This is a genomic window from Cypionkella psychrotolerans, assembly GCF_001294535.1.
In the GTDB taxonomy this organism is placed as follows: domain Bacteria; phylum Pseudomonadota; class Alphaproteobacteria; order Rhodobacterales; family Rhodobacteraceae; genus Cypionkella; species Cypionkella psychrotolerans.
In genome coordinates this window covers 1-112483 of record NZ_LGIC01000087.1, presented here as the reverse complement: position 1 = coordinate 112483, position 112483 = coordinate 1, and the positions used below count along the sequence as shown (strand labels likewise).

The 112483-nt window shown below is 60.5% G+C and carries 112 protein-coding genes, 1 tRNA gene and 1 pseudogene (1 of these 114 cut by a window edge); 48 read left to right on the top strand and 66 right to left on the bottom strand.

The features are described from left to right. A protein-coding gene (locus tag AKV04_RS22455; protein WP_054008640.1) for an NAD(P)/FAD-dependent oxidoreductase crosses the window boundary here: on the bottom strand, positions 1–800 show its 5' portion. Its footprint begins 271 nt before the window's first position; the window shows 800 of its 1071 coding nt (coding positions 1–800); it begins with the start codon at positions 798–800; its stop codon lies off the left edge, out of view. On the opposite strand from AKV04_RS22455, the gene AKV04_RS22450 reads away from it, so the two are divergent. Together AKV04_RS22450 and rarD are read left to right on the top strand one after the other, a co-directional pair. Next, a complete protein-coding gene (locus AKV04_RS22450; RefSeq protein ID WP_235815738.1) occupies positions 799–1776 on the top strand; it encodes a fatty acid desaturase in 978 nt (325 codons plus the stop codon). The genes AKV04_RS22455 and AKV04_RS22450 overlap by 2 nt on opposite strands. 51 nt (positions 1777–1827) lie before the next feature. Next, a complete protein-coding gene (gene rarD / locus AKV04_RS22445) occupies positions 1828–2733 on the top strand; it encodes an EamA family transporter RarD (RefSeq protein ID WP_054008639.1) in 906 nt (301 codons plus the stop codon). Positions 2734–2821: 88 nt separating this feature from the next. On the opposite strand, the gene AKV04_RS22440 is transcribed toward rarD, so the two are convergent. Then, complete coding sequence (locus AKV04_RS22440) at positions 2822–3916, bottom strand: anhydro-N-acetylmuramic acid kinase (RefSeq protein WP_054008638.1); 1095 nt, start codon at positions 3914–3916, stop codon at positions 2822–2824. A 57-nt stretch (positions 3917–3973) separates the two neighbouring features. Here AKV04_RS22440 and tyrS point away from each other — a divergent pair, with 57 nt between their 5' ends. Beyond that, positions 3974–5224 (top strand): tyrosine--tRNA ligase, encoded by a 1251-nt coding sequence (gene tyrS, locus AKV04_RS22435; protein WP_054008637.1) that lies wholly within the window; start codon positions 3974–3976, stop codon positions 5222–5224. Between the two features lie 88 nt (positions 5225–5312). Here tyrS and AKV04_RS22430 read toward each other — a convergent pair whose 3' ends face one another. Next, positions 5313–5864, bottom strand: coding sequence for a peptidylprolyl isomerase (locus tag AKV04_RS22430; protein ID WP_054008636.1), 552 nt, complete (start codon positions 5862–5864; stop codon positions 5313–5315). Continuing rightward, the gene (locus tag AKV04_RS22425) at positions 5854–6363 is read right to left on the bottom strand and encodes a peptidylprolyl isomerase (protein WP_054008635.1); all 510 of its coding nucleotides are present in this window, start codon (positions 6361–6363) and stop codon (positions 5854–5856) included. Before AKV04_RS22425 ends, AKV04_RS22430 begins: the two co-directional genes overlap by 11 nt. A gap of 123 nt (positions 6364–6486) precedes the next feature. Here AKV04_RS22425 and AKV04_RS22420 point away from each other — a divergent pair, with 123 nt between their 5' ends. The 7 genes from AKV04_RS22420 (at position 6487) to AKV04_RS22390 (ending at position 14210) form a co-directional block, all read left to right on the top strand. Then, on the top strand, positions 6487–7674 hold the full coding sequence (locus AKV04_RS22420; protein WP_054008634.1) for a phosphoglycerate kinase: 1188 nt from the start codon (positions 6487–6489) through the stop codon (positions 7672–7674). A 314-nt stretch (positions 7675–7988) separates the two neighbouring features. Continuing rightward, positions 7989–8771, top strand: a complete 783-nt coding sequence (locus tag AKV04_RS22415; RefSeq protein ID WP_054008633.1) for an SDR family NAD(P)-dependent oxidoreductase — start codon at positions 7989–7991, stop codon at positions 8769–8771. 81 nt (positions 8772–8852) lie between these two features. Continuing rightward, positions 8853–9782 carry a class I fructose-bisphosphate aldolase gene (locus AKV04_RS22410; protein WP_054008665.1) on the top strand — a complete coding sequence of 310 codons (930 nt, stop codon included), beginning with the start codon at positions 8853–8855 and terminating at the stop codon, positions 9780–9782. 157 nt (positions 9783–9939) lie between these two features. Then, positions 9940–10242 carry an FtsB family cell division protein gene (locus tag AKV04_RS22405; RefSeq protein ID WP_054008664.1) on the top strand — a complete coding sequence of 101 codons (303 nt, stop codon included), beginning with the start codon at positions 9940–9942 and terminating at the stop codon, positions 10240–10242. Positions 10243–10517: 275 nt separating this feature from the next. Continuing rightward, entirely contained in the window at positions 10518–11507 is a 990-nt protein-coding gene (gene pdhA, locus AKV04_RS22400) for a pyruvate dehydrogenase (acetyl-transferring) E1 component subunit alpha (protein ID WP_054008632.1), read from the top strand. An 11-nt stretch (positions 11508–11518) separates the two neighbouring features. After that, positions 11519–12886 (top strand): pyruvate dehydrogenase complex E1 component subunit beta, encoded by a 1368-nt coding sequence (locus AKV04_RS22395; RefSeq protein WP_054008631.1) that lies wholly within the window; start codon positions 11519–11521, stop codon positions 12884–12886. Between the two features lie 10 nt (positions 12887–12896). Beyond that, a complete protein-coding gene (locus AKV04_RS22390) occupies positions 12897–14210 on the top strand; it encodes a pyruvate dehydrogenase complex dihydrolipoamide acetyltransferase (RefSeq protein WP_054008663.1) in 1314 nt (437 codons plus the stop codon). A gap of 64 nt (positions 14211–14274) precedes the next feature. On the opposite strand, the gene cysE is transcribed toward AKV04_RS22390, so the two are convergent. From cysE to AKV04_RS27745, 21 genes are all read right to left on the bottom strand, one after another. Beyond that, positions 14275–15084 carry a serine O-acetyltransferase gene (cysE, locus tag AKV04_RS22385; RefSeq protein WP_054008630.1) on the bottom strand — a complete coding sequence of 270 codons (810 nt, stop codon included), beginning with the start codon at positions 15082–15084 and terminating at the stop codon, positions 14275–14277. Between the two features lie 70 nt (positions 15085–15154). Beyond that, entirely contained in the window at positions 15155–15463 is a 309-nt protein-coding gene (locus AKV04_RS22380; RefSeq protein ID WP_054008629.1) for a DUF7742 family protein, read from the bottom strand. Positions 15464–15465: 2 nt separating this feature from the next. Next, entirely contained in the window at positions 15466–19362 is a 3897-nt protein-coding gene (locus AKV04_RS22375; protein ID WP_054008628.1) for a baseplate multidomain protein megatron, read from the bottom strand. 2 nt (positions 19363–19364) lie between these two features. After that, positions 19365–19802, bottom strand: a complete 438-nt coding sequence (locus AKV04_RS22370) for an NlpC/P60 family protein (protein ID WP_054008627.1) — start codon at positions 19800–19802, stop codon at positions 19365–19367. Continuing rightward, positions 19799–20686 carry a DUF2163 domain-containing protein gene (locus tag AKV04_RS22365; RefSeq protein ID WP_054008626.1) on the bottom strand — a complete coding sequence of 296 codons (888 nt, stop codon included), beginning with the start codon at positions 20684–20686 and terminating at the stop codon, positions 19799–19801. The genes AKV04_RS22370 and AKV04_RS22365 overlap by 4 nt, the downstream gene beginning before the upstream one ends. Further along, entirely contained in the window at positions 20683–21315 is a 633-nt protein-coding gene (locus AKV04_RS22360) for a DUF2460 domain-containing protein (protein ID WP_054008625.1), read from the bottom strand. The genes AKV04_RS22365 and AKV04_RS22360 overlap by 4 nt, the downstream gene beginning before the upstream one ends. A gap of 8 nt (positions 21316–21323) precedes the next feature. Further along, the gene (locus AKV04_RS22355) at positions 21324–21974 is read right to left on the bottom strand and encodes a phage tail tape measure protein (RefSeq protein WP_054008624.1); all 651 of its coding nucleotides are present in this window, start codon (positions 21972–21974) and stop codon (positions 21324–21326) included. Further along, positions 21931–22167: a rcc01693 family protein gene (locus AKV04_RS22350; protein ID WP_054008623.1), complete on the bottom strand. Its 237-nt coding sequence runs from the start codon at positions 22165–22167 to the stop codon at positions 21931–21933. The genes AKV04_RS22355 and AKV04_RS22350 overlap by 44 nt, the downstream gene beginning before the upstream one ends. Continuing rightward, on the bottom strand, positions 22164–22484 hold the full coding sequence (locus tag AKV04_RS22345) for a gene transfer agent family protein (protein ID WP_054008622.1): 321 nt from the start codon (positions 22482–22484) through the stop codon (positions 22164–22166). Before AKV04_RS22345 ends, AKV04_RS22350 begins: the two co-directional genes overlap by 4 nt. Then, the gene (locus AKV04_RS22340) at positions 22484–22897 is read right to left on the bottom strand and encodes a phage major tail protein, TP901-1 family (protein ID WP_054008621.1); all 414 of its coding nucleotides are present in this window, start codon (positions 22895–22897) and stop codon (positions 22484–22486) included. The genes AKV04_RS22345 and AKV04_RS22340 overlap by 1 nt, the downstream gene beginning before the upstream one ends. Before the next feature lie 36 nt (positions 22898–22933). Further along, entirely contained in the window at positions 22934–23332 is a 399-nt protein-coding gene (locus tag AKV04_RS22335; RefSeq protein WP_054008620.1) for a DUF3168 domain-containing protein, read from the bottom strand. Further along, complete coding sequence (locus AKV04_RS22330) at positions 23329–23667, bottom strand: head-tail adaptor protein (RefSeq protein ID WP_054008619.1); 339 nt, start codon at positions 23665–23667, stop codon at positions 23329–23331. The genes AKV04_RS22335 and AKV04_RS22330 overlap by 4 nt, the downstream gene beginning before the upstream one ends. Continuing rightward, positions 23664–24263, bottom strand: coding sequence for a head-tail connector protein (locus tag AKV04_RS22325; RefSeq protein ID WP_054008618.1), 600 nt, complete (start codon positions 24261–24263; stop codon positions 23664–23666). Before AKV04_RS22325 ends, AKV04_RS22330 begins: the two co-directional genes overlap by 4 nt. A gap of 152 nt (positions 24264–24415) precedes the next feature. Further along, positions 24416–25624, bottom strand: coding sequence for a phage major capsid protein (locus AKV04_RS22320; RefSeq protein WP_054008617.1), 1209 nt, complete (start codon positions 25622–25624; stop codon positions 24416–24418). A 48-nt stretch (positions 25625–25672) separates the two neighbouring features. Then, positions 25673–26236, bottom strand: coding sequence for an HK97 family phage prohead protease (locus AKV04_RS22315; RefSeq protein WP_156317759.1), 564 nt, complete (start codon positions 26234–26236; stop codon positions 25673–25675). A gap of 27 nt (positions 26237–26263) precedes the next feature. Continuing rightward, entirely contained in the window at positions 26264–26512 is a 249-nt protein-coding gene (locus AKV04_RS22310; RefSeq protein ID WP_054008616.1) for a GTA head formation protein, RCAP_rcc01685 family, read from the bottom strand. After that, the gene (locus AKV04_RS22305; RefSeq protein WP_054008615.1) at positions 26509–27681 is read right to left on the bottom strand and encodes a phage portal protein; all 1173 of its coding nucleotides are present in this window, start codon (positions 27679–27681) and stop codon (positions 26509–26511) included. Before AKV04_RS22305 ends, AKV04_RS22310 begins: the two co-directional genes overlap by 4 nt. 127 nt (positions 27682–27808) lie before the next feature. Then, complete coding sequence (locus AKV04_RS22300; RefSeq protein WP_054008614.1) at positions 27809–29152, bottom strand: DNA-packaging protein; 1344 nt, start codon at positions 29150–29152, stop codon at positions 27809–27811. After that, positions 29103–29426 (bottom strand): hypothetical protein, encoded by a 324-nt coding sequence (locus AKV04_RS22295; RefSeq protein WP_054008613.1) that lies wholly within the window; start codon positions 29424–29426, stop codon positions 29103–29105. The genes AKV04_RS22300 and AKV04_RS22295 overlap by 50 nt, the downstream gene beginning before the upstream one ends. Before the next feature lie 334 nt (positions 29427–29760). Next, a complete protein-coding gene (locus tag AKV04_RS22290) occupies positions 29761–30315 on the bottom strand; it encodes a hypothetical protein (protein WP_156317757.1) in 555 nt (184 codons plus the stop codon). 63 nt (positions 30316–30378) lie between these two features. Beyond that, positions 30379–31251: a M91 family zinc metallopeptidase gene (locus AKV04_RS27745; protein WP_162232932.1), complete on the bottom strand. Its 873-nt coding sequence runs from the start codon at positions 31249–31251 to the stop codon at positions 30379–30381. A gap of 304 nt (positions 31252–31555) precedes the next feature. Between AKV04_RS27745 and AKV04_RS22280 the strand changes: the two genes are divergently transcribed. Continuing rightward, positions 31556–32599 carry an acyltransferase family protein gene (locus tag AKV04_RS22280; RefSeq protein ID WP_156317755.1) on the top strand — a complete coding sequence of 348 codons (1044 nt, stop codon included), beginning with the start codon at positions 31556–31558 and terminating at the stop codon, positions 32597–32599. A gap of 35 nt (positions 32600–32634) precedes the next feature. On the opposite strand, the gene mltG is transcribed toward AKV04_RS22280, so the two are convergent. Continuing rightward, positions 32635–33810, bottom strand: coding sequence for an endolytic transglycosylase MltG (gene mltG / locus AKV04_RS22275; protein WP_054008610.1), 1176 nt, complete (start codon positions 33808–33810; stop codon positions 32635–32637). Continuing rightward, positions 33810–35072, bottom strand: coding sequence for a beta-ketoacyl-ACP synthase II (fabF, locus tag AKV04_RS22270; protein ID WP_054008609.1), 1263 nt, complete (start codon positions 35070–35072; stop codon positions 33810–33812). Before fabF ends, mltG begins: the two co-directional genes overlap by 1 nt. Before the next feature lie 150 nt (positions 35073–35222). Here fabF and AKV04_RS22265 point away from each other — a divergent pair, with 150 nt between their 5' ends. The 3 genes from AKV04_RS22265 to AKV04_RS22255 all read left to right on the top strand — a co-directional run bounded on the left by AKV04_RS22265 (position 35223) and on the right by AKV04_RS22255 (position 40398). Beyond that, positions 35223–35870 carry a TetR/AcrR family transcriptional regulator gene (locus tag AKV04_RS22265; RefSeq protein ID WP_082351802.1) on the top strand — a complete coding sequence of 216 codons (648 nt, stop codon included), beginning with the start codon at positions 35223–35225 and terminating at the stop codon, positions 35868–35870. A gap of 63 nt (positions 35871–35933) precedes the next feature. Then, positions 35934–37073 (top strand): efflux RND transporter periplasmic adaptor subunit, encoded by a 1140-nt coding sequence (locus AKV04_RS22260; protein WP_054008660.1) that lies wholly within the window; start codon positions 35934–35936, stop codon positions 37071–37073. 10 nt (positions 37074–37083) lie between these two features. After that, entirely contained in the window at positions 37084–40398 is a 3315-nt protein-coding gene (locus AKV04_RS22255; protein WP_054008608.1) for an efflux RND transporter permease subunit, read from the top strand. A gap of 376 nt (positions 40399–40774) precedes the next feature. Here AKV04_RS22255 and AKV04_RS22250 read toward each other — a convergent pair whose 3' ends face one another. The 3 genes from AKV04_RS22250 to fabD form a co-directional block, all read right to left on the bottom strand. Further along, entirely contained in the window at positions 40775–41008 is a 234-nt protein-coding gene (locus AKV04_RS22250; protein WP_054008607.1) for an acyl carrier protein, read from the bottom strand. A gap of 169 nt (positions 41009–41177) precedes the next feature. Continuing rightward, positions 41178–41915, bottom strand: coding sequence for a 3-oxoacyl-[acyl-carrier-protein] reductase (gene fabG, locus AKV04_RS22245; protein ID WP_054008606.1), 738 nt, complete (start codon positions 41913–41915; stop codon positions 41178–41180). Between the two features lie 101 nt (positions 41916–42016). Further along, positions 42017–42946, bottom strand: coding sequence for an ACP S-malonyltransferase (gene fabD / locus AKV04_RS22240; RefSeq protein WP_054008605.1), 930 nt, complete (start codon positions 42944–42946; stop codon positions 42017–42019). A 102-nt stretch (positions 42947–43048) separates the two neighbouring features. On the opposite strand from fabD, the gene AKV04_RS22235 reads away from it, so the two are divergent. The 6 genes from AKV04_RS22235 to AKV04_RS22210 all read left to right on the top strand — a co-directional run bounded on the left by AKV04_RS22235 (position 43049) and on the right by AKV04_RS22210 (position 47658). After that, complete coding sequence (locus tag AKV04_RS22235) at positions 43049–43468, top strand: PACE efflux transporter (RefSeq protein ID WP_054008659.1); 420 nt, start codon at positions 43049–43051, stop codon at positions 43466–43468. 162 nt (positions 43469–43630) lie between these two features. Further along, the gene (gene rpsF / locus AKV04_RS22230; protein WP_054008604.1) at positions 43631–44086 is read left to right on the top strand and encodes a 30S ribosomal protein S6; all 456 of its coding nucleotides are present in this window, start codon (positions 43631–43633) and stop codon (positions 44084–44086) included. Positions 44087–44115: 29 nt separating this feature from the next. Next, on the top strand, positions 44116–44343 hold the full coding sequence (gene rpsR, locus AKV04_RS22225; RefSeq protein ID WP_054008603.1) for a 30S ribosomal protein S18: 228 nt from the start codon (positions 44116–44118) through the stop codon (positions 44341–44343). Positions 44344–44353: 10 nt separating this feature from the next. Beyond that, positions 44354–44938, top strand: a complete 585-nt coding sequence (rplI, locus tag AKV04_RS22220) for a 50S ribosomal protein L9 (RefSeq protein ID WP_054008602.1) — start codon at positions 44354–44356, stop codon at positions 44936–44938. 204 nt (positions 44939–45142) lie between these two features. Beyond that, on the top strand, positions 45143–46471 hold the full coding sequence (locus AKV04_RS22215) for a calcium-binding protein (RefSeq protein WP_054008601.1): 1329 nt from the start codon (positions 45143–45145) through the stop codon (positions 46469–46471). Between the two features lie 245 nt (positions 46472–46716). Continuing rightward, complete coding sequence (locus tag AKV04_RS22210) at positions 46717–47658, top strand: DMT family transporter (protein WP_054008600.1); 942 nt, start codon at positions 46717–46719, stop codon at positions 47656–47658. Here the strand turns inward: AKV04_RS22210 and AKV04_RS22205 are convergent. The 3 genes from AKV04_RS22205 to AKV04_RS22195 form a co-directional block, all read right to left on the bottom strand. Further along, entirely contained in the window at positions 47629–48375 is a 747-nt protein-coding gene (locus tag AKV04_RS22205; RefSeq protein WP_054008599.1) for a hypothetical protein, read from the bottom strand. The genes AKV04_RS22210 and AKV04_RS22205 overlap by 30 nt on opposite strands. Before the next feature lie 72 nt (positions 48376–48447). Further along, a complete protein-coding gene (gene tig / locus AKV04_RS22200) occupies positions 48448–49782 on the bottom strand; it encodes a trigger factor (protein WP_054008598.1) in 1335 nt (444 codons plus the stop codon). Positions 49783–49806: 24 nt separating this feature from the next. After that, a tRNA-Leu gene (locus tag AKV04_RS22195) sits at positions 49807–49891 on the bottom strand. Between the two features lie 208 nt (positions 49892–50099). Between AKV04_RS22195 and AKV04_RS22190 the strand changes: the two genes are divergently transcribed. Next, positions 50100–50573: a Hint domain-containing protein gene (locus AKV04_RS22190; protein ID WP_054008597.1), complete on the top strand. Its 474-nt coding sequence runs from the start codon at positions 50100–50102 to the stop codon at positions 50571–50573. Between the two features lie 64 nt (positions 50574–50637). On the opposite strand, the gene AKV04_RS22185 is transcribed toward AKV04_RS22190, so the two are convergent. Next, positions 50638–52215: a bifunctional ADP-dependent NAD(P)H-hydrate dehydratase/NAD(P)H-hydrate epimerase gene (locus AKV04_RS22185; protein WP_054008658.1), complete on the bottom strand. Its 1578-nt coding sequence runs from the start codon at positions 52213–52215 to the stop codon at positions 50638–50640. Between the two features lie 184 nt (positions 52216–52399). Here AKV04_RS22185 and AKV04_RS22180 point away from each other — a divergent pair, with 184 nt between their 5' ends. The 3 genes from AKV04_RS22180 to AKV04_RS22170 all read left to right on the top strand — a co-directional run bounded on the left by AKV04_RS22180 (position 52400) and on the right by AKV04_RS22170 (position 55275). After that, positions 52400–52738, top strand: a complete 339-nt coding sequence (locus tag AKV04_RS22180; protein WP_054008596.1) for a P-II family nitrogen regulator — start codon at positions 52400–52402, stop codon at positions 52736–52738. 82 nt (positions 52739–52820) lie between these two features. Beyond that, complete coding sequence (glnA, locus tag AKV04_RS22175) at positions 52821–54230, top strand: type I glutamate--ammonia ligase (protein ID WP_054008595.1); 1410 nt, start codon at positions 52821–52823, stop codon at positions 54228–54230. 214 nt (positions 54231–54444) lie between these two features. Beyond that, complete coding sequence (locus AKV04_RS22170; RefSeq protein WP_054008594.1) at positions 54445–55275, top strand: hypothetical protein; 831 nt, start codon at positions 54445–54447, stop codon at positions 55273–55275. A 94-nt stretch (positions 55276–55369) separates the two neighbouring features. On the opposite strand, the gene AKV04_RS22165 is transcribed toward AKV04_RS22170, so the two are convergent. Further along, positions 55370–56161 (bottom strand): heme-dependent oxidative N-demethylase family protein, encoded by a 792-nt coding sequence (locus tag AKV04_RS22165; protein ID WP_054008593.1) that lies wholly within the window; start codon positions 56159–56161, stop codon positions 55370–55372. A 133-nt stretch (positions 56162–56294) separates the two neighbouring features. Between AKV04_RS22165 and dddP the strand changes: the two genes are divergently transcribed. Next, complete coding sequence (dddP, locus tag AKV04_RS22160; RefSeq protein WP_054008592.1) at positions 56295–57635, top strand: dimethylsulfonioproprionate lyase DddP; 1341 nt, start codon at positions 56295–56297, stop codon at positions 57633–57635. 149 nt (positions 57636–57784) lie between these two features. On the opposite strand, the gene AKV04_RS22155 is transcribed toward dddP, so the two are convergent. After that, entirely contained in the window at positions 57785–58423 is a 639-nt protein-coding gene (locus AKV04_RS22155; protein WP_054008657.1) for a CDGSH iron-sulfur domain-containing protein, read from the bottom strand. 235 nt (positions 58424–58658) lie between these two features. Between AKV04_RS22155 and purB the strand changes: the two genes are divergently transcribed. The 4 genes from purB to AKV04_RS22135 all read left to right on the top strand — a co-directional run bounded on the left by purB (position 58659) and on the right by AKV04_RS22135 (position 62930). Further along, the gene (gene purB / locus AKV04_RS22150; protein WP_054008591.1) at positions 58659–59963 is read left to right on the top strand and encodes an adenylosuccinate lyase; all 1305 of its coding nucleotides are present in this window, start codon (positions 58659–58661) and stop codon (positions 59961–59963) included. A gap of 78 nt (positions 59964–60041) precedes the next feature. Beyond that, positions 60042–61115, top strand: coding sequence for a flagellar motor switch protein FliG (locus AKV04_RS22145; RefSeq protein WP_054008590.1), 1074 nt, complete (start codon positions 60042–60044; stop codon positions 61113–61115). 66 nt (positions 61116–61181) lie between these two features. Beyond that, positions 61182–62063 (top strand): DMT family transporter, encoded by an 882-nt coding sequence (locus tag AKV04_RS22140; protein ID WP_054008589.1) that lies wholly within the window; start codon positions 61182–61184, stop codon positions 62061–62063. A gap of 3 nt (positions 62064–62066) precedes the next feature. Continuing rightward, positions 62067–62930, top strand: a complete 864-nt coding sequence (locus AKV04_RS22135) for a lysophospholipid acyltransferase family protein (protein WP_054008588.1) — start codon at positions 62067–62069, stop codon at positions 62928–62930. On the opposite strand, the gene AKV04_RS22130 is transcribed toward AKV04_RS22135, so the two are convergent. Then, complete coding sequence (locus tag AKV04_RS22130; RefSeq protein ID WP_235815737.1) at positions 62931–63653, bottom strand: DUF1223 domain-containing protein; 723 nt, start codon at positions 63651–63653, stop codon at positions 62931–62933. Between the two features lie 262 nt (positions 63654–63915). Here AKV04_RS22130 and acnA point away from each other — a divergent pair, with 262 nt between their 5' ends. The 3 genes from acnA (at position 63916) to AKV04_RS27640 (ending at position 68674) form a co-directional block, all read left to right on the top strand. After that, positions 63916–66678 carry an aconitate hydratase AcnA gene (acnA, locus tag AKV04_RS22125; protein WP_054008587.1) on the top strand — a complete coding sequence of 921 codons (2763 nt, stop codon included), beginning with the start codon at positions 63916–63918 and terminating at the stop codon, positions 66676–66678. Between the two features lie 445 nt (positions 66679–67123). Next, entirely contained in the window at positions 67124–68293 is a 1170-nt protein-coding gene (locus AKV04_RS27340; RefSeq protein WP_054008586.1) for a Hint domain-containing protein, read from the top strand. 249 nt (positions 68294–68542) lie between these two features. Further along, positions 68543–68674, top strand: coding sequence for a hypothetical protein (locus tag AKV04_RS27640; protein ID WP_268871815.1), 132 nt, complete (start codon positions 68543–68545; stop codon positions 68672–68674). Here AKV04_RS27640 and AKV04_RS22115 read toward each other — a convergent pair whose 3' ends face one another. Genes AKV04_RS22115 through ccmA form a run of 6 tightly spaced genes read right to left on the bottom strand, consistent with a single transcriptional unit; the run spans position 68675 to position 71810 of the window. Continuing rightward, positions 68675–69073 (bottom strand): hypothetical protein, encoded by a 399-nt coding sequence (locus AKV04_RS22115; protein ID WP_054008585.1) that lies wholly within the window; start codon positions 69071–69073, stop codon positions 68675–68677. Continuing rightward, positions 69070–69603, bottom strand: coding sequence for a DsbE family thiol:disulfide interchange protein (locus AKV04_RS22110; RefSeq protein WP_054008584.1), 534 nt, complete (start codon positions 69601–69603; stop codon positions 69070–69072). Before AKV04_RS22110 ends, AKV04_RS22115 begins: the two co-directional genes overlap by 4 nt. After that, positions 69596–69769, bottom strand: coding sequence for a heme exporter protein CcmD (gene ccmD, locus AKV04_RS25795; protein WP_082351800.1), 174 nt, complete (start codon positions 69767–69769; stop codon positions 69596–69598). Before ccmD ends, AKV04_RS22110 begins: the two co-directional genes overlap by 8 nt. After that, a complete protein-coding gene (locus AKV04_RS22105; protein WP_054008583.1) occupies positions 69766–70494 on the bottom strand; it encodes a heme ABC transporter permease in 729 nt (242 codons plus the stop codon). Before AKV04_RS22105 ends, ccmD begins: the two co-directional genes overlap by 4 nt. Before the next feature lie 36 nt (positions 70495–70530). Then, complete coding sequence (ccmB, locus tag AKV04_RS22100; RefSeq protein WP_054008582.1) at positions 70531–71187, bottom strand: heme exporter protein CcmB; 657 nt, start codon at positions 71185–71187, stop codon at positions 70531–70533. Further along, positions 71184–71810, bottom strand: a complete 627-nt coding sequence (ccmA, locus tag AKV04_RS22095) for a heme ABC exporter ATP-binding protein CcmA (protein ID WP_054008581.1) — start codon at positions 71808–71810, stop codon at positions 71184–71186. Before ccmA ends, ccmB begins: the two co-directional genes overlap by 4 nt. 100 nt (positions 71811–71910) lie before the next feature. Here ccmA and AKV04_RS22090 point away from each other — a divergent pair, with 100 nt between their 5' ends. Next, positions 71911–72903, top strand: a complete 993-nt coding sequence (locus AKV04_RS22090) for an aldo/keto reductase (protein ID WP_054008655.1) — start codon at positions 71911–71913, stop codon at positions 72901–72903. An 80-nt stretch (positions 72904–72983) separates the two neighbouring features. Here the strand turns inward: AKV04_RS22090 and AKV04_RS22085 are convergent, their stop codons facing one another. The 4 genes from AKV04_RS22085 to yajC form a co-directional block, all read right to left on the bottom strand. Further along, positions 72984–73337, bottom strand: a complete 354-nt coding sequence (locus tag AKV04_RS22085) for an Mth938-like domain-containing protein (RefSeq protein ID WP_054008580.1) — start codon at positions 73335–73337, stop codon at positions 72984–72986. A 3-nt stretch (positions 73338–73340) separates the two neighbouring features. Continuing rightward, positions 73341–74318, bottom strand: a complete 978-nt coding sequence (gene secF / locus AKV04_RS22080; RefSeq protein WP_054008579.1) for a protein translocase subunit SecF — start codon at positions 74316–74318, stop codon at positions 73341–73343. Between the two features lie 11 nt (positions 74319–74329). Further along, on the bottom strand, positions 74330–75997 hold the full coding sequence (gene secD / locus AKV04_RS22075; protein WP_054008578.1) for a protein translocase subunit SecD: 1668 nt from the start codon (positions 75995–75997) through the stop codon (positions 74330–74332). 63 nt (positions 75998–76060) lie between these two features. Beyond that, positions 76061–76393: a preprotein translocase subunit YajC gene (gene yajC, locus AKV04_RS22070; protein WP_054008577.1), complete on the bottom strand. Its 333-nt coding sequence runs from the start codon at positions 76391–76393 to the stop codon at positions 76061–76063. Between the two features lie 195 nt (positions 76394–76588). Between yajC and AKV04_RS22065 the strand changes: the two genes are divergently transcribed. Further along, positions 76589–76825, top strand: coding sequence for a tautomerase family protein (locus tag AKV04_RS22065; RefSeq protein WP_054008654.1), 237 nt, complete (start codon positions 76589–76591; stop codon positions 76823–76825). On the opposite strand, the gene AKV04_RS22060 is transcribed toward AKV04_RS22065, so the two are convergent. Further along, positions 76809–77714, bottom strand: coding sequence for an acyltransferase family protein (locus AKV04_RS22060; protein ID WP_162232931.1), 906 nt, complete (start codon positions 77712–77714; stop codon positions 76809–76811). The genes AKV04_RS22065 and AKV04_RS22060 overlap by 17 nt on opposite strands. Before the next feature lie 300 nt (positions 77715–78014). Here AKV04_RS22060 and serS point away from each other — a divergent pair, with 300 nt between their 5' ends. After that, the gene (gene serS / locus AKV04_RS22055; RefSeq protein ID WP_054008575.1) at positions 78015–79304 is read left to right on the top strand and encodes a serine--tRNA ligase; all 1290 of its coding nucleotides are present in this window, start codon (positions 78015–78017) and stop codon (positions 79302–79304) included. A 42-nt stretch (positions 79305–79346) separates the two neighbouring features. Beyond that, complete coding sequence (locus tag AKV04_RS22050) at positions 79347–80039, top strand: hypothetical protein (RefSeq protein ID WP_156317753.1); 693 nt, start codon at positions 79347–79349, stop codon at positions 80037–80039. Positions 80040–80096: 57 nt separating this feature from the next. On the opposite strand, the gene der is transcribed toward AKV04_RS22050, so the two are convergent. From der to AKV04_RS22035, 3 genes are read right to left on the bottom strand one after another with little or no spacing between them, the layout of a single operon-like run. Then, positions 80097–81566 carry a ribosome biogenesis GTPase Der gene (der, locus tag AKV04_RS22045; protein ID WP_054008573.1) on the bottom strand — a complete coding sequence of 490 codons (1470 nt, stop codon included), beginning with the start codon at positions 81564–81566 and terminating at the stop codon, positions 80097–80099. Positions 81567–81614: 48 nt separating this feature from the next. Then, entirely contained in the window at positions 81615–82985 is a 1371-nt protein-coding gene (locus AKV04_RS22040) for a PQQ-binding-like beta-propeller repeat protein (RefSeq protein WP_054008572.1), read from the bottom strand. A gap of 22 nt (positions 82986–83007) precedes the next feature. Further along, complete coding sequence (locus AKV04_RS22035) at positions 83008–83694, bottom strand: hypothetical protein (RefSeq protein ID WP_054008653.1); 687 nt, start codon at positions 83692–83694, stop codon at positions 83008–83010. Positions 83695–83960: 266 nt separating this feature from the next. Between AKV04_RS22035 and AKV04_RS22030 the strand changes: the two genes are divergently transcribed. Then, a complete protein-coding gene (locus AKV04_RS22030) occupies positions 83961–85643 on the top strand; it encodes a calcium-binding protein (protein WP_054008571.1) in 1683 nt (560 codons plus the stop codon). A 1-nt stretch (position 85644) separates the two neighbouring features. Here AKV04_RS22030 and AKV04_RS22025 read toward each other — a convergent pair whose 3' ends face one another. Together AKV04_RS22025 and AKV04_RS22020 are read right to left on the bottom strand one after the other, a co-directional pair. Beyond that, a complete protein-coding gene (locus AKV04_RS22025) occupies positions 85645–88260 on the bottom strand; it encodes a caspase family protein (RefSeq protein WP_054008570.1) in 2616 nt (871 codons plus the stop codon). Between the two features lie 59 nt (positions 88261–88319). Continuing rightward, positions 88320–90089, bottom strand: coding sequence for an ABCB family ABC transporter ATP-binding protein/permease (locus AKV04_RS22020; protein ID WP_054008652.1), 1770 nt, complete (start codon positions 90087–90089; stop codon positions 88320–88322). 202 nt (positions 90090–90291) lie between these two features. Here AKV04_RS22020 and AKV04_RS22015 point away from each other — a divergent pair, with 202 nt between their 5' ends. Beyond that, positions 90292–90675, top strand: a complete 384-nt coding sequence (locus AKV04_RS22015; RefSeq protein ID WP_082351798.1) for an ArsR/SmtB family transcription factor — start codon at positions 90292–90294, stop codon at positions 90673–90675. Here the strand turns inward: AKV04_RS22015 and AKV04_RS22010 are convergent. Then, positions 90653–92203, bottom strand: a complete 1551-nt coding sequence (locus tag AKV04_RS22010; RefSeq protein ID WP_082351797.1) for a LysM peptidoglycan-binding domain-containing protein — start codon at positions 92201–92203, stop codon at positions 90653–90655. The two genes, AKV04_RS22015 and AKV04_RS22010, sit on opposite strands and share 23 nt — an antisense overlap. Before the next feature lie 93 nt (positions 92204–92296). Here AKV04_RS22010 and AKV04_RS22005 point away from each other — a divergent pair, with 93 nt between their 5' ends. Further along, positions 92297–92860, top strand: coding sequence for an LOG family protein (locus AKV04_RS22005; protein WP_054008568.1), 564 nt, complete (start codon positions 92297–92299; stop codon positions 92858–92860). A gap of 27 nt (positions 92861–92887) precedes the next feature. Here AKV04_RS22005 and AKV04_RS22000 read toward each other — a convergent pair whose 3' ends face one another. The 9 genes from AKV04_RS22000 to AKV04_RS21960 all read right to left on the bottom strand — a co-directional run bounded on the left by AKV04_RS22000 (position 92888) and on the right by AKV04_RS21960 (position 101168). Beyond that, positions 92888–93778 (bottom strand): metallophosphoesterase, encoded by an 891-nt coding sequence (locus AKV04_RS22000; RefSeq protein WP_054008567.1) that lies wholly within the window; start codon positions 93776–93778, stop codon positions 92888–92890. Between the two features lie 26 nt (positions 93779–93804). Continuing rightward, the gene (locus AKV04_RS21995) at positions 93805–94404 is read right to left on the bottom strand and encodes a superoxide dismutase (RefSeq protein WP_054008566.1); all 600 of its coding nucleotides are present in this window, start codon (positions 94402–94404) and stop codon (positions 93805–93807) included. An 82-nt stretch (positions 94405–94486) separates the two neighbouring features. Further along, positions 94487–94948: a hypothetical protein gene (locus tag AKV04_RS21990; protein WP_054008565.1), complete on the bottom strand. Its 462-nt coding sequence runs from the start codon at positions 94946–94948 to the stop codon at positions 94487–94489. Positions 94949–94992: 44 nt separating this feature from the next. Continuing rightward, positions 94993–95406, bottom strand: coding sequence for a hypothetical protein (locus AKV04_RS21985; RefSeq protein WP_156317751.1), 414 nt, complete (start codon positions 95404–95406; stop codon positions 94993–94995). Between the two features lie 79 nt (positions 95407–95485). Then, the gene (locus tag AKV04_RS21980) at positions 95486–96037 is read right to left on the bottom strand and encodes a sarcosine oxidase subunit gamma (protein ID WP_054008563.1); all 552 of its coding nucleotides are present in this window, start codon (positions 96035–96037) and stop codon (positions 95486–95488) included. After that, positions 96030–99038, bottom strand: coding sequence for a sarcosine oxidase subunit alpha family protein (locus AKV04_RS21975; protein ID WP_054008562.1), 3009 nt, complete (start codon positions 99036–99038; stop codon positions 96030–96032). Before AKV04_RS21975 ends, AKV04_RS21980 begins: the two co-directional genes overlap by 8 nt. Next, positions 99035–99358 (bottom strand): sarcosine oxidase subunit delta, encoded by a 324-nt coding sequence (locus tag AKV04_RS21970; protein ID WP_054008561.1) that lies wholly within the window; start codon positions 99356–99358, stop codon positions 99035–99037. Before AKV04_RS21970 ends, AKV04_RS21975 begins: the two co-directional genes overlap by 4 nt. A gap of 126 nt (positions 99359–99484) precedes the next feature. Next, positions 99485–99838, bottom strand: coding sequence for a hypothetical protein (locus tag AKV04_RS26355; protein ID WP_054008560.1), 354 nt, complete (start codon positions 99836–99838; stop codon positions 99485–99487). Between the two features lie 82 nt (positions 99839–99920). Then, on the bottom strand, positions 99921–101168 hold the full coding sequence (locus AKV04_RS21960; RefSeq protein WP_054008559.1) for a sarcosine oxidase subunit beta family protein: 1248 nt from the start codon (positions 101166–101168) through the stop codon (positions 99921–99923). A 190-nt stretch (positions 101169–101358) separates the two neighbouring features. On the opposite strand from AKV04_RS21960, the gene ccmI reads away from it, so the two are divergent. The 6 genes from ccmI to AKV04_RS21930 all read left to right on the top strand — a co-directional run bounded on the left by ccmI (position 101359) and on the right by AKV04_RS21930 (position 106003). Beyond that, positions 101359–102567: a c-type cytochrome biogenesis protein CcmI gene (gene ccmI / locus AKV04_RS21955; protein ID WP_082351807.1), complete on the top strand. Its 1209-nt coding sequence runs from the start codon at positions 101359–101361 to the stop codon at positions 102565–102567. Next, positions 102564–103061, top strand: a complete 498-nt coding sequence (ruvX, locus tag AKV04_RS21950; protein ID WP_054008557.1) for a Holliday junction resolvase RuvX — start codon at positions 102564–102566, stop codon at positions 103059–103061. Before ccmI ends, ruvX begins: the two co-directional genes overlap by 4 nt. Beyond that, a complete protein-coding gene (locus tag AKV04_RS21945) occupies positions 103062–103304 on the top strand; it encodes a DUF1289 domain-containing protein (protein ID WP_054008556.1) in 243 nt (80 codons plus the stop codon). A gap of 93 nt (positions 103305–103397) precedes the next feature. Continuing rightward, the gene (locus AKV04_RS21940) at positions 103398–103916 is read left to right on the top strand and encodes a transferrin-binding protein-like solute binding protein (RefSeq protein ID WP_156317749.1); all 519 of its coding nucleotides are present in this window, start codon (positions 103398–103400) and stop codon (positions 103914–103916) included. Between the two features lie 53 nt (positions 103917–103969). Next, positions 103970–105031, top strand: a complete 1062-nt coding sequence (locus AKV04_RS21935; RefSeq protein WP_156317747.1) for a hypothetical protein — start codon at positions 103970–103972, stop codon at positions 105029–105031. A gap of 78 nt (positions 105032–105109) precedes the next feature. Continuing rightward, positions 105110–106003: a T6SS effector amidase Tae4 family protein gene (locus AKV04_RS21930; protein WP_054008553.1), complete on the top strand. Its 894-nt coding sequence runs from the start codon at positions 105110–105112 to the stop codon at positions 106001–106003. A 7-nt stretch (positions 106004–106010) separates the two neighbouring features. Here the strand turns inward: AKV04_RS21930 and AKV04_RS21925 are convergent, their stop codons facing one another. Together AKV04_RS21925 and AKV04_RS21920 are read right to left on the bottom strand one after the other, a co-directional pair. Next, positions 106011–108008, bottom strand: a complete 1998-nt coding sequence (locus tag AKV04_RS21925; RefSeq protein WP_156317745.1) for a hypothetical protein — start codon at positions 108006–108008, stop codon at positions 106011–106013. A 289-nt stretch (positions 108009–108297) separates the two neighbouring features. Continuing rightward, positions 108298–109116, bottom strand: a complete 819-nt coding sequence (locus tag AKV04_RS21920) for a sulfite exporter TauE/SafE family protein (RefSeq protein WP_054008551.1) — start codon at positions 109114–109116, stop codon at positions 108298–108300. A 134-nt stretch (positions 109117–109250) separates the two neighbouring features. Here AKV04_RS21920 and AKV04_RS21915 point away from each other — a divergent pair, with 134 nt between their 5' ends. Next, positions 109251–110450, top strand: coding sequence for a multidrug effflux MFS transporter (locus tag AKV04_RS21915; protein WP_054008550.1), 1200 nt, complete (start codon positions 109251–109253; stop codon positions 110448–110450). Here the strand turns inward: AKV04_RS21915 and dusA are convergent. Next, positions 110426–111436 (bottom strand): tRNA dihydrouridine(20/20a) synthase DusA, encoded by a 1011-nt coding sequence (gene dusA / locus AKV04_RS21910; protein WP_054008549.1) that lies wholly within the window; start codon positions 111434–111436, stop codon positions 110426–110428. The genes AKV04_RS21915 and dusA overlap by 25 nt on opposite strands. A gap of 97 nt (positions 111437–111533) precedes the next feature. Here dusA and AKV04_RS21905 point away from each other — a divergent pair, with 97 nt between their 5' ends. Then, positions 111534–111998, top strand: a complete 465-nt coding sequence (locus tag AKV04_RS21905; protein WP_162232930.1) for a hypothetical protein — start codon at positions 111534–111536, stop codon at positions 111996–111998. 53 nt (positions 111999–112051) lie between these two features. After that, a pseudogene (locus AKV04_RS27335) lies at positions 112052–112483 on the top strand (transposase); the annotation flags it as partial.

The window sequence follows — 112483 nt, the reverse complement described above, 5'->3', positions numbered from 1 at the left end:
GCGGCGGGATCAGCAATGGAGTCTGACGCATCCGCTTGGTGGTTGACGATGCCGGGGGCAAGGATGGCGCCGCTGGTATCTTGGCGCATTTCCTGATCGGGGGTGACGAGGATATGATTAACGCGCCAGCCGACAGGTTTGGTGTAGACCATGATGCCGGGGCGGATGAGCATTGGCAGATCAAGCCCGAGTGGGGTGAGCAGTGTGGGCGTGGCAATGCCAGCGGCCAGCACTGTATGATCGGCGGTGAACGGACCAATCGCCGTGCGCGCGCCTTTGATCTGACCGCCGTTTTCAATCAGCGATTTGGCGGCGATACCGCTTAGCACTTTAGCCCCCGAGGCTGCGAGCAAGGCGCGGGTCAGGGCTGCGGTATCGACGGCACCTTCGGTTGCGATATGCAGGGCTTGGGCTGGGGGATTGGCCAAGTGGGGCTCTAGCTTAGCGATTTCGGCGCGGGCGATGGGCTTGGTGGGATAGCCAAGGGCGGCGAGGTCTGTGGCTTTTTGCTCAAAGCCGGCGCCCTCAGCCTCGAACCAAAGCGTGCCTTGCCAGTTTGGCGCAGTATCGGGCAGCAGCGCGGCGAGACGGTGGTGGGCGGTCATAGCCTCAACCCGCAGGTGGTGATGGGCGGGGGACTCGTAGAAGCTGGCGTTGATCCAGCCGAAGCTGCGGCCAGAGGCGGCGCTGGCGGGGGATGTGGCCTCTAACACCGTCACCGTGGCGCCTTGGCGCGACAGGCGAAAAGCAAGGCTGGCACCGATGATACCTGCGCCGATGATCAGGACGGATTGCGGCATGGGAACTCCCTTTTTCGTGCAAGGTGGCATGGGGGTTCAGGGTTGGAAAGGGGGGCTTGTGTGGGGTCATCGGCTGCGGCAGATTGCGGTGATGGATCACAAAAGCTTTGTTGCAAACCTTGCGCCAGACCTGCGGGCGCGGCTGATTGCGCGGTCGGATCGGGTGGGGCTTTGGCATCTGGCGGGGCATCTGGGGGCTATCCTTGCCGTGGGTGCGCTGATTGGTTTCGGCGTTCCGGGATGGTGGATTTTGTTGCCAGTGCAGGGTGTGCTGCTCGTCTTCCTGTTCACGCTGGAGCATGAGGCAACGCATAAGACCCCGTTTGCCTCCGAGCGGCTGAATGAGTCGGTGGGGCACCTGTGCGGCTTTGCGCTGTTGCTGCCGTTTCAATGGTTTCGCTACTTTCATCTGGCGCATCACCGCTGGACCAATCTGGGGGGCAAAGACCCGGAGTTGGCTTCGGAAAAACCAAACGGGATCAGGGCCTGGGTCTGGCATGTCTCGGGCTTGCCCTATTGGATTTCTGAGGTGCGGCTGATCATTGATCTGGCGCGGGGTCGGGCAGAGGGGGAGTATCTGCCCGCCAGCGCCCTGCCCCGGATTGTGGCCGAGGCGCGCTGGATGCTGGCGGGCTACGCGCTGGTTTTGGCCAGCTTGCTGATCAGCCCGCTGCTGTTCTGGGTCTGGCTGCTGCCGGTGCTGCTGGGCCAACCCGCCCTTCGGCTGTATCTGCTGGCCGAGCATGGCGACTGCCCGCAAGTGGTGAACATGTTTGAGAACACCCGCACCACCTTTACGACTGCGCTGATGCGGTTTCTGGCGTGGAACATGCCGTATCATGTCGAACACCACGTCTATCCGGCTGTGCCGTTTCATCAATTGCCCGCGTTGCATCGGTTGATGAAGGATGAGTTGCGCGAGACGGCGGAGGGCTATGCGGCGTTCACCAAGGGGTATCTGGCGCGGCGAATGTAATGATTACAAGTTAGGCGTGGCGTGGGGGCCTTCGCGCGGATAGCTAGAGGCATGGAAAAATTGCCCCCAAAGAATGAAGACTCGTTGCGCGGCTTTGGTTTCGCGCTGACCGCCTATCTATTGTGGGGTTTTTTGCCGATCTTCATGAAGGCGGTAGCGCATATTTCGCCTGCGGAAGTGATCGCGCATCGGGTGATCTGGTCGATCCCGATTGCAGGGGCGGTATTGTGGGCGACGGGGCGGACGGCGGATCTGTGGGTGGCCATGCGCACGCCGAGGATGCTGCTGATGGGCTTCGCGACGGCGGCGCTGATCTCGGTCAACTGGGGGATTTATGTCTGGTCGATTGGAGCGGGGCACGCGCTGGATGCGGCTTTGGGCTATTACATCAATCCGCTGTTTTCGGTGTTTCTGGGAGCGATGCTGCTGGGAGAGCGGTTGAGCGTGGCGCAGAAGTGGGCGATTGCGCTGGCGGCTTTGGCGGTGTTGGTGCTGACGGTTGAGGCGGGCAAGTTGCCGCTGGTGGCTTTGGGGTTGACGGTGACTTGGGGGATATATGCGTATCTGAAGAAGTCGCTGCCGATTGGGCCGAACCAAGGGTTTTTCCTTGAGGTGCTGATCCTGCTGCCGTTTGCGCTGGCCTATGTGATTTGGGCACAGGTCACGGGGCGCAGTCATTTCATGGCTGGAGTGACTGCGGATACCGTGCTGCTGCTGTCTTGCGGTTTGGTTACGGCGGTGCCGCTGATGGTCTATGCCAATGGCGCGAAACTGCTGCGGCTCTCCACCATTGGCATCATGCAGTATATCGCGCCGACGATGATTTTCCTCACGGCAGTGTTTGTCTTTGGTGAACCGTTTGGTCGCGGCAAGATGATTGCGTTTCCGATGATTTGGGTGGCGTTGGTGATTTATACGGTGTCGATGGTGCGGCAGGCGCGGGCTGTGGGGAAGTAGCCGTCAGCGCTGCGAGGTCGCAAGCTGCGGATGCCTCCGGCGGGAGTATTTTAAAAAGAGCAACGAAATTTTAGCTAAGTTTTATGGATTAGGGGCGGCTGATTTGGCCACCGCCGACGGCTGCGGGCACGCCTGTGGTGCCGGGGGCGGATGTGGGCAGGCCGTAGGCGACGCGGGCGGCGAGATAGGCGAAGGCTTGCGCTTCCAACATATCGCCATTTAGGCCTGCGGTTTCAATGGGTTCGACGGTGCAGTTCATACGTTGGGTAAGCTGGGCCACCATGGTGGCGTTGTGGCGGCCTCCTCCGGCGACGAGTAGGCGGGTGATGGGTTGGGGGAAATGTTCGGCGGCTTTGGCGACCGAGGCGGCAGCGATGGCGGCCAGGGTGGCGGCGGCATCGGCGTTGGAGAGTTTATGGGTCTTCTTGAAGAACTTTTGGAAGTCATTGCGGTCTAACGACTTCGGCGGAATTTTGTGAAAATAGGCTTGGCCGAGGAAGGCTTGTACCAGTTTTTCATCGACGCGACCCGTTCCGGCCAATGCGCCACCTGCATCTTGGGTCAGGCCCAAGCGAATCTGCATCAGATCATTCAAGGGCGCGTTGGCGGGGCCGGTATCAAACGCCAAGAGGGCACCGGGGGAATCGGGACTGGGCTGGCTTGGGTCGATCCATGTGATGTTGCCGACGCCACCGAGGTTGAGGATGGCGAGGGGGTCGGTTGCCTTGATCCATTTGGCACAGGCAAAGTGAAAGAACGGGGCCAAGGGCGCGCCCTGGCCGCCCATTTGCACGTCGCTGGAGCGGAAATCCCAGACCACGGGCAGGTTTAGAGTCTGGGCCAATAGCTGACCGTTGCCTGCCTGATGGGTGCGGGCATGGGCCGGGTCATGCGCAAGGGTTTGGCCGTGAAAGCCGATCATCTCGGCGCCGGAAAAGCGGGCGAGGATTTCGGCATGGGCAGTTTCGACGACTTCGGCAGCCGCGGCCACATCTGCATCGCCGGGCCATTGGCCGAAGGCTTTGCGGATGGTGGCTTGCTCAGCGGCGGTATAGGGGCGGTAGGCATCGGGGCCGAACTCGAAGATCGCATGGCCATCGGTGCGCAGCATGGCGGCATCAACGCCATCCAGCGAAGTGCCCGACATTGTGCCTAAAACCCAAATCGCACCTTGTTTCGCCATCTTCCCCTTGGCCCCCTCGCCCGCTATACCACCCGGACCTTAAAGCATGAGTGTGCCATGACCTACCATCCAAAATCTGATTTCATGCGTGTGATGATGACCCGCGGCTTTCTTGCCGATTGCACGGACTATCAGGCGCTTGACGAGGCTTTGGCCAAGGGCGCGGTGCCGGGCTATATCGGTTTTGATGCCACGGCAAAGTCGCTGCATGTCGGATCGCTGATCCAGATCATGATGCTCCGCTGGTTGCAGAAGTGCGGTGGCAAGCCGATTGTGCTGATGGGCGGCGGGACGACCAAGGTGGGCGATCCTAGTTTCCGCGCCGATGAGCGGCCTTTGCTGACGAACGCGCAGATTGATGACAATATCGCCGGGATCAAGCGGGCGTTTTCGCCCTATGTGACGTTTGGCGATGGCGCGACCGATGCGGTGATGGTCAACAATGCCGAATGGCTGGATGATCTGAACTACCTTGGCTTTCTGCGCGATATTGGCAAGCATTTCAGCGTCAACCGTATGCTGTCGTTTGAGAGCGTGAAATCGCGGTTGGATCGGGAGCAGAGTTTGAGCTTCCTTGAGTTCAACTATATGATTTTACAGGCTTATGACTTTCTGGAGCTGAACCGCCGCTATGGCTGTCTGGTGCAGATGGGTGGCAGCGATCAGTGGGGCAATATCGTCAACGGCGTCGATCTGACCCGCCGGGTGATTGACCATGAAGTCTATGGTTTGACCTCACCGCTGCTGACCACCAGCGACGGCAAAAAGATGGGCAAATCGCAATCGGGGGCGGTTTGGCTGAATGCCGACATGTATTCGCCCTACGAGTTCTGGCAGTTCTGGCGCAACACCACCGATGCCGATGTCGGAAAGTTCCTGAAGCTGTATACCGAATTGTCGCTGGAGGAATGTGAACGCTTGGGCGCATTGCAAGGCTCAGCGATCAATGATGCCAAGATCGTGCTGGCCAATGCGGTGACTACCCTCCTGCACGGGGCTGAGGCAGCTCTGGCTGCGGAGGCGACAGCCCGCGAGGTGTTTGAGAAGGGTGGCGTGGGGGATGATTTGCCAACTCTTCGGGTGTTGGCGTCGGAAATGGCCGAGGGTCTGGGCATCGTGCAACTGTTCGTGCGCGCAGGGTTGGCGGCCACGGGTAAGGATGCCAAGCGGCTGATTCAAGAAGGCGGCGCGCGGATGAATGACGAAGTGGTGACCGATGCGGGCCTGCGCGTGGGGGCTGGGATGCTGGTGGAACCGTTAAAGCTGACGGCGGGCAAGAAGCGTCATGCTTTGGTGATTTTGGACTAAGGCTTTCATGTAGAATATGAAAAAGGGGGCCGTTCCGGCCCCCTTTTTTGTTTGTGAATAAATGTTCCATCAATATGAATGGACGTTCTTATTCCTGAACGGTGACTTTCGTCATTACGTCAGGGCTGGCTGGTGGCTCGCCGCGTTGGATGGCGTCGACCACGTCCATGCCTTTGATTACCTTGCCAACCACGGTGTATTGGCCGTTGAGGAAATCACCCGGCGCGAACATGATGAAGAATTGGCTGTTGGCGCTGTCAGGATCGGCCGAGCGGGCCATCCCAACAGTGCCACGCTCAAACGGCACAGCCGAGAATTCCGCCGGAATGTTCGGCATATCAGAGCCGCCCATGCCTGCTTGGCCAGTCTCGCCGCCAGCTTTGCCGTATTGCACATCACCCGTTTGCGCCATGAAGCCGTCAATGACGCGGTGGAACACCACGCCGTCGTAAGCGCCTTTTTGCGCCAAAGCGACGATTTGGGCGACATGTTTCGGTGCGTCTTTGGTGTCGAGATCAATCACGATCTCGCCCTTGGCCGCACCGGAAACCTCGATCACCAAGTTCGGGCCGGGGCCGTCGCCTTCGGCAAAAGCGGGCGCTGCGGTCAGCAGCAAAGCTGCAAGGATGTTACGCAACATCGGCAGCCACCCGCACGGTGATCATGCGATCGGGATTTGCTGGCGGCTCGCCCTTGGTGATTTTATCGACATGCTCCATGCCTTTGATCACGCGGCCATAGACCGTGTATTGGCGGTTCAGGAAGTGGTTGTCGGAAAAGTTGATGAAAAACTGGCTGTTGGCCGAGTTTGGGCTGGACGAACGCGCCGCACCAATGGTGCCACGGTCATGTGGGATGCCGGAAAACTCTGCTGGCAGATCGGGATGCTCGGACCCGCCCGTGCCTGCGCGGCGCAGGTTGAAGTCGCTTTCCATGTTGCCATTGGCGACATCGCCGGTCTGCGCCATGAAACCGTCGATCACGCGGTGAAAGCACACATTGTCGTATGCCTTTGCCCGTGCAAGGGTTTTCATCCGCTCGACATGTTTCGGTGCGATCTCTGGCAACATCTCCAGCACAACCTCGCCGTCCTTGAGGGTGATGATGATGGTGTTCTCTGGGTCTTTGATCTCGGCCATGGGGCAAATCCTTATTTTGATCTGGGGCGGAAAGTAACCATCCAAGGCCAGAAGGGAAAGGGCTATAGGTTGACGAATGCGCCAGATCGGCGGAAACAGTTGCAAACAGTTATGGAGGCATCAATGGCCTGGAAGACGATCGACGATATGGGCCTTGCCGGCAAGACCGTGCTGACCCGTGTGGATATCAACGTGCCGATGGAAAATGGCGTGGTAACCGATGCGACGCGGATCGAGAAAATCGTGCCCACGGTTGAGGATCTGATCGCGCGCGGAGCCAAGGTGGTGCTGCTGGCGCATTTTGATCGGCCCAAGGGCAAGATTGTACCGGAGATGAGCCTTATCCGTGTGAAGCCCGCGTTGGAGGCTGCTTTGGGGCGCAAGGTTGTGTTCGGTGCGGATTGTGTCGGCGATGTCGCCAAAGCTGCGATTTCTGAGGCCGCGCAGGGCGATGTGGTGCTGTTGGAGAACACCCGGTTTCATGGCGGCGAGGAGAAGAACGATCCGAAATTGGCGGCAGAGATGGCGGCTTTGGGCGATGTGTTTGTGAATGATGCGTTTTCGGCGGCACATCGCGCCCATGCCTCGACGGCTGGGATTGCGGCGCTGTTGCCTTCGGCTGCGGGGCGGTTGATGGAGGCGGAGTTGAAGGCGCTGGAGGCGGCTTTGGGCGATCCGGTACGGCCTGTGGTGGCGGTTGTGGGCGGGGCGAAAGTATCGACCAAGCTGGAGTTGCTGGGCAATCTGGTCGGCAAGGTTGATCATCTGGTGATCGGCGGCGGCATGGCGAACACTTTTTTGGTCGCCCAAGGGGTCGAGGTCGGCAAATCCTTGGCCGAGCGGGATATGGCCGCGACGGCGTTGGAGATTGTGGAGAAGGCCAAGGCTTCGGGCTGTGTGATCCATCTGCCGGTGGATGTGGTGGTGGCTTGGGAGTTTAAGGCGGGGGCTGCGAATGAGACGGTCGGCGTCAAGGATTGCCCCAGTGATGCGATGATTTTGGATGCGGGGCCGAAGACTGTGGCGGCGCTGACCAAGGTTTTTGAGGGCTGCAAGACGCTGATCTGGAACGGGCCGCTGGGCGCGTTTGAGATTGAGCCGTTCAATGCGGCCACCAATGCGGCGGCGCGGGCTGCGGCAAGGTTGACGAAGGCGGGCAAGCTGGTTTCGGTCGCGGGCGGGGGCGATACGGTGGCGGCTTTGAATCAGGCTGGGGCTGCGCAGGATTTCACCTTTATTTCCACCGCTGGCGGGGCATTTTTGGAATGGATGGAGGGGAAGACTTTGCCGGGCGTTGCTGCCTTGGGGTGAGATGTCCACGCGTGGACAGAGCCTTGGTTTATGACAAATCAAGGGCTTACAAGATCGCGGTAAGGATCTGTTAACCTTATGACGCGCTGGGATGGCGGCTTCGCCCCCGGCGCGTTTGCATATTCGGCGCAAGCTGAGAGCTAGGCGTTTGGGCCGCCTGCCGTTTTCACACTGCAGAGGCTGCACCCGTGGGGGGCGGTTATAGCTGGGCGGCCTTATCCGTCTTGGACGCGAAAGCCCCGGTGCAGTGTGTATTTTGCTGGCGTCGGGCGCTGTGGCTTTGCATGATCGTGGCGTAGAGTGGGGAGTGTGGCATGGCGATCTGGGCTTTGGTGACCGGGGCTTCCGAGGGGCTGGGGCGGGAGTTTGCCACTTTGGCCGCCAAGGACGGCTTTGATGTCATCTTGACGGCGCGCTCTGTGGATAAGCTTCAGGCCCATGCGACCAGTCTGCGGCGGGCTTATAATGTGGCGGTCGAGGTTATCCCTGCCGATTTGACCGATCCGGTGGCTGTCGAACGCCTCTGGGATGATGCATGTGACGGACGGCAGATTGGTGTGTTGGTCAATAATGCGGGCCTCGGGCACAATGGGGATTTGACGGATGCCGAGGGGTGGGCTCGGGAAGCCGACAGCATTGCGGTGAATATCATTGCAGCGACGATCCTGTTGAAGCGGGCGGCGGCGCATATGAAAGCGCAAGGGTCTGGACGCATTATCAATGTTGCCTCGACCGCAGGGTTCATGCCGGGACCGCATATGGCGGTGTATCATGCCACCAAAGCTTATCTACTGAGCCTGTCCGAAGCCACGTCCGAGGAATTGCGCGGTTCTGGCGTGACGGTGACGGCAGTTTGTCCGGGGCCAACGGCGACACAGTTCTTTGCCTCGGCTGAGATCGAGAAGAAGCTGGTGATCTCACGCATGCCGCTGCCTTCGGCTGAAAGTGTCGCGCAGGCGGGCTGGGCTGCCATGAATAAAGGTCGGCGGGTGAAGGTGGTAGGCGGTATGAACAAGGTGTTTGCGTTCGCCCCCCGCATTGCGCCGCGCCGGATGGTCGCTTTTGTGGCGGGGATCTTCCTGAAAAAGCGCTGGTAAAGCATTGTTAGCGCAACCAATATTGCGCGACGCCCAGAAGCTTTCTACCACCAAACTGACCTTTCCCGGATGGAGCATAAGATGCGCGCGACCAAAGCAGTTCAGAAAATCCTTGCCAATTATGAAGGCGAAACCCCCGGCGTGAAGGCCAATCTGTGCCGGATGCTGATGGAGGGTAAACTCGGCGGCACCGGCAAGATGATCATTCTGCCGGTGGATCAGGGCTTTGAGCATGGGCCTGCGCGGAATTTCGCGGTCAACCCGGCGGGCTATGACCCGCATTACCACTATCAACTGGCGATTGATGCCGGGCTGAATGCCTTTGCTTCGCCGCTGGGGATGCTGGAAGCGGGTGCCGATACCTTTGCCGGACAGATTCCGACGATTCTGAAAGTGAACTCGGCGAACTCGCTGATGTCGGACACGGCGGGTAAGAATCAGGCCGTGACGGCTTCGGTGGCGGATGCTTTGCGTCTGGGCTGTGCGGCGATTGGCTTCACGATTTACCCCGGTTCCGACATGCAGTTGGAGATGTATGAAGAAATCGTCGAAATGCGCCGCGAGGCTGCGGCCAAGGGCGTGGCGACGGTGATCTGGTCTTATCCGCGCGGTGAGGCGATTTCCAAGGACGGTGAGACCGCGATTGACGTGGCGGCTTATGCGGCGCAGATCGCGGCATTGCTCGGCGCGCATATCATCAAGATCAAGCTGTCGACCGATCATCTGATGCTGGCTGAGGCGAAGAAGGTCTATGAGAAAGAGCAGATCGACATTGCCACCCAAGCGGCAAGGGTGAAGCATTGCATGGATGCAAGCTTTGCGGGGCGGCGGATTGTGGTGTTCTCGGGCGGCGCTGCCAAAGGCGCGGATGCGGTTTATGACGACGCACGCGCCATTCGCGATGGCGGCGGCAATGGCTCGATCATTGGGCGCAACAGCTTCCAGCGCAAACGCGAGGATGCTTTGGCGATGCTGGGCAAGCTGGTGGATATCTATAAGGGCAAAGCCTGAGCCATTTGGCTAGGGTTGATGGGCGCGCTGGACAGGGTCTGGCGCGCCTTTCGCTTTTTGTGGGAGACAGCATTTTCTTGTTTCCCAAGGGTTTGGCTTTGTGGCATCATGCAAGCAACCTCCCCCGGTTATGAGGGGCGGATTTGAGGCGATACAGATGATCCAGACCCAATCCCGGCCCGCCTTTGGCGGTATGTTGTTCTTCATGGCCACCTTCACTTTGGGCAGTTATTTCGCCTTTGCCGCGATTCAAGGCGATTACGGCGTGTTCCGCCGGGTGCAGATCAACGCTGAAGCGGCGGATCTGCGGGTGGAGCGCGATCAGCTGAAGGCGGAACTGGCGCGGATGCAGAATCTGACCAAGCGGCTGTCGGATGATTATCTCGACATTGATTTGCTGGACGAGCAGTTGCGCGATGTGCTGGGCTATCTGCGCGCCGATGAGGTTGTGATCCGCTAGGGCGGCGGGTGCGCTGAAGCATACCCTACATTTCGGGATACCTTTTGGTTTTGCCTGATAGGCTGGGCATGTTGGAGGCGTTGCAGCCTCCGGCGGAGATGTTTGAGCACTGAGGATGACCGTAAACGCGGCCCGCTTTTTAGATGGAGCGCAATTTTGTAGGACGGCCCTGCCCCGCGATCCCTGCTGCATTTTCTGTTTTGCGTTATTTCTCCGATGCGGTATAGATGGTTTAACACTAAACTATCTTAACAGCGTGACGGGAGGATGCCGAGTTGGCTGCAAAAAAAGCCCCAGAGAAATCAAACGTCTCGAAGGAGGAACTGCTGAAGTTCTACCGCGAGATGCTGCTGATCCGCCGATTCGAGGAAAAGGCCGGTCAGCTTTATGGCATGGGTCTGATTGGGGGATTCTGTCACCTCTATATCGGGCAAGAAGCGGTGGTTGTCGGGCTTGAGGCCTGCACCAAGGAAGGCGACAAGCGGATCACCTCTTATCGCGACCACGGCCATATGCTGGCTTGCGGTATGGAAGCCAATGGCGTGATGGCCGAGTTGACCGGGCGCGAAGGTGGCTATTCGCGCGGCAAGGGCGGCTCGATGCATATGTTCAGCCGCGAGAAGCATTTCTACGGCGGGCATGGCATTGTCGGCGCTCAGGTGCCTCTGGGCGCAGGACTGGCGTTTGCGGATAAGTATAAGGGCAATGACAATGTGACCTTCACCTATTTCGGCGATGGTGCGGCGAACCAAGGTCAGGTCTATGAGACTTATAACATGGCCGAGTTGTGGGCGCTTCCGGTGATTTTTGTCATTGAAAACAACCACTACGCGATGGGCACTTCGCAGGCGCGTTCGACCAAATCCGAGACCCTGTTCGGGCGCGGTTTGGCTTATGGTATTCCGGGCGAGCAGGTGGACGGCATGGATGTGCTGGCGGTGCAGGCTGCCGGTGCCAAGGCTGTGGCGCATTGCCGGGCTGGCAAGGGTCCGTATATCCTTGAGATGATGACCTATCGCTATCGCGGCCATTCGATGTCGGACCCGGCGAAATATCGCACGCGGGAAGAGGTTGAGAAGATGAAATCCGAGAAGGATGCCATTGAGCATGTGCGCGATCTGCTGGTCAACGCCGGGCTGTCCTCGGATGAGGAGCTGAAGGCGATTGATAAGTCGATCAAGGACGTTGTGAACGCGAGCGCTGAGTTCGCCAAGGCCAGCCCGGAGCCCGCATTAGCTGAGCTTTGGACCGACATTTACGCCTGAGGGGGAACACCATGGCAGTTGAAGTATTGATGCCGGCGCTTTCTCCGACGATGGAAGAAGGCACTTTGGCGAAGTGGATGGTCAAGGAAGGTGATGCGGTCAAATCCGGCCAGATCATCGCCGAGATTGAGACCGATAAGGCGACGATGGAGTTTGAGTCGGCAGATGAAGGCATTGTGGGCCGGATTCTGGTGGCTGAGGGCACCTCGGGCGTAAAGGTAAACACCGCGATCATGGTGCTGGTTGAGGCTGGGGAATCGGCGGATGCAGCGCCTGCCCCGGTCGCGGCGGTTGCGGCACCTGCGCCCGTGGCGACTCCGGCTGTTGCTGCGGCGCCTGCGGCTACCCCAGTGGTGGTGGTCTCGAAAGCCTCGGCGGATTGGCCGGAAGGCACGCCGATGAAAACCATGACCGTGCGCGAGGCTTTGCGTGAGGCGATGGCCGAAGAAATGCGCGCCAATCCGAACGTGATGCTGATGGGCGAGGAAGTCGGCGAATATCAGGGCGCTTACAAGATTTCCCAAGGCTTGCTGGCTGAGTTTGGGGCGAAACGTGTGGTTGACACGCCGATCACCGAGATGGGCTTTACGGGTATCGCGGTGGGCGCAGCTTGGGGCGGCTTGAACCCGATTGTCGAGTTCATGACGTTTAACTTCGCGCTGCAAGCCATTGACCACATTCTAAATTCGGCTGCGAAGACCAACTATATGTCGGGCGGCCAGTTGGGTTGCCCGATTGTGTTCCGGGGTGCGAATGGTGCTGCTGCGCGGGTTGGTGCGCAGCATTCTCAGGATTTCACCGCATGGTACGCGGCGATTCCGGGGCTGAAAGTGGTGATGCCCTATTCGGCGGCGGATGCTAAGGGCTTGCTGAAGCAGGCTATTCGCGATCCGAACCCGGTGATCTTCCTTGAAAATGAGATCATGTATGGGCAATCGTTTGAAGTACCAGATCTGCCGGATTTCACCATTCCATTCGGCAAGGCGCGGATTTGGCGTGAAGGCACGGATGTGACCATCGTGTCGTTCAGCATTGGCATGAAGTATGCACTGGAAGCCGCTGATTTACTTGCGAAAGACGGCATTTCGGCTGAGGTGATTGATCTGCGCACTTTGCGCCCGATTGATTACGATACGGTCCTCGCAAGTGTACAGAAAACCAACCGTTGCGTGACGGTGGAAGAAGGCTTCCCGGTGGGCTCGATTGGCGACCATCTGGCCAGCACGATAATGCAGCGGGCATTTGATTATCTGGATGCGCCGGTGGTGACTTGCACGGGTAAAGACGTGCCGATGCCCTACGCCGCCAACCTTGAAAAGCTGGCGCTGGTGACGACCGCCGATGTGGTCGCTGCCGTCAAATCTGTTTGCTACCGTTAAGGAGGCGATGATGGCGATTGAAATTCTGATGCCCGCGCTTTCTCCGACGATGGAGGAAGGCACCCTTGCCAAATGGTTGGTGAAGGAAGGCGATGTCGTCAAATCCGGCCAGATTCTGGCTGAGATTGAGACGGACAAGGCGACGATGGAGTTCGAGGCGGTGGATGAAGGCGTGATTGGCCGGATTCTGGTGGCTGAGGGGACTTCGGGCGTCAAGGTGAACACGGCGATTGCGGTGTTGCTGGAGGATGGCGAGGCTGCGGATGCGGCTCCTGCTGCCAAGGCTGTCGTAGCCGCAGCGGCTCCGGTGGCGGCTGTTACTGCGGCTCCGGCTGCTGCGCCAGTTGCGGCAGCCACGGCCGTCGCTGCGGCTCCGAAAGCGGTGGGGGCTCGGGTGTTTGCCTCGCCTTTGGCGCGGCGGATTGCGGCGGAAAAGGGCTTGGACTTGGCCTCGGTTCAGGGCTCGGGACCGCATGGGCGGATTGTGCGGGCGGATGTTGAGGCGGCCAAGGCGGGTGCTGCGGCTCCGGTCGTGGCGGTTGCGGCGGCACCTGTGGCGGAGGCGAAGGTTGCTGCGGCTCCGGCAATGGCTGCTGGGCCTTCGACCGAAACCGTGCTGAAAACCTATGCGGATCGGCCGTTTACCGAAGTTAAGCTCGATGGGATGCGCAAGACGATTGCGGCGCGCCTGACCGAGGCCAAGCAAACCGTGCCACATTTCTATCTGCGGCGCGATATTGAGCTGGATGCGCTGATGGCGTTCCGGGCTGAATTGAACGCCAAGCTGGAAGGCCGTGGTGTCAAGCTGTCGGTGAATGACTTCGTGATCAAGGCTTGCGCTTTGGCCTTGCAACAGGTGCCTGCGGCGAATGCGGTTTGGGCGGGCGACCGGGTATTGCAGTTCAAGAAGTCGGATGTTGCCGTGGCTGTGGCGATTGAGGGCGGGCTGTTTACGCCAGTTTTGCGCGACGCCGAGGCGAAGTCTTTGTCGGCCCTGTCGGCAGAAATGAAAGATCTGGCGAAGCGGGCGCGGGATCGCAAGCTGGCGCCACATGAGTATCAGGGCGGCAGCTTTGCGATCTCTAACCTCGGGATGTTCGGCATTGATAACTTCGATGCGATCATCAACCCTCCTCATGCGGCTATTTTGGCGGTGGGCGCGGGCGTGGCCAAGGCGATTGTCAAGAATGGCGTCGTGGTGGTTGGCACGGTGATGTCGGTGACGTTGTCGGTGGATCACCGGGTGATCGACGGAGCTTTGGGGGCGTTGTTGGTCAATGCGATCAAGGACAATCTCGAGAACCCGCTGGCGATGCTGGCGTAGGGTTTGAAATAGAAAAGGCCCCCGAGAGCGATCTCGGGGGCCTTTTTCGTTTGAGTTTAGGGAATTAAAGTTCGCCGTTGATCAACTGATCCATGGTGACCGAGGGTTGCGCGCAGCCTGCTTCGCCGATCACACGGGCGGGGACGCCTGCCACTGTGGTGTTGTGCGGCACGTCATGCAGCACGACTGAGCCTGCGGCGATGCGCGAGCAATGGCCAACGTGGATATTGCCCAGCACCTTGGCCCCTGCCCCGATCATCACGCCATCGCCGATTTTCGGATGGCGGTCGCCGTCTTCTTTGCCGGTGCCGCCGAGGGTGACGGAATGTAGCATCGAGACATTGTCGCCAACCACCGCAGTTTCACCAATGACGATGGAATGGGCGTGGTCGATCATAATGCCTTTGCCGATGCGGGCATTGGGGTGAATGTCGACGCCGAACACTTCGGACACGCGCATCTGCACGAAATAGGCCATATCCTTGCGACCATTCTGCCAGAGCCAATGGCCGATGCGGTAGGCTTGGATCGCCTGATAGCCTTTGAAAAACAAGATCGGTTGGATGAAACGCAGGCAGGCGGGGTCACGGTCAAACACCGCCGTCACATCGGCGCGGGCGGATTGGCCGAGTTCGGGGTCGGAGGAATAGGCCTCATCGGCGATTTCGCGCAGGATTTGTTCGGACATTTCCCCCGAAGCCAGTTTCAGCGAGAAGCGATAGGCAAGGGCGCGCTCAAGGCTCGGATGGTGCAACAGGCTGGAATGGATCAAGCCACCGAGCAGCGGTTCGGCCCGGACCATATCAAACGCCTCATCGCGCACGCGGCGCCAAACTGGATCCAGAGGGCTGATTTTAGCGCTGGTTTCGGCCATGATATATCTCCTGCTGGCAGAGAGATTAGCATATGGCGTTGGTTTGCAACAGTGCCAAGGGGGGATTTTGCTATTTCGCCTGAGTGCCGTGCTTCAGGGGCGCGCTGCGCTTGCGGCTGGCAAGCTGGCCCGCGACAAGCGCGAGGGCTGACAGGAAGCGCGCGGAATGGAGGGGGGTGTGACGCGGGCCTGTCTCGGCAAGCGCCCGGGCCATCAGGCTGCCATTGCCCCAAGTGGGGTGCGCGCGCCCGAAGCGTTTGGCGTAGCGGTGCGCGGCATCGGCTTGATCAAGCAGTCGGGTGATCAGAGCGCAGGGGTCGGTGGAGGCTGCGAGCAGGCCTGCGGCCTCAAACAGATCGCCGGGAAGGCAGCGGCGCATGGTCAGAGCGCTGCCGTGATGGTCTGGAACGGGCCGCTGCCGTAACGTTGCGAGACTTGGGCTATGGCAATGGTGATGGTTCCACTGGCAGCGTCAGCGGTTTGCATCGCGACAGAGTAGGTCCAGTTGGAAGTTGAAGTGGTGGTTTCACGCAAGGTGGCGGGGCCTTGGGTGATTTTGGTGCTGTAAAGCTCGGTGTCTTCGCCCAACGGGACTTCCAGCGATTGCCAAGTGTCCCCATCGATGCGGGTGCGGCGTTGCCAAGTGATGTCGAGATCGCCGCTGGGTTGTTTGGTGGCGGAGAGGTGTGACACCGCATAGGGCCGCAGGCCTGCGCCGTCAAAGCTTTCGGTCAGTAAGACTGTGGCGTTGCTGTCGTAACCCTTGTCGGCGGGGCCGAAGCGATAATAGCGGGGCAAACCTCGGGCCGAGAGTGGTAGGTTGATTTGTTGGACGGCGTCGTTGAGCAGAACGAAGGTGCTGCCGATGGGCCAAGTTGCGGGCATCAAGCCGTCGGTGCCCGCTTGGCCGCGCAGGCGCAAAGAGATATCGTAGGTTTTGGGCGCGACAAGGATGGCGCTGGCGAACTGGAACAGCTCCCAGTTTTCCGGGCTGCCGTCACCGATGGCGGCAGCATTGGCACCGGAGAGCACCGAAAGCTCGCTGACGGAAGATAGAGCGCCGGATTCGACGCGCACGCGCAGGGTCGCACCACGATCCCAGAGGCCGGGTTCGGCAGCGATCAGGGCGGTTTCCGTGGTGCCGATGATCGCGGGTTGAGTGAGCGTGGTGTTGAGGCTGTAGCTGTCGTCTGTCACCGCACTCCACACCGCGACATCGCCGGGCCAAGGCGAGGCAGCGACACAGACGTGGGGGGCGTATTCGACCTCGCTGCCTTTCAACAGCGGCAGGTCAAGGAACAGCGGATAGACCGGGACGGCGGCTTGGAACGGCACCCAACCGCGTGCAGGCACAGAGATTTCGGCGGGCTCGTAGACATTCGGGTCAACGCGGACGGCCTCGATGGTTTGCAACTCGGACAACTCAGCGCGGTCGATGCGGTACAACTCGCCCGCGATGCTGACGGTATCGCCGACGCCGATGGCAAGCTGGGATTTCGGCAAAGCGAAGCGGGCAGAATCGCGTGAGACGCGGGTTTCGGCCATCCAACGTTCGGCAATCGTATTTGCCTCGGATGCGGTCAGGGTTAGGGGAAGTTCGGATTGCGAGACGACATCGCCTGTACGGTCGGCGAAAGAGGCCGAGACGGTGGAGACGGCGAAATCGGTTTCGGCCTCGTTGAAGGTCAGGCGAATGTGTTCGGGAGTTTCAATATCGGCGCTGCGGGTACGCTCAATACTGCCGTCGATCTCGGTCGATATGGCGAGGGTTTCGCGTTCAAGGGTTTGAGCGTTCAGGGCTGTGCGGGATTGAAAGCGCAGAGTGCCTTCGCGCTCGATCACGTCGGTTGGGAAGGCGAGGATCAGCGGTTGCAGGGCGGCACGGGCCGAGGCCACGTCAGAAATCGCGTAACCGCGCACGATGCCACGGGCTTGGCTGAGGTCAACCGCCTGCATCCCGGTCAGATCGCAGATATCGCCGATCACCGCCGCAAGGGGCTCGTTGGAGGCACGCCCGTTCAGCCAATGGCCCTTGTCATAGTTCGGCGCATCCGACCACAGGCTGTTGTTGCCAGGGAAGGTCGGGAACGGCCGTGCATCCCAAGCCCAAACCATAGAATTGGCGAAATCGACCATCTGCCCGGTGTAAAGGAAGGCTTCGGGGTTATTTTGCGGATCGGTCCAGTAGCTGTGCATGGCTTGGAAATAGGACAGTTGCAGCAGATCATCGCGCAACCCGTTGGAGTATTTCGGCAGCGCGGATTCCGAGGATTTCGGGTCTAGGAAGACGTTGGGCTGGTTGGTGGCCTTGTCCACAGCCGCGCAGCCGTATTCGGTAAAACGGATGGGTTTTGAGCCCGCAATCCAAGCGGTTGGCGTGGCAGAACGCAGGCCTGCGATGCGCTCATGGTGCGAACTTGACCACCAGCCGCGCAGATCTTTGTGGCGGTAGACCCAAGGCTCGCCATAAGCGCCATCGGTGATCGGGGTGCGAATTTGGGCGGCCTGATCGGTGGGGGTTGCGTAATACCAATCAAAGCCCTCGCCGCCCGCGATGTTGGCGCGCAGGTAATCGGTGTTGTGGATGTCGCCCCAATGGGCATCGAGGTGGCTGTCACCGTCGCGCCAATCCGAAAGCGGCATGTAATTGTCGATGCCGATGAAGTCGATGGCAGGGTCGGCCCAAAGTGGATCAAGGTGGAAATACAGGCTATCCTCGGTGTGATAGCCGAAGTACTCGGACCAATCGGCAGCATAGGTGATCTTGGTGCTGGGGCCGAGGATGGCTTTCACCTCGGCGGCCAGTTGGCGCAGCGCGATGACGGTGGGGAAGCTGTCGGCCGTGCCGCGAATTTGGGTCAGGCTGCGCAACTCGGTGCCGATGCAGAACGCGGAGACTCCGCCTGCGGCTTTGCACAAGTTGGCGTAGTGCAGGACGAAGCGGCGATATGACCATTCACTAGGACCGGAATAGGTGACGCTCTCGCCTGCGATGGTGAAATCTGCGGGGGCGACGGTGCCGAAGAAGGCTGCCACCTCGGCGGCCGCTGCGGCAGTGCGGTCTGTAGTGCCGGATTGCCCCGGCGCGTGATTCAGGGTGATGCGCCCCCGCCACGGCAGAACCGGCTGCGAGGTCGCGGTGCTCCACGGATCGGGCAGAGTGTTGCCTGGCAGTTGATCCATCAGGACGAAAGGATAAAATGTGATCGCCTTGCCCGCTGCGTTCAGGGCTTTGACCGCCTCGACCACCGATTGATCCGCAGGTGTGCCACCGTAAACAGTGGCGCCTTCCAGCTTTGGCAACTCAGGCGCCACAGCACGGGTCAAGCCCGAGACTTTCCAGGGCATCGGTTGGCCATCGTACTGCTTTTGTTCGACCTTCGGCTGGACAAGGCAAGCGCTGCAGCGCAGGTCGTTGCCAAACCACGACACCACCAAGGACACGCCGTTTGCGTTGGGAAGTTCCTCGGACAACTGCTCCAGCGATGCGGCAAAATCGGTCTTGCCCGTTGCCGAATTGACGTTGGCCGAGCGGTTGCTGCCCGGACCGTAGGAATAATGCACAGGCGTGGTTGCGAGCGCATACTCGCCAGTTCCGGGGATCAGGCAAACACCGGGGATGATTTTGGACAAGCCCGGATGGGAATCGGCAGCAGGGCTTTGCGCAGCCCGCACCACTTCGAACGAGAATTGCGGCACACGGTTGCCGAATTTCCCCAGATCGAGGTTTTCGATCACCAAATAGGCGGTGCCGCGATAGCTGGGGGCGAGGCCACTACCTTCAACCGACTCAATCTTCGGATCGGGCAGTTGCGCCTCATCGCCGTTGTAGATGCGCAGGTTCAGGCTTTCTGGCGCGATTTCATTGCCATCTGCCCACATCCGCCCGACTCGGGTGATCTCGCCTTCGCATAAGGCCACCGCCAGACTGACTGAATAGCTGAAACTGTTGCTGGAGGGCTTCGGCGTGCCCTTACCGCCACCAGAATGCACGACATTCTCTTGAAACCGGCTGGCCCAGATCACTTGACCCGACACCCGCACCCTGCCCCAGATGCGCGGGATCGCGGCACCTTCACTTGCCCCCATCACCCGAAAGCGATCCACCCTGCCGACATCGACGGCCTCGGAGCCTGCGCCCAGCAGTTTCTGGTCGATCACCCGCCCCACCGTGGCCCCAATGGCGCGCCCAATGACCGCACCCGACAGGCCCAGCACCGTGCCACCAAAACCTGCACCAAGCGAGGCACCAACAGCAGAGAGAAGGATCGTGGCCATGTTCAGGCTCCTAAAGGAAATTCAAATCGTGCGGCGATCTTGCGTCGCCACGGATCGCTTAAGGGCGTTTCGACAACGCCATGGCCAGTGTAGGCATGGATGAAGCTGGCGGTTGGGCCCATATGCGCCGCGATACCAAGATGCTTGGCGACCGCCCCCGTGCGCATCCGAAACAACAACACATCCCCCGGCGCTTCATCTGCGCAAGATTTCTGGATCAACCAGCGCTGGGCCGCAGCCAGCAGATCTTCGCGGCCCGATGGTTCTGACCAGTCTTGCGAATAGGCGGGGATGCTTTCAGGCTCGGCGCGGATCACCTCGCGCCACACCCCCCGGATCAAACCCAGACAATCAGCGCCCGCCGCCTTGACGCTGGCCTGATGCAGATAGGGCGTGCCAATCCACCCCCGCGCGGTAGCCACAATCAGCTTAGGCGTCATCGCCCAAGGCTCCCGCCGTCATTGGCGCGACTGCTGACCGGATAAGACGCCAGCCAATCCTCACCCGGAATATGCGGAAAGCCGCGAAAATTGGCGAAATTGGCGAATTTCGTACGGCAGGTGGTGGACATGCGATCACAGCCCACCTCAAGCCGCACCTGATCGCCAATCGCGATCTGCGCACCCAGATCGTGCCACAGATCGACGATGCGCTGGCCGGAGGACAGGCGATCAAATTTGATCACCCCGATCAATCCGGCAGCAGCCCCCGAAGTGACGACAAAACGCCCACGCTCAAACCAGCGGTCTGCAAAGGTAGAGAGTCCGTCAAACAGGCAACGATTTAACGCATCAAAGCCCGCCACGCTCGTCTCGACAAAACTCCCCGGTGCGGACAGATCAACCTTACAGCGCGCGTCTCCCAACACAGCCGAGCAGCTGCGTTGAAAAATCCGGCCCTGCGGTTGATTCAAACGATCCGTCAACCCGCGCAATTCGGCCTTGAACGCCCCGCCTGTGCGAGAAATCTCGCCCAGATTGCCGCGAAACTGCTCGATGCGCTGGGCTGCATCAGCCCAATTCACCAGCCATGCCCGCACCTCTGCCCCATCAAAACGACCCGCGATCAGATCGACCTCCTCAACTGCCGCATCCGACAGCGCGCCGATCGTTTCCGAGTTATCGACCGCCAAACCCGTGGTCTGCTGCAATGTGCGCGCGGTCATCCCCGAACTGGCTTTGAACACATGCCCCTCAAAGCCCAAATTAAGGTCATGATCGGTGAAACCAAACTGCACACTGTCGCGCCGCGTCACCAGCCAAGCCCGACACACCGTCGTCACACCCTGCCCCAGATGATCCAGCAACTCTTGCCGCGCGGTCATACCCGCACCTCGACAATCGGCACGTTCGGCACATCACCGGCGCGGAACGAGGCCACCGAGGTCTTGATCACATCGGCATCAAATCGCACCGGCACGTCGAACTCATAGCCCGCCGTGATCAGCGCGCCGATGTCGGGCGGGGTGGTAAAGCTGACGATCCCGGTCGCCGTATCGACGCTAAACTCCAGCCCCTCCACTTTCGGATCATTGGCAATCGCCACAATCACCGTGCCCGCCACGGGTTTAGCGATAGGCCGGATATAGCTGGCCGTCCCCGAAAGGTAGGTCTTTTTCAGCGCAAACGTCAGCGTCATTCCATCGCCGACCCCAATCAGCTGATCGGTTTCAGCAATCACCAAATTGGACCCACAGGATTTATAATCCGACCAATCCTTCCAGCGAAACGCATGCAGCCGCGCCCGACGCGCCTCAAAGAACGCCAAAAGTGCGTCCACATCCTCCAGACTGCGCAAACCAAACCCCGCGTCATAACGCCGCCGAGAATGCTCCCACGGCGTGTTGCGCTCCTCAAAGCCATTCGCCAGCGTGACAATCTCGGTCAGCCGCTCTGGCCCTCCTTGCGAGCCAAAGCTGACGCTCGCCGGAAATCTGATGTCGTGAAAAGCCATGTCTTCCCTCACCGATTGCGTTGGCCGCGCGACAGCATCCGCTGCGCCTGCGCTGCGATTTGGCTTTGGCTGCGCTGAAAGCCCTGCACATCCGGCGTCGTGATGTTCATCACCACCGTCACCGCCCGCCCACCTGAAGTCTGCACGCCCAATCGGCCATCCGCCCCACGCGCCAGCGGCATGATCGCCTCTGGCCCCGCCTCGCCCATCAAGCCCTGCCCGCCGCGCATTGCAAAAGGCGTTGCCTGCGACACCACCCCACCCTTGGCGAACGGCATCACGCGGCCTTGGGCGAAACTGCCACCCTTTTCAAATGGCATGATCCCACCTAGTAAACCGCTTAACCCCGAAGCAATCGCCCCACCCAAAGCGTTCTGTACCGGCTTCATCGCAATTCCGTAGACCGTATCGGCCAAGGATTTCGCCACCGACTTCAAAGCGTCCGACAATTTGGCCCCGTCAAACACCAGCCCATCAAACGCCCGGCGCAATCCGCCGCCGATGCCACTGGACAGCGCGTTCACCTCGCGCCCGGTGAACACCATGGTTTCCCGCATCCGCGAAAGTTCGCCCTCAAACGCGCCGACCATCCCCGTGGTGCCCGATAGCGTGGCTTCAAGCGCCGCTATCTGGTCCTGCAACTCGTCTACCGTCGCCATCACCCGCCCCCTTTGTGAAATCTGGATAAGCGGCGGCCATTTCTTCCAGCCGCGCCCGCGTCAGGGGCGGCAATGCAGCCTCCGCCCCCAGCATGATCCTTAGCTCAATCGGCGACAGCGCCCAGAACTGGGCCGGAGTCAGCCGCAACTCGCCCATCCCGGCCCGCATCAGCCCCGGCCAGTCGATCTTCATCCTTCGCCCGGCAAAGCAAACGCCCGCGCCAGCAATTCCGCCGCCGCCCTCGCCGCCTCAACTGGCCCACCGCCGATCTCGACCGTGCGCAGATGCTCCGCCGTGCCCTGCCAACCGCCGCCCCGCAGCCCCGCCACAATCAGCGCCAGCACATCGCGGGTGGAGACTTTGCCAGACTCAAACCGCTCGACCATCTCGACCAGCGATCCGGCCTGCAATGCGCCTTCCAACTCGGCCAAAGCCCCCAGAGTCAGCTTGGCGACATGCGCCACGCCATCGAGCACAATCGCCACTTCGCCTGCAAAAGCGTTCGCCATCAAAGCGCCGTGAAGGCCAAAGCCCCGGCAGAGGCGAGGGTCATCTCATAGGTCGCCTCGCCATTATGGCTGCCCGCATATTCAATTGCGGTGATCTGGAACGCGCCTTCAACCACGCCAAAGCTGGGGATCACCACCTGAAACAGTGGCATCTCGGCATCAAAGAAAATCTGCCGCGCGCGGGCATCGGTGGTGGCATCGCGGAACACGCCGGATCCCGAAATCGAGGCGGTCTTCACCCCCGCCCCCGCCAGCAATTCCCGCCAGCCACCGGCACTTTCCAACGAGGTCACATCGACGGTTTCCGCGTTGAAACTGATCCGCGTTGCCCGCAAACCCGCCACCGTCACAAAGGTGCCGTCGCCCACCATATCAACCTTGATAAGCAGGTCTTTGCCATTCTGCACTGCCATAACCATCTCCCGTTTCTGCCCCGAGGGGCCAATATGTCAAAGCTCGATCCGCGCCCGGAACGTCATATCAATCCGGCGCGTATCACCAGCCTCCAACCGCCGCGCCGTCGCCCGCAGAAACTGGATCGACACTAACCGCCCCGTGGTAAGCGTCAGCGCGCCCCCCACCAACGCCTCTGACACCCGCCCCGCCACCTGCTTTGCGATCAAAAACCCGCTCGCGTCGCTGATCACCGCAATCTCAAAACGATGCTCCGCCCCGCCACCAGATTTGTCGGATTGATCAACGACCTGCTCGGGCCCGATCAGCACAAATGTCCCCGGGGCCGTCCCCGGCGGCATTGCATCGACGATGCTTACCCCACTCATCCCCGCAAACCCCGATAGTCGTGCATAGATTGCCGACTGCAACGCCGCCGCTGCCTGATAGCTCATGTCGGCACCTCCTCGCGGGCAAAGCAGGTCAGATATTGCGCGTCCTGATCATGCTCGGCGACGGCCAGAATGGTGAACACGCGCGTACCATCGCGCAGCCGCTGCTCCGGCTTTGGTCGGCGCAGATTGCCAACCGGAGCCCCCCGCACCGTAATCTTGTAGGGCACCTGCGCCAAAACCACCTCGACCCCCGCCATCTCGCGCCCCGGTCCGGGCGAAACCTCACCCCAGATCGTGCCTAACACCGCCCAAGCCTGCGCAAACCCGCCCGCGCCATCAGCGATATTCTGCGGTGCTTCCAGCACCAGCTTGCGCGTTAACCGCACCGGGTTCATGCTGCACCCCCGCCCAGCACCCGCACCGTGCGCCAGCGTTCAATCAGCGCCTGCACCGCAAGCGGCAGCCCCGCCACACGCTGCCCCAGATCATGCCGGTTCTCGTAAAACTCCGACGCCAGTAGCAACACCGCCTGCGCCAGATCGACCGGAACCTGCGCCCAGGCTGCGCCAAAGCCTGCGTCAAACACCACTTCGAACCGCCCATCGGTCGGCACGTTCGGCAACAGCACCCCTGCAGCAATCAGCTTCGGGCGATGGGTGTCCTGCACCAAGCGGTAGCGATCCGCCCCAACCACAGTGCTGACCGCATCCACATCAACCAGCATCACCGACACCAGCGCCGTCACCGGAGCCACGGGCAGCGCCTGCTCACCGCGCTGGCGCCAATCCTCCAACACCAGCTTGAACCGCCGTGCCAACAAGACCTTGCCGATCCGCCCTTCGATCACCGCCATCGCGGCGCGCAGATAGCCCTCGATCAGCCCATCCTGCATCCCGTCATCGGCAAACCCAGATCCCAACCGCAGATGATCCTTCAGCGCTTGCACCGGCAGACTGCCTGCGGCCACGCTGGTGATTTCCGTCAACATCATCGCCAAATCCCTTCCTTGCCCCAAATCCCGCCGCAAAAGGCTATGGACGCGCACCTCGCACCGCTCGAACGGAGGGGAGCAGCCAGACGGCGCGGCCCTCCGGCGCGCGTCCATTGCCCGGCCCCCAAGAGAACCGGGCAGTCGTTACAGGATCAGGAAACCGCGATTTTCAGCAGTTTGATCGCCGCAAAGTCGGTGACATCGCCGCCCACGCGCTTGGACGCATAGAACAGCACGTTCGGCTTGGCCGAGAACGGATCGCGCAAAATCCGCAGATCAGGGCGTTCGGCAATCGTGTAGGCAGCTTTGAAATCGCCATATGCAATCGCATAAGCGTTGGCAGCGATATCGGGCATATCCTCGCAGATCAGCACCGGATAGCCCATCAGGCGGGCAGGTTCCGCCGCCGCCAACCCGTCCGACCACATGAAGCGGCCATCGGCATCCTTCATCTTGCGCACGGCTCCGGCGGTTTTCGAGTTCATGATGAAACTCGCATTCGCGCGGTAATCAGCCCCCAGGGCGTAAACCAGACTGATGATGCAATCGACCGCATTGGTCGTGGCAAAATCCGCCGCAGCCCCGGTCGGAATGTAGCCGAGATTGCCCCAGGTCCAGGACGCATTCGCCACCTTGGTCGGCAGCAAAATTCCCTTCGGCTGATCCACCCCAGTGCCGTTAATAAAGGCCGAAGCCTCGGCACGGATGAACCGCGTGGCGATCTTGCCAGCCAGCCAGCCCTCAACGTCAAAGGCGCTGTCATCCAGCAAGCGCTGCGAGGCCTTCGGCATCGCAGACAACTCATGCAGCTTGATCGAAATCCGCTCAATCGTCGGCGTCGCGGTTTCCGTGGTCGCCGCCGCTTCCGTCGCCCAACCCGAGCCCACTTCCGAGCGGTCAATCAGCACATCAAACGAGGTCGCATCAATCTGCACCACATTGGCAATCGCCCGCAGGCTGGACGTCGCCACCAGCATCGAGCGGATGCTGTCCGCGGTCTGCGGGTCCACCAGGTAGCCACCATCGGCAGCAACGGCGGTGCTCATCGCCTTGCCTTCCAGTACAAGGCCGCGCAAGCCGTCATCATCGCCCGAGCGCAAATATGCGCCAAACGCCTTCTTATGCGGCACGTCCAACTCGGCATGGGCTGACAAAGCGGGGCGGGCGTAGGTCATCTGTTTGCGATCCAGCATGGTCAATCTTTCGTCCTGTTGTTGAAGTGATTGTTTCACGTCGTCCTGAAAGCCTTTGAAGGCGTTCATAAATCCTACCATCGCGGATTTCACTTCCGCGCTCGGATATGCGGCAATATTCTGGGCGGCAGGCAAAGCCTCACCGGCCCGAGCCTTTGTCTCGGTCATCTTGATTTCCCCGTTTGGTCGTGGAAGTTGTTTGGTCGTGAAAAGCTGCTAAGCGCGTTCGCTCAGGGATTGGCGCGCGTCGTCAAACACCTGCGCCATGCTGCGCCAGAAATCGGCCTCGGGCGTATCACCCTTGGCCGAAACCCGCGCCTCGGGAAGCATCGGAAAGGTCACCAGCGACACCTCCCAAAGCTCCAGCTCGGACAAAAGGCGCTGCCCCTTGCCATCGCGTTCCGCTCTGACGGTGCGGTAACCGATCGACAAACCGTCAATCGCCCCCGCCGCCAGCAGGGCCACCGCCTCGCGGCCCTTATCGACTTCCGGCAGAATGCGGCCCTTGACCCACAACCCTACCGCATCCTCGCGCACCTCGTCCCAGACCCCAATCGGCTGGGTCGGATCGTGCTGCCACAGCATTTTCACCGCGCGGCCTTGGGTGATCAGCCGCGACAGGCTGGCGGCATAAGCCCCCTTCTGCACCACATCGCCGCCCTGATCGCGTTTGCCAAACAGACTGGCATAGCCTTCCACCTGGGTGCCATCCGTCACCACCAGCCGCGCCTCGGGCTGCTGAAACTTGCACTCCGGCGCGCCCTGCATTTTCCAATTCATCGCGAAACCTTTCATCTGCCCGCCGCCCTACTTGCCCGCCGCCCGCATCACGGCCTCGGCCATCTGGGCCAAAAGGAACGCCGCGACGCCGTAGACGCCCACCCAAATCCGCTTCTCCAGCCGCTCCAGCACCGCATCAATCTGGGCCAAACGGTAATCGAGCGCCGCCCAACGCTCTTCGGCCACACGCTCATTCGCCTCAATCCGCGCGGCTGCGGCATCGAAGCTGTCGTACAGATAACGCGAGCCGTCAGACGGTTTGCGAGGCGGCGTCATTCGCCCTCCTGCAAGCGCGGCAGGCCCAGCAGGATGCGCTTTTCCACTTCGGTCAAGAAAGCCGCAGCCCCCACCCGCGCCCAAAGCTGATCCCGCTCCACCGCCAGCGCCGGAATCTGATCCAGATCGGGCCGCAATTCGACCAATTCGCCGGTAAAGGTCGACAGCCAATGCGAAATCCCGGCAGTCACCCGCGCCACCAGCGGCAGCACGGTCAGCCGATAAAACGCCCGGTTGGCTTCCTGATAGTTGGAATAGGTCGCATCCCCCGGTATCCCCATCAGCATCGGCGGCACCCCAAACGCCGTAGCAATCTCGCGCCCCGCCGCCTCTTTCGTTTGCTGGAACTCCATATCCGACGGCGAGAACCCCATCGGCTTCCAATCCAAGCCGCCCTCCAACAACATCGGCCGCCCCGCATTGCGAGCGCCCTGATGGTGCATCTCCATCTCGCTCACCAAGCGATCATACTGATCGGTCGAAAGCTGCGCCTGCCCGTCCGCGCCCTTGTAAACAATTGCCCCCGAGGGTCTGGCCGCATTGTCCAACAACGCCTTTGACCAGGCACTCGCCGAAGTATGCACATCAATCGCCACCGCCGCCGCCTGCAACGGGCTGAAACCGTAGTGATCATCCGAGGGATGAAACGTCTTGATGTGGCAGATTGGCTGCACCTCTGGTGTCATCGCAAAGCGATGCGTCCGCCCACCGACCGAATAATCATAAGCCACCGGCCAGCCATCCGCGCCCGGCACCAGAGACATTCGATCCGAGCGCAGCACATGCAGCTCGCCCGGCACCGAACCCGCCCCCGGCACCGCCTCGATATAGGCGTTGCCCGACAGCAACAGATGCCCGTACACCGCCTCCAGAAACTCGGCCCGCCCCTGCGCGCCATTCGGACGGCGGATCAGATCCAGCACCGGATGGCTGTCATAGCGCCGCGTCTCATCCTGCAACACCAAAGGCATCGCCGAAGCCGCTTCCGAGATAAGCTTGACCGCGCGAAACCCCATCGGATTGCCCTGAAACCCGGTTTTCGCCAGCGACACAAGGTCACGCGGGCTCCACGCCACCCGCCCCGAGCCGCCCCAAGCCACCACCCGCCCGGTGGCCGAGGCCTTCTTTTCCACCACCTGCGGCGCGCGCTTCAGAAAATCGAACACCATGCGTCAAAGCTCCTATCTTCTCGACCGCCCTACTTTTCAGGACCGCGCTTGTCTGAAGGCAGTTCTAAAGCGGAAAGGTTTAATTAACCCCAACCCACCGCGCGCTGGCCCGAACCGCACGCAACGCCTAAATCCCGCGCACCTGCGGCCGCCGATAGGTCTCGGCTGGCTCCACAATCAAATCCGTCAATGCCCAAACCAACGCATCCACTCGGTCCGGTGAGCCTTTGCCGACGTAACCATGCCGCGTCATTTGCAACATCTGCGCTTCCAGAGCCGCCAGCCCGCGCACATGCGACACCCGGCCCTGCTCGTACAAAGCCGACACAGGCTCCGCCCGTGCCATCTTGCCCTTGCTGGCCCGCACCGCCCGATACGGCACCAGCGGATCAATCTGCCGGATCACCCCCTCCACCAGATCGCCACCCTGATTGACCTCGGCCACCAACCGATCCGCGCCAAACCGATCCATCGCCGCAATCGCCGCCCGCGCCCATTGATCCGGCGAGGCGCCTTTCACCGAACAATCCGCCAAAACCACCGCCTGCCAATTCTGCGTCGGCCCCTCGGTGATCGCCCCCACCACCACGATCCCGCATTCATCAGACCGACCATGCCCCGTCACTGGCGGGTCCACCGCCACCACGATCCGCTGCAAACGCGGCACTTCGGTGATCCGCCCCGCCTCCAGCATCGCCGTCGTCCACAACGCCCCCTCGGCGTCCTCGATCAACAGCCCATCCAACTCCTGCGCGCCTTTCGTGGTCCCCGCATAACGCGTCCGCACCTCCTGCAAGAACGAGGCCGCCAGATAGGCCCGGTTCGCCTCAGTCGGCGCATGCGTCATCACGGTTGAGGGGTTTTTCAGGATGTCCTTCAACACGCCTACATTTTGCGGCGTCGTCGTCACCACCTGTCGCGGGTTCTCGCCCAGCCGCAAACCAAACTGCAACTGATCCCAGGCCTGCTCGGCTTTCGGCCATTTCGCCAATTCATCGACCCAAGCCGCATCAAACTGTGGCCCGCGCAGACTGTCCGGCTCATGCGCCGAAAACACCTGCGCGATCGCGCCATTTGGCCAAAGCAACTGCTTCTTGGTCGCCTGCCATTCCGGCCTGCGATCAGGGGGCGAGCAGGCCAAAATCCCGCTCTCTCCCTCAATCATCACCGCAATCACCTGATCCACCGTCTCGCCCACCAGTGCCACGCGCCGCGAACGCCCCGCATCCATTGACCCTGCGCCCTCAACTTCGGCCCTGACCCATTCCGACCCGGCCCGGGTCTTCCCCGCCCCGCGACCACCCATGATCACCCAAGTTTTCCACGCCCCCGCAGGTGGCAGTTGATGCGGCAGCGCCCAGAACTCAAACATCCACGGCAGCGCCAGCAACGCATTCTCGCTCAGCCCATCGAGAAACTCATCAACCTGCGCTTGCGTCGCGGAGGCAAGCCAATCGGCGCCCGATCTCATCGCGTGCGGCGTGTAAATCGAGCGTGCCGGTTCCGACAGCCCCGGCAACTTGTTTGCGAAGTTTTTCAACGCGTCCCCTTTCACTATGGACCAAATCCAGTGCCAGCCGCAAATCGCGTACCGTCTGCGGCACCGCCTTTGAGGCTTCAAACTCGCCCGCCTTCAGCGCATTGATCGTGCGCAGCAGGTCCGAGACCGTGGATTCATAATATTGCTCTGCATCCGCCAGCAGATCGCTTGACGGCTGTTCTCCGAGGGAGAAATTTAGTGTCATGCCCGTTTTGCCCGCCTCTCATGCCGCCCCCGCACGTGTAAAATGAAAAAACGGCGCAAAGGGCTGCCCCCTCGGCCGTTCAGACATCTCATCCAGCATATCCAAATCTATAGATCAGAGCGGGCGCAAAGTCAAGATAAACTGTTTTATATCAATGTGTTACCGGACTATCTATTAACTTCTCATTAACCTTAACGCGCGCGCCAACAGGCCGACCCTTAGCGAAACAACACTCAACGCCCCGAACTGCTCTTTTCAAATTGCTCCCGCCGGAGGCTTCGACCTCACCGCAAGAGCGCCATCGCAAGCACTGTCGAAACACAGCCCCCGATCCCTATCGCTGCATCGGCACCGTCAAAGCCTGTTGCTCCGCACTGACAATCTTCTGCTGTTCGATCAGCCAACCATAGGGCAGAGACAGCACCATCTCATCCCCCGCCTTGATCTCATTGGCCTCAGCCTGCGGGTCCACCTCGGCATAACCCACCGAAAACACGATGGATTTGATCTTTCCCACCGCAGCCAACGGCGGCGGCGTCCCATAGGGCAAATCCTGATCCAACCGCCCCGCCAGCAGCACCCGGCCCTCCAACACCCCGCCCGCAGCCAAAACCCGCGCATAGGCGACCTCCGGGCTTTCCACCTTCATCCCTGTAGGCACTCGCGGCACAAACTTCGCCACCCGAAACACCCCGTCCGCCTCCAGCCAATGCCAAGCATAATCGGGGTCCACCGTGCGAAACCCGGTCACCGCAGTGCGATACAGCCGATCAAACACATAGACCTCAGCCGCACCGGCATTGCTGACCCGGTAGCGCCCGACCACGCCCGAGGCCGCCGCCTCCCAGACCACCCCAACACTGATATCGCCATCCTTCAGCACACCCATCACCTGCTCCTGTGCCGCGGCACTCATTGTCATCAGCCCAAAGATCAGGGCCAAACTCCGCATCTAGTATGCGGTCCGGGGCGGTTGGCCCAGTTCCGACCTGATCTTATTTTCGGTATGCGGGTTGTTCTGATACGGCGGCAGCCCCACCGCCGCCAGCTCGTCATTCTCCACCCCGCCGGTCTTGTTGCCGCTCCAAGTCCCGTTCTGCGCCTGCTCGCAATGCACCAGCTCATGCCCCAACCCCACCGCAGGCGGTCGCGTCATGTAGGGTTTCGAGCCATCGCCGATCTGCGTCTTGTCCGGGTTATAGTTCAGCGTGCTGCCCGACCCAGACCCCGGCGTGCCGTCCGGCTTCAAATTCGCCCCCGGCCCCGTCCCGTTCACACTGTTCCCCCCGGTGCTGGCTACGATCTTTACCGGACCCTTGCCCGGCGCGTTCAGGCTGTTCAGCAGGTCATGCCCGGTCGGCGTCGAGTCCAGCCGCTTCAAATCCTGCACCACGGCATCGCGGTAGGCTTTGGTGCCGACGATGGTGATGTTCGGCCCGACATGGGTGACGGTGGTGCCATCCGGCAGCACCTCCTCCCAGATATTCAGCGCGCCGGGCTCCCCCGGAGCAGGCGTTGCCACGATGCCGATCAAGACGGTGGGCAGGCCGAGGATGATCGCGCCGCCCTTCATCGTCGGGTCGAACTGGCGGGCGGCGGGGAGGCTGCCGATCAGCACGGTGGGCGAGCCGAAGGCTATTGGGTCGACCGATGGGATCGGCACCAAGGCGGGGATGAGGCAGGCGCAGAGGTCTGTCATCCGCGCGGCGGGGAGGCTACCGACCAGCACGGTCACCATCGCGGGGGGCATGATCGGGAAAGGTGCCCCCAGACACATCGGGCAGGTATGCATGTCCGTGATACGGGCTGCGGGAAATCCGACCATGGCAAAGCCTTTGAGAATACAATGCAGGAAGGCTAGGCCGCTGCCCGCGATGTGTCAAGAAATCGCTGGGGTTGGGAGGGGTTCCGGGGCCGGTCCCAACTCGGGACCTTTTTTATGTGTTTGATATCAAGGGGATGGGGTGGCTAATTTAAGGATTTGTTAAGGTTTGTGGGGTGGCCGGAAAGCACATTGCATAAAGTGCCTTGAACGCGGCCACATCTTGCGTCAACAGTCGCAGGGTGATCGGTACTTTGGGAACAGCGGCTCAATATGGCATGTTTTTTTGATTAATTCTGAACCTCAAGTGACATACCGCTCCCTTCAGATCCTACGTGCGGTCGCAGCTTGGATGGTGGTGTATCACCACTTCATGCAAATATATTTTGATTTCAAATATGATTCTGTTCTGGGGTATTTTTTCTCGGATCACGGCAGTTTTGGAGTCGATCTGTTCTTTGTTTTAAGCGGATTTGTGATGTATTTCTCGGTAAAAAGACCGGGCCAGACCGCTGCGGGATTCATTGTAGATCGAATCTTTCGCATAGTACCAGTCTACTGGTTCTACACATTTTTGATAATAACTTGTATTTACCTGTTCCCCATCGAATTTGACTACACCGGCATCAATGCATCCTCAATCTTGGCTTCACTGTTATTCATTCCACATAGCAACCCTTCTGGCATCGGTATATTTCCGACGCTTACCGTAGGCTGGACGTTGAATTTTGAGATGTTTTTCTATTTATTTTTAGCAACATGCCTGCTTATTAATAGAAAATTTGCAATCGTCATTTGCTTTGCCGTCTTGTTTATACTACCTGATGTTTATCCGAAGGAGATTGCGTTTTCTCCCGTCGCATCAAGCTATCGGCTACATGAGTTTTTGATGGGATTATTAATTGCCAGTCTGTTTTCTGTCCAAACGAAACAAGAGAAAATATCATTGGTCATGCGAATGATGTTGATTTTGGCTTTAGGGTTTATCGCAACAGCCATTGCACTTTTGACGCATGAAAGTGGCACCACGCGCACCGCTCTTGCGGGTATCTTTGTATGTTTGACCTTGTTATTCGAGCCTATTGCAAGACGTCGCCATGTCATCACGGATTTTTTAACAAGGCTAGGAGATAAGTCCTACTCGACGTACTTGGTTCACACCCTGATAATAGGAATTTTCCTGCATTTCACGGGAACATTGTCAGATCAGTATGTAATATTGCTTACCCTCGCCGCCATTTCAGCAACCGTGCATTTAGCCTCAAGTGCCACCTATTCAGGCATTGAGAGGAGTCAATATGTTTCAAGGTTGAAAACACGCTTTTCAGCCGCCACATTGCTACGGCAATGAGGCTTTAAAACGGTTGGCGCAAAGCAAACCGCCCCCTACTCCTGCACCCCAACCGCCGCTTCTTCGCCCTTGGCGGCCTCAATCGCGCGCCATTTGGTGACGTTTTCGTTGTGCTGGGCGAGGGTCTCGGCAAAGGCGTGGCCGCCGGAGCCGTCGGCGACGAAGTAGATATAGGGCGTCGTATCCGGGTTCAGGGCGGCCTCAATACTCAGGCGGCCCGGATTGGCGATCGGGGTCGGCGGCAGGCCGTCGATGACATAGGTGTTCCACGGGGTGGCGCGTTTCAGCTCGGATTGGCGCAGGCCACGGCCCAACACGCCCTCACCTTTGGTCACGCCATAGATCACCGTCGGGTCGGTTTGCAGCTTCATGCCCTTGGCCAGACGGTTGATGAAGACCGAGGCGACCTGTTTACGCTCCTCGGGGATGCCGGTTTCTTTCTCGACAATCGAGGCCATCACCAGGGCTTCTTCCGGGGTCTTATAGGGCAGGCCTTCGGCGCGGGTGGACCAGAGCTCAGTGAGGGTTTTGGCTTGGCGGGCTTCCATATCGGCGACCAGCGTGGCGCGGTCGAAGCCCTTTTCGACCTCATAGCTATCCGGCGCCAGCGTGCCTTCGGCGGGCAGTTTGTCGATGGTGCCTTCAAGGAAATCGGCGCGTTTCAGGGCATCGACGACCTGCCACGAAGTCACGCCCTCGGCCAGAGTGATGCGCCAGCGGATGTCGGGGGCTTGTGCTGCATCAAGGTAGGCGGTGGGGGCGGCATCTTTGGCTGGGTCGAATTTGGCGACCTCGACATAGCGGTTGGTGGCGGGGTCAAGCTCGCGCAGGATCACTTCGGCGGTGGCGACCGAGATGCGGAAGTTGACTTCACGGCCACAGGTGGATTGGCCGCCTGCGGTCAAGGCGGTGAGAACGTCGCCCATCGAGGATTGTGGTTGCAGCAGATAAGAGCCGAATTTCAAGTCTTTAGCCGCTTGCGAATAGTCGGCACCGATGCGGAAGATGCGGGCATCTGATACCGCGCCTTCGGCCTCCAGCCCCCGGCTGATCTGGGCAAGGCTCGCCCCTTTATCGACCTTGAAGCAGATGGCTTGGGTCAGCGGACCCGGCCCGGTGAAGGCTTGCCGCCCCCAAGCGATCAGCCCGAAGGCGAGGATCAGCACCACGATGAACAACGTCAGCGCGTTGGAGGCGACCGAGCGCCACATCAGTGGGCGACCTTGCCGAGCACGAGGCTGGCATTGGTGCCGCCGAAGCCGAAGGAGTTCGACAGCGCGACGTTGATCTGACGTTTGACGGCTTTGTTCGGGGCGAGGTCGAGTTTTGAGACGACCGCCGGGGTGTCGAGGTTGATAGTGGGGGGGGCGATCTGGTCGCGGATGGCGAGGACGCAGAAGATCGCCTCAACCGCTCCGGCAGCGCCCAGAAGGTGGCCAATGGAGGATTTGGTGGAGGACATCGTGGCCTTGGCGGCGGCGTCGCCCATCATGCGCTCGACTGCGCCGAGCTCAATCGTGTCGGCCATGGTCGAGGTGCCATGGGCGTTAATGTAGTCAATGGCGGAAGGCTCCAGCCCCGCGCGTTTCAGGGCCATTTTCATGCTGCGGAAGCCGCCTTCGCCGTCTTCCGAGGGGGCAGTGATGTGGTGGGCGTCGCCGGACATGCCGTAGCCGAGGACTTCTGCGTAGATCTTGGCGCCACGCGCCTTGGCGTGTTCGTATTCTTCCAGCACGACAACGCCCGCGCCTTCGCCCATCACAAAGCCGTCGCGGTCGGCGTCATAGGGGCGGCTGGCCTTGGTCGGATCGTCGGCGCGTTTGGTCGAGAGCGCCTTGCAGGCGTTAAAGCCGGCGATGCCAATCTCGGAAATCGGCGCTTCGGCACCGCCTGCCAGCATCACATCGGCGTCGCCCCATTGGATCAGGCGGGCAGCGTCGCCGATGGCGTGCGCGCCAGTCGAACAGGCGGTCACCACCGCGTGGTTCGGGCCTTTGAAGCCGAAGCGGATCGAGACTTGGCCGGAGATCAAGTTGATCAGGCTGCCGGGGATGAAGAACGGCGAAACCCGGCGGGCGCCTTTTTCTTTGATCAAGACGGCGGTTTCGGCGATGGAGGTCAAGCCGCCGATGCCAGAACCGATCATCACGCCGGTGCGTTCACGGTCTTCATCGGTGACGGGTTCCCAGCCAGAATCGCGCACGGCTTGCACGGCGGCGGTCATGCCATAGAGGATGAAATCATCAACCTTGCGGCGGTCTTTCGGCTCCATCCAGTGATCGGGGTTGAAGGTGCCATCGGTGCCATCGCCGTAGGGGATTTCGCAGGCGTATTGCGTCACCACGCCCGAAGGATCAAAGCGGGTGATCGGCCCTGCCCCGGATTGACCAGCCAGCAGGCGGCTCCACGTTTCCTCGACGCCGCAAGCCAGCGGCGTGACCATTCCCAGACCCGTAATGACAACCCGACGCATCTATATCCCTCGCAATGGTTTTCCGCCTGATACACGGCCCAAAGGCCGCGCGCAACTTAAGCCGTAGATGGGTGGCAAGCCCGCGCCGGACGAGATTTCATCGCGCACCTGTGATTCATCTTGACCGTGCAGGTGCAGAAATGATAATGAATGAACGTTCATTCCGATAGATGCGATACCCTGATGCTGCAAACCACCGAAACACCTGCCGATGCACGCGTGGCCGAGATTTTGGCCGCTGCCCGGCAGGCTTTTGCCGAAAAGGGCTTTGACGGAGCCTCGATGCAAGACCTCGCCCGCGCGGCTGGGATGAGCGTGGGGAATTTCTATCGCTACTTTGCCTCAAAGGCTGCCATCGTGCAGGCGTTGATTGCGCTTGATCTTGAGGAAATGGCCCGAGACTTCCAGCCGATTTTCGCCTCGGATGACCCGATTGCAACGATGCGGCAACAGGTGCGCATTAAACTGGTCGAGCACCAATGCAACCATGATGGCGCGCTGTGGGCCGAAATCACCGCGACCGCCCTGCGCAAGCCCGAAATTGGCGTCGCTTGCGGTCTGATGGAAACCACGATTGCTGACTACTTGATGCAGGCTTTTGCCGCAGCCACCGGTCTGAGCCTGGAGCAATCCCGCGCGCGATTTGCCGCCCATGCGGCCCTGATCGTGCTGTTGGTGAAATCTTCGGCGATGATGCCGCAGCAAGATGAGACTCTGCGCAACGATCTGAATGCATTGATCCTGCGTATCATTGACCAAACTCTTGATGAAGTTGCCGCCAGCGGCGCGAAAGGCTGACCCATGACGACCTCCCGTTTTGTTTTTGCGCTTATTGCCCTGCAAACGGTCTCGGCCAGCCCGATGCGGGCCGACAGCGCTGAAGCTGCCATTCCAGAGGTCCCTGCCGCGACCGCGCAAGTGCTGCCTGCGATCACAGTCTCGGCGGTGGAAACCCGGCATCTGCGCGATGTGGTGCTGGCCTCGGGGCTGGTGGCGCCGCAGGAAACCATTCAAGTCGCCCCTTTGATTGAGGGCCAGCCGATTGAAGCCCTGCTTGCCGATGTCGGCGACAAAGTGACGGCGGGGCAAGTGCTGGCGCGGCTGTCCACCTCGACGCTTGATCTGCAAAAGGCGCAGCTTGCGGCATCCTTGGCGGCCGCCAAAGCCCAGATCGCCCAAGCGCAAGCACAGGTGATCGCGGCGAACTCGTCCGCCGCTGAAGCGCAACGCACCTCGGACCGCACCGCGAAGCTGAAAGCCCAAGGCTCGGCCAGCCAAGCGGCAGCGGATACCGCCCTTGCTGGGTCAGTCTCGGCGCAAGCGCAGGTTTCGGTGGCGGTGCAATCTTTGGAGGCCGCAAAAGCGCAGCAGACCTTGGTTGAAGCACAACTGGCCAATGTCGATCTGCAACTGGCGCGCACCGAAGTCACAGCACCCTTCGCGGGCGAAATCACCGCGCGCAATGCGCAACTGGGTGCGATTGCTTCGGCGGCGGGGCAACCGATGTTCACCCTGATCCGTGATGGGGCGCTGGAATTGCGAGCCGATGTGGCTGAGGCCGATCTGACCCGGCTGGCGGTGGGGCAAATCGCTGATCTGAGGTTGGTGGGCATGGCGAAACCTTTGACTGGCAAGATCAGCCTTGTGGAACCGAGCATTGACGCGGTGACCCGTCTGGGCCGGGTGCGGATTGCGATTGATGACGCCAGCGCCGTGCGCCCCGGCATGTATGTTGAGGCCAGCATTCTGGTGCATGAAGGCGATGCGGCGGCGGTGCCGATCACGGCAGTGAAATCCTCGGGCGGCAAAACTTCGGTGATGCTGGTGGAAGGCGCTGTGGTGTCACAGCGCATGATCACCGCAGGCGTGCGCGATGGCGGCTGGATCGAAGTGCTCGACGGACTGAAGGTGGGCGACGACGTGGTGACCAAAGCGGGCGCGTTTGTGCGCGACGGCGATCATATCAACCCGGTGGTGGCAGCGGCCACTGACAGCAACTGAGGGCGCGGCAATGAACTTTTCAGCCTGGTCGATCCGCAATCCGCTGGCCCCGATCCTTGCGTTCTTCATCCTGATGGTGCTGGGCTGGCAGTCGTTCAACGCGCTGCCGATCACCCGGTTTCCGAACATCGACGTGCCGGTGATCGCCGTCACCGTCACTCAGGCGGGCACAGCGCCCGCCGAGATGGAAACCCAAGTCACCAAGATCATCGAAGACGCGGTGGCGGGTATCACCGGGGTGAAAAACATCACCTCGACCGTGGTGGATGGCCAATCCACTTCGGCGGTCGAGTTTCGCATTGAGGTTCCGACCGACAAAGCCTTGCAGGATGTGAAAGACGCCGTGGACCGGGTGCGGGGCAAACTGCCCGCCGCCGTGGACACCCCGAAGATCACCAAGATCGACGTTGAAGGCAATGCGATCATGACTTTCGCGGTCTCGGCCCCCGATATGACCATCGAAGAAGTCTCATGGTTCGTCGATGACGTGGTGGTGCGGGGATTGCAGGGCCGCCCCGGCGTGGGCCGGATTGACCGTTTTGGCGGCGCGGATCGTGAGATTCTGGTGGCGCTGGACCCAGTCAAGCTGAACAGCTTTGGCATTTCAGCGGCGGCGGTGAACGCACAGATCCGCGCGACCAACACCAACCTCGGCTCTGGCCGGTCCGAGATTGGCTCGGGCGAACAGGCGATCCGCACCTTGGGCGATGCGGGCACCGTGCAGGGCTTGGCCAGCACCACGATTGCGCTGCCATCGGGGCGGCATGTGCGGCTGTCTGATCTCGGTGATGTGCAAGACAGCTATAAGGAGCTGCGCAGCTTCTCGCGGCTGAATGGCGAGCAGGTTGTGACCTTCTCGGTGTTCCGCGCCAAGGGGGCATCCGAGGTTTCCGTTGCCGAAACCGTCAACCAAACGCTGGACCAAATCCGCGCCGACCATCCGAATGTCGGCATCAAGCTGGTCGACGAGACGGTGTTCTACACCTATGGCAACTACGAATCCGCGCTGAGCACTTTGTTTGAGGGCGCTTTGCTGGCGGTGCTGGTGGTGCTGGCCTTCCTGCGCAACTGGCGCGCAACTTTGATCACCGCTGTCGCCTTGCCGCTGTCTGCGATACCGACGTTCTGGGTGATGGATATGTTAGGGTTCTCGCTGAACCTGGTGTCGTTCTTGGCGGTGACCTTGGCGACCGGGATTCTGGTGGACGATGCGATTGTCGAGATCGAGAACATCGCCCGACATATTCGGATGGGCAAAACCCCCTACCGCGCCGCGATTGAAGCCGCCGATGAGATTGGCCTCGCCGTGATGGCGACCACTGCGACGATCATCGCGGTGTTCATGCCAGTGTCGTTCATGGGCGGCATTCCGGGGCAGTATTTCCGACAATTTGGCCTGACGGTGGCGATTGCCGTGGCGTTCTCGTTGCTGGTCGCCCGTCTGATCACCCCGATGATGGCGGCTTACCTGATGAGCGCCAAGGACGCCAATGTTGGCCACCATGAAGGCGCGCAAGATGGCTGGTTCATGCGCAACTATCTGCGGCTGGTGACGGCGACCACCCAAGGCGGTCTGCCGCTGCCGTTCCTGCCGAAAAGAAAATCCGGCAAATTCCGCCGCTTCCCAGCCTATTACTTCACCCTGATGACGGCGATTGGCGTGCTGATCGTATCGATCTATTTCATGGTGCAAGTGCCGGGCTCGTTCCTACCGCCAGAGGATGTCAGCCGAATTTCGATCTCAGTCGAACTGCCGCCGGGCTCGACCTTGGCGGAAACCGACAAAACCACCGCCGAAATCCGCGACCACATTAAGAATGTGCCATGGGTCGAGAACGTGTTTGTCATCGGGGGTGCCTCGCCAAAGGGCGATCTCGATGTGCGCCGCGCCTCGGTGACGGTGACTTTGGTGAAACTCGATCAAAGCCTGCTGCTGAAACTGTCGCAACTCGGACGGCGGATCCCCATTTTGGGGATGCTGGTGCCCGAAGTGGAAAACCACGGCCGCACCGTGCCGCAAAACGTGATTGAGGCCGAGATTTTCGACAGCCTCGCGACGGTGCCCGACATCCGCGCCTTCAAACTGAATGACCGCGGCGAGCGCGACATTGCCTATTCGATTCTGGCAAGCTCCGAGGCCGATCTGAACACCGCCACCTCGGCGCTGGAATCCGCGCTGCGGGCCGAGCCTTTGCTCGCCGAGGTCAGCTCCGAAGGGGCATTGCCGCGCCCCGAGGTGCAGATCACCCCGCGTGCCGAAGAAGCCGCGCGTCTCGGGATAACCACGCAAGACATCGCAACGACGGTGCGGGTGGCGACGATTGGCGATCTGGATGTGTCGCTGGCCAACCTCGCCATCGACAACCGCCTGATCCCGATCCGGGTGCAACTGGCCAATGCCTCACGCGAAGATATCAACCGCATCGCGGCCACCAAACTGACCACCAACACCGGGGCCACCGTGCCGCTGTCTGCGGTGGCCGATATCGTGATCGGCGAAGGCCCTTCGGTGGTGAAACGGCTGAATCGCCAGCGGCAAGCGACGATTGGGGCATCGCTGCCCGTAGGTGTCGCGCTCGGCACCGCCAGCACGCGTCTGGCCGAGATCGTCAAGGCCACCAAACTGCCTGCTGGCGTGGTGGTGAAAGAATCCGCCGATGCCGAGGTGCAGACCGAACTGTTCGCAAGCTTTGGCAAGGCGATGCTGATGGGCCTCATGCTGGTACTGACCGTGCTGATCCTGCTGTTCAAATCAGTGATCCAGCCATTCACCATCCTGCTGTCGTTGCCCTTGGCGATTGGCGGCGTGGCGGCAGCGCTGATCCTGACCAATTCGGCTTTGTCGATGCCGGTGCTAATCGGGATATTGATGCTGATGGGGATCGTCACCAAAAACGCCATCCTGCTGGTGGATTTTGTGATCGAGATGCGCCGACACGGCATGGGGCGTCTGGAAGCGATCATCGAGGCCGGGCACAAACGCGCGCAGCCGATCGTGATGACCTCGATTGCGATGTCGGCGGGGATGCTGCCCTCGGCGTTGGGTGTGGGTGAAGGCGGCGCGTTCCGCGCGCCAATGGCCACGGCGGTGATCGGCGGGATTATCGTCTCCACCGTGCTCAGCCTCGTGGTGGTGCCGTCTTTCTATCTGATCATGGACGACCTTTCCCGCCTGATCGCGCGGCTGTTCCGGGGCATCATCGGACCGAAAGAGGTGGAATTTGAAGCTGCCTCGCCAGAAGTGCTGGAAGCCCGGATCGCCGCGCTGGAGGCAGAGCAAAACGATAAACTACTGCAACGCATGCCGGGGCTGGCAGCGGAGTGACCTAGAACCAGCGGCGGTCTTGGGTGGCATCGAGCCACCACGCGACCGCTGCTGCCGCTGTCTGGTTCTAAGCTGTTGCTTTGACTATCAACGAGGGAGCCTCCGGCGGGAGTATTTTAAAAAGAGCAACTGCAAAGAACCGGAGCGTTTTGATGGCCCGTCATAGATAAGGCGATCTTAGGCGTTGCTCTTTTTAAAATACTCCCGCCGGAGGCTTCGTCATGTCCGTTCCGCTGCCCCGTCAAAAATCAACCGCGCCAGCCGGGTGAGGGTGGCTCGATGCCACCCGAGACCGCCCCGTCCTAAGATCCCCCCTTACCACGAAAAACAAAAAAGCACCCCGCAGGGTGCCTTTCCGTTTGATCTGCAAATGCGATCAGGCAGCGGAGGAGATGAACTTCACCGCGTCGCCGAAGGTCTGAATGGTTTCAGCCGCATCATCCGGGATCTCAATGCCGAATTCTTCTTCGAAGGCCATAACCAGCTCGACGGTGTCGAGGCTGTCAGCGCCCAGATCATCAATGAACGAGGCGGTCTCGGTCACTTTTTCTGCTTCGACGCCCAAATGCTCGACGACGATCTTCTTCACACGATCAGCGATGTCGCTCATGTTCTTTCCTCATATCGTTTAGGGGTCGCCCCCGGTCTTTTGCCTGCCCTTGCGGGCGCTCTTTCCTGCATCGGCAGGCACCAAAAGCGATGGCCTCTGGCGTATTCTTGCGCGCCTATAGCAAGGGCGCGCGCATTAGGCAAACGGTTTCAAACCGCTTCTAGCGGCCTTATGACATATCACCGCCGCCGTTGATATGCAGTGTTGTTCCGGTGATATAGGCGGCCTCTTGTGATGCCAAATAGAGCACACCTGCGGCGACTTCCTGCGGTTTGCCCATCCGGCCTGCGGGGACACCGACCAGAATCTTTGCGCGCTGTTCATCGTTCAGCTTTTCGGTCATCGGCGTCTCGATCAAGCCGGGGGCCACGCAGTTCACCGTGATGTTGCGGCTGGCAACCTCTTGCGCGAGCGACTTCGACATCGCCAGAGTGCCAGCTTTGGCAGCGGCATAATTCGCCTGCCCCGGATTGCCGGAATGGCCCACCACCGAAGTGATGTTGATGATGCGGCCCCAGCGCGCCTTCATCATGCCGCGCAGTGCGCCGCGCATCAGCCGGAACGTCGCGGTGAGGTTGACGTCGATCACTGATTGCCATTCCTCATCCGACATCCGCATGAACAGATTGTCGCGGGTGATCCCGGCATTGTTGACCAGAATATCAAGGCTGCCCATCGCCGTTGTTGCCTGCTTGATCAACTCGTCGACCGCCGCAAGGTCGGAGAGGTTGCAGGGCAGCACATGCGCCCGCTCGCCGAGTTCGGCCGCCAGCGCCTGCAACGGTTCCAGCCGAGTGCCCGAAAGCCCCACGGTCGCGCCTGCAGCGTAAAGCGCGCGGGCGATTTCGCCGCCAATACCGCCCGAAGCGCCGGTCACCAGCGCGCATTTTCCTGTCAGATCAAACATGTTCTGTCCTCTCATAAGCGGTGCCTGCTACGGTCCCGCCGTTTATCCAAATCGCCGCCGCTTGACGTCCGGGCCACGATTTTTCTCAAAAATCGTCTCGTTTAGCCCTTGGCCGCCAGCACATCTTCTGGTGTTCCAACCGTCCGCGTCACGGCCCCGGAGGCCGTGCGCTTGATCATCCCGGACAATGCTTTACCCGCGCCGATCTCCCAGAACTCGGTGACGCCTGCGCCTTCCATCCACAGCACAGATTCGCGCCAGCGCACCGAGCCTGTGACCTGTGCGACCAACAAAGCCCGGATGCGGTCTGGCTCAGTCACGGCTTCGGCGCGGACGTTGACCACGACGGGGAGTTTCGGCGCCGAGATCACCACGCCCGCAAGCGCTTCGTTCATCACGGCGGCGGCGGGTTGCATTAGGGAGCAGTGGAATGGGGCTGACACTGGCAGCAGCAAAGCACGCTTGGCACCTTTGGCCTTGGCAATTTCCAATGCCCGCGCGACGGCGCCGCGGTGGCCTGAAACCACGACTTGCGCCGGGTCATTGTCGTTGGCGGCTTGGCAGACCTCGCCTTGCGCGGCTTCGGCAGCAACTTCGGTGGCGGCGGCGAAATCGAGGCCCAACAGGGCGGCCATTGCCCCAACACCGACCGGAACCGCCTCTTGCATCGCCTGCCCGCGTATCCGCAACAGCCGCGCGGTATCGGACAGATCGAGCGCGCCCACGGCACAAAGCGCGGAATATTCACCCAAGCTATGGCCAGCCACGAACGAGGCCGTCTCAATGCCGATGCCCTCGCTTTCCAGTGCACGCAGCGCAGCGATTGAGGTCGCCATCAGCGCGGGTTGGGCGTTTTTGGTCAGGGTAAGGTCTTCAATCGAGCCTTCCCAGATCAGGCTGGACAGCTTTTCGCCCAAAGCCTCATCAACCTCATCAAACACGGCTTTAGCGGCGGGATAGGCCTCGGCCAAAGCCCGGCCCATGCCGATGGTCTGGGCACCCTGCCCCGGAAATACGAATGCGCGGCTCATCTGGCCCTCCCTTTTCTTCCCTTTGGCTTACCCTGCGAAAGCCATTCGTGCAACGTCTTGCCCGATCTTGACTTGCCCGCGCGCGGATTCCACACAGGGGCCATGACCCCAACCCTGCGCAAAATCCTCTACGCCGTCAGCTTTGAGACGCTTGGAGTCGCGGTGGCGACCCTAGGCCTCTTGGCGATGTCTGAGGCAAACGCCACCCAATCGCTCATCCTCTCGGCCATCACCGCCACCATTGCGATGGGCTGGAGCATGGGCTTCAACGCGCTGTTTGAGGCATGGGAGGCGCGGCAGACGACCAAGGGGCGCAGCCTTGCCCGGCGTTCGGTTCATGCACTGCTGTTTGAGGGCGGCCTCGTCATCCTTGTGCTGCCGCTCATGGCGTGGTGGCTTCAGGTCGATCTGTGGACGGCGCTGCAATATGAGGCCGGGTTGATCCTTTTGTTCATCATATATACCTACGTTTTCACCTACAGCTTCGACCGCATCTTCGGGCTGCCGCAATCCGCGCGCTAAATCCGCCCGAGGCCGCTTGCTGCGCTTGCATCCCCACTCGTTTCCTCTATAAGCCCCCAATCTTTCCGCATTTCCACGTAACGGCGCAGGCTCTCGTGGACGGGCCGCGGAAAGTGTTTGCCCGTCCTATGAAATGCGCCACATAGACAGATCGGAGCACACATGCCGCTTTACGAGCATGTTATGATCGCGCGTCAGGATCTTTCCAACGCGCAGGCTGAAAGCCTCATCGAGCACTTCTCCACGGTTCTGGCCGACAACGGCGGTAAAGTTGTCGAGCATGAATACTGGGGCGTCAAGACGATGGCCTACAAGATCAACAAAAACCGCAAGGGCCACTACGCCTTGCTGAAAACCGATGCACCCGCTTCGGCAGTTCTGGAAATGGAACGCCTGATGCGCCTGCACGATGACGTCATGCGCGTGTTGACCATCAAGGTTGACGTCCATGCAGACGGCCCGTCGGTTCAGATGCAAAAGCGTGACGAGCGCGAGCGCGGAGATCGCCCTGAAGGTGGTTTCGGCGGCGAGCGTCGTGAGCGTCCTTCGTTCGGCGACCGTCCCGACCGCGGTGGTGACCGTGGCGAGCGTCCGTCGTTCGGCGGCCCGCGTCGTTGATCCCCAGCCTCAGGAAAGGAGCCTAAACCATGGCGAATAAACCGTTTTTCCGCCGCCGCAAGGTCTGCCCGTTCTCGGGCGACAATGCTCCGGCAATCGACTACAAAGACACGCGCCTGCTGCAACGCTATGTATCCGAGCGTGGCAAGATCGTGCCGTCCCGTATCACCGCAGTCTCGGCTAAGAAGCAACGCGAACTGGCTCAGGCCATCAAGCGCGCCCGCTTCCTCGCCCTGCTGCCCTATGCTGTGAAGTGAGGGTTTAATCATGCAAGTTATCCTGCTTCAACGCGTGGCCAAGCTTGGCCAAATGGGCGAAGTCGTCAACGTCAAGGACGGCTACGCGCGCAACTTCCTGCTGCCGCAAGGCAAAGCGCTTCGCGCAAACTCGGGCAACATTGCCTCGTTTGAAGTGAAGAAAGCACAGCTGGAACTCACCAACCTGGAAACCCGGAAAGAAGCCGAAGCTGTCGGCGAAAAGCTGGATGGCCAGACCTTCGTGATCATCCGTTCGGCCTCCGATTCGGGCGCTTTGTACGGTTCCGTCACCACCCGTGACGCAGCAGACGCGGCAATCGCTGACGGTTTCACCGTCAACCGTGCGCAAATCGTGCTCGACCGTCCGATCAAAGAGCTTGGCGTGCACACCGTTTCGGTGATCCTGCACCCGGAAGTGACCGTGAAATTCAGCCTGAACGTCGCACGTTCGGTTGAAGAAGCGGCCCTGCAAGCTTCGGGCAAGTCGATCCAAGAACTCGCAGCCGAGGCAGAAGCCGAAGCCGATTTCGAAATCGCCAACCTGTTCTCGGAAATGGGCGCTGCCCAGGACGGCGAAGACCTGACCCGCGACTAAGCTGGTTTGGGCATAGCCTGCAAAACTTTAGAAACCGCGTCGGAGCCTCCGGCGCGGTTTTTTCTTGACCGATTTTCAGATTTAGCCTCAATTTAAGGCCGTGATGATCGGCAGAGCCACCGAGATCGGGCGAATATCGGCCCATTGATCCGGCAGCAGACCATAATTCCTGCCCAATACACGCATTTTTCAGGAGATTTCAGTATGGCAACCACAGGCGACGACTTGATCTACGGCGGCGCGGGAAATGACACGCTGTATGGTCTTGCAGGCAATGACATCATTTATGCGATGCAAAACGACGACATGGTTTATGGCGGGCTGGGCGACGATGCGATTGAAACTGGATCGGGCGATGACACCGCTTATGGCGGCGCGGGCGATGATGCGCTGGTCAACGATGGCGGCAATGATGTGCTCTATGGTGGCAACGGCAATGATCTGATCGTGTTGGGTGATCTGGTCTATGGCAGCGCAGGCACGGCCTATGGCGGCGCGGGCGATGATACGATCACCGTCACCCAGACCCAGAACGCAGCGGTTTTTGGCGGCGCGGGCATCGACACCTTGTTGCTATCTTGGCCCTCGGTCTTCACCGATGACGCGGTTTCGGTGGACTTCCGCACTGGTTTTGCCTCGGCCACCGATGGCTCGCATTTGAATTTTGTCGGGATGGAGCAGTTGTTTCTGCTGGCAGGCTACGGCGATGACACGGTGATTGGCGGCGCGCGCGATGATGTGCTGCATGTCTCGGGCGGTGCCAACCGGGTCAATGCCTTGGCGGGCGACGATACCGTGGCCTATATCATCACCGGCGTTGCCAACACGCTCAACGGCGGCGGCGGCGATGATGTGCTGTTGGCGCAAAGCGATAACTCGCCGCTATATTTCATTGTTGATGGCGCGAATGGCCGGGTTGATGACGGCAGCCTGTCGGTGATCACCGGCTTTGAACGCTATGAGGCGCGTGGCGGATCTTTGGCCGATATCGCCAGCCTTGGCGCGGGCGATGATACCTTCCGCGGCGGTGGTGGCAATGACACCGGCTTTGGCATGGGTGGTCAAGATCTGCTGATGGGCCTCACCGGCGATGATGTGCTATATGGTGGCGGCGGCAATGACACGCTTTATGGCGGTGCGGGGCATGACACGCTGGCTGGCGGCGACGGCAATGATGTGATCAACGGCGGCAAAGGCCAGGATCTCCGCACGGGGGGGGCTGGCGCGGATGTGTTCGTGTTCGGTGTGACCGAGGACAGTCTCGACACCATCACCGATTTCACCAGCGGCGAGGATCATATCCGCTACGCCGGCGCGGGCATCGGCATTTACGCGCCCGACCTTGGCCCTCTCGACCCTGGCGATTTGCAGATCGGCGGCAGCACCGCGACGCCGGGGGTTTTCGTGCTGCAATACGACAGCGGCACTGACACCAGTGATCTGTTGTGGTCCGGTACGGGCAATGGGGCCTATCTGCTGATGCGGTTTACCGGCAACGTCAGCATGGTGGCCTCGGACATCATCCTGTTCTAAGCGCTGGGTGTTGCGGCTCTCCAAAACTCTGATTTGTAGAGCACGCACCCCGCCCGCATCGCGGCAGGGTGTCACTGCGCCGCATGGTCCGCTCGGCGCTGTCGCCGATCATGACGTGATGGCCGAGACCGCAGGGCGGTTCGCCGCGCTCTGATCGCCCTGCCCGATCAACGACCCATCGCTTTTGATCAAACCATGTCGCAAATCGAACAGCCCGCGCGAAAAACGCCGCCTAGCTTGCGGCAATGACCCGCAAAACCACCAGCTTGGGCATTATTTACCTGATCGCCGGAATCTCGGTGTTTTCGGTGCAAGACCTGATTCTGAAGCTGATCTCCGGCGGCTATCCTTTGTATCAGGCGATGCTGATCCGGGGCTTCACCTCGATCCCGTTCCTTCTGGCCTTCGCGCATTTTGACGGCGGCATCCGCACCTTGTTCACGCCCGGTGCGCCAAAGATGATCCTGCGTGGGCTGGTGATGTTCATCGCATACTTCAGCTTTTACATCGCCCTCGCTGGCCTGCCGTTGCCGACCACTGTGGCGCTTTATTACTCTGGGCCCTTGTTCATCACCGTGCTTTCCGTGCTGTTCCTGTCCGAGAAAGTCAGCGCCCTTGGCTGGGCCGCCGTGCTGACCGGGTTTCTCGGCGTGATCATCATGGTTCGCCCCGGATCGGATTTGTTCGACTGGGCCGCCTTGCTGCCAATCCTGTCCGGGCTGACCTATGGCATCTCGATGATCACCGCCCGCAAGATGGGCGACACCCAAACCGCCGCCGCCTTGGCGTTCTGGGGCAATGCGGTGTTCCTAAGCTGCGCGGGTCTGATGGCGCTGTATTATCACGATGGCAGTCACACCGTCACCAGCCACCCCAGCCTCGCCTTCCTCACCCGGGGTTGGATCACCCCCACTGCGCCAGACCTCGCCCTGATGATGACCTGCGGCGTGGTCGCCGCCATGGGCCTATGGCTGCTGACGCAAGCCTACCGCATCGCGGCAGCCTCCATCGTCGCCCCGTTCGAATACCTCGGCCTGATCTGGTCAGTGCTGTGGGGCTGGCTGTTCTGGCGCGACTGGCCGGATGCGCAAGGCTGGCTTGGCATCGGCATCATCGCAGGCGCAGGCCTGTTCGTGCTGCTGCAAGAGCGCCGCAGATCACCCCAAAGCGCCGAAGCGGTCGTGTAACCTGCCCACATGCCCCGCAAGTTTGGCGGATTTGCTCCATTGATCCAGCAGGTCTTCCCACCGCATCGGCACGAAGCTGACAGTATCGCCCGCCACCAGCTTGGCAAACTGCGCCACCTCGCGGCGGTGCAAAGCGATGCGCTTGGGGTCAACGGGTTTGCCCGAGGCCCAATTCGCAGGTTCAGCATAAAGATACACCAGCACGCCGCCCACCGCCCGCTTCTCGGCCCGCGTCAGAATCGCATAGGCCGATTTGATCAGCTGCACGGCGTCGAGGGTCTGAAACCCTGCCTCACCCGCCACCATATCATCGCGCAGCTTGGTGAAGCGCGGCAGCTTTTCACCCCAGACTGGGCGATCAAAAATCTCGGCAAAGCCATTGGCCTTCATCGGGCGAAACGGTTCATACCGCCGCGCTTCGATGCCGATCAGCGTGGTGTGGGTTTCAATCGCCACATCCAGCCACGGATGCCGCCCGCCCGTCCACGGAAACCGCATCTCGGCCTCTAGCGTCACCGACGCCACCTGCCCCGCTGGCACCCCCGGCAAAGGTGGCAGATCCTGCGCGCGGTTCAAAAACCAGCCGAATGCGTTGGCAGTCAAAGCGCTAGAGGATTCCGGGCCATCCATCTTGCCCGTATTGACCTCATGCCCCGGTGAACGTTTGAGGCACTCTAGAATCCCTTCAACGGGCAGATCGGGCAAGAATTCGGGCATCATAGCCTCCGGTTCAGAAAGAAAAGGGCCGCCCCAAAGAGGCGGCCCCGTATGCTTAGCAGAAGTCTAAGATTACATCTCGTCCAAAGCTTCGATGAACTTTTGCAGCTCTTCTTTGGAAACTTCTTTCTCGGTCACTTTAGCACCAGCCACGATGTGATCGACAACCTTGTCTTCAAAGATCGGCGCGCGCAACTGCTGCTGCATGTTCGGGTTTTTCTGCACGAACTCGAAATACTGACGTTCCTGGCCCGGATACTGGCGCGCCTGCGCCAGAACCGCTTGGGTCATTTCAGCATCCGACACGGTGACTTCGGCTTTGCGGCCGATTTCAGCCAGCACCAGACCCAGACGCACGCGACGTTCGGCCAGTTTCTTATGCTCATCCGTGGTCTCAACCGAGCCATGGTTGTGATCATGCACATCCGGGTTTTCTTCATGCCACAGCTGATGCGCGATCTGATTGGCTTCGGCATCGACCAAAGCGGGGGGCAGGTCGAACTTCACAAGACCGTCGAGTTGATCGAGCAGCGAACGCTTCAGCACAGCGCGGGCTGCACCTTTGTACTCGGCTTCTAGACGCTCGGAAATCTGGCTCTTCAAGGCAGCCAAATCTTCAGCGCCGAATTTCTTCGCCAACTCATCGTCGAGTTCAGCCGCTTTGGCTTCGCGCACGACTTTCACGGTGCAAGCAAACACCGCTTCTTTGCCAGCCAGATGTGCCGCGCCATATTCTGCGGGGAAGGTCACGGTGACGGTGACATCTTCGCCAGCCTTGGTGCCCAGCAACTGGTCTTCAAAGCCCGGAATGAACGAGTTCGAGCCCAGAACCAGCGGGTAATCCTCGCCAGCGCCGCCTTCGAACGCCACACCATCGACCGAACCTTTGAAGTCGATCACAACCTGATCGCCCGATTTGGCCTTTTTGGCCTTCGGCTTATCTTCAAAGTTCTGCGCGGTGGCCGCGAGGTTTTTCAAAGCTTCTTCGACCGAAGCCTCATCGGCTTTCACCGACAAACGGTCCAAAGCGATTTTGGAGGCATCAAGCTCCGGGATCGGCGGCAGGGCTTCATAGGCCATCTCGACCACAACGTCCTGGCCTTCTTTCCAAGTCTCGCCACCGACCATTTTCACGTCGGGCTGCAAGGCCGGGCGGTCGCCGGTTTTCTCAAAATGCTCTTTCATCGCGCCATCAATGGCGTCCTGCATGGCGTCGCCCATCAGGCGCTGACCGAATTGCTTTTTCAGAATCGCCAACGGCACTTTGCCCTTGCGGAAACCCTTGATTTCGACCTCGGGCTGCGCCTCGAGCAATTTTTCCTGAACTTTGGCTTCCAGCTCGGCGGCGGACACCGTGATGGTGTAGGCGCGCTTCAAGCCGTCTTTCAGGGTTTCGGTGACCTGCATGTGTCCGTCCTTCTCATCAACCTTTGGTGCGGGTAGAGGGACTTGAACCCCCACGCCTTGCGGCGCCAGAACCTAAATCTGGTGCGTCTGCCAATTTCGCCATACCCGCATATGTCAACAAAGCGCAAATTCCTGCCCGAAGGCCGAAAGTGCGCCCTGAAATCCGCGCCCTTCTAACAAAGCCGCGCGAGGGAAGCGAGAGGAAAAGTGAAAGACTCTTTTGGGATGAAATTCCCCGAAAAGTCAGGGCATGACCGCAATCTCGCCCCATTTGGCGGTAAGTTTGCCCCACGCGCTGCTGCGCCGGAGGATTGCCGATGACCATCCACGCCAAAGTGACCGCCGCCAAGTCCAACACCGGGCTTGATCATGGTCTGGCCATCGGTACTCCGGTGCTCAGTCTTGATGGCATGATGCCGGTTGAGTACCTGCACCCCGGCGACCGGGTGATCACCCGCACCGGAGCGCGCAAGCTGGTGGCGATTGAGGTGAGCGTCGTACAAAACGCCCGCATGATCCGAATCTCTGCAGGCGTACTGGGCAAGGATCGCCCCGCCGACGATATGATCGTCACCCCAGATCAGCCCATCCTGATCCGCGACTGGCGCGCGAAGGCTCTGACGGGGGCCAAGGTTGCGCTGATCCCTGCGGCGCGGCTTGTAGATGGCGCGTATATCCGGGCCGAGGTGCTGCCCGAGTTGCGCCTCTACACCCTGCGCTTTGAAGAAGAGGTGGTGATCTATGCAGGCGATCTGGAACTCGTCTGCACCAGCGCGCCCGTCGCCGCCTGAGCGGAATTCGCGCGAATTCCGTACACGATTTTCGCGCGAAAATCGCCTTGCCGCCAGCGGCGCTCTAAACCCCCAAAGCCCGAAACACCTTCGGCAATTCCTCGGGGAGATCCTCGGCAATCAACCCCGGCCCAAAGCTGCGCGCACATTCGACATGCAGCCAAGCCGCCGTCTCCGCCGCCTGCATCGGTTGAAATCCCCGGGCCAGAAGTCCGGTGATAAACCCTGCCAGCACATCGCCTGATCCTGCGGTGGCAAGCCAAGGTGCCGAACGCTCATACACCGCCGCGTTAATCGAACAGCGCCCGTCCGGGGCCGCAATCACCGTATCCGCCCCCTTATACAGCACCACACATCCCGCCCGCGCCGCAGCCTCGCGGGTGGCATCCACCTTGGAATAGGCCGGACCCGTCACCGCCGGAGCCGCCAACCTCTCCGCAATATCCGGGAACAACCGCGCAAACTCGCCTGCGTGAGGCGTCAGCACGCAGCCCTCATGCAACAGTCCAAACAACTTCGCATCCCGCGAGATCAAGGTCAGCGCGTCGGCGTCCAGCACCAACCGCAATCCCTGCGTAGCTCCGGCCTTGAGCCGGAGCCTCGAGGTTTCCAGCGCAACCCGCACCACCTCCGCCGCCCGCGCATCCAACCCCAGCCCCGGCCCCAGACACACCGCATTGATTCGCGCATCCGCCAAAACCTCAGCCAACCCCGCCGCATTTGCCACCGGCTTCAACATCACCGCATCGAGCCGCGCCGCATTCTCGGCCATCGCCCCCGGCGGCGAGGCCACCGTCACCAGCCCCGCCCCGATCCGCAAAGCCCCCCGCGCCGCCATCCGCGCCGCCCCGGCATGACCGTGATCGCCCGAGACGATCAGGGCGTGGCCGTGGGAGAATTTGTGATCCCCTCCGGATTTATTCAGTTCGATTGCAAAGTATCGATGTGGATCGCTTACAAGCTGCACAGTATCCTTAGCGTTTCCGACCCATTGATCCAAACCAATGCTCTTGATGACCAGCCGCCCAGTCAAAGGTCCGTTGGCCAAAAAATGTCCGACCTTTGCAGCTTGAAATGTCACCGTAACATCTGCAAGGAATGAAACGTCACCCACTTCGCGGCCACTGTCGCTACATAAGCCGGATGGTACATCAATCGCGACTGTCGGCGTCAACCAAGCGGCACGATCTTTCATGACCGTATCCCAGTCTTCTACGAGAGATCCGACGATTGGACGCGTAAGGCCGATACCAAAAAGCGCGTCGATGATTAGGTCTGTTGGCTTGAGCCAGCCTTCGCTGCCGCAGAGCGACCCAACCTCCCCCACCTCCACCCATCGCTCATAATTCACCCGCGCATCCGGAGGCAGCTTCCCCGCATCGCCATAGAGATACACCTCCACCGCCCACCCCCGCGCCGCCAACAGCCGCGCCACCACAAATCCGTCGCCGCCATTGTTGCCCGGCCCGCACAACACCACCGCCCTTTGTCCGCCCGAAGCCATCTCCGGCCATTCCTCCAGCACCGCAGCCACAACGCCTGCCCCGGCGCGCTCCATCAGCTCCAGCCCGGTCACGGCACCCGAGGCAATCGCCGCCGCCTCAATCGCCTTCATCTGCGCCGCCGTCAGCACTTCGCTCATATCTTCGCCTTTTCGTTCACAAACCGCCCACACATCACGCATATCGCCTATATTTTAATCATCATCACGTTTTTCCAACCGCAACCCGCCCCCGCTCATTCCTACAGAATTGAAGCCCCCGCAGGGAAGTGATCACTACCGCATAGACCATGATTTGCGTGTAAAAAGACTTGGGGAGTCGGCCATGAAGAAAATCGAGGCAATCATCAAACCGTTCAAGCTGGACGAGGTGAAGGAAGCCCTTCAGGAAGCCGGTATTCAGGGCTTGTCTGTCACCGAAGTCAAAGGCTTTGGCCGTCAGAAGGGCCACACCGAACTCTATCGCGGCGCGGAGTATGTCGTCGATTTCCTGCCGAAAGTGAAAATCGAAGTCGTGCTGACCGATGATATGGTCGATGTCGCGATTGCCGCGATCATTGCCGCGGCCCGCACCGACAAGATCGGCGATGGCAAGATTTTCGTAAGCCCTGTCGAGCAGGCGATCCGCATCCGTACTGGTGAGACTGGCGACGACGCCATTTAACCCCGGCGCGATCTGAACAACCAAAACCCGGCAGGCCAACCCTTGCCGCTACTTTCAACCCGAAACCCCGAAAGGCAGCATGATGAGCGCAGTTGCGAAAGCTCTGAAACTGATCAAGGACGAGGAAATCGAGTATCTCGATATCCGCTTCACCGATCCCAAAGGCAAACTTCAGCACGTCACCTTGGTCACCGACCTAGTGGATGAAGATTTCTTCGAAGAAGGCTTCATGTTCGACGGCTCGTCGATTGCGGGCTGGAAGTCGATTGATCAATCCGACATGAAACTGATGCCGGACGCGACATCGATCTATATCGACCCGTTCTATGCCGAAAAAACCCTGTGCATCCATTGCGACGTGGTCGAGCCGGATACGAATGAGGCCTATGATCGTTGCCCGCGCCAGATCGCCAAGAAAGCCGAAGCTTTCATGAAGTCGTCTGGCATCGGCGAGACCGCCTATTTCGGTCCCGAAGCTGAATTCTTCATCTTCGATGACGTGCGTTACTCGGTTACGCCTCGCAAGGTTTCCTATGAAATCGACGCCGAGGCGGCTGCTTGGAACACCGACACCGTGACCGAAGGCGGCAACTACGGCCACCGTGCGGGCCACAAGGGCGGCTATTTCCCGGTCAACCCGGTAGATGAGGCGCAAGACCTGCGCGGCGAGATGCTGTCGACGATGAAGCGCATCGGCATCCGTGTCGACAAGCACCACCACGAAGTGGCGACCTGTCAGCACGAACTTGGCATGATCTTCGGTGGTCTGGTCGAGCAAGCCGACAACATCCAGAAGTATAAGTATGTGATCCACAACGTGGCGCACGCTTATGGCAAGACCGTCACCTTCATGCCGAAACCTATGAAGGGCGATAACGGCTCGGGGATGCACGTCAACATGTCGATCTGGAAGGATGGCAAACCGCTGTTCGCAGGCGACAAATACGCGGACCTCAGCCAAGAGGCTTTGTGGTTCATCGGTGGCATCATCAAACATGCCAAAGCCCTGAACGCGCTGACCAACCCATCGACCAACAGCTACAAACGCCTGATCCCCGGCTTTGAAGCCCCGGTTCTGCTGGCATACTCTGCCCGCAACCGCTCGGGTGCGGTCCGTATTCCGTGGACCGAATCGCCGAAAGCCAAACGTGTCGAAGCCCGCTTCCCCGATCCGGCGGCGAACCCCTATCTGGCCTTCGCGGGCCTGTTGATGGCTGGCCTTGACGGCATCCGCAACAAGATCGACCCGGGCCCCGCTTCGGACAAAGATCTTTATGATCTGCCGCCCGAAGAACTCGCCGTGATCCCGACCGTTTGCGGTAGCTTGCGTGAGGCTCTGGAAGCACTCGACAAAGACATGGCTTTCCTGCTGTCGGGCGACGTGTTCACCCGTCCGATGCTGGAATCCTATATGGCGCTGAAGTGGGAAGAGGTTTACGCCTACGAACACACGCCGCACCCGATCGAGTATCAGATGTATTACTCCTGCTAAACCCAAAGGGTTACAGCACGCAAAGGCCGCCCCCTTGGGCGGCCTTTCGCGTTTCGGGTACAAGCGAGGACAATCCTGCCCCGAAAGTAAGAATAGCAATTAAGGCGGAAACAGCACTCAACTTCCGGTTAATAACTTGTAAACGCCGCAATACCTTCCAGATGCAGGCACAATCTGCGGGCAACACTATGCAACCACTGATGGAGGTTTCGCGATGAAGGTTCATCCCGACATACAGTTCAGTACGATTGCCGAGTTGTTGTTTCTACAATCGCCTAACCTGAACTTTGCCCGACTGGTGGCTGATCTGGATGCTGTGCTGGCGCGGTTCCACGATAAGGATCGCCAGCTGACATGGGATTGCGAAGATCTGGCGAGTTTCGATATGCCGGGTACAAGGATTGTGCTGGCCACGGCGGAAAACCCGCGCCCAGGCGTGGTGGCGTCTTTGACGCTATCGGTCGGGCCGTCGCATCTGCCACCCCGGCTGAACGCGGCACCGAAACGGCGGCATCCAGCGGTGCGCCACGAGGCTTTGTGCTCTCGGCTGGTGGAACGCGTGCAGGCGCGGCTGAACCCGGATGCGGTGTTCTGGCATGAATGTGATCATCCGGTCACTGCCGAGGTGATCGATTCACTGGCCTATGCGCAACCGAAATCCAGCCAGCGCGCCGACTCGGATCATCCGATCTTCACCCTGCTGGACGAAGGCAATGTTGACGCGGTGTATCAGCGCGGCTTCCAGCCCAGCAACGACCGCCCGGATATTCCCTTGCCGCGCGACCCCGAACTTTCACGGCTGCGGATGGCGCTTTACCCAACCGAGGAGCTGCCGCCGCCGCATCTGATTTCACCGCAAATGCGCTTGGCCGCCCATACGATGAACGCCACTTTGATCATGGTGGCGCTGCCAGTGGGGGCGGCGATGATGACCTATTCGGTGTTGCGCGGCGAGAATATGCGGCTGACTTCGGCGGCACTGGTTGCGACGGGGATCGCCTCACATCTGTTCCAAGGCCCGGTGATCTCGGCCCTGATGGGCTAAGGTCCAGAGCGGTTTGTGTTTATCTTGAATCACAATGCCCGCCAAGACCTGCGCGCGTTGTGATGCTTCTGCGCCAGATAAAACGCAAACCGCTTTAGTTGGCGTGCTGCATCACCCCCAAGGCGCTCAGGGCCGCAAGGTCACTGGGCGCGAGGCTGTGCAGTGACACCTGATAGGTGTGGATGCTGAACAACACCGCTTCGGTCTGCGGCAAGCGCAGCAAACACTGTCGCTCTGCCCGCATATAGGCCCCCTCGCGTGCCTTCGGATGCCTATCAGCCTCCCGCCGGGGGTGAAACAAATCAGGGCTTTCGTAGATGTGAAAGTTCATCCGCCAAAGTGGCTGCTCGGGTCGGATCGCATCAAACAATCGCTGCACGCGGCGCGCCAAGTCTTCGGTGTAACTCTCCACCGGAATATGGATCCCCAACATCGAGCGCCCCAACTTTTCCGCCAGCGTCCAACTCGCCGGAAAGCACAACACCGCAGCCGTCAGGGCATGTTCCTCGCCGACCCGCTGCATCAGGCAGAGATCCTCTTGCACCAACCGCCCCAAGGTCAGCAGCGGTGCCGCGCGGTCCAGCCTCACCCGCACCCCATCCGGGCGCAGCACCGAATCCGCGCCAACCACAAACCCCGCCGTGCCGCGCAGTTTGTCGACCACCCGGTCATACAATTCCAGTGCCGCAGGCAAAGCCGCCTCGGGCAAAGCATGCACCAGATCGGGGCAGTTCAATATCAGCCGATCCCGCTCCGCCATTTGTGCGGCATAAGCGTCGCACGGCTCAATCCAACTGTCATCCGTGATCGGCTGAATCCCCGGCAACCGCGTGGTGCGCGGATCAAGCCAAGGGTGCAGCGGCAGTTTTGCGTTCAAGATCGGCATCGGCCAAACCTAGCCGCGCCCAACCGATAAACGCAAGCCCCAGCCATTTGCGACAACGCGCGTCGCGCCCAGCAAAGCCCAGGCCCCGCCACCTGCCACCTTCCCCCAAGCCAATCCCGCTTTGGAGAGCCCCATGTCCTACGCCGAAACCCGCCGCAAAATCGATCCCGCGCGAGGCGACCGCTTGGGCGACGGCACCCCGAATGACAATGACCGGGTGGAAATCGGCCCGACCCAACTGGCCTTTGGCGAATGGGCCAAGGCGGGCCTGCAGCTTCCGAACCTGCAGAACATGCGCGAATTTCGCTGGAAACGCCTTGTCGCCAGCCTGAACGCCCGCGACTACGGCGGCATCCTGATGTTTGACCCGCTGAACATCCGCTACGCCACCGACACCACCAACATGCAGCTATGGAACAGCCACAACCCGTTCCGTGCCTGCCTGATCTGCGCCGATGGCCATATGGTGGTCTGGGAGTACAAGCAGGCCCCCTTCCTCGTGAACTTCAACCCGCTCGTCAAAGAACTCCGCTCTGGTGCGTCGTTCTTCTACAATGTCTGCGGTGATAAAGTCGCCGAGGATGCCACCTCTTTCGCCGCGCAAGTCAACGAGGTGATGCGCGCCCATGCCGGCTCCAACCGCCGCCTTGCCGTCGATAAAATCATGATCAACGGCTTGCGCGCATTGGAACGTGCAGGTTTTGAGGTGATGGAGGGCGAGGAAGTCACCGAGCGCACCCGCGCCATCAAAGGCCCCGACGAAATCTTAGCTATGAAATGCGCCCATCACGCCTGCGAATCCGCCATAGCCGAGATGGAAACCGCCACCCGGACAGGTGTACCACTTGGGCATATGTCGGAAGATGATATCTGGGCCGAACTGCACAAGGGCAATATCCGGCGCGGCGGCGAATGGATCGAAACGCGCTTGCTCGCCTCGGGCCCCCGCACCAATCCGTGGTTCCAAGAATGTGGCCCGCGCATCGTGTCGAACAATGAAATCGTGGCGTTTGACACCGATCTGATCGGCTCTTACGGCATCTGCATCGACATTTCCCGCACATGGTGGGTCGGCGATCAACGCCCGACCAATGCGATGATCTCGGCGATGGGTCACGCGATGGACCATATCCACGAGAATATGCAGATGCTGAAACCCGGCGTCACCATCCGCGAGCTGACCCACGGCGGCCACACCTTGGGCGACCAATACCAGCGCCAAAAATACTCCTGCAAAATGCACGGTGTGGGGCTTTGCGATGAATGGCCCTTCGTGCCCTACCCCGACGCGCATGTGGACGGCGCGTTCGAGGTTGCGCTTGAACCCGGCATGACGCTCTGTGTCGAGGCCTTGGTTTCCCCCGAAGGCGGTGATTTCTCGATTAAGCTGGAAGATCAGGTGCTGATCACCGAGACGGGATTTGAGAATCTGACGAAATATCCGTTCGATGCCAGGCTGATGGGAAAAGCCTGAGGCGACCGGATTGCTCCAAAGTTGAAGCCTCCGGCGGGGATATTTAAGCCAATGTGAATTTGCAGAGCGTCAATCATTTCACATTGGTCTAAAATATCCCAGCCGGAGGCTACGCCGGTCCAGCCATCCGCGCCGCTGCGTGAAAAAACCTACTCCGCCACAAACCCCGCCGCCTTATGGCTGCCGTCGCAATAGGGCTTGTTCGCCGAATGGCCGCAGCGGCACAAAAACGCCTGTGTCACCCGGTTCACCGTATGCCCGGTGCCCGACACCACCTCCAGATTGCCCACAACTTTCAGCGGCCCGTTCGGCATAGGCTGCACATCCACAACCCCATCGCGCAGCGCCAAAGCGGCCGATTCCTTCACCGCAGGCTCTCCGGTAGCGGTAAACCCCGCCGCCGTATGGCTGCCATCGCAAAACGGCTTGTTGGCCGAAGCGCCACAGCGGCACAAGGTGGCGCGCGGACCCTCCTGCGCCACACCGCCCAGCAAGATCGAAGCCTCCAACGCCAACGGCCCATTTTCGCGCACCCGCAGCGTGTTCACCACCGGCGGCGCATCAGACCCCACCGCCGCGTCATTGCGCAGCACCCGGATCGCCCCCGAAGGGCAATTCTGCCCAAGCCGAATAACCTCTGCCGCCGAGGCTGCATCGGGATAAATCCACTCGCCCTGCACATTCGGCACAAACACCTCGGGATGGCTCAACACGCAGTTGCGCGAATGCACGCAGCGTTTGCCGTCAAACACAATCGTCACCTCGCGCCCTTGAACCGTTTCGACCATGATATCCTCCGTTTTGGCAAGTAGGCTGGCCACAGTTTGCCACAACCGGCACGCTCTGGCTATCGGCTTGGCACCGCGACTCCTGGTTAACAAATCTTGAACACTCCCCTGCTAACCCATTGATTTCTTATAATGCCGATTCACCGCCACGCGTGGACACGCACCCCATGCTTGCCCTTTCCACCTCCCCGGTCTAAAGCGCCTTATCCCCTTATAAAGCTGCCCGGAGGCCCCGATGATCCCACGCTATTCCCGCCCCGAGATGGTCGCCCTCTGGTCGCCCGAAACCAAATTCCGCATCTGGTTTGAAATCGAGGCCCACGCCTGCGACGCTCTCGCCGCTATCGGCGTGATCCCGAAAGAAAGCGCCGCCGCGGTCTGGAAAGCCAAGGATGTGACCTTCGACGTGGCCCGGATTGATGAGATCGAAGCCGTCACCAAACACGACGTGATCGCCTTCCTGACCCACCTCGCCGAGCATATCGGCGCCGAAGAAGCCCGCTTCGTCCACCAAGGCATGACCTCGTCCGACGTGCTGGATACCACGTTCAATTTGCAACTCGTCCGCGCCACCGACCTGCTGTTGGTCGGGCTTGATCGCGTCCTTGCCGCCTTGAAAGCCCGCGCCTTCGAGCATAAAAATAGCGTCCGCATCGGCCGCAGCCACGGCATCCACGCCGAACCCACCACCATGGGCCTGACCTTCGCCCGCTTTTACGCCGAGATGGCCCGCAACCGCACCCGCCTGCTGACCGCCCGCGCCGAAATCGCTACAGGTGCTATTTCCGGCGCTGTCGGCACCTTCGCCAACATCGACCCGTCGGTGGAAGAACACGTCTGCGCCCAGCTTGGCCTGACGCCCGAGCCGATCAGCACCCAAGTTATCCCGCGCGACCGTCACGCGATGTATTTTGCGGTGCTGGCGGTGATCGCGTCGAGCATCGAAAACATCGCCATTGAGATCCGCCACATGCAGCGCACCGAAGTGCTTGAGGCGGAAGAATTTTTCTCGCCCGGCCAAAAGGGCTCATCGGCGATGCCGCACAAGCGCAACCCGGTTTTGTCGGAAAACCTGACGGGTCTTGCACGACTTGTACGGATGTCCGTGATCCCCGCTATGGAAAATGTGGCGCTGTGGCATGAGCGTGACATCAGCCATTCCTCGGTCGAACGTGCCATTGGCCCCGATACCACCATCACCCTCGATTTCGCTCTGCACCGCCTTGGCGGGCTGGTTGAAAAGCTGGTGATCTACCCAGAAAACATGCTTAAAAACATGAACAAATTCCGTGGTCTGGTGATGAGCCAGCGCGTGTTGCTCGCCCTGACCCAAGCCGGGGTTTCGCGTGAAGATAGCTACCGTCTGGTGCAGCGCAACGCGATGAAGGTCTGGGAGCATGGTGCGGATTTCAAGACTGAATTGCTCGCCGACCCCGAAGTCACCTCTGCGCTCAGCCCCGCCGAGATCGAGGAAAAATTCGACATCGGTTATCACACCAAACATGTTGATACGATTTTCAAGCGTGTGTTTGGCGCTTAAAGATCCGCGATCTTCGTAAGATGGCCTTAACCCGAAGCAGTCATTCTATCCCTGAACCAGAAGGATTCGGGGATAGATATGGCAGGCGAACCAGCAGTTCTCGCGCGGATCACTCCGGTGCAGCGGGCGGTGGCGGCCCCCAACAGCCAGCCGCGCCAGCCTAACCCACGCCAAAAAGCGGCGATCATCGTACAGTTTTTGCTGGCAGAGGGCGGAAGCCTGCCACTGGCCAAGCTGCCCGATCAGATGCAGGCGGCTTTGGCCGAGCAGATGAGCCTGATGCGCACCGTGGATCGGCGCACCTTGGCAGCTGTTATCGAAGACTTCATCGGTGAGCTGGATCAGGTCGGGCTGTCGTTTCCCGGCGGGATTGAAGCTGCTTTGGCGATGATGGATGGCCATATCTCGGCCAATGCTGCCAGTCGGCTGCGGCGGATGGCGGCGAGCAATGCCTCATCCGATCCATGGGAGCGGTTGACGGCGATGCCGGTTCAAACTCTGCTTCCGGTGCTGGAGGAAGAAAGCATTGAGGTCGGTGCGGTGATGCTCTCGAAGCTTCCCGTCGCCAAAGCTGCGGAATTGCTGGGGAAACTTCCGGGCGAGAAAGCCCGCCGTGTGGCCTATGCGGTATCGCAAACCGGCAATATTGATCCCGACACCGTGCGCCGGATCGGGATTTCGCTGGCGGGGCAGTTGGAATCACAGCCCTTGCGGGCCTTTCACGCCAATCCAGTGGAACGAGTCGGCGCGATCCTGAATGTCTCGCCTGCGCTGACGCGTGAGGATGTGCTGAAGGGGCTGGATGAGACCGACGCAGGCTTTGCCCAGCAGGTGCGCCGCGCGATTTTCACCTTCGTGCATCTGCCGCAGCGGGTAATGGCGCGCGATGTGCCCAAGCTGATCCGCATTGTCGATCAGGCGCAACTGGTCACGGCCCTTGCCGCCAGCGCGGGCACCCCCGAATTGGAGACTGCTGCCGAGTTCATCCTGTCAAACATGTCGCAGCGCATGGCGCAGGGCCTGCGCGAAGAAATGGCCGCGCGCGGTAGGGTGAAAGAAAAGGATGCAGAAGACGCGATGAACCAGATCATCACCGCCGTGCGTCAGTTGGAAGCTGCAGGGGAATTGGTGCTGATCCAAGACGAAGGATAGCCCAAAAATCAGGCGATCTGCGTGCCGGGTCTTGCTGCCCCACAACCGCCGCCTTAGGGTCGCGCCATGTCACCGATCAAAGTCCTGCCCACCGCTGCCGCCACCCGGAAGGGGATCCTGATGCTGATGCTGGGGGTGGCGATGTTCAGCACGATGGACGCGGTCGCCAAGGGCCTGCTGCACAGCTATCCCACCGCGCAAGTGGTCTGGGCGCGGTTTATCGGACAGGTGCTGCTGGTGCTGGTCATCCTTGGCCCCAAACGCGTAGGCCCTACCTTGCGCACGCCCTATCCTTGGCTGCATTTGGCGCGCTCTAGCTTCCAGTTAGCCACCACCGGGCTGTTTTTCCTCAGTCTTGGTTATATCGGTCTGGCCGAAGCCACCGCTCTGGCGGATATGAGTCCGTTGCTGATCACGCTGGGGGCGGCGCTGTTCTTGGGCGAAAAGCTTGGTCCGCGCCGCATCGCCGGGGTCGCGGTGGCGATGATCGGGGCGCTGATGATCATTCGGCCCGGTGCAGGTTTATTCACCCCGGCGGCATTGCTGCCGTTGGCCTGTGCCGTGTGCTACGCCGCCTCGGCTTTGCTGACCCGGCTGGTCGGACAGAAAGAAGGACCTGCCACCTCGATGTTGCACGCAGCACTGTTTGGTGCGGTGGCGACCAGCATTGCCGTCGCCTTCGTCTGGCAACCGATTGCGCTGGCCGATCTGCCGCGCTTTGCCGCGCTTGGCTGTCTGGGCACCGCCGCGCAATTTTGCTTGATCCGGGCGTTCTCGATGGCCGAAGCCTCGGCGATTGCACCGTTTTCCTACCTCGGCATCCTCTATGCCACCCTGTTCGGCATTGCATTTTATGGCGAGTATCCCGACACATGGACAATCATCGGCGCGCTTGTGATCGCAGGGTCCGGGCTTTATGTCTGGCACCGTGAAACCATCAAGCGTTAATCCATGCCCAAAGTCCCTTTCCAGCCCCTTGCCTTCGCGCAAAACCTTGCGGTGCGCGGCCTGATCAGCTTGGGCTTGGCGCTGCCCTATCGCTGGCGTGTGCCGCTCATGGGCGCGATCTTGCGTGGCCCGGTGGGGCGCATTGCGGGCTATCGGCAGCGGGCGATGGACAATCTGGCACTGATCTGGCCGGATATGGACTTAAAGAAACGCAAGAATATTGCCTCGGAAGCACTTGATAATGCAGGACGAACCCTGATTGAGAATTACTCAACAGCCGGATTTCTCGCCCGGCAATCACAACTGATCCCGCAGGGACTGGGTGTGGCTGCATTGGCAAAAGCGCGGGCTGAAAACCGCGCGGTGATCCTCGTCTCGGGCCATTTCGGCAATTATGAAGCCGCCCGCGCCTGCCTTGTCGCCCAAGGCTATACCATCGGCGGCCTCTATCGCCCGATGTCGAACAGCTATTTCAACGAACACTACGTCCGCACCATGCAGGCGTTTGGCGGCCCGATCTTTCCGCAGGGCCGCGCGGGCACCACCGGGTTTGTTAAACATCTGAAGGCGGGCGGGCTGTTGGTCTTGCTGTTTGATCAGCGCGCCGGCAGCGATCAGATCAAATTCTTGGGCGAGCCTGCCCGCACCGCTTTGTCAGCCGCTGAACTCAGCTTACGCTATAAAGCCGATCTGATCCCGTTCTACGCCACCCGCCAGCCCGACGGCCTTAGCTTTGAGGTAGATCTGGAAGCCCCGATTCCGCATACCACCGCGCTGGAGATGACCACCGCCCTGACCCGCAGTCTAGAGGCGCGTGTTAAAGCTCATCCCGGTCAATGGTTCTGGATTCACCGCCGCTGGCGCTGATCACTTCAACCGCGCCGCCGCCACGATCTGCGCCGGACCAACGCCATCCGGCGCGCGGGCTTGCAAGATCACCACCACCGGGCCACTGCCCGCCGCCGTCACCAGTTGCAAGGGGGTTACGCCAGACCAATCGCCCACCTTCTGCCACGAGGTCACGATGTTGTTGTAGACCACCCTCAGCCCCGAGTTTTCCCCGCGCTCAATCGCCACTTCGGCATGGTCGGTGTATTGCACCAGTTGCACGATCACCGGGTTGGCCAAGGGTTGCGACGACTGCGCGTTGATCACCAGATCACCGCCCTGCCGCGCCAAGGTCAGTGTTACCGGGCTTGGCTTGATCGCCGCCAAAGCCGCAGCCACTTCGCGCGGCTGATTGCCCGCCACCCGCGCAGCCCCCGCCACGATCATTTGCGGTGTGTAGATCATCTTTTCCCCCGCGGCATGGGCATAGGCTTTTTGCCGCTCCGTAAAGCTGGCCTGACCGAATGTGTCGGTCCAGCCGATGTAATCCCAGTAATCGACATGGAGCGCGAGGCCGATCACCCCCGGCGTCTGCGCCAGCTTGGCCATCAACTCATCCGCGGGCGGGCAAGACGAGCAGCCTTGCGAGGTGTAAAGTTCCACCACAACCCCCTGCTCAGATTCGGCCAGTGCCGTCGTGGCGCACAACATCATGCTGCCGATCAAACCCATACCGGTTGTGCTGAAAATATGGTGCGACATGGTATTTTCCGATCTCTGAGCCCGGTTTTTGTTCTACATGATGCGAAGGCACCGCCGCCAATCAAGGTTTTGCGAGCCGATATTACAGTATATTCACACAACCGTTCCAAGGATGCCGTTCAAACCAAGCCAGCCCCGCAATTCCATGCTGGATTTTCGGCATACCATTGCATACAATGATTGTAAGACAGAAGATGATTCCCTTGCACCGCGCGCGCCCTTAGGGCAAAGCCAAAGCAATCCGTCAACCGCAGGAGGCCACATGACCGTCACCGTTGGACACGACAGCAGCAAAACCCGCAAAACTTTGACCGCAGGCGGACAAAGCGTTTCGTATTACTCGATCCCCGCTGCCGAAGCCGCAGGTCTGGGCGAATTTTCCAAGCTTCCCGCCGCGTTGAAAGTGGTGCTGGAGAATATGTTGCGCTTTGAAGACGGCAAGACCGTCTCGGTTGACGATATCAAGGCGTTCTCGGATTGGGGCAAACTGGCGGGCAAAAACCCGCGCGAAATCGCCTACCGCCCTGCCCGCGTGCTGATGCAGGATTTCACCGGGGTTCCCGCGGTGGTTGACTTGGCGGCGATGCGTGACGGCATCAAGGGCTTGGGCGGCGATGCGCAACGCATCAACCCGCTTGCCCCCGTGGATCTGGTCATCGACCATTCGGTGATGATTGACGAATACGGCACCCCGCGCGCGTTCCAAGCCAACGTCGACCGTGAATACGAGCGCAATATGGAGCGCTATGTGTTCCTGAAATGGGGCCAGAACGCGTTTAATAACTTCCGCGTCGTGCCTCCGGGAACCGGGATTTGCCACCAAGTGAACCTTGAATATCTGGCGCAGACGGTTTGGACCGATACCGACCAAGACGGCAATATGGTCGCCTATCCGGATACTTTGGTCGGCACCGACTCACATACCACGATGGTGAACGGTCTGGCAGTTCTGGGCTGGGGCGTCGGCGGCATTGAGGCCGAGGCCGCGATGCTTGGCCAACCGGTTTCCATGCTGATCCCCGAAGTCGTCGGCTTTAAGCTGACCGGAGAGATGGTCGAGGGCACCACCGCCACCGATCTGGTGCTGAAGGTCGTGCAAATGCTGCGCAAGCATGGCGTGGTCAATAAATTCGTCGAATTCTACGGTGACGGTCTTGACCGCCTACCTTTGGCAGACCGTGCCACCATCGCCAATATGGCGCCGGAATATGGCGCAACCTGCGGCTTCTTCCCGATTGACGGTGAGACCATCCGCTATTTGCGCAACACCGGGCGCGACGAAGGCCGCATTGCCTTGGTCGAAGCTTACGCCAAAGCCAACGGCATGTGGCGCGATGACGCCTATAACCCGATCTACACCTCGACGCTGCATCTCGACATGGGCAGCATTGTTCCAGCAATTTCCGGCCCGAAACGTCCGCAAGATTATCTGCCGTTGACCGAAGCGGCGCAAACCTTCGGCGAATACATCCGCTGCGAGCGCAAACTCCCGGTCGCCAGCGCCGCACAAACCGTCGAGTGGAGTGCCGAAGGCGGCGCAGATTTCCCGGCGGAAATGTCGGGCCACTGCGGCTTTTCCTTCGCCAAAGTTGCGGGCAAAAACTATTCTTTGCGCGATGGCTCCGTGGTGATCGCGTCGATCACGTCCTGCACCAACACCTCGAACCCCTATGTGATGATCGGCGCGGGCCTTGTGGCACGCAAGGCCCGGGCTTTGGGTCTGAAATCAAAGCCTTGGGTGAAGACCTCACTGGCCCCCGGATCTCAGGTCGTCAGCGAATATCTCAACGCTGCGGGCCTGCAAGAAGACCTCGATGCGGTCGGCTTCAACTTGGTTGGCTACGGCTGCACCACCTGTATCGGTAACTCTGGCCCGCTGGACCCCGCGATTTCGGCAGCGATTGCCGAGGGCGATCTGGTCGCCACTGCCGTTCTGTCCGGCAACCGCAACTTTGAGGGCCGGATTTCCCCCGACGTGCGCGCCAACTACCTCGCCTCGCCGCCGCTGGTTGTTGCCTACGCGCTGGCGGGCGATATGAACATTGACCTCACCACCGAGCCTTTGGGCATCGGCACCAATGGCCCAGTTTACCTGAAGGACGTTTGGCCGACCAACAAGGAAATCTCTGACCTTGTCGAAGCCACCGTCACCCGCGCTGCGTTCCAGAAGAAATACGCCGATGTGTTCAAGGGCGATGAGAAATGGCAGGCGGTGAAGGTGACGGATTCGGAAACCTACGACTGGCCCGCGTCTTCGACCTATATCCAAAACCCGCCCTATTTCCGTGGCATGGCGAAAACGCCGGGCGTGATCAGCAACATCCACAACGCCCGCGTGCTGGCTTTGCTGGGTGACATGATCACCACCGACCACATCTCGCCCGCAGGCAGCTTTAAGGCTGGCACCCCAGCTGGTAAGTATCTGACAGAACGGCAAGTTCCGGTGTCCGAGTTCAACTCGTATGGTGCGCGTCGCGGCAACCATGAAGTGATGATGCGCGGGACATTCGCCAACATCCGCATCAAGAACGAAATGCTGGATGGGGTTGAAGGCGGCTACACCAAAGGCCCGGACGGTGTGCAGACCAGCATTTTCGACGCCTCGATGGCCTATCAAGCCGAGGGTACGCCCTTGGTGATCTTCGGCGGCATCGAATACGGCGCAGGGTCTTCGCGCGACTGGGCCGCGAAAGGCACCGCTTTGCTGGGCGTCAAAGCCGTGATCGCGGAGAGCTTCGAGCGTATCCACCGCTCCAACCTCGTCGGCATGGGGGTGATCCCGTTTGAGTTCACCGAAGGCATGACCCGCAAAACCCTTGGGCTGAAGGGCGACGAAGTGGTCAGCATTGACGGTCTGGCGGGCGATCTCAAGCCGCTGTCCACCGTACCCTGCACGATCACCTACGCGGATGGCACGGTCAAAATCATCGCCATCAAGTGCCGCATCGACACGGAGATCGAGATTGAATACGTCGAACATGGCGGCGTGTTGCACTATGTTCTGCGCGATCTGGCCTCGCGTTAAGCCGGAAATTCAGCTTTAGATTGTATCCTGACAAGCACCCTTCGGGGTGCTTGTTGCGTTGAATCTGCTCGGAAATGCAGGAATGCTGTCGCGTTATTGATGCCGATTTAGAAACGCTGAATTTCCAGGTGTAAACCAATGCATCGCATCGCGTTCACCATCGGCAAATATCGGACACTCACATCCGCCTGTGGTTGGCTTCAACTCAAATCAACAAACTGATAAACATATATAATATGTCACGCCCTCACCGTCGCGCGACTGGCAAAATTTCTCCGCCAGCGGCCGACGCGGAAAAATGAACAGTATTCACCAATACAACACTTAGTTTTTCGTTAACACCCTATAGTTGTGATTTGATTCTGTCGGCATATATCTTAAAACGACACACAGAGACTCGCTCAACCTAGAGGTGATTTTCCGCCTTCCCCGAGGAGACGCTGCCATGCCGGACCTTACCAGAGATATCGAGCTCTATCAAAATGAGGGCGCGCTGATCACCTTGGGCTCGACCCAGATCATCAGCTTTACCAAATTTGACACCTCGACCTCTGCCACGGTCACGTTCCAAGATTCAGCGCCGAACAACGGCGCATGGAACGCCGGGGAAACTGCCAAAATCGGTGGTGATCCGGCGACGCTTTTGGGCACCGGGCTGTCCTATGCCGGGGTCAAGGTCACTATTCTGGGCGTCACACTGGCCAACATCCAGCTGGGCACCCCGGTCCGCACCGCTTTGCTCGATGTCGATTGCACCCAGATGCTGCATTTCTACAACGCCGATGGCTCTGAGGCTGACCCTGCCGCGCTGCTTGATGCGCTCGCCAGCCAACTGGTCAGCGCCCTCAACGGTGCTATTCCGGTGCTGCTGCGCCCGGCGGTCAACGCCATTCTCGCCAATCCGCTGCAATTCGTGCAGAACAACGCCCTGCTGACGATGAACCTGACGGCAGGCGGCGTGGTGCCCTTCGTGCCCTGCTTCACCGCTGGCACCAAGATCATGACCCGCAAGGGCGAGATTGCCGTCGAAGACCTGCGCGTCGGCGATGATGTGCTGACGGTGGACAATGGATTCCGCCCGATTCGCTGGATTGGCCGCCGGAAACTCAGCACGCGGCAGCTGCAACTTGCACCGCAACTGCGCCCGATCCGTATTGACATCGGTGCATTGGGCAATGGCCTGCCACTGCGCCCGCTTGAAGTCTCACCGCAGCACCGCTGTCTGATCCGCTCGCAGATCGCGCAGCACATGGTCGGCACGCGCGAGGTTCTGGCCGCCGCCAAGCATCTGCTGTCGGTCGAAGGTATTTCGGTGGTCGAGACTGACGCCCCGGTGACCTATTTCCACATCCTGCTCGACAGCCACGAGCTGCTGATTTCCAACGGCGCTGCCACCGAGTCGTTTTTCCTCGGTCCGGTGGGGATGTCCGCGATGTCGGCCAGCGACCGTTTGGAGGTCATGTCGTTGTTCCCCGACCTGTGCACCGAGGAGGCCCATCATGTCATGCCACCCGCCCGCAAATTCCTTGTCGGCCATATCGCAAAATCCATCGTTGCCCGCGCCATCCAGAACACCAGCCCGGTCGTCGAGCCCCGCAGCTATACAAGTGCCTAGACCCGACGACAGCGAGGGAGGCCGCAAAAGCTGGTGGCTGTTGCCCTGCATCGGCGGTGGCGCGGCGGTCTGGGCGCTGCTGTTCTACAGCTTCCTTGGTTGAACGCGCGCCGAAGAGTTTGGGCCGCCGATCTTGCTATAATCCGCAACAATTTGTTTCCAAAACAAAGGGGGCTCGTGACAACGGCCTTATGTTCTTGTTAAGTTCCCTTCGGCATCCTGAGCATATAGCCTCAGAGAGACCCAGTCATGCCCGAGCGTTTTCCACCCCTCGCCCCACAAGAATCTAGCCGTTGCGTGTCAGTACAGCTGCTACAATCCCTGCCGCTGGGCGAGTTGTGCCTGGGCCTGCTGATCGGCCTTGTGCTGCTGCTGGCCTGATCAGCCGCCACAGCTTGGCACAGCCGCAGGCAAAGGCCACAGCGTAAACGCCGCACCATCGGCCGCGCGGCAGGTCAGGATCGGGCGGTTGTAGCCGTTGTTGTGAAACAAACACTCCACCGTCACCCCGGCTTGGGTGCCGGTCATCAGATTGGTGATCTCAAAGGCCGGACCAAAACTCATCGTCAGCGCCGCCCCGGTGCAACCTGCGATCACCACGCCTTGGCCCTCGGGCGTGATCGTCACTCGGTCGTTTTGTAAAGTTGCAATACTGGTGCCCAGCCGCCCGATCCGCTCGTAACTGCCGGTGAAATAGGCTGGGCCGGGGGTGCCGGGTTTCGCGCTGGCCGGACCAGCCGCCAAAACCACCAAAATAAGCAAACCCCACCGGGCGCTCATTCGGCGAGTGCCTTATCCAACTCAGGCCGAAAGCGTTGCAGATAATCGTCGCCCACCATCGGCCCGATGAACTTATACGCCACCGAGCCATCGCCGCGCAGAATGAAGGTTTCGGGCGGCGCAGTCACCCCCCAATCCAGCCGGGTCTTACCCTTGGGATCAAAGGCGATGGCGGCAAACGGATTGCCATCCGACGCCAAAAACGCCGCCGCATCATCGGGTCGGTCCATCATATTAACCCCAACCACATGAATCCCCTCGGCGGCCAATGCCTTCAGCGTGCCATTCTCCGCCCGACACGGCGGGCACCAGCTGGCCCAGAAATTCACCACAGTGACCTTGCCCGTGCGCAGATCGGCATCTGTCAGTGCTGGAAACCCCGGCAGAACGCCCGCGTTCAAGGAGGGCGCCTGCTTGTCGATGAAAACCGAAGGCAGGTTCTGCGGATCGCTGCGCTGCATACCGACATAGAACATCACCGCCAGCCCCGCGAACAACACGGGCGGCAGATACATCAGCCATTTAGCCATTTTTCTTCTCCGCTTTCGCCGTCTCTGCCCGCGCTTCCACTTCCGCCAAAGCCCGCTTCACCCGTGCTGATTTCCAGATCGACAGCACCACCAACGCCACGATCAGCGCCACCGAGGCCGCATAAGACCCGATCACCGCCCCAGCATATTTGCCCAATGCCATCATGCCAACCGCTCCCGCGAAAGCAGCGCAGACAACCGACGTGCGCGGATTTCCGTGCGGGTGCGCAGCAACACCAGCGTCACGAACAGCAGGATGAACCCGGCAATGCAGACATAAAGCGGCGAGGAATACACATCCGAGACATGCTCCTCGCGGTCCAGCGACAGGCTTGCGCCCTGATGCAGACCTTGGTTCCAAAACAGCACCGCATAGCGCGACAGAAACGCGAAAACCGATCCGACGATGCACAACACGCTCGTCAAATCTGCCGCCGTATCCGGGTCCTCCACCGCCTCCCACAACGCGATATAGCCGAGATAAAACAGCGCCAAAATCAGGAACGAGGTCAGCCGAGGATCCCAAGCCCACCACGTCCCCCACATCGGCTGCCCCCAAATTGCCCCGGTCACAAGGCCGATCAGCGTGAAGGTCAACCCAATCGGCGCCGCCGCTTTCGCCGACAGGGCCGAGACATGGTGCCGCCGGATCAGCCAGATCAGCGAGGCCACCAGCATCATCATCCAAGCCGAAATCGCCATCATCGCCGCTGGCACATGCAGGTAAATGATCTTCACGGTCGAGCCGAACTTATCCGCATCCGGGGTGAAAAACGCGCCCCACACCAGCCCGGCCACAAGGCACAGCACCGCCGCCCCGGTCACCCAAGGCAGCAGCAGGCCAGAGGTCAGCATGAACCGCTTCGGGTTCGCATATTCCCAGATCGACATCGTTATCCTCATCTTCGCGATCCTAGCACAGCCGTCTCAGCGCAGGTTGACGCGGATTGCCGCAGCTGAGGCGAACGGCAACAATGCCACCGCCCCCGCTGTGATCCCCGCCAGCAGCGCCAAGGGCGTGCCTACCGCCAAACCCGCCGCGCCGCGCTTCACAACTTCGGCACCAAAAATCAACGTCGGCATATACAAGGGCAACACCAGCAGGCTCATCAACAACCCGCCGCGCTTCACCCCAACCGTCAGCGCCGCGCCAAACGCCCCGATCACCGACAAGGCAGGCGTCCCCAGCGCCAAGGATGCCACCAACCAAACATAGCCAGCAGCCTCAAGGTTCAACAGCAGCCCCAACACCGGCGACACCAGCACCAGCGGCAGGCCCGTCACCAGCCAATGCGCCAGCGACTTCACCGCCACCACGGCCTCTAGCGGCATCGGCGAGGTCGCCAGCAAATCCAAGCTGCCATCCTCATAATCCAGCGCAAAAATTCGGTCGAGCGACAACAGACACGCCAGCAGCGCCCCCACCCACAGAATCCCCGGCGCAATCCGTGCGAGAACGCTCGGCTCCGGCCCGACACCCAACGGCACGATCACCGCCACCAGCAGGAAAAACGCAAGGCCAAGGCCAAAGCCGCCGCCCGCCCGAATCGCCAGCCGCACATCCCGGATCAGCAGCGCGATCATTCAAACGCCTCATCAAACGCACCCAAACGACCACCCGCCGCAGGACTGCGCGCCTTGAACGGCGTCAGATCCAGCACTTCCGCCTCCAGCCCCAGATCAATATGGCTGGCGATCAGCGCCGACCCACCCGTGCCGAGATGCCGCGCCACCACACCCGCAAACAACGCGACCGAAGCCGCATCCAACGACACCGTCGGCTCATCCATCAACCAGATCGGCCGACCCGTCACCAGCAGCCGCGCCAGCCCCAGCCGCCGCTTTTGCCCCGCCGACAGATGCGCCGCGCGCCTGTTCGCCAAAGCCTCCAGGTTCATCGCCTCCAACGCCTGCGCCACCGAATGTGTGCCATAAGCCGCCGCCCAAAACCGCAAATTCTCCGCCACCGTCAGCACCGCTTTGACGCCATCGGCATGGGCGGCATAGGCCACGGCCTCAGCCGCCACCGTCACCTCACCTGCCAAAGCAGGCTGCAATCCGGCCAAGCTGCGCAGCAAGGTGGTCTTGCCGATGCCGTTCGGCCCGCGCAACACCAAAGCCCGCCCCGGCATCAGCCGAAACGTCACCCCTTCCAGCACCGCCACGCCGCCCCGGGCGACGGCAAGATCATTGACCTGCATGTCCATGCCTCACCCCTAACCCATCGCGCCCGATGCGAAAAGACCCTGCGACAGCATGGCCTTTCCGCCGCATCCGCCTATATTGCCCGTCAAACAGGAGGCTAAGATGACCCTATCCACCACCCCCTTCGGGCGCACCGGCAAAACCACCACCCGGCTTGGCTTTGGCGCTTGGGCCATCGGCGGCACTTGGGGTGAAGTGAGCTTGGATGACGCCAAAGCCGCGCTGCATGCCAGCCTCGATGCGGGCGTGACGTTCATTGACACCGCCGACGTTTACGGCGATGGCCGCTCTGAACGCATCATCCGCGAGGTTTTGGCGGAACGCCCCGGCACCCGCCCGTTTGTTGCCACCAAAGCCGGACGCCGCCTGAACCCGCACACCGCCGCAGGCTACACTGGCCCCGCGATTGAGACCTTCATCGACCGCAGCCTGCAAAACCTTGGCGTCGAGTGCCTCGACCTTGTGCAACTACATTGCCCGCCCACTCCGGTCTATTCCAACCCGGCGGTGTTCGAGGCCCTTGATGCGATCAAAGCCAAAGGCAAAATCGCGGCCTATGGCGTGTCCGTAGAGACCATTGCCGAAGCCATGACCGCCCTTCAAAACCCCGGTGTGGTCTCGGTGCAGATCATCTACAACCTGTTCCGCCAACGCCCATCTGAGCAATTCTTCAAAACCGCCAAAGCCCAAAACGTCGCCGTCATCGTCCGCGTCCCCCTCGCCTCTGGCCTGCTGACGGGCAAAATGTCGGCACAAAGCCAGTTCGCCGCCGATGATCACCGCAGCTTTAACCGCAATGGTGAGGCGTTCGACAAGGGCGAGACCTTCTCGGGCGTGCCCTATGACATCGCCCTGCAAGCGGTTGAGGAGCTGCGCCCACTGGTGCCGCAAGGCGCCACGATGGCCGAATTCGCGCTGCGCTGGATTCTGATGGAAGACGCCGTCACCGTGGTGATCCCCGGTGCGAAATCACCTGCGCAGGCACGGGCCAACGCGAAAGCCGATGCCTTGGCCCCGCTTCCTGCTGCCACAATGGAAAAGGCGCGTGAGATTTACACGCGCCTGATTGCTCCTGAGGTGCACGGGTCTTGGTAACTTCCCGCCGCTCCGGACTTGATCCGGGGCCTCTACCCGCAACACATGAGGCCCCGGCTCAAGGCCGGGGCGGCTGGGTGTTAAACCACGAACAGGGCCGCTGCGATGCGGCGGCCCTCGCCCAATAGCACATTATACGTCCGACAAGCGGCGGGGGTGTTCATCGGCTCCACCCCAATGCCCTGCGCTTCCAAAGCCAACCGAAACGCCTTGGGCACCACAGAAACCTCCGCCCCCAACCCCACCAGCAACACGTCGATCTTGCCCACCAGTGACAGCGGCGCGGCAAGATCCTCAAACCCGCCCCAAGCCCCGGCATCCCAAGGCGTGATCAGGCTTGGCCCTCGCAACACATGCGTTCCCACCCGAAAAAACCCCGGCCCATAGCTTTCAATCGCCAAGGCCGAGCCATAGGTGATTTCGGTCAGGCGCATGATCTAGGCGTCGATATTGGCGAATTCGTGATCCGACGGCTTGCCGTTCTTCGGCTTTTCGCTGCGGTCCAGACCGATCATCAACACGATGTTTTTCGCGACATAGACCGAGGAATAGGTGCCAAGCAGCACACCCATGAAGATCGCAAACGAAAAGCCCCGGATCACATCGCCGCCAAACACCATCATTGAGCCGACCGCGAGCAAGGTGGTCAGCGAGGTCATGATCGTCCGGCTCAGCGTCTCATTCACCGACAGGTTCATCACATCGCGCAGAGGCATGGTCTTGTATTTGACCAAGTTTTCCCGCAACCGGTCAAACACCACGACCGTGTCGTTGATCGAATAGCCCAGAATGGTCAGCAATGCCGCCACGATGGTCAGATCGAACTTGATCTGGAAGAAGGCGAAAATCCCCACCGTGATGAACACATCATGCAGCAGCGCCAAAACTCCGCCCAAAGCAAACTGCCATTCAAACCGCATCCAGATATAGAGCATGATGCCGACCGAGGTGACCACCATCGCGAGGATCGAGGTATAGACCAACTCGCCCGACACTTTCGGCCCCACGGTTTCTTCCGAGACAAACTTGATCGCCGGATCGAGGTTGGTCAACGCGGCTTTCACCGCCGCCAAATCCGTTTCACTCACCGCCTGATCGGCCTCAACCGAGGACAACCGGATCATCGCCACATGCTGATCGGCGCGGAACGATGGGTCAAACACCTCGGTGATCACCACATCGCCCACCGGCAAGCCATTCATCGCCTGACGGTAAGCGCCGACGTCAATCGGCTGCGACGAATCGGTGCGCAACGTGGTGCCGCCCTTAAAGTCGATGCCGTAGTTCAGCCCCTCGGTGCCCCAAAACAGGAACGCCGCCAGCATCAAGAGCACCGAGCCGCCAAAGGTCAGCCATTGATGCCGGAAAAAGTCAAAGTTGGTCTTCTCGGGTGCAAGTCGCAAACGCCAAGCCATGAGGTATCTCCTTACACCACGATTTCGGATGGCTTGCGCCAGTTGAACCAAACCGAAATGATCAACCGCGTCACCAGCAGCGCTGTGAACACCGAGGTGATAATCCCAATTCCCAAGGTCACCGCAAAGCCACGCACCGGCCCCGCGCCCAGAAAGAACAGCACGGCGGCCGTGATCAGCGTGGTGATATTGGCATCGACAATCGCCGACATTGCCCGCTCATAGCCGATCTCAATCGCCCGCGCCGTGGTTTTATGCACCCGCAATTCCTCACGAATCCGCTCATAGACCAGCACGTTGGCATCTACCGCCATACCGATGGTCAACACGATCCCGGCGATCCCCGGCAGCGTCAGCGTGCCACCAATCGAGGACAGCACCGCGAAAATCAGCGCCATGTTGATGACCAGTGCGATGTTGGCGAACAGCCCGAACAGCCCATAGGACGCCAGCATGAACAGCGATACCGCCACCACGCCGATCACCGCCGCCTTTTTGCCCGCATCAATGCTGTCTTGGCCAAGTTCCGGGCCAATCGTGCGTTCTTCCAGAAAGTTCATCTTCGCAGGCAGCGCCCCCGCCCGCAAAAGCACTGCCAGATTGGTCGATTCCTCCAGCGTGAAATTGCCGGTGATAATCCCCGAGCCGCCCTGAATAGCGCTTTGGATCGTCGGCGCCGAGATCACCTTATCATCCAGCACAATCGCAAACGGCTGACCGATATTGGCCGAGGTATATTCGCCAAATTTCCGCGCGCCCGAGACGTTGAACTTGAAACTCACCGCAGGGCGCGAGTTTTGGTCAAACGACGGTTGCGCATCGGTCAATTCCTCGCCCGACACCACTGGCTCATCGGCGACGATGTAATAGACATCCTTCTCATCCGACGAGGCCAGCAAGGAATTGCGCGGCCCCGGATCGGCAGCCGGATTGGTCGTGCGCCCCACCACGGTGTTAAACGTCAACTTCGCGGTGGTGCCGATGATCGCCTTCAACTCGGCGGCAGACCCCAAACCCGGCACCTGAATCAAAATCCGGTCGGTGCCTTCGCGCTGAATCGTCGGCTCGCGCGTGCCGACCGCATCCACCCTGCGCCGAATAATCTCAAGGCTTTGCTGCATGGTGCGGGTATCCGTCGCCACCCGCTCAGGTTCCGACAGTTGCACCACAATCTCTTGGCCCTCGGTGGTGACCTCCAGATCCTTCTGGCCCACCCCGGTCAGGCTGACCACCGGCGAGGCCAAAGCCTGCACCTTGGCCACCGCCACCGCCATGCCATCGGCATTACCAACCGAGACCCGCAACACGCCCGGCACCGACGGCATCCGCCGCACCGCACCGACCTGATCGCGCACATCGCGCAACGCATCGCGCACGTCCGGCCACAGGCTGTCAATGCGCTGCGCATAGACATCCGCCACCTGCACTTCGGCCAACAGATGCGCGCCACCGCGCAAATCCAAGCCCAGATTGACCAAGGCCGAGGGCAGGAACGACGGCCATTTCGCCAAATCCGCCGTCTGCTCCGGTGTTGCCACCCCCGCATTGGCTGCAATCGCGGTGGTGGCGTCGTTATGCGCCTCGACTTGCGTGTAAAACAGGTTGGGAAGCGACGCGACAATCCCCCAAGCGCAAAGCGCAAGGATCAAAAGGCGCTTCCACAGCGGCGAATAGAGCATGATGTTTTGTCTCAGGTTAGGGTTAGCATCGGGTCGCAGCAACGCAGGCAGCAGGCCGAAACCTTACACCGCTTTCGCAGGTTCGGTCTTGTTCATCACCTGAGAAATGGTGTGACGCGGCATTTTCACCTTCACGCCTTCGGCAATCTCCACCTCAAGCACGCCATCGTCGCCAACCTTGGTGACTTTGCCGATGATGCCGCCTTGGGTCAGCACCTGATCGCCGCGACGCAAGCTATCGACCATCGCCTTCAGATCCTTCATCTTCTTTTGCTGCGGACGGATCAGTAGAAAATACATGATCGCGAAGATCAGAACCAAAGGCAGGAACGACGCGAAAGCCGAGCCTGCACCAGCAGCACCTGCGGTTTGCGCGAAAGCGGGGGTTACGAACATGGAAGTCCTCTCATTTCGGGGACATTTCCCCTGATTTGTCGGCGGGCACCCTACCCGCGCTCTGGCGGATAGGCAAGCCAACGCCGATCTAAGCGCTTTGGCGCGGCAAACCAGCCCAGAGGGTTATTTTCTGCGCAAATTGTGTTTGATAAGCTTGGAAAGATCACGCCCCTTTCGGGCGATAAGGAGACGACCGTGCCCTATGTCAAAGTTGAGATCGCCAAAGGCATCGCCTCGGTCGAACAGAAACGCGCGGTGATCCGGGGAATGACCGATGTGCTGGTCAAGGAACTCGGACGCAACCCCGAATATATTTTCGTGGTGATCGACGAGATTGACACCGACAACTGGGGTCGCAAGGGCCAGTCGCTCAGTGAGCTGTGGCAAGATGCGAATTCTGATGAAACAAATCCGCCTAAAGAAACCGATTGACCCACGGCACCCGCTGCAACGCTGCCGTCAAGGCCCAAGCCAGAGCAAAAGCAAACACAGCCGCGAAACTGCGGTCCACGGTGTCAGAGAACAGCTTGAACGCCACCAGCATTGTCGCGGGGTGCAACAGGTAAATGCCAAAGGCAAAGCTGGCGAGCCATGTCGGCCAAGTGCCCTTGATATTCACCCGCCAAACCGCCTCAAAAATCACCGCCACCAAGATCATCTGCACCGAGGCAAATTCAGGGCTGCGATTGTACAAAATCCCGCTGATCAGTGCCGCCGCGATGATCACGGGCCAAACCAACCCCATACGTTTGCCCGCAGCCAAGATCGCGCCAAACCAGAACAGCGGCAGCGCGAAAAACCATTGCGGCAGCGGCTGCGGAAACCCCGCAGGGTTGATGAACCAAGCTTGCGGCGCCAGTTTCGCGTGCAACAGGCCCAATGGGATCGACACCACCACCAGCAAGATTGCCGCCAGATACATCCGCGCGGGGCGGTCAATAAAGCGCGACACCCACGGAATTGTGACCAGAAAGATCATCACAAACGGCAAAAACCACAGATGAATCGACGGTCCGATCAGCAGCGTCCACGGGTCCGACAGCACATGAAACGGCTCATCCGAGACGACTTCAAACACCAGCCGGAAAAACACGCACCAGAACAGCCACGGCAACGCGATCCGCTGCGCGCGGGCCAGCCAGAACCGCTCGCCATCCGAGCGCTCAAACGATCCCACCGCCAGAAACGAGGTCAGCACCAGAAACAAAGCCAGCGCGGTATAGCCAATATCGGCATAGGGCGCGCGGGCGTGGTCCCAGACAATGCCAAAGGCCGCGACAAACCGCGCAAGGTCCACCGACCGCCTGTACCCTACCTTCACACCCGATCCTGCCACGCCCGCTCCTAGCCTGCTCCATCGGCCTTAGCCGAATGCCCGCGTCAAACCTAGAGCAAGTTCGGAAACGGTGCGTTTACAAGCCAAGCCCAAACTGCCACCAAACCCGGTGACTCTGGTGCAGGTTAGTCCGCCTGCACTGGTTAACAAAAGCAAAACATGCGCCCAGAAGCCTTTGATATTGCACAAACGCACCGCGTGTCCACGCGTGGACAGGGCCTCCCTTCCCCTTCGCCCGCAAATCGGGCATAACCTGCGCATTCCAGTTTTCCAGACGAGGCCCCCATGCACGACATCCGCGCCATCCGCGAGAATCCCGCCGCTTTTGAAGCCGCTCTCGATCGCCGTGGCCTGTCAGGCATCTCCGCCACGATCCTGAAACTGGATGAAGCCCGTCGCAGCAAAATCCTCGCTTCCGAGACCGCGCAAGCTCTGCAAAACGCCGCCTCGAAAGAGGCCGGTGCCGCGAAAGGCCGCGGTGATGAGGCCGAGTTCAACCGCCTGCGCAGCCTCGTGGCTGAGAAGAAATCCGAGCTCACAGCCCTCGCCGCCGAAGCCGATCAATTCGACCGCGAGCTGCGCGACCTTCTGATGGCGATCCCCAACCTACCCCTCGATGAGGTTCCCGACGGTGCCGATGAAGACGGCAATGTTGAGATCCGCCGCTGGGGCCACCCGCGCAATTTCAACTTCCAACCGCGCGAACATTTCGACATCCCCGGCGTCAAACCCGGCATGGATTTTGAGACCGCCGCGAAACTCTCCGGCGCGCGGTTTGTGGTGCTGAAAGGTGCTGTGATCCGCGTCCACCGCGCCCTGTCGCAATTCATGCTCGACACCCATATCGAGGAACACGGGTTGCAGGAAACCTGGACCCCGGTGCTGGTCAAAGAAGACGCGATGTATGGCACCAACCAACTGCCGAAATTCGCCGAAGACAGCTACCAGACCACCAACGGCTGGTGGCTGATCCCGACCTCGGAAGTCACGCTGACCAATACTGTGGCAGGCGACACGCTTGACGAATCCACCCTGCCGATCCGCATGACCGCCCACACCCAATGTTTCCGCTCGGAAGCAGGCTCTGCGGGCAAGGATACCTCGGGGATGCTGCGCCAGCACCAGTTTGAGAAGGTCGAGATGGTGACAATCTGCACCCCCGACACCGCCTTGGCCGAACATGAACGCATGACCAACTGCGCCCAAGCCATCCTTGAAAAACTGGAAATCCCCTACCGCACCATCGTGCTATGCACCGGCGATATGGGCTTTGGCGCGCAGAAAACCCATGACCTTGAGGCATGGCTACCGGGGCAGAACAAATACCGCGAGATCAGCTCGGTTTCCACCTGCGGCCAGTTCCAAGCCCGCCGGATGAACGCCCGCTTCAAAGTGCCCGGTGGCAAGCCAGAATTCGTCGCCACGCTGAACGGTTCCGGCCTCGCCGTGGGCCGTTGTCTGATCGCGGTGCTGGAGAACGGCCAACAAGCAGATGGCTCGGTCGATTTGCCGACGGCTCTGCACCCCTACCTGCGCGGCAAGACAAAAATCAACGCAAGCGGCGTGTTGGAGTGAACCAAACCCCGGCTCATGCGTATCCCTGACATGAAACGCATGATGCAACCCGCCCTGCTTATCGTGACGCTGGCCTTCGCGGCAGCGCCTTTCATCACACCGCCCTTCATGGGTTACGATCCGGGCGTGTTCCCGGTGCGGATTGAGCGCCCCTCGGTGCAGCCCGCAGGCTATGCCTTTGCGATCTGGGGGCTGATTTATCTGTGGCTGATCCTGCATGCAGCGTTTGGCTTGATCAAACGCCGTGATGATCCTGCCTTTATCAAGCCCGCTTTGCCACTGGCGCTATCAGTCGCGCTTGGCACGGTCTGGTTGGCCATCGCCCTCGCGGCACCAATCCCCGCCACGCTGGCGATCATTGGCATGGCCGCAGTTGCGATCTACGCTTATCTGATCGCCGACCCCGATCAAGACCGCTGGTTGTTGGCCTCCCCGCTGGCGATCTTCGCAGGATGGCTGACCGCAGCGGCGGCAGTCTCAACCGGAGTGATCCTAGCAGGTTACGGCGTGCTGTCAGATTCAACCACAACCACGGTCATGCTGATGATCGTGCTGGCGATTGCGATCACGGTACAAACCAAACGCCCGGACATGCCGATGTATGGTGCGACCGTGACATGGGCGATTGTCGGGATTGTGGTGGCAAACTGGGGGCTGAATCCCAGCGTCGCCTATATCGCGGCGGCAGGAGCAGCACTAATGGCGCTGACAACTCTAGTGAAAATGCGCCGTTAGCCCAATAAAAAACGGGCGCTGCCAATGACAGCGCCCGTTTCAATTTGAACCCCAAGCCTACTGCCCGGTGTTCTTTTCCTTGTGCTTCCGCAGTCGACTTGGCGTGTGGAACTTCGGATTGCGGAACGGGTTTTTATCCGCCTGTGAGCGGAAGGTGATCCGAATAGGCGTCCCCGGCATTGCAAAATGCTCGCGCAATCCGTTCACCAGATAGCGGCGATAGCTGTCGGCCAGATCATCGGGGTGGCTGCACATCACAATGAACCCCGGCGGGCGCTGCTTCACCTGCGTCATATAGCGCAGCTTGATGCGGCGGCCCTGCGGCGCGGGTGGCGGATGCGATTCGACCATCGCCCCCAGCCATGTGTTCAGACGGTTGGTCGGAATACGGCGGTTCCATACAGTGTGGGCCGCCAAAATCGCGTCGTGCAGACGATCAAGCCCGCGCCCGGTTTTGCCCGAGACGGTGATCATCGGCGCACCGCGCAACTGCGGCAGCAAGCGTTCGAACATCTCTTTGAGTTCGGCCAGCTTTTCCTGCTTTTCGTCCTCAAGATCCCATTTGTTCACCGCAATCACCACCGCGCGGCCTTCGGTTTCGGCGAAATCCGCGATGCGCAAATCTTGCACTTCAAACGGGATATCCACATCCAGCAGCACCACGACGACTTCGGCAAAGCGCACGGCGCGGATACCATCCGACACCGACAGCTTTTCCAGCTTTTCGTTGATCCGCGCGCGTTTGCGCATGCCCGCGGTGTCAAAAATCTTGATCGGGGTGCCCAGCCATTCGGCCTTGACCGAGATCGCATCGCGGGTGATGCCCGGCTCTGGCCCGGTCAGCAGGCGGTCGTAGCCGAGAATTTTGTTGATCAGCGTCGATTTGCCTGCATTTGGGCGACCGATCACTGCGATTTGCAGAGGCTTCTTGGCGGTCGGGCGGAAGGCTTCAATATCTTCTTCCAGCTCGGCTTCTTCTTCCGACACATCAACTTCGGTGTCAGGCGTATTCTCGGCCTCACGCTCGGCAAATTCGCCCTGCAGCGGCAGCAGCAGACGATAGAGGTCGTCCATGCCCTCGCCATGTTCCGCAGAAATCCGCAAAGGCTCGCCCAGTCCCAACGACCAGCCCTCAATCGCGCCCGCATCACCGGCGCGACCTTCGGCCTTGTTCACCGCCAAGATCACCCGCGCGCCTTTTTTGCGCAGGATGTCGGCGAAGGTTTCGTCCGAGGGCGTCACGCCAATGCGACCGTCAATCACGAACAGGCTGACATCGGCCATATCCACCGCGCGCTCGGTCAAGCGCCGCATCCGGCCTTGCAGCGAGTCGTCAGTGATTTCCTCAAGCCCAGCCGTGTCGATCACGGTGAAGCGCAGGTCAAACAGCTTGGCGTCGCCCTCGCGCAAATCGCGCGTCACGCCGGGTTGGTCATCGACCAAGGCGAGTTTGCGGCCAACCAAGCGGTTGAACAGGGTCGATTTGCCCACATTGGGGCGGCCGACGATGGCAAGGGTAAAGCTCATTTCAGGCGTCCGGGTATAACTAAGCTGCCCCCATACACGCCCAATCGCTTAACGGAAAGCGTGAAGTTGACCGTTGCCACCGACCACGAACAGCAAACCTTGCGCCAAAGCCGGGGCCGAAGCTGCACCGCCGGGGATATCGACGCTGTAAACCTGATTGCCATTGGTCGGATCAAAGCCGCGCAACTGGCCGTCGGACGAGGCCACCACAATCCGCCCACCCGCCAGCACAGGCCCGTAGTGGGCATAGATCGCTTGGCGTTTCTTCGGCTTGTCTTTGACGAAATACGGCATCTCAACCGACCAGATCACAGCACCCGTCGTAGCATCCAGCCGCACCAAACGGGCTTCGTCGTTGACCACGAATACCGAGCCGCCAACCACCAAAGGCGGGTTCAACGCGCCCTCATTCGCCGTCCAGATCCGCCCGCCCGTGGTCATATTGATTGCCACGGTGCGTCCGGCTGCGGTGCCGAGATAGACGGTATCCCCGACAATCACCGGATCGCCGGTCACATCGCCCATGCCGCCATAGCTGCGGCCCAACCGCTGCCCGGAAACCCCTGCGTTCCAGATCGGATCGCCCGTCCCCGCCTGAACGGCCGAGATTTGCCCGCTGGCAAACGGCAGCACCACTGCATTATCGCCCACCCCAACCGAGGCCGTACCGATCATACCACTGGAATTCGGCGCGCCGGGCTGTTGCCACAACTGCTTGCCATTATCGGCGGACACCGCCAGCGCCGAGCCATCGCGGCCCATCGCGTAGACTACGTTGCCCACAACAGTCGGCGCTCCAGTGATCGGGCTGTCAAAACGTTGCCGCCACGCGATACCTCCAGTGCTGGCATCCAAGGCCACCAATTCGCCATAGCCCGAGGTGGCGTAAACTCGGTTGCCACTGGCGGCCAAACCGCCACCCACCACATTGCTGGCATCACCCGACTCGGGCGCTATATTCGCCGTCCACAGCGCGGCACCACCCGTTGACACAGCCGTCACCCGTGCTGTGGCGTCCATGGTCAACACCCGCCCGCCCGAGACCACGGGCGATGCGGCGATCCGCGACCGCTTGCTGTCGCCAGAGCCGATATTCACGCTGAACACCCGCTGCGGATTGGCGGATAAAGCACCATTGCCCGACGCATGACGCGCATTGCCGCCGCGATGGCTCCATTCAGCATTGGCAGAGGCCCCCGGAAGGGCGATTGGCACCGAGGTATTGGCGGGCTGCAGCGAGGTGGCGACAGGCGTGGGTTGCCCCTCAATCGCGACCGAATCTTCAAGCGGCGCGCGCACCGGAAAACGTTCTCCCTCAAGGATCACGTCTTTTTCGCATCCGGCCAGCCCAATGCACAGCATTAGCCCCGCCATCCCGATCTTGCCGCTGGTCATCACGCGAAACACCCCCACATTCATTCCTTGACGCCCAGAGGGCGGTTCAGCCTGCATTCGCAGCCGGTTCAGTCGCAGCACCCGCAGCGGGCTGGGGCGGTGTGCCCCCCAAAGCGGTGATCATCTGCCCCGCCCGCTGGCGCAAACCGCCGGGCGCGTCCTGATCCTGCATCAGCGCTGCAAGGGCTGCAATCGCATCGTCTTTCTTGCCATCTTCGATCAGCAGATAGGCCAGTTGCTCTGCCGCCAAAGTGCGAAACGCCCGGCCCGGCACGGCAATCGACTCAAGCGCTGCACGCCGATCCGCAATCGGCTGATCCTTTCCAGCCAGCATCACCCGGCGCAAAACCGCCAGATCGCGGTAGACCTGCGGCTGGCTCTGATCCGCCGCCAACTTATCCAGTGCTGCCAAGGCCGCCGCTTTATCGCTGCCCGCATCCGTCGCCAGCATCAGATCTTTCAGCGCAATCTGCCCGCCGTCCGCCGGAATCGCCGCCATCGCCTGCGCACGGTCTTCCGGTGCCCCCAGATCGACCGCATCCAGCATCGCATCGCCAAAGCTTTGCGCCCGTGCCGCATCGCGCGCTTTGCTCCATTCGGTATAGGCAGCCCCTCCGACCACGCCGAGCACAATCACCACGCCGATCCAGCCATATTTGCGGAACATCGCATAAAGCCTGTCGCGGCGGACCTCTTCAGTCACCTCGCTGATAAAGCTATCTGGGTTGCTCACGCTGGCCTCTCTTTCGTGCCAAGGATCTGCGCCCCCGGCTTTGGTCTTCGCCCCGCGATTATACAGGGTCACTTGGCCCCTGTCTTACAGGCAAAGCCCGCAACTTGCCAAGCCCCGCGACGGCGCAACAGACGTACGGAGCCTATCGCTGTCGAATACGGATCGCTAATCCGCGCAGAACGGGTAAACCGCCGCGATTAGGACGAATTGTTAACATATTTGCATGAAATGTTTCGAAAACCTGTCCCTATTGCCCGAGTTGCTCAATGGAACCTGCTGTCCTTGCCAATATCTTCCTGTTTCTCGGCGCTTTGGGCCTCAATATCGGCATCGGTGGCACTGGCGACCATTCAGACGACAGCGGCGCGCAGGATGATCCGCTGTATAATGCGCAAAACTATTCCCATGCGCATGATGGCACCGAGGGCAATGACACTGTCACCGCAGATGCCGACAATCAGGCGTGGTTCTTGCACGATGGTGACGACGATCTGACGGCGTCTTCGGGCAACGACTACGCCAACTTGGGCGATGGCGACGATCATGCCGTGATGGGGGCTGGCAATGACATCGGCCTTGGCGGCGCGGGTAACGATAGCCTCGAAGGGGGCGTCGGTGCGGATTCGCTGTTTGGCGGCGCGGGCAGTGATCATCTGGAAGGCAATCTTGGTGATGATGGCTTGGCGGGCGGCGATGGCAATGATGAGGTTTGGGGCGGCTCGGGCGCCGACATCCTGAACGGCGACGCAGGCGATGACACTCTGTCGGGCTTTGTGACGGGCGCTGCGGGTGCGGGCGGCATGACCGGGGCCGAGGGCAGCGATCAACTGGTTGGCGGCGATGGCAATGATCTGCTGGTGCTGGGCCACGGCGATATCGGCCAAGGTGGGGCGGGCAACGACACCTTCGATCTCGACACCCGCTGGAACGACGGCACCGCCATTGCCCATATCACCGATTACAACGCGGCACAGGACGCGCTGCACATCACCTACACGCCGCATTATTCGTCTGACAGTTCGGTCGAAGTGCCCCCTGTGATGATGCTGACCCATACCCCCGATGGCAGCACCGAGATCAGGATGGACGGCGCGATTGTGGCGCAGCTGGACGGGGTGGATGATTTCAGCCTGAACGACATTGTCTTGGTGCCCGATGCCGCCACCGATACGCAATTTGTCGCGGGCAATTACACAGACGATGTGCATGGCACCGCAGGCGATGACAGCCTTGCAGGCGGCAGCGATCCCACCGCTTGGCATCTGGAGGATGGTGCCGATCATCTGACCGGGTCGTCCGGTTCAGATTACGCCGATCTTGGCGCGGGCAACGATCACGCTGCGATGGGCGACGGCAATGATTCGGTGCTGGGCCACGCGGGCGATGACAGCATCGACGGTGGTCTGGGCGCCGACACCCTGCGCGGCGGCGATGGTCTGGATACGCTGCATGGCGGCGATGGCGCAGACCGCATGGCAGGCGATTCCGGCAATGATCTGATGGCAGGCGGTGCCGGAGCCGACAGCCTGCTCGGTGGTGGTGGCGATGACACATTGTCGGGCTATTCCGACACCCATTCCGCTGAAGCCAGCATGACCGCGATCGACGGCGCAGATACTCTGTCAGGCGGCGATGGCAATGACACCCTGATCATCGGCCACGGCGACACCGCCACGGGGGGCGCAGGCGCGGATCGGTTCGAGATCGAACACCAATGGGCCGATGGCGCAGCTGCCGCCACGATCACCGATTACACTTTCCAGACCGACCAGTTGGAATTGCATTACACGCCGCATTTCGACGCCAATCAGGTTGAAATTCCCCCGGTCGTCACCGTCGCGCAATCCGCTGGCTTCTCGGTGATCAGCCTTGATGGCGTAGCGGTTGCCAATATCATGGGCAGCCATGCCATCGGCTTGGGCGAGATCGTGCTGGTGCGCGAAGGCTGACTCAAGGCGCGGCCAACTGCGCCTCGATCAACCCAATCCAATGCGCCCGGCCCGGATCAAGTCGCCCCTCGGCCTGCAAGGCTTTCAGCACCGCCAAAGCCTCGCGCTGGCGCGGCCTGGTATCGTCGTCATAGACCGCCATCCGCACAAGGCTGGCGACAAGGTTCATCTGATTTTCCACATTGCCCGGATCGCGCGCCGCCATTTCCGCCGTGATCGCATAGCTTCGCTGCACCAAATTCTGCGCCCGCACCGGATCGCCGCGCATCAAAGCCACATCGCCCAAGCGGTCCAGATCGCTCGCCAGATCCTGCTGGCGGTTGACGTTGCCCGGATCGGCCTTAGCCAGCGCCTGCGAGATCGCAAACGCCGCCGTAAACCGCCGCTCTGCCTCGGTAAAATCCGCCGCCTTGAACGCCAGATCGCCCAAGCGCGCCTGTGCCAAAGCCACGCTGCGCTGCCAATCGGCGTTCGCAGGGTCTAACGCCGCCAGTTTCTCCCGCACCTTCAGCGCCTTGGCGTAAAGCTGCGCCGCCTCATCACGCGCGCCCAAAGCCGCCCGTGCATCGCCTAGCTTGAGATAGCCCATCGCCAGATCGTTCTGCCATTTGGTCTGCCCCGCATCCTTGGCCACAAGCGCCTCAAGCAGTGCGATCTCGGCTTTGAAGCGCAGCTGCGCCGCCTTCGGGTCCGCCAAAGCCAAAAACACATCGCCGATCTTGTCGAAACTGATCGCCAGATCGCCCTGCAAATCATCGCGGGTAGGCAACTTTTCCAGCAGGGCCTGCCGCAGCGCCAAAGCCTCGTTAAACACCACCAAAGCGCCGCGCGGATCGCCCGCCAGCTTGCGCAGATCACCGATCCGGTCCAGCGACAGCCCCAGATCGCCACGCACATCATCGCGGGCGGGATATTCGATGACCAGCTGCCGCAGCACCGCAAGCCCCGCCTGTTGCCGCGCCAAAGCCCCTGCCAGATCGCCGCGCAACTGCGCCACATCGCCGAGTTTCGATTGCGAGACCACCACATCATGCCGCCATTTCAACGGCGCATCCGCGCGCGCGGCCAGAACTTCATCCACCGCCAGCGCCGCGCGAAATTCGGCCTCTGCCCCGTCCAGATCGCCCTGCAACAACAGCATATCGCCGATATTCACCCGCGCCACCGACCAGTTGCGCCGGAAATCTGCATCCTCCGGGGCCCCCGCAACCCGCGCTGCAGCCACCGCCTCCCACGCGCGATAGCTGCGCAGCGCGAAACTGGTGTTGCCCGTGTTGCGCAACAAATCACCCTGATCCCACATGAGGTCGGTGTAAGCCTCACGATCCGCCCGAGGCAGCGCGTCGCCCTCCAATTCCGCATAAAGCGCCAAAGCCTTGGTCAGATCGGCCATCGCCAGATCATAGCGCAAATCGGCTTTCGCAGCGCTTGCCGCCAAGGCGTGAGTCTGCGCCTCGGACAAAGCCCGGCTGCGGTAATTGTCGCGCAAGGCCTCGCGCGCCTCGGCGTCCAGCTTCGCCGCCTTGTCCAAAGCCGTGCGCGCCAGATCAAACGCGCCCAAATCCAGCGCCTGTTCGGCCTCGGCCCGGAACTCCGCCACCTTCGGGTCATCCGCCGACAACAGCTGCACCTGCGCGCGAAACCGCAGGAAGGATTCCGCTGATTGCACCAAGGCCTGCGCCCGCGCACTGCGATCCTTACCCGCCAAATCCGCCGACATCAGCGCGCCATACAAGGGCGCCAGCGGCATATCCTTTTGCTGCGCCAAAGCCTCGACCTCGGCGCGCAACTCCGCCGGCAAGCCCGCCATCGCCACCAACAAGCGATCCCGCTCGCCCAACTCCCCCACTGATGCCGCGAAAAACAGCCTCGGCAAACCGCTTTCGATATAGGGCAGTTGCTTGCCCCGGCTGCGATCATAGACATCCTGCTGCACCAAGGTCAGCGCCGTGCGTACCTCGACCCCCGGCGTTGCAAAGTGCCGCAACAGCGCTTCAGTGAACGGAGAATCCACCCCGTCCCCATCCGCCGCCACCTCTCCCGGTGCCGCCGAGAACGCAAACAGCACCCCATCCGCACGCCCGACCCGGCCCAATCCGGGGCGCGGTGCATCCACCGCATCCTCCAAAGCCACAGCCGAGCGCCCCTGCCCCGCGCCACCACCGCCCCAAGGATCTTCCCGGCACGCATCCAGCAAAACAATGCCAATCGGCGCGACCGAGGCCAAAGCCGCCTGCACTTCCGACAGCGGCAAAGCACTTTCCGCCACCGCCTGCGCAGACCCCACCTGTGCATCCACCGGCAGCAAATAATTCACACCGGCGATCTCAACCCCGTGGCCTGCGTAAAACAGTAAGGCCACATCCGCCCCCGCGCCATCTTCGCGGAAATCATCGAGCGCGCGCCGCATCCGCTTCAGATCGCGGTTGGTTTCCACCGTCACCTCAAAGCCAAGCCCGGACAGCAAGCCTTCCACCGCGACAGCGTCGTTCACCGGATTGTCCAGCTTGCGTAACGAGCGGTAATCTTCCGCCGCCAGCACAAGCGCGACCCGCCGTTCGGCCATGGCCTGCACGGGCAGCAAAAGGCAAAGGATTAAAAACAATCGGGGCAGCATGAAATCACCCTAAGGTGAACCCATCCTGCCCCGAAAGCCGCAAGCCGTAAAGCAAAGCCTCAGGCCGCCTGCGCTTCTTCCTCATCCGCCGATTGACGCGCCCACATCGCGGCATATTTGCCATCGCGCGCGAGCAACTCGTCATGCGTGCCGCGTTCGGTCACCACGCCATCCTCCAGCACCAGAATACAATCGGCGTCGGCAATCGTCGAAAGCCTATGGGCGATGGTGATCACCGACCGCCCCTGCCCCATTTCGCGCAAAGACTCCTGAATGCTCTGCTCGGTCTGAGTGTCCAAGGCCGAAGTCGCCTCATCCAACACCAAGATCGGCGGGTTCTTCAACAAGGTCCGCGCAATGCCCACCCGCTGCTTCTCCCCACCCGACAGCTTCAGCCCACGCTCACCCACCGTGGTGGCATAGCCATCCGGCAATGAGATGATGAAATCATGGATCTTCGCCGCCTTCGCCGCCGCCACAATCTCCGCCTCGGTCGCCCCTGCGCGCCCGTAAGCGATGTTGTAATGCACGGTATCGTTGAACAACACCGTGTCCTGCGGCACCACGCCGATCAGCCCATGTAGCGAGGTCTGCGTCACATCGCGCAAATCCTGCCCGTCAATCCGAATGGCCCCGCCGGTCACATCGTAAAACCGGAACAACAGCCGCCCAATCGTCGATTTACCCGAGCCCGACGGCCCGACCAGTGCATAACGCTGCCCCGGCTTCAGCGTGAAGCTGATGCCCTTCAGAATAGGCCGCGACGGATCATATTCAAACCGCACATCCTCAAACGTCACCTCGCCCCCCGTCACCTGCAACGCCACAGCGCCGGGTTTATCGGTGACTTCCTCGGGTTGCCCCAACAGATGAAACATCGCCGCCATATCGACCAAAGCCTGCCGGATCTCGCGGTACACGGTGCCAAGGAAGTTCAACGGCATGGTGATCTGCACCATATAGGCGTTGACCATCACGAAATCGCCGACGGTAAACTTGCCCGCCTCGACGCCATAAGCCGACATCACCATCACCAGAATAAGCCCGGTGGTGATGATGAAACTCTGCCCCATGTTCAGCACCGACAGACTTTGCCCGGTGCGCACCGCAAAACCCTCATAGGCCGCCATCGCGCCATCATAGCGCGCGGCTTCCCGCGCCTCAGCGTTGAAATATTTCACCGTCTCAAAGTTCAACAGCGAGTCAATCGCCTTCTGGTTGGCATCGGTGTCCTGATCATTCATCTGCCGACGGATCGCGACCCGCCATTCGGTGACCTTAAAGGTGTAGGTCACATAGATCGTGATCGTCACCACCACCACGACGGCATATTGCCAGCCAAAATACAAAGCGAAGATGATCGACACCAGCGACAGTTCCAAAATCAGCGGCCCAATCGACAGCAACATGAAGCGCAACAGGAAATCGACACCCTTCACGCCGCGCTCAATCACGCGGGAAAGCCCACCGGTTTTGCGGGTGATGTGATAGCGCATCGACAGGCGGTGAATATGGGTGAAGGTCTCCAAAGCCAGCTTGCGCAACGCCCGCTGGCCGACCCGCACAAACACCCAATCGCGGAATTCACCCAGCGCCACAGTGCCAAACCGCGCCAAACCATAAGCCACCGTCAGCCCGACAGCGCCTAAACCCAGCATCGTCGCCGCACTCGGGTCTTTGCCGACCAAAGCATCCACCGCTTGCTTGTACATGAACGGCATGGTGATCGACACCAGCTTGGCCGCCAGCAAGAACAACAGCGCCGCGACCACCCGCACCTTGATCCAAGTCTCGCCTTCCGGCCACAGATAGGGGGCCACACGTTTCATCGTTGCCCAGCCACCGGCATGGCCGTCATTGTCTGCCGCCGGGGTTACCTTCGCCGAAGTTACCGTGGCCGGGGTCACCTTGGTTGTCGTATTCCGCATCACTTGATCCCTCATCGCAGGGGCCAAAAGGCCGCACCCGCTTTACCGCATCCCACATATCCACTACACCAAGATAGTTCAATGATTCATGAGCAGTTGAAACGTGGAGAAATCCCAAGCCCTCGCCGCACTCTCCGCGCTTGCCAATGATGCAAGGCTGGATCTGATGCGCCTGCTGATGCCCTTGGGCGATCAGGGACTGGCCGCAGGCGAGATCAGCCGCGCTTTGGGGCTGTCGTCGTCGCGGTTGTCATTCCATCTGGCGGCGTTGGAGCAAGCCGGCCTGATCCGCTCGCGCAAACTCGCCCGCAATGTGTTCTACTCGGTCGATGCCGCAGGCATGGGCGCAACGATCAGCTTTCTTTTGAACGATTGCTGCATGGAACACCCCGAGGTGATGGCCTGCTGCCGCCACGACAGCAGCGTGACGGCACCAGCGATCACCCCGGCTGCAATTACCCCGGCTACGGCGCCGCAGGAATCGTAAACACCTGCCCCGGATAGATCAGGTCGGGGTCTTTGATCTTGTCCTTGTTGGCCTCAAACACCTGCACATAGAGCACGCCATCGCCGAAATTCTGCTGCGCAATGCCCCACAGCGTATAACCCGGCTGCACGGTGACAGTGACCGGGGCGGGCTTGCCCGGGGCCACAGCCGCAGGTTCGGCCGTGACGGATGCTGCGTCCGCAACAGGCGCGGCGTCAGGAACCGCGGCGGTGGCGTCCGCAACAGGCGCGGCTTCAACAACAGGGGCCGTATCAGCAGTGGTGGGTTCAGCCGCAGGGGCTGCTTCGCCCGCCGCAACCTCCGTCCCGTCAGCAGGTGACGCTGGAGCCGCCGCGACGGCAGTCGTATCCGCAGCGGGCGCAGGTTCTGCGACGGGTTGCGGCGCGTCAGCGCTGCTCGCATCTACCGCAATGGGTGCCGCCTCTACAGCCACTTCCGGCTGAACCGCTGGCACCGAGGCCGCAGCCAAAGCCGCCAATGTCTCGCGCTTGAACGGCGTCTCAAACCGCGCGCTCACCGTGCCATCCGCCGCCAACTGATCCACCCGCAAGGTGTAAATCCCCGCCACTACGTCCGTCAGCGTCGCAGCCCAAGCGCCATCCGGCCCCGCAACGACATCCGCTATCGCGGCACCATCCAGATATAAGCGCAACCCCGCGCCAGCGCCCGCATGCCCGCCCAACATCACCGCGCCTTCTGGTGCGTAGCTGATACTATCCACCGCAACGCCCGCCGCAACCTCCGCAGGCACTTCGGCAGCCGATTGCAACACCTTCACCCCCTCGGGCGCGATCAGCACCGCCGCCGGAGCCTGCAACGCGGGCTCCACCGCGCCTGACACGGCGACTTCAGCCGCACCCGCCACCGGAGCCAGCGCCACCGTCTCGGTTCCGGCAACCGCAACCCCATCCGCGCCCGTTGCAGCCAGCGACAGCAACCGCGCCTCCGGGCTTGGCGGCAAAGTGAACAGCGCTGCAAACTTGCCCTGCGCATCGGCCTTTGCACGCGCAACCTCAACGCCATCGACCAGCATCGCCACCGCAGCCCCCGGAGCAGCCTGCCCCGCCACCGTCGCGGCACCATCCGGTGCGATGCGGGCCACATCAAAGCTGGGCAGGATCGCCCCCGCCAGCGCCGCAGTTGGCGCCACAGTCGCGGCGACGATAGGAACTTCTGCGGCTGCAGTCGCAGCGGTCGAGTCTGCGGTGCTGGGGGTTTCGGCCGCCACCCCTTCTGCACTTGGCTGCCCCGCTATTGGCGCAACTGCGGGCGCATCAGCCCCAGCAGCAGGGTCAGCTGCCCCAGCCTCGCTTGCAGCAGTCTGATTGGCCGCACTCTCACCAGCGGCAGTCTCACTTGCCCCACTCTCACTTGACACCGCCTCACTTGGCACCACAGCCACAGGCGCGCGCGCGAAACCGAAATACCCCGCCACCGCCACCACCGCAGCGCCGCCCAGCAACACAGCCCCCCGCGCAGCCGCACTCAATCCACTCCAACCAGCCATCGCTTCCCCCCGAGTAAGGCCTGTTCCCGGCCCTTCTTTCTTTCGTCATGGAACCGCTATATCAGGCGTTAAAGCAACAATTTTCGGATAGATATGCCCATGGCCCGTGCTCTGTCTTCGATCTGTGTCTTCTGTGGCGCGCGCGCCGGCACCAATCCCGCCCATACCCTTGCCGCCCGCGCCATGGGCGAGGCCATCGCCGCCCAAGGCTGGCGGCTGGTTTACGGCGCAGGTGACGTGGGTTTAATGGGCGAGGTTGCCCGCAGCGCCCAAACCGCAGGGGCCCCCACCTTCGGCGTCATCCCCACGCATCTGATGACAGCCGAGCGCGGCAAGCAAGATCTGTCGCAACTGGTGATCACCGAGGATATGCACGAGCGCAAAAAGGTGATGTTCATGAATTCGGATGCCGTCGTGGTGCTGCCGGGCGGTGCAGGATCGCTCGATGAGTTCTTCGAAGTGCTGACCTGGGCGCAAATCGGCCTGCACCGCAAACCGATCTTTCTGCTCAATTCCGAAGGCTACTGGAACCCGCTGATCGCCCTGCTCGACCACATCATCGCCGAAGGCTTCGCAGACGCCTCGGTCAAAGGTTACTTCACCGCAATCCCCGACGTGCCCGCCCTGACCGAGGCCCTACGCGTGGCTTTATCCTGACGTCCAAGCCGCCAAACACAGCCGCCCCTAAGACAAATCCACCACGGTAATTTCGGGCGGCACCCCCAGCCGTATCGGCAGGCCAGAGCACCCCAACCCACCCGACACCACCAGATCGCGCGCACCCTCGCGGAAATGCCCATAGTCGAACCGCTGGCCAAAGCGCGACGGCACCACCGGCGCCCAAGGCCCAAAGCGCACCTGCCCGCCATGGGTATGCCCCGAAAGCGTCAGCGCCACCCGGTCGGGCACGGTGACGAATTGATCCGGCTCATGCGCCAGCAGGATCGCAGGATCGTCACCCGTCAACTGCGCCACCACCCCCGGCACATCCGACATGCCAATGATATCGCGGCGATTTTCGCGTTGAAAACACGATTGGCTCTCGGTGCCGCCCAGCCAGAACGTTGCCCCGACAGCACCCAGCTTCACCGCCCGATTCGCCAAAACGGGTATCCCCGCAGCCTCTAGCGCCACCTGAGTATGGCAGGGCCCCGCCCTGCGCGCGATGGCTTGGCGGTCATCCCACCAATCGTGATTGCCCGTCACCGCATACACCCCCAAGGGCGCGCGCAGCCCCGCCAAGATCGGGGCCACCACGTCAATCGACACACGGCGGGTCTGAAAGCGGTGCGTCGCGCGATAATCCCCCATCAAGGCAATCAGATCGGCACCCTGCGCATTGGCAATCTCGACCACCCGCGCCACCCGCCGCTCATCCATGCCAAAGCTCGCGGCGTGCAAATCCGCCACCATGACAATCCGCAACCGCTGTCCGCGCCGCCAACCGGGGGGGTCAACCGCCCAGTTTTGCACCCGCAACTGCCAAGCCGCCTCGGACACCGCATAGCCGCCCATGAAAAAGCCTGCCAGAGTTCCCCCCAGCAGGCCTTTCAAAAATCCACGCCGACTTATCATGGTCAGGACATCATCGGCGCAAAATATTACAGCTTGGCCGCAACCGCTTCCCAGTTGACCAGCTTGTCAAGGAAGTTGCTCAAGTAAGCCGGGCGCTTGTTGCGGAAGTCGATGTAGTAGGAATGTTCCCACACATCACAGCCGAGCAGTGCGGTCTGACCAAAGCACAGCGGGTTGACGCCGTTTTCGGTCTTGGTGATCTTCAAAGCGCCGTCCTTGTCTTTCACCAGCCACGCCCAGCCCGAACCGAACTGGCCCGCACCCGCCGCTGCGAAATCTTCCTTGAACTTGGCAACCGAGCCGAACGCCTCAACCAGTGCCTTTTCCAAAGCACCCGGCATCGCCTTGCCCGCAGGCCCCATCACTTCCCAGAACAGGTTGTGATTCCAATGCTGGCTGGCATTGTTGAAGATACCATTCTGCGCGACAGAACCCGCCACATAGGTGCCTTTCACGATGTCTTCCAGCGACTTGGACTCCCACTCGGTGCCCGCGATCAGCTTGTTGCCGTTGTCAACATAGGCTTTGTGGTGCAGATCGTGGTGGAATTCCAACGTCTCTTTCGACATGCCAAGGCCAGCCAAAGCGTCATGCGCATAGGGAAGATCGGGAAGGGTAAAGGCCATCGGAGGTACTCCTGTTCAGATGTGCGTTGCCCTCTATAAGTGACTTTGAAACGCCAAGGTCAAGAGCAAGCGGGCGATTTGGCTATTTCTTGCCCGACTTCTTGCCCGACTTTTTGCTGGCCTTCGCGCCCTTTACCGTGCAGTGGCCGACGTCGTCGATCTGATTGCTGAAGCTGGGTGCCATCACTGTGAATGCCAGCCTGCCGTCTGGTTTGTGCACCTTGATGCGATAGTCCAAATTCGAGCGTATGGAACCCAACTTGATCCGCTCGATACGCCAGCTGAATGTGACCCATTCCTTAGATTCTGCAGCCACAACACCTTTGATCGGGCCGCCATAAACGCTCATGATCACTCCATCATTCACCAGAAACGCGCCGGCGTCCGGATCATGTGCGATCAGAATATGCGACTGGATGATGGAATCATCGGCGCCGGAACTGGGTGCACAATCATAGACCATCGGCTGCGCCACCGCGCCAGTGGCCGCCATCGTCAACAGCGTCGCAAGCGCCAATCTATTGGATCGCATGATAAATTCCATATAATGTCATTATTTTCTGACCAGCAAAGCCGGGCCGGCCATCGTCACTTCTGAACGCTGCAACTGCCTTCGGATGAGAAGTGATTGTCATAGCCCACCGGAGTCACGGTCAACGTCAGCCGACCATCGGCCTTGAACACCTTTGCGCGATACTGCCAAGACGCACTGCCGCTGGTGCCTTTTAGGGTCTTCAGCTGCCAGTCGAACACGCTGCGCACATCGCTGTCGGATTGCAGTTTGCCTTTGATCGGCTTGCCACTGGTGCCCATGATGATTGGATCATTGATCAACACCTCACCCGTGGCCTTGTCATAAGAGATCAGATATTCCGGCTGCAACACCGTATCAGACCGCCCCGCCTCTGGCTTACAGTCGTAAATCACTGGCTTGGCATAGGCAGCACACGCGCCCAAAATCATCGCCAAGCTTAGGGCGAAACCCTTTAAACACAACTGCATCCGGCACACCCTTGTTAAAACCTGCCGCCATAACAACGATGCCCGGAGCTTGCGTCAATCCGTAAACGATAGAAATTTCTTACGAAATCTCGCTGCCCGAAGTCGCGGAATGGCTGAGCAGGCCCATGACGTAAGCGGCCACCGAACGGAAACACACCAGCGTATAGCCGTCCCCGTCTTTCCAGAACGCCGCAGCCACCTGTGCCGCCCTTGTGCGACGCAATTCCTTCGACCCCAAGGTTGCGAAATCCACCGGAGACAGCTTGGCCAACACCTGATCGGCCTTTGCGCCCTCAATCCGAAACACCGCGCGCGCATCCGATAGCGTTACCGCCAGATGATGCTGACCGCGCAAAGCCTCGGCAATCGCCGCTAGCGCCGCATCGGTTTCACCATAAGGCAGCAGCAGCAGATATTCATCCGGGCTCATCCAGCCCGCCGCTTTATCGCCCGCAATCTCAATCTGGCGCTGCGCAGGAACACCCGTCCCCACCGCCGCCTTAATCGCCGCCGCCAACCCCGGCAGATCAGCCTTGGCGCGCAGCGAGATCATCCCAATCGGGCCAATCTCGCGCACTTTCGCGAATCCATCGAACGAGGCATGGCCCAAAGCACTGACTGCATTAGACATTATTTTTCTCCCCGTCTTTATCATAGAACACTGGATCAACCACCTTGGCCTTCACAACCCCGCCGGTGATCGTAGTAAACTCCACCACATCGCCCAAACGATCCATGCCGCCCTTGATCAACCCCATCGCAATGCCCTTCTTCAAGGTCGGCGAGAAGTAGGTCGAAGTGACGCGCCCCTGCGTATTGCCCTGCCCATTAGCATTCTTACCCGCCGAGGGGATATAAGCGCCGTCCTGAATGACCGAGCCGTCCAGAGTCTCAAACCCCGCCAGCTTCCAACGATCGGGGCTCGCCAGATAATTCCGCTCCTGCCCGCGCTTGCCCAAGAAGTCAGCCTTCTTCTTCGAGATCGCCCAGCCCAAGTTCAAATCCTGCGGAATAATGGTGCCATCCGTCTCATCGCCGATCATGATAAAGCCCTTCTCGGCCCGCATGATATGCAGCGCTTCGGTGCCATAGACCATCGCGCCAAACTCCGCGCCCGCTGCGTGCAAAGCTTCCCAGAACGCCAATCCCATGCTCGCCGGAACCGCGACTTCATAGGACAATTCGCCCGAAAAGCTGATCCTGTACACCCGTGCAGGAAAGCCGCCCAAGGTGCCATCGGCCCATTGCATGAACGGCAATGTTTCCTTGGAAACATCCATCCCGCCCAATTTCTCCAACACTCTCCGCGCGTTAGGTCCAACAACCGCCACCTGAGCCAGTTGCTCGGTGACATTGGCGGTATAGACCTGCCAATCCCACCATTCGCATTGCAGCCAATCTTCCATCCAGGCATGGATGCGATCCGCGCCGCCGGATGTGGTGTGGCAAAGCCAGGTATCCTCATCAATCCGCGCCACTACTCCGTCGTCTGACAAGAAGCCCTGCTCGGAACACATCAAGCCATAACGGCATTTGCCCACCGGCAAGCTGCTCATCACCCCGGTGTAAAGCATATCAAGGAAGCGACCCGCATCTGGCCCCTTGACGATGATCTTGCCTAGCGTCGAGGCATCCAGCAGCCCCAGATTGGTCCGCGTATTCAGCACCTCACGATGCACCGCCTGCTCGTGGTTCTCACCCGCACGCGGGAAAGTATAGGGCCTGCGCCACAACCCGACAGGTTCAAAATACGCGTGGTTCTTCTCATGCCATGCATGCATCGGCGTCTTGCGCAGCGGCTGGAAGATATCGCCACGCGACTCGCCAGCCAAAGCCCCCAAAGTCACAGGCGCATAGGGCGGGCGGAAGGTGGTGGTGCCAACCTGCGGAATCTCTTCATGCAACGCATCAGCAAGCACGGCCAGACCGTTGATATTGCTTAGCTTACCCTGATCTGTTGCCATGCCCAAAGTGGTGTAGCGCTTGGTGTGTTCGACCGAAGTATAACCCTCCCGCGCCGCAAGCTGCACGTCGGAGACTTTCACATCGTTCTGATAATCCAGCCACATCTTGGCCTTCAGCGCCGGACCCGCGCCCTGCGGCATGATCCAGACCGCTTCCATATCCGCTTCAGGTGCAGCCTCGGCCACGGCAGCCTTGGCCTCTGCCTTAAATCCAGCCGCCTCAGCCGCCGCCGCGCCACCTTTAGCGCCGCAAATCAAAGCCTCCGCCGCCGTCATCGCGCCATTGGCATTGCCGACAGGCACCACCATCGCCAATCCATCCTGCCCGGTCGGCGGACGGCTTGCGTCTGGGCGGAAATGTGCACGGGTCTTGTCCCAGATCAGCTTGCCGCCGCAATGGCTCCACAGATGCACCACCGGAGACCAGCCGCCCGACATCGCCACCGCGTCGCAGGAAATCTCTTCCAGAACAGCGCCTTCGCCCGCTTGCACGCAGAGCGAAACCCCAGTGACACGCTTGCCGCCCTTGACCTTGGCAATCGCTTTACCCGTTTCAACGCGAATTCCCATAGCACGGGCTTTCGCAGGCAGATCCCCGGTCACCGAAGCCCGCGCATCCACGATGCAGGGCACTGCCAGCCCCGCCTGCACCAGCGCAATCGCGGTGCGGTAGGCGTCGTCATTGTTGGTGACAACCACCGTGCGATCACCCGGAGACACCGCGTAATTCACCACATACTCGCGCACCGATCCCGCCAGCATCACGCCGGGAATATCATTGCCCGCAAACGACAATGGCCGCTCAATTGCCCCCGTCGCGGTGACGATCTGGGCGGTGCGAATACGCCACAGCCGATGCTTCGGCCGCCCGTCACCCGGCGTGGTATCGGCGATCTTTTCTTCCGCCAGCACATAGCCGTGATCATACACCCCTGCGCCCATGGTGCGCAGCCGCATCGCCACATTCTCAAGTGCGGCAAGGGTTTGCACGGCAGAGTTAATCCAAACCTCAGCCGGTTTTCCCTCAATCACATCGCCATCGACAGGCGCCCGCCCGCCCCAATGCGCCGATTGTTCCAGCAGCATAACCCGCGCACCCGAAGCGCCCGCGACCAAAGCCGCCTGCAAGCCCGCAATACCGCCGCCCAAAATCAGCACATCGCAGAAGCTGTAGGTGTATTCATAGCGGTCGGCGTCGCGCGCGGTCGGAGCCTTGCCAAGCCCCGCCGAGCGGCGGATGATCGGCTCAAACACATGCTTCCACGCCGCGCGCGGCCACATGAAGGTTTTGTAGTAGAAGCCACCCGGCAGGAACCGCGACAGGGTGTTGTTGATCACCCCCACGTCAAATTCCAGCGTCGGCCAGTGGTTCTGGCTCGCTGCTTCCAACCCATCGAACAGTTCCGTCGTGGTCACGCGCTGGTTGGGTTCAAACCGCCCGTCGCGGCCCAGACCGACAATCGCATTGGGTTCTTCCGGCCCCGCCGCCACCAACCCACGCGGGCGGTGATATTTGAAGCTGCGCCCCAGCAGCATCTGGTCATTCGCCAGCAGCGCCGCTGCCAGAGTATCCCCCGCAAGTCCGCGCATGGTCTTGCCGTTGAACGAAAATTCCTGCGGTGCCGAGCGGTCGATCAGCCGGCCACCTTTTGAGAGACGGGTGCTCATTTGTAACCCTTCCAGTCCGGCCGCTTGGCCTTAATCTTGTCTTGCAAATCAGCAGGCGGAGCCGAAGACTGCGCCGGATAGGTGCCGAACACCTCCAAAGTATTGGTATCCCGCGCCGCCAAAAACCACTTGCCGCAGCCATAAACATGCCGCCAGCGCTCAAAATGCACCCCCTTGGGGTTCTTGCGCGCAAACATGTAATCTTCAAACTCGGTATCCGACGAACCGGGACCAAAGCGCTTGAGATGCGCCTCATAGCCCGGTGTCAGTTCGGTTTCTTCGGCTTTGACGCCGCAATACGGACATTCCAGAATCAGCATAGCGTCATCCCTGTTGGCAATTTGGGCGCAGCAGCCGGGGCCATCTGCGGATACGAAAAAAGGGCGAACACCGCACGGTGTCCGCCCAAAATTAGCTTATCAGTATAAGCCCGCAGGCCCGCAGTGTTACGGGTTAGCAGGTGCCGGGTCAGCGGGCGCAGGCGTGACAGGGTCAGCAGGTGCCGGAGCGACCGGATCGGCAGGTGCCGGAGCGACCGGATCAGCCGGAGCTGGCGTGACGGGATCAGCGGGCGCAGGCGCGACCGGATCAGCCGGGGCTGGCGTGACAGGCGTTTCAACCGTGACGTTGTTGGTGTCACCGGTGTTTTTCGCGCCCATATTGCTGTCGCCAAAGACGAACCACAAAAGCAAAGCCACTGCGACGACCAAGCCACCGACGATGAAGCCAAGATTGCTGGCCGGTTTAGGCTCTGTGATACGGATGTCGCGCTCGGGTGGTGTGCGATATTCTTCAGCCATGATGAAGTCTCCTTGCAGAATGTATCTGCCAAGGAAACGCCGCTAAGGGCGCTTTGGTTCCATTGGGGTGCAAAACCCAACATCAATGCGCCACCCCAGCCGCAACGCTTTCATCAATGAACTGACCTTCCTTGAAGCGCCACATGTTGAACGCCTCGGCCAAAGCCCCCGGTTCGCCTTTCGCCATCAGTTCGGCCATCGCCCAGCCCGAGCCCGGAATCGCCTTAAACCCGCCCGTCCCCCAACCGCAGTTGATAAAGCAATTCCCCAGCGGCGTTTTCGAGATGATCGGCGAGCGATCCCCGGTCATATCGACAATCCCACCCCATTGCCGCAGCATTTTCAGCCGCGAGATCATCGGGAACGTCTCAATCAGCGCCCGCAGGGTTTCCTCGATATGGTGGAAAGAGCCGCGCTGGGTGAAGTTGTTGAAGCCATCGGTGCCACCGCCGATCACCATCTCACCCTTGTCAGATTGCGACATATAGCCATGCACGGTGTTGGCCATCACCACCACATCCATGCAGGGCTTGATCGGCTCGGACACCATGGCTTGCAGCGCCACCGCCTCAATAGGCAACCGGAATCCCGCCATTTCAGCGACTTGGCCCGAATGGCCCGCCACCACAACGCCCAGCTTCTTACAGCCGATAAAGCCTTTGGTGGTTTCCACCCCGGTCACAACCCCAGCTTCCGAGGTCACACCTTTGACCTCGCATTGCTGGATGATATCCATGCCCATATCCGAGCAGGCCCGCGCATAGCCCCAAGCGACCGCATCATGCCGCGCCGTGCCACCGCGCGCCTGATAGAGCGCGCCCAAGATCGGATAGCGCGGCCCGTCGATATTGATGATCGGCACCAACTCCTTGACGCGCTGCGGCGAAATCCACTCGGTCGCAACACCTTGCATGTTGTTGGCGTGGACGGTGCGCAGATATCCCCGCACCTCATGATGGGTTTGCCCAAGCATCAGCAGACCACGCGGGCTGAACATCACGTTATAGTTCAGATCCTGCGACATCGTCTCATAGAGGCTACGCGCCTTTTCATAGATCGCAGCCGAGGGGTCTTGCAGATAATTCGAGCGGATGATCGTGGTGTTCCGCCCAGTGTTGCCACCGCCCAGCCAGCCCTTTTCGATGATCGCCACATTGGTGATGCCGAAATTCTTGCCAAGGTAATAGGCGGTCGCCAGACCATGCCCGCCTGCGCCCACGATGATCACATCATAGTGCTTTTTCGGCGCAGGTGCGGCCCAAGCACGCTCCCAGCCCAAGTGATAATTCAGCGCCTGTTTGGCGATGGCGAAAACCGAATAGCGTTTCATGGGCTGGCCCTCATATCTTCCGCCGCTTATCGCGTGATCCCTGTTTGTATCCCGCACCACCAGCGGCACAATCGGGAAAATTACGACATAGGTGGTGATTTCAGACCGACGCCCCGGCCTGCGGCAGAATCCCCCCTTTTGCGGGGCCGCCAAACCGCCTACATCGGGGCCAGTGAGTAAGGGGCGGATGATGCAGGATTGGTTTTTCTGGGCAGCGGTGACAGCCCTCACGGTTGGCGTCGTGGCGATCCTGCTACAAGCCTACCGTCGCGGCGATGCCAGCGGCGACTCTGACGCCGCTCTGAAAGTCTACCGCGATCAGCTGGCCGAGGTCGACCGCGACCTTGCCCGCGCGGTGATCTCAGACCCAGAGGCCGAGCGGGTGAAAACCGAAGTCTCGCGCCGCCTGCTGGATGCTGACCGTGCGCGGCAAATCCCCGCCGCCAACAGCCACGGCAAACTCTGGCCCACTGCCCTCGCCCTCATCCTAGCGGCTGTGGCAGCGCTTTACACCTATGACCGCATCGGCGCCCCCGGCTATGGCGATCTGCCCTTGACCGACCGCCTCGCCATGGCTGATCAGGCCTACCGCGACCGCCCGAGCCAAACCACAGCCGAGGCCGCAGCCCCTGCCCCCGCAGCCACGCCAAAGCCCGATGCCGAATTCGTAGCCCTGATGGAAAAACTCCGCGCCGCTGTCTCAGCCCGCCCGGATGATCAACAAGGCCTCGCCCTGCTGGCAAAAAACGAAGCCCAGCTTGGTAATTACATCGCCGCCCGCAAGGCGCAAGAACACCTGCTCAGCCTGATCGGCGACAAAGCCAGTGCCAATGATCATGCAGGCCTAGCGCAAACCATGATCTTCGCCGCAGGGGGCCTTGTGACGCCTGAAGCTGAAAAACACCTGATCCGCGCGCTGGAGCTTGACCCCACAAACCCGCTCGCCCGCTATTTCTCGGGCCTGATGTTCGCCGAAATCGGCCGCCCCGACCGGGCTTTTGCCCTGTGGGAACCCTTGCTGCGCGAAGGCCCCGCGACCGCCCCTTGGATCGCGCCCATTCAAGGCATGTTGCAAGACACCGCCGACGCCGCTGGCATCAAATACCAACTCCCCGCCACCAAGGGCCCGACAGCGGAAGATGTCGCCAACGCAGGCGAGATGTCGGCGGCAGATCGCCAAGACATGATCAAAGGCATGGTCGGCCAGCTTGAAACCCGCCTGACCACCGATGGCGGCCCGGTGGAAGACTGGGCCAAGCTGATCACCTCGCTGGGGGTGATCGGCGAAAAAAACCGCGCCAAAGCCGCCTATGACAAGGCGCTGACCGTGTTCCAAGCCGATGACGCCGCTTTGGGGACAATCGAAGCCGCTGCCTCCACCGCCGGGGTCACGCCATGATCCTGACCGACATCACCGACTTCGCCGCAAGCCTGCCGCAGGGCCGTGCCATCTGCGGCCTCGACCTTGGCGACAAAACCATCGGCATCGCGGTTTCCGACCTGCGCCGAAGCGTTTCAACCCCAATCCACGTTATCCGCCGCACCAAATTCACCGAAGACGCCAGCGCCCTGCTGGCGATCCTGACCGAGCGCAACATCGCAGGCATCATCCTCGGCCTGCCCCTCAACATGGACGGCTCCGAAGGCCCGCGCGTGCAATCCACCCGCGCCTTCGCCCGCAACCTGATAAAGCTGACCGAGCTGCCGATCACCTTCTGGGATGAACGCCTGTCCACCGTTGCGGCAGAGCGCGCGCTGATAGAGGCGGATACGTCTCGAAAGCGTCGCCGCGAGGTGATCGATCAAGTCGCAGCGGGCTATATTCTACAAGGTGCGCTGGATCGGCTGGCCTATATGGGCCGCACGCCGCCACCTCAACAGGATGAGACCTGAATGGACGAAGTCTGGAAACGCGAAGAAGTTCAAAGCCCCTGCGTCAAGCTCTGCGTCGTCCACCCCGAGGCCCGCATCTGCGTCGGCTGTTTCCGCAGCATAGATGAGATCGCAAGCTGGTCCCGCCTGTCCGCGCCCGAGCGCACAGCCATCATGACCGACCTGCCCTCCCGCGCGGCCACGTTGACCAAGCGACGCGGTGGCCGCATGGCCCGGCTGTCGGGCTCAGATCAAAACACCTAAATAAGCAAGTAATATCTGATGATTATCACATTGCCGTTACCGCTGCACTGTGGTCAGGTAACACATGTTAACGATTCTTAAATTGGAGTGAAAATGCTGCCCTTCGGAAAATACGCCGCCCTCACAGCCGTGCTTGCAATGTCTGCTTGTACCAGCAGTGGCGGAGGTTCAGGTTCGCTCAGTGCCGCACAAGTCCGCGCCCTGCCCGTCACCGCCACTATGCCGACGAGTGGCAAAGCCACCTATAAAGGCAAAACTTCGCAAACCGATTATGAACCAAGCCTCGGCGGTAATCTGACGCTCACCTCGGATGTCCGTCTGGACGCTAATTTTGCAACCAATCAAATTGATGGTACGGTCTCAAATATCAAAGCCAAAGCCGCACAAGGCAGCGTCGCGTATGATGGCAGCCTGAGAGGTACGGGTAACATCTATGGATCGCAATTCGATGTTCGAACCACAGGTGTGCTGACCTCCCGCAATACTGGAAATACTATTTATACTGGCGCCGACATTGACGGCACGTTCAAAGGCACAAATGCCGATGCTATTGATGGCAGCGTGACATTCGTCGGCTCGCCAACAACATCCTTAATTGCGATCAAACAATAGCAGCTTTGGCCCAGCCAATGCCTGCGGGCAGGGCTGTCGCGGTCAGGATCAATGTGAGACACTCGCTGTTTTTCAGACAGTTGCAGGCGGCGATTTGCGGCGGCATGATCGCCGCAGCACCTCTACCGCTTGCCGCCCAAACACCCGCCACCGACTGGCAGGCGGCCCTCGACTCCGGCTCCCCCCGCCTGATGTTGTTTGCGCTGCAAATCGAAAAACCCCAAGGCGCGGATGATTTCGTGGCAAGGCTGCAATACGGCCAAGCCATGCAGCAGACCAAAGCGGCGCCGCCGGTGATGCTGTCCTACCGCGCCAATCTACGCCCGATTGTCGCCTATGATGGCAATATCAACTCTGGCGCGCCGGGCGATGGTTACTACATCGGCGATATCCTGTTTCACAACGAAGACCCCGATGCGCGCGCCAAAGCCGGGATGGTGTTTGGTGGCGAAGCCAGCCTGACCGTCCGCTTTGCCATAGCCCCCGGTCGCACGTTGGATTTGACGGCTTACGGCACACAAGCGCATTCCTTCGACTATGGCCTTGATGTTCTGAACGCGGGTCTCTCGGCGTGCGGCGCGCAATATTTGGGCCGCACCAGTTGGGCCGAGATTTGCCTCGGCGACACCTTCAGCCAGCGTGACAATGCACCCGAGCGCGAACGCTTTGCCTCCATCGGCATCAGCAAAGTCTTCGCCTCGCGCTTTGGTTTCCACGAAGCCCGCGCCACCGTGCAGACATCCCAACGCAAGGACTACGACAAAACCAGCCTCAGCTTGCAGCTGATCACCGCCAAGGCAGGCTTGGGCGCGCTCACCCTGCGCATCGACGCAAGCGAACGCATCCCCGGCTACAACACCCGCCTGTTCGGCACCTCTGCCGCGCTCACCCGCCCCATCGCGGGCGTCTCGACCACGCTATTCGCAGGCTACGGCGTCGAGGCCGGCGGCGCGATTTTTGGCCAACCCCGCCGCGATGAGGTTTTCTCCATCGGCCTCAGCCGCAAACTGACCAGCCACGCCGAAGCCAGCCTCCGGCTCAGCCAGCGCCAATCCACCATTCCGGCCTATGATGGGGTTTCGGTCGATCTCGATGTGGCCCTGATCGACTTCTGACCCAAGGTTGACACGACTCGCGGATCGGCCCAGCCTTTCCTCATATTTCCAAGCTGTTTTCAGCGATATGAGGTTGCCATGCCAATTCCCACCCTTGGGCAAATTCCCTTAGATTTTGCCACCCTGCGCGCCGGATACCCCACCTACAACCGCCTGCCCAAGCACATCGGCGATTACATGGATGCGCTGAATGTCGGCAACACCGGCCCGCGCAACACCCCCTGTTGCTTCCAGATTTCCGAGGCCCTGAACCTCGCCGGGGCCGAGCATAAAATCCCCGCCCGCAGTTATCGCCGCCCCTGCGCCAGACTGGGCCAGAACTACTACTTAGGCGCTGTCGATGAATTGGAAACCTATCTCACCAACCGCTATGGCCGGGGCGATACGATCTATTCTGGCCCCGCCCACGGCGATATCCACGCCATCAAGGCGCGTCTGTCGGGCCGCTCCGGCATCATCACCTTCCGTGACAACGGCTACGGCCTGCACACCGAGCTGTGGAATGGCGAGCATATCATCCAGAACGGCGCCCCCGGTTCCAATGGCGCGGGCATGTCCGAGCGCGGCATCTTCGGCGTCCCCCGCATCATCTTCTGGCAATGCACGGGCGACGATGCCCGCGACCCTATGCCCGCTTGGGCCGTCGGCTGGTGGCAGATTGAGACCATCACTGATCCCTATTTCTACTACATCTCCGACCAATATGTGGTGTTCTACACCACCACCCGCCCCGCCAATATCCTGACCCAACCGGTGCGGGGGGCGATGATGCAGGGCGTGGTGACGCTGAACGATGCCCGCCCCGGCCTCTCGATCCAATGGGAGCCTTCTGCCGATGGCGAGACCACCGAAACCTATGTCCTCGACGCCGAGCCCGGCCATATGATCGGCAGCATCAACAACACCCTGCCCGCGATTGCCACGAAAATGACCCTCGCCATGCCAGCACCACCGCCACGACGCAGACGCTAGCCAGCGCCTAGCTGACCAATAGATCATCCATCAGCGCCGCCTTGGTCGTGTTCAGCACGGTCAGCACATCGCCCTCGCCAAAGTTGAACACCACATTCGCGCCATACTGCAATGCGTGGCTCAAAGCCTGCGTGGCCGTGCTGACCCCGACAAAGCCGCTCAGCACCAGCACGTCGACATTATCCTCGAAATCCATCACCCGATCCGCGCCAGAGGTTTTCGCGAACAAAAACTGATCCGCCCCCGCCCCCCCAGTCAGAAAATCCCGCCCCGTGCCGCCGTCCAAGCGATCATCCCCCGCGCCGCCAATCAGACTGTCTTGGCCATCAAGCCCGAATAACTGGTCGTTGCCCGCCCCTCCGGTCAGCCGATTGGCCAGCCCGTTACCAGTCCCGGTAAAATCCCCGACCCCGATAAACGTCAGATGTTCCACCTGTGTCTGCACCTCCAGCCCCGGACGGCTCAAAGAATACACCCGCGCCGTGCTCAGCACCGTATCCACGCCCTCGCCGACCAGTTCGCGCACAGAATCCGCCGTCTGATCCACGACATAGGTATCATTGCCGACACCGCCATAAAGCTGATCGCGCCCCATGCCACCATCCAGCCGATCATTGCCGCGCCCGCCAAACAGCGCGTCAATTCCCGCGCCCCCGATCAGCTGGTCCGCGCCATCCTGCCCAAACAGGAAATCATCGCCCGCAAAACCCGAAAGCTGATCATTGCCCATGCCGCCATAGAGAAAATCATTCGAGATCGCGCGCCCATTGATCGTATCATTGCCGCCATAACCAAAGCCAAAGCCCGCATATTGCGCCGCATCCGTGCCCGCCTCGCCAGCAGCAACCTCATAAGCCTCATTGCGCAGGGTCATTTTGGTCAGGCTAACGCCCACAACTTCCCCCGCCGCCTGAGCCGCAGTGCCGTGCTGCCCCAGTGAAAACGCATCCATCGCATGGGCCAAGGAATGTTGATGCCGTGCGGTCAAGGACCCATCGGCATTGATCACCATCAGGCTAGAGGCCCCGGTTTGCAGCCCCGGATACCAGCCGATCCCCATGCCATGTGCGGCGAACCATTCATAACTGGCGGCCGCGAGGTCGTCCTCATTCAACAGCGATCCCGGATCATCGACCTTACCATCAGCATTGGTCTCGGTGATCAGCACCGCATCACCCGCGACCGAGGCAAACAATGTATCCAGCAAGGTTGAAAGCTCTGCACTGGTGGTCGGCAGATGCGTCCCCATCCAGCCGGGATAGAGATGCGACGACCACACCAGATTGTCGCCGACCCCGGCGCGCAAATAGTCCAGCGCCGAAACCCCGCCAATCATCGTGCCCGCCAAGGTCAGGAAATCGCCGTTATAGCCCCAACCGCCGACCAATATCTTGCCCGCCGCCCGCGCCTCAATCAACTCAGTCAAAGCAATCGCGTGATCGGCGTACAGCTTGACGAAATCCGCCTTATCCAGATCGCCCTGCGTGCCGTTGGCCCGTACCGAATGCTTGTAGCCCGCGGATTCGTTCATCAGCTCCCAGCCATAAACCGAATCCTCGACCGATTTATGCTGATCCATCCAGTCGAGCATTTTGCTCCAAGCCCCGGACACATCGCTGTAATTGGCTTCCAGCGCCGCATAGGCCTCGGCGTTGCTCAGCGCAGGCCAGCCCTCAATATTGCGCCCGATATTTTGCGCATCGCCCCCGGCGTACACCATGGTCAGCTGATAGCCTGCCGCCGTCGCCGCCGCGAGAAACCGCTCCATCTGCGGGTTCAGCGACCCATCGGCGTTGAAGGAAAATTCGTTAAACTGCACCCGCAAATTGTTCACCAGCGGCAGGGATGCCTTGATGCTGGCGACGAATTGCTCAGGATTGCCATACATATCTTGCGGGATGATTTGCACCGGGTCCTGCCACGTCCCGCCCGAGCCGTCAGCCGCCTTCATCACGATGTTGATCATCGCAATGCCGCTTGTCGTCGTTGCAGCCGTAAGTCCCATGCCAAGCAGCCTTCTGAACACATCCGCCCAAACGCTTGGCACAAGGCCCCCCAGCCCATGCCAGCGCAGGCTGCCCCCCGCCGCAGCGCCGGGATCAACCTAGAGAAGATGTGGCCGAACTTCGTGGTCAAACTTGGGCAATTTCGCGCAGACGGCGTGGCCATTTGACACGAATGTATTCAGATTATCATAACAACCCAAGGTTGCATATGTTAATAATCCGTTACCTGACCCTTGCAAGCCCTTGATTCATAACGGCTGCAAAACTGTCCACGCGTGGACAACGCCTCTACCAGCCCACAACCTTGCGCAGCATATTCAACGCCACCAAAGTGATAAACACCGCAAATGCCCGTTTCAGCGGCTTCGGATCCATCGCATGCGCCAGCTTCACCCCCCAAGGTGTGGTCAGCATCGTCGACCCAATCACCACGAGAAACGCGGGCAGATTGACCGCTCCCAAAGTATAAGGCGGCGCGTTTTCAATCGGCACGAACAAAAACCCCAGCACCGAAGGCGTCGCAATCAACACCCCCAACCCCGCTGCGGTGGCGACAGCCCGGTGGATCGGCACGCCATAAAGGCTCATCAACGGCACCCCAAACGTACCGCCGCCAATCCCCATCATCGCCGAACAAAACGCCAGCACCGAGGCCATGATCCCGCGCGTAGGCTGCCCCGGAAGCTGCGTGCCCAGCCGCCAGCTAGGCTTGCCAAACGCCATATAAAGCCCCGCCAGCCCCGCCAGCACCCCAAACACCACCTGCAACACCACCGACTTCACCAAAGCCGCCACCAACGTCCCCGCCAAGGCACCGCCGACAATAAACGGTGCCCAATCCCGCAGCATCTGCCAATCCACCGCACCCTTCTTATGATGCGACGCCACCGAGCGCGGCGAGGTCACCACGATCGTCGCCAATGAGGTCGCCACACAAATCTGCATCAACTGCGGCCCGTCATACCCGAGATGGCTGAACGCATAGAAAAACGCCGGCACCAGCACGATACCGCCGCCCACCCCCAACAATCCCGCCACCACCCCAGCCACCCCGCCGATCACGAAAAGCAACGCCACCATCGGCAAAAGCGTGGAAATTTCGGGCATGACAGCTCCTCTTTCGGATACGAAACATAGCCCAAGACTTAGACCGACTTGTCGGCGCATACCAGCCGTTCAGACCTTTCCCTCCCCCCCAATGCAAGCTAAACCTCACCCATTGTCCGACATTTGAGGTTTCCATGCCAAAAACCGTATCGCTAATGCGCTACTCGCTGATCCTTGGCCTTGTCGCCGCTGTCGGCCCGTTCGCGATTGACATGTACCTGCCCGCGATGCCGAAGATCCAAGATGATCTGGCGACCACGATGCAGGCGGTGCAATGGACGATTGTGGCGTATTTTCTGGCCTTCGGCGTGGCGCAGCTGGTCTATGGCCCTTGGGCCGATCAAGCGGGCCGCAAGCCGCCGATGTATGCGGGGCTGGCGCTGTTCATGGTGGGCACGGTGATCTGCGCAGTGGCCCCCACAGTTGAAATTCTGATCTTCGGCCGCTTCATCCAAGGCATTGGTGGAGCCGCTAATATGGTGGTGCTGCGCGCGATGATCCGCGATCTCGCCACCGGAGCCGATGCCACCCGCATGATGTCCACCATCATGATCGTCATCGCGATCTCGCCGCTGTTGGCCCCGCTGTCCGGCTCGGCATTGCTGACGTTTGGCACATGGCGGCTGGTGTTCTGGGCTTTGTTGCTGGCCGCAAGCCTCAGCTTCTTCATGATCTATTTCATGGTGGATGAGACTTTGCCCGCCGAAAAACGCCAACGCTTTGACCTTGTCACCATGCGCAAAGGTCTGGGTGTGTTGTTCAGCGACCGGGGTTTTCTGGCGATGACCTTCCTTGCAGGCTTTGCTTTCGCCAGCTTCTTTGTCTTTATCGCCTCGGCCTCATTCGTCTACACTGGGCAATTCGGCCTCAGCCCCACCCAGTTCTCGCTGGCCTTCGCCATCAACGCCTTCGGCTTCTTCGCGGCGTCGCAATTCGCCGCCACCATCAGCCGCCGGGTTGGCGCAAAAAAGATGATCGTGCGGGCCACGACCGGCTTTGCACTTGCCACCTTCGGCCTGTTCGCGCTGGCTTTGCTGGGCTTTGCCAACCTCTACGTCACCATCGCCGGGCTGTTTTTGGCGAATATGTTCCTCGGCGTCGTATTGCCGACAGCACAAGTGCTGGCGCTAGAGGAACAAGGCGAACATGCGGGCTTGGCGGCATCCTTGGGCGGCACCATGCAGATGGTCGCGGCTGGCGTTCTGGTGGCGGCAACCGGGCCGTTCATGGATGGCACCGTGGTGCCGATGCTGGGCGCGGTTGCTTTGTGTGGCGTGATTGCCTTGGTGCTGTCGCGGCTGATCCCACGTCACGCGGCGGTGGCAGCAGCCTGAAGTTCGCCCAAAGCGGCGTCTAAAACATCCAACCCCGCGCCGGGTTTGTTGGCGCGTTCCGACAACACCCGGCGCCAACCGCGCGCGCCGGGTCGCCCGGTGAACAGCCCCAACATATGCCGGGTGATCTGATGCAGACGCCCACCTGTCGCAATGTGGTCGAGGATGTAGGGCCGCATGGCCTCAACCGCGCCAAAGGCATCCACGCCCGAAGCATCACCCCACAAAGCATCGGCCCCCACCAGCACCGAAGCCGGATCGTGGTAAGCCGCGCGCCCCAGCATCACGCCATCAAGCCCTTGATCCAGCAGAGTTTTCGCTTGCGTTAGCGAGGTGACCCCACCATTGATGCAGATCGTCAAATGCGGGAAAGCCGCTTTCATCCGCAGCACCAGATCATAATTCAGCGGCGGAATCTCACGGTTTTCTTTCGGCGACAGCCCCTTCAGCCAAGCCTTGCGGGCGTGGATGATAAAATGGCTCACCCCCGCGCCTGAGACTTTTTCCAGAAAGTCCGGCAGCACGGTTTCGGGGTCTTGCTCATCCACACCAATCCGGCATTTCACCGTCACAGGCACATTCGCCTCAGCGATCATCGCCGCGACACATTCCGCGACCAGCGTCGGACGCTCCATCAGCACCGCGCCAAAGCAACCGGATTGCACCCGGTCTGACGGGCAGCCGACGTTCAGATTGACCTCGTCATAGCCCCAAGCGCCCGCGATCCGCGTGGCCTCAGCCAGTTCCCGCTGATCAGAGCCACCAATTTGCAGCGCAATCGGATGTTCCGCGGCGCTGAAATCCAGCAGGCGATCTTTTGGGCCATGCAGGATGGCAGCAGCCGTCACCATCTCGGTATACAGCATCGCGCGGCGGGTCATCTGGCGGTGGAAGTATCGACAATGTCGGTCAGACCAATCCATCATCGGCGCGACCGACAAGCGGTGCGCCATTGAAATACTTGTTTTTATTGAATTTTCAGTCATATGTGCTAGATCTCGGAAGGTCGGATTTGGCGTTGTTATGGCGTATTTGGGCCGATAGATCGCAAACGGTAGTCCAAGGACTACCAAAAAACACGTCTTGGACTACCGGAAAATGGGTACAATCGTAGAACGGACGCGTGCGGATGGAAGTGTCGCCTTTCGGGCGCAGATCCTTATCAAGTCCAACAGTCGCATCGTCCATCAGGAATCCTCCACCTTCGATCGGCGCTCGACAGCCGAAGCCTGGCTCAAGAGTCGCGAACGGGAACTTCATTCCCCGGGCGGGTTGGAAGCAGTTCAACGCAAGACAGGGTCGGTCGGAGACATTCTCAAAGACTACCTCATCGAGATGGGAACTTCCATGGGGCGCACCAAGACGCAAGTTCTTCGGTCGATCCGGGCAGAATACATGATCGCCGAAATTCCCTGCCAGGATCTGCGCAGCAAGGACATCGTGGACTTCGCCGGCACCCTGCGACGCGGCGAACGGGACCCATCCACGGTCCAGAACTACCTCAGTCATCTTAGCGCGGCGCTTTCGATCGCACGCACGGTTGAATAGCCCCTAGATTTGTAGACGCCTTGCTTGGTAATTTTGGAAGCAAGGAGGACGATATGTCCACGAACAAATTCACAGATGAGTTCAAGCGCGATGCGGTCGCACAGGTCGAGGATCGGGGCTACCCGGTGCGCGAGGTGGCCGAGCGATTGGGGGTCAGCACCAAGTCGATCTACACATGGCAGAAGCAGTTTTCGCGGCCCGCAAAGGTGATCCAAGAGGTCGATGCGCAAGCTGATGAGATCCGCCGGTTGAAGCGAGATCTGCTGCGGGTCACGGAGGAACGGGACATCCTAAAAAAGGCGACCGCATACTTCGCCAGGGAATCCCGGTGAGGTATGCGTTTATCGCCGAACACCGGCCAATCTTTGCCGTCAGGGCTATGTGCCGGATGCTGGCCGTTCATCCGAGCGGCTTCTATGCATGGCTGCGTGAACCTTTTTGTCAGCGTGCGCTGGAGGATCAGCGCCAAACGGTGCTGTTGAAGC

Coding starts and splice junctions, on each gene's coding strand:
- AKV04_RS22450 (WP_235815738.1), top strand. CDS start 799: ATGGGAACTCCCTTTTTCGTGCAAGGTGGCATGGGGGTTCAGGGTTGG.
- rarD (WP_054008639.1), top strand. CDS start 1,828: ATGGAAAAATTGCCCCCAAAGAATGAAGACTCGTTGCGCGGCTTTGGT.
- AKV04_RS22440 (WP_054008638.1), bottom strand. CDS start 3,916: ATGGCGAAACAAGGTGCGATTTGGGTTTTAGGCACAATGTCGGGCACT.
- tyrS (WP_054008637.1), top strand. CDS start 3,974: ATGACCTACCATCCAAAATCTGATTTCATGCGTGTGATGATGACCCGC.
- AKV04_RS22430 (WP_054008636.1), bottom strand. CDS start 5,864: ATGTTGCGTAACATCCTTGCAGCTTTGCTGCTGACCGCAGCGCCCGCT.
- AKV04_RS22425 (WP_054008635.1), bottom strand. CDS start 6,363: ATGGCCGAGATCAAAGACCCAGAGAACACCATCATCATCACCCTCAAG.
- AKV04_RS22420 (WP_054008634.1), top strand. CDS start 6,487: ATGGCCTGGAAGACGATCGACGATATGGGCCTTGCCGGCAAGACCGTG.
- AKV04_RS22415 (WP_054008633.1), top strand. CDS start 7,989: ATGGCGATCTGGGCTTTGGTGACCGGGGCTTCCGAGGGGCTGGGGCGG.
- AKV04_RS22410 (WP_054008665.1), top strand. CDS start 8,853: ATGCGCGCGACCAAAGCAGTTCAGAAAATCCTTGCCAATTATGAAGGC.
- AKV04_RS22405 (WP_054008664.1), top strand. CDS start 9,940: ATGATCCAGACCCAATCCCGGCCCGCCTTTGGCGGTATGTTGTTCTTC.
- AKV04_RS22395 (WP_054008631.1), top strand. CDS start 11,519: ATGGCAGTTGAAGTATTGATGCCGGCGCTTTCTCCGACGATGGAAGAA.
- AKV04_RS22390 (WP_054008663.1), top strand. CDS start 12,897: ATGGCGATTGAAATTCTGATGCCCGCGCTTTCTCCGACGATGGAGGAA.
- cysE (WP_054008630.1), bottom strand. CDS start 15,084: ATGGCCGAAACCAGCGCTAAAATCAGCCCTCTGGATCCAGTTTGGCGC.
- AKV04_RS22380 (WP_054008629.1), bottom strand. CDS start 15,463: ATGCGCCGCTGCCTTCCCGGCGATCTGTTTGAGGCCGCAGGCCTGCTC.
- AKV04_RS22375 (WP_054008628.1), bottom strand. CDS start 19,362: ATGGCCACGATCCTTCTCTCTGCTGTTGGTGCCTCGCTTGGTGCAGGT.
- AKV04_RS22370 (WP_054008627.1), bottom strand. CDS start 19,802: ATGACGCCTAAGCTGATTGTGGCTACCGCGCGGGGGTGGATTGGCACG.
- AKV04_RS22365 (WP_054008626.1), bottom strand. CDS start 20,686: ATGACCGCGCGGCAAGAGTTGCTGGATCATCTGGGGCAGGGTGTGACG.
- AKV04_RS22360 (WP_054008625.1), bottom strand. CDS start 21,315: ATGGCTTTTCACGACATCAGATTTCCGGCGAGCGTCAGCTTTGGCTCG.
- AKV04_RS22355 (WP_054008624.1), bottom strand. CDS start 21,974: ATGGCGACGGTAGACGAGTTGCAGGACCAGATAGCGGCGCTTGAAGCC.
- AKV04_RS22350 (WP_054008623.1), bottom strand. CDS start 22,167: ATGAAGATCGACTGGCCGGGGCTGATGCGGGCCGGGATGGGCGAGTTG.
- AKV04_RS22345 (WP_054008622.1), bottom strand. CDS start 22,484: ATGGCGAACGCTTTTGCAGGCGAAGTGGCGATTGTGCTCGATGGCGTG.
- AKV04_RS22340 (WP_054008621.1), bottom strand. CDS start 22,897: ATGGCAGTGCAGAATGGCAAAGACCTGCTTATCAAGGTTGATATGGTG.
- AKV04_RS22335 (WP_054008620.1), bottom strand. CDS start 23,332: ATGAGCTATCAGGCAGCGGCGGCGTTGCAGTCGGCAATCTATGCACGA.
- AKV04_RS22330 (WP_054008619.1), bottom strand. CDS start 23,667: ATGAACCCGGTGCGGTTAACGCGCAAGCTGGTGCTGGAAGCACCGCAG.
- AKV04_RS22325 (WP_054008618.1), bottom strand. CDS start 24,263: ATGATGTTGACGGAAATCACCAGCGTGGCCGCAGGCAGTCTGCCGGTG.
- AKV04_RS22320 (WP_054008617.1), bottom strand. CDS start 25,624: ATGACCGAGACAAAGGCTCGGGCCGGTGAGGCTTTGCCTGCCGCCCAG.
- AKV04_RS22315 (WP_156317759.1), bottom strand. CDS start 26,236: ATGAATTGGAAAATGCAGGGCGCGCCGGAGTGCAAGTTTCAGCAGCCC.
- AKV04_RS22310 (WP_054008616.1), bottom strand. CDS start 26,512: ATGACGCCGCCTCGCAAACCGTCTGACGGCTCGCGTTATCTGTACGAC.
- AKV04_RS22305 (WP_054008615.1), bottom strand. CDS start 27,681: ATGGTGTTCGATTTTCTGAAGCGCGCGCCGCAGGTGGTGGAAAAGAAG.
- AKV04_RS22300 (WP_054008614.1), bottom strand. CDS start 29,152: ATGAGATCGGGCGCCGATTGGCTTGCCTCCGCGACGCAAGCGCAGGTT.
- AKV04_RS22295 (WP_054008613.1), bottom strand. CDS start 29,426: ATGACACTAAATTTCTCCCTCGGAGAACAGCCGTCAAGCGATCTGCTG.
- AKV04_RS22290 (WP_156317757.1), bottom strand. CDS start 30,315: ATGGGTGTGCTGAAGGATGGCGATATCAGTGTTGGGGTGGTCTGGGAG.
- AKV04_RS27745 (WP_162232932.1), bottom strand. CDS start 31,251: ATGGTCGGATTTCCCGCAGCCCGTATCACGGACATGCATACCTGCCCG.
- mltG (WP_054008610.1), bottom strand. CDS start 33,810: ATGTGGCGCTCGGTCGCCTCCAACGCGCTGACGTTGTTCATCGTGGTG.
- fabF (WP_054008609.1), bottom strand. CDS start 35,072: ATGCGTCGGGTTGTCATTACGGGTCTGGGAATGGTCACGCCGCTGGCT.
- AKV04_RS22265 (WP_082351802.1), top strand. CDS start 35,223: ATGAACGTTCATTCCGATAGATGCGATACCCTGATGCTGCAAACCACC.
- AKV04_RS22260 (WP_054008660.1), top strand. CDS start 35,934: ATGCGGGCCGACAGCGCTGAAGCTGCCATTCCAGAGGTCCCTGCCGCG.
- AKV04_RS22255 (WP_054008608.1), top strand. CDS start 37,084: ATGAACTTTTCAGCCTGGTCGATCCGCAATCCGCTGGCCCCGATCCTT.
- AKV04_RS22250 (WP_054008607.1), bottom strand. CDS start 41,008: ATGAGCGACATCGCTGATCGTGTGAAGAAGATCGTCGTCGAGCATTTG.
- fabG (WP_054008606.1), bottom strand. CDS start 41,915: ATGTTTGATCTGACAGGAAAATGCGCGCTGGTGACCGGCGCTTCGGGC.
- fabD (WP_054008605.1), bottom strand. CDS start 42,946: ATGAGCCGCGCATTCGTATTTCCGGGGCAGGGTGCCCAGACCATCGGC.
- AKV04_RS22235 (WP_054008659.1), top strand. CDS start 43,049: ATGACCCCAACCCTGCGCAAAATCCTCTACGCCGTCAGCTTTGAGACG.
- rpsF (WP_054008604.1), top strand. CDS start 43,631: ATGCCGCTTTACGAGCATGTTATGATCGCGCGTCAGGATCTTTCCAAC.
- rpsR (WP_054008603.1), top strand. CDS start 44,116: ATGGCGAATAAACCGTTTTTCCGCCGCCGCAAGGTCTGCCCGTTCTCG.
- rplI (WP_054008602.1), top strand. CDS start 44,354: ATGCAAGTTATCCTGCTTCAACGCGTGGCCAAGCTTGGCCAAATGGGC.
- AKV04_RS22215 (WP_054008601.1), top strand. CDS start 45,143: ATGGCAACCACAGGCGACGACTTGATCTACGGCGGCGCGGGAAATGAC.
- AKV04_RS22210 (WP_054008600.1), top strand. CDS start 46,717: ATGACCCGCAAAACCACCAGCTTGGGCATTATTTACCTGATCGCCGGA.
- AKV04_RS22205 (WP_054008599.1), bottom strand. CDS start 48,375: ATGCCCGAATTCTTGCCCGATCTGCCCGTTGAAGGGATTCTAGAGTGC.
- tig (WP_054008598.1), bottom strand. CDS start 49,782: ATGCAGGTCACCGAAACCCTGAAAGACGGCTTGAAGCGCGCCTACACC.
- AKV04_RS22190 (WP_054008597.1), top strand. CDS start 50,100: ATGACCATCCACGCCAAAGTGACCGCCGCCAAGTCCAACACCGGGCTT.
- AKV04_RS22185 (WP_054008658.1), bottom strand. CDS start 52,215: ATGAGCGAAGTGCTGACGGCGGCGCAGATGAAGGCGATTGAGGCGGCG.
- AKV04_RS22180 (WP_054008596.1), top strand. CDS start 52,400: ATGAAGAAAATCGAGGCAATCATCAAACCGTTCAAGCTGGACGAGGTG.
- glnA (WP_054008595.1), top strand. CDS start 52,821: ATGAGCGCAGTTGCGAAAGCTCTGAAACTGATCAAGGACGAGGAAATC.
- AKV04_RS22170 (WP_054008594.1), top strand. CDS start 54,445: ATGAAGGTTCATCCCGACATACAGTTCAGTACGATTGCCGAGTTGTTG.
- AKV04_RS22165 (WP_054008593.1), bottom strand. CDS start 56,161: ATGCCGATCTTGAACGCAAAACTGCCGCTGCACCCTTGGCTTGATCCG.
- dddP (WP_054008592.1), top strand. CDS start 56,295: ATGTCCTACGCCGAAACCCGCCGCAAAATCGATCCCGCGCGAGGCGAC.
- AKV04_RS22155 (WP_054008657.1), bottom strand. CDS start 58,423: ATGGTCGAAACGGTTCAAGGGCGCGAGGTGACGATTGTGTTTGACGGC.
- purB (WP_054008591.1), top strand. CDS start 58,659: ATGATCCCACGCTATTCCCGCCCCGAGATGGTCGCCCTCTGGTCGCCC.
- AKV04_RS22145 (WP_054008590.1), top strand. CDS start 60,042: ATGGCAGGCGAACCAGCAGTTCTCGCGCGGATCACTCCGGTGCAGCGG.
- AKV04_RS22140 (WP_054008589.1), top strand. CDS start 61,182: ATGTCACCGATCAAAGTCCTGCCCACCGCTGCCGCCACCCGGAAGGGG.
- AKV04_RS22135 (WP_054008588.1), top strand. CDS start 62,067: ATGCCCAAAGTCCCTTTCCAGCCCCTTGCCTTCGCGCAAAACCTTGCG.
- AKV04_RS22130 (WP_235815737.1), bottom strand. CDS start 63,653: ATGTCGCACCATATTTTCAGCACAACCGGTATGGGTTTGATCGGCAGC.
- acnA (WP_054008587.1), top strand. CDS start 63,916: ATGACCGTCACCGTTGGACACGACAGCAGCAAAACCCGCAAAACTTTG.
- AKV04_RS27340 (WP_054008586.1), top strand. CDS start 67,124: ATGCCGGACCTTACCAGAGATATCGAGCTCTATCAAAATGAGGGCGCG.
- AKV04_RS27640 (WP_268871815.1), top strand. CDS start 68,543: ATGCCCGAGCGTTTTCCACCCCTCGCCCCACAAGAATCTAGCCGTTGC.
- AKV04_RS22115 (WP_054008585.1), bottom strand. CDS start 69,073: ATGAGCGCCCGGTGGGGTTTGCTTATTTTGGTGGTTTTGGCGGCTGGT.
- AKV04_RS22110 (WP_054008584.1), bottom strand. CDS start 69,603: ATGGCTAAATGGCTGATGTATCTGCCGCCCGTGTTGTTCGCGGGGCTG.
- ccmD (WP_082351800.1), bottom strand. CDS start 69,769: ATGATGGCATTGGGCAAATATGCTGGGGCGGTGATCGGGTCTTATGCG.
- AKV04_RS22105 (WP_054008583.1), bottom strand. CDS start 70,494: ATGTCGATCTGGGAATATGCGAACCCGAAGCGGTTCATGCTGACCTCT.
- ccmB (WP_054008582.1), bottom strand. CDS start 71,187: ATGATCGCGCTGCTGATCCGGGATGTGCGGCTGGCGATTCGGGCGGGC.
- ccmA (WP_054008581.1), bottom strand. CDS start 71,810: ATGGACATGCAGGTCAATGATCTTGCCGTCGCCCGGGGCGGCGTGGCG.
- AKV04_RS22090 (WP_054008655.1), top strand. CDS start 71,911: ATGACCCTATCCACCACCCCCTTCGGGCGCACCGGCAAAACCACCACC.
- AKV04_RS22085 (WP_054008580.1), bottom strand. CDS start 73,337: ATGCGCCTGACCGAAATCACCTATGGCTCGGCCTTGGCGATTGAAAGC.
- secF (WP_054008579.1), bottom strand. CDS start 74,318: ATGGCTTGGCGTTTGCGACTTGCACCCGAGAAGACCAACTTTGACTTT.
- secD (WP_054008578.1), bottom strand. CDS start 75,997: ATGCTCTATTCGCCGCTGTGGAAGCGCCTTTTGATCCTTGCGCTTTGC.
- yajC (WP_054008577.1), bottom strand. CDS start 76,393: ATGTTCGTAACCCCCGCTTTCGCGCAAACCGCAGGTGCTGCTGGTGCA.
- serS (WP_054008575.1), top strand. CDS start 78,015: ATGCACGACATCCGCGCCATCCGCGAGAATCCCGCCGCTTTTGAAGCC.
- AKV04_RS22050 (WP_156317753.1), top strand. CDS start 79,347: ATGCAACCCGCCCTGCTTATCGTGACGCTGGCCTTCGCGGCAGCGCCT.
- der (WP_054008573.1), bottom strand. CDS start 81,566: ATGAGCTTTACCCTTGCCATCGTCGGCCGCCCCAATGTGGGCAAATCG.
- AKV04_RS22040 (WP_054008572.1), bottom strand. CDS start 82,985: ATGAATGTGGGGGTGTTTCGCGTGATGACCAGCGGCAAGATCGGGATG.
- AKV04_RS22030 (WP_054008571.1), top strand. CDS start 83,961: ATGGAACCTGCTGTCCTTGCCAATATCTTCCTGTTTCTCGGCGCTTTG.
- AKV04_RS22025 (WP_054008570.1), bottom strand. CDS start 88,260: ATGCTGCCCCGATTGTTTTTAATCCTTTGCCTTTTGCTGCCCGTGCAG.
- AKV04_RS22020 (WP_054008652.1), bottom strand. CDS start 90,089: ATGAAACGTGTGGCCCCCTATCTGTGGCCGGAAGGCGAGACTTGGATC.
- AKV04_RS22010 (WP_082351797.1), bottom strand. CDS start 92,203: ATGGCTGGTTGGAGTGGATTGAGTGCGGCTGCGCGGGGGGCTGTGTTG.
- AKV04_RS22005 (WP_054008568.1), top strand. CDS start 92,297: ATGCCCATGGCCCGTGCTCTGTCTTCGATCTGTGTCTTCTGTGGCGCG.
- AKV04_RS22000 (WP_054008567.1), bottom strand. CDS start 93,778: ATGATAAGTCGGCGTGGATTTTTGAAAGGCCTGCTGGGGGGAACTCTG.
- AKV04_RS21995 (WP_054008566.1), bottom strand. CDS start 94,404: ATGGCCTTTACCCTTCCCGATCTTCCCTATGCGCATGACGCTTTGGCT.
- AKV04_RS21990 (WP_054008565.1), bottom strand. CDS start 94,948: ATGGAATTTATCATGCGATCCAATAGATTGGCGCTTGCGACGCTGTTG.
- AKV04_RS21985 (WP_156317751.1), bottom strand. CDS start 95,406: ATGCAGTTGTGTTTAAAGGGTTTCGCCCTAAGCTTGGCGATGATTTTG.
- AKV04_RS21980 (WP_054008563.1), bottom strand. CDS start 96,037: ATGTCTAATGCAGTCAGTGCTTTGGGCCATGCCTCGTTCGATGGATTC.
- AKV04_RS21975 (WP_054008562.1), bottom strand. CDS start 99,038: ATGAGCACCCGTCTCTCAAAAGGTGGCCGGCTGATCGACCGCTCGGCA.
- AKV04_RS21970 (WP_054008561.1), bottom strand. CDS start 99,358: ATGCTGATTCTGGAATGTCCGTATTGCGGCGTCAAAGCCGAAGAAACC.
- AKV04_RS26355 (WP_054008560.1), bottom strand. CDS start 99,838: ATGGCTGAAGAATATCGCACACCACCCGAGCGCGACATCCGTATCACA.
- AKV04_RS21960 (WP_054008559.1), bottom strand. CDS start 101,168: ATGAAACGCTATTCGGTTTTCGCCATCGCCAAACAGGCGCTGAATTAT.
- ccmI (WP_082351807.1), top strand. CDS start 101,359: ATGCAGGATTGGTTTTTCTGGGCAGCGGTGACAGCCCTCACGGTTGGC.
- ruvX (WP_054008557.1), top strand. CDS start 102,564: ATGATCCTGACCGACATCACCGACTTCGCCGCAAGCCTGCCGCAGGGC.
- AKV04_RS21945 (WP_054008556.1), top strand. CDS start 103,062: ATGGACGAAGTCTGGAAACGCGAAGAAGTTCAAAGCCCCTGCGTCAAG.
- AKV04_RS21940 (WP_156317749.1), top strand. CDS start 103,398: ATGCTGCCCTTCGGAAAATACGCCGCCCTCACAGCCGTGCTTGCAATG.
- AKV04_RS21930 (WP_054008553.1), top strand. CDS start 105,110: ATGCCAATTCCCACCCTTGGGCAAATTCCCTTAGATTTTGCCACCCTG.
- AKV04_RS21925 (WP_156317745.1), bottom strand. CDS start 108,008: ATGGGACTTACGGCTGCAACGACGACAAGCGGCATTGCGATGATCAAC.
- AKV04_RS21920 (WP_054008551.1), bottom strand. CDS start 109,116: ATGCCCGAAATTTCCACGCTTTTGCCGATGGTGGCGTTGCTTTTCGTG.
- AKV04_RS21915 (WP_054008550.1), top strand. CDS start 109,251: ATGCCAAAAACCGTATCGCTAATGCGCTACTCGCTGATCCTTGGCCTT.
- dusA (WP_054008549.1), bottom strand. CDS start 111,436: ATGACTGAAAATTCAATAAAAACAAGTATTTCAATGGCGCACCGCTTG.